This window comes from Citrobacter sp. Cpo126 (assembly GCF_030332445.1).
In the GTDB taxonomy this organism is placed as follows: domain Bacteria; phylum Pseudomonadota; class Gammaproteobacteria; order Enterobacterales; family Enterobacteriaceae; genus Citrobacter; species Citrobacter portucalensis.
On sequence record NZ_JAOWHT010000022.1, the window covers coordinates 1 to 113,705 of the forward strand.

The following is a 113,705-nucleotide window of genomic DNA, read 5'->3' on the forward strand; positions in this document are numbered from 1 at the left end:
TGATTACAGATTAGATTGACATGCAAAAGCGTGTTGATAAACAGAATTTGCCTGGCGGCTGTAGCGCGGTGGTCCCACCTGACCCCATGCCGAACTCAGAAGTGAAACGCCGTAGCGCCGATGGTAGTGTGGGGTCTCCCCATGCGAGAGTAGGGAACTGCCAGGCATCAAATAAAAACAAAAGGCCCAGTCGAAAGACTGGGCCTTTTGTTTTATCTGTTGTCTGTCGGTGAGCGCTCTCCTGAGGAGGACAAATCCGCCGGGAGCGGATTTGAACGTTGCGCAGCAACGGCCCGGAGGGTGGCGGGCAGGACGCCCGCCATAAACTGCCAGGCATTAATTAAAGTGAAGAAGCCCATCCTGACGGATGGGCTTTTTTGCGTCTGTGCGGGGCAAAAACCGCCGGATGCGGCGTGCCGCCTTATCCGGCCTGCAGGGGCCGGGCTGAACGTATTTTGTAGGCCTGATAAGCGCAGCGCATCAGGCACATCATAACAACACGGTTACCATCTTATCCATTGCGTAACAAAATCAGCAAGTTGCTGTATGTCGTTGATATCTAACAATGGAACATCTACCGCCAGCGGAACATCACTGGCAACCGCGATAACATATTCGTCTATCGCCAATTCTTCAGGACTATGCCCGCAACCGTCGCGAAAAAGCACGATCTTAGCGACAGGTTCATGCTTAAACCCTTCAACCAGCACTAGATCCAACGTCGCTGCATCCATCCGGCTTACCAGATATGCTAAATCCAGTTCGGGCTCTTCCGGTGTTTCTACCATTAATGCCCAACGTTGCTGGCTGGCGACCAGCGTTTGTGCTGCACCGGCTTTGCGCAGTTCATAGCTATCTTTACCGGGCTTGTCGACATCCATATTGTGATGAGTATGTTTAATCAATCCGGGACGTATACCTCTGGCACGTAGCTCCGGGATCAACTTTTTGAGCAGCGTGGTTTTTCCCGTGCCGCTCCATGCCGCAATGGCGAGTAATGGGATCATGATTTATCCTGCCATTTTGCAAGCTCTTCGGGGGTGTTCACGTTTACGAACGCATCTTTATGATCGCTGAAATCGACAGCATGGCCGCCAGCCAGACGCATAAATACCATGACACGTCGTTCACCGGACTGAAGATAATCCTGCAGCAAAGGCTGCATCGAGCGGTGCATCAACGCAATGGTTGGGTGATCTCTTTCCCCATCATGCACCCAGACAACCGGTGCAGCTTTGCGCTGTTCTTTTAAACGAGCGACCAGATCGTGAGGAATATAGGGCATATCGCACGGGCAAAACAGAAACCACTCCCCCGTTTGCTGCAGGAATACCGATAGCATCCCGGCCAGTGGGCCAGGGAAATCGGCCAAGGAATCGGGAATAACTTTCAGGCCGCTTTGCTGGTATATATCCCGGTGGCGATTGGCATTAACCACCACGGTTTCGACCTGCAAAGCTAGAATGTCGGCCACATGCCGCCAAAGAGGTTTACCGTCCAGTTCAAGCAGACCTTTATCGGTTCCACCCATCCGTCTGGCCTTACCGCCAGCCAGCACAACCCCTGTTATTGCACTATCCAGAATCACTGATATCGCCTCTTTTAATGTGGGATTGACCCTGCTAACGTATCTGTATTGAGCCTAAGGAGCACAACCATGAAATGTAAACGTCTGAATGAAGTTATTGAACTCCTCCAGCCAGCCTGGCAGAAGGAACCCGATCTTAACCTGATGCAATTTTTGCAGAAACTGGCGCAAGAGTCAGGTTTTGACGGCGAACTGGCGGATTTAACTGATGACATTCTGATCTATCACCTGAAAATGCGAGACTCAGCGAAGGATGCTGTCATCCCAGGTATTCAGAAAGATTATGAAGAAGATTTTAAAACCGCACTACTCCGCGCTCGTGGTGTAATTAAAGAGTAAAAGCTTGTAATCGCCGCCACCGAAAGCGCTGCGAAATGATATCCTGAATCATTCGTAGTATTTTCCGGATGATGGGATGAACGACAACGCTTTTAATTTCCAGACGCTACACCCGGATACCATCATGGATGCACTGTTTGAGCAGGGGATCCGGGTGGATTCCGGGCTTACCCCGCTTAACAGCTATGAAAACCGTGTCTATCAATTCCAGGACGAAGACCGTCGACGCTTTGTTGTTAAGTTTTATCGCCCTGAACGCTGGTCTGTCGATCAGATCCAGGAAGAGCACCAGTTTGCTCTGGAACTGGTAAGCGATGAAGTCCCGGTAGCTGCACCGTTGGTACTGAACGGCCAAACGCTGTTAAGCCATCAGGGTTTCAATTATGCGATCTTCCCCAGCGTCGGTGGACGACAGTTTGAAGCTGACAACATCGATCAGATGGAGGCGGTGGGGCGCTATCTCGGGCGTATGCACCAGACCGGATGCAAGCGTACTTTTACCTTCCGACCGACGATTGGCCTTGAAGAATACCTGACTGAGCCGCGTAAAGTTTTTGAACACGCACAGCTTATCCCATCAGGGCAAAAAGCGGCTTTCCTGAAGGCAACGGATGCGCTTATCGCGGTGGTTACCGAACGCTGGCATACGCGTTTTACTACGTTACGCCTGCACGGTGATTGTCATGCCGGTAATATTCTGTGGCGCGATGGCCCGATGTTTGTCGATTTAGATGATGCCCGCAATGGTCCGGCTATTCAGGATTTATGGATGCTCCTCAATGGTGATAAAGCTGAACAACGCATGCAGCTAGAAACCATTATCGAGGCTTATGAAGAGTTTAGTGAGTTCGACATCTCTGAAATCGGACTGATAGAACCTTTACGCGCTATGCGTTTAGTTTATTATCTTGCCTGGCTGATTCGACGTTGGGCTGACCCTGCGTTCCCAAAAAACTTCCCGTGGTTAACCGGGGAAGATCACTGGCATCGTCAGACCGCGACCTTTATTGAGCAGGCAAAAATTCTGCAAGAGCCCCCCTTACAATTAACGCCAATGTATTAATCGGAGAAACTTGAACATGAAAAAAATATGGCTGGCGCTGGCTGGTATGGTCTTAGCTTTTAGCGCATCTGCAGCACAATTCCAGGATGGTAAACAATACATCACCCTGGAGAAGCCTGTTGCGGGTGAACCGCAAGTGTTGGAGTTCTTCTCCTTCTACTGCCCGCACTGCTACCAGTTTGAAGAAGTGCTTCATGTATCTGATAACGTGAAGAAAAAACTGCCGGAAGGCACCAAGATGACCAAATACCACGTCGAGTTTCTCGGGCCGTTGGGCAAAGATCTGACGCAGGCATGGGCGGTTGCTATGGCGCTGGGTGTTGAAGATCAGGTTACTGTTCCGCTGTTTGAAGGCGTTCAGAAAACGCAGACCGTTCAGTCTGTTGCTGACATCCGTAAAGTGTTTGTCGATGCGGGTATTAAAGGCGAAGACTATGATGCGGCATGGAACAGCTTCGTAGTGAAATCTCTCGTGGCACAGCAGGAAAAAGCAGCGGCTGATTTACAGCTGCAGGGCGTTCCGGCGATGTTCGTGAATGGCAAATATCAGGTCAACCCGCAGGGCATGGATACCAGCAGCATGGATATCTTTGTACAACAGTATGCGGATACCGTGAAATACCTGGTCGGTCAGAAGTAAAAGTAAAAGCCGGTCACTGACCGGCTTTTTTATTTGCGGCTTTAATCGCGTCGAGCTGCGCGTCTTTCTCACTCCACAGCGTATTCAACCACAGCTGAAAGCGGCGCTTGAATGCCTTATCGTTCACGTAATCACCGTGTAACTCTTCATGGATTGGCTCCAGATTCACCCGCACGACAATCCTCGTTAGCTTACCGCTCAGCATGTCGTAGAAAGGCCGACTGCTGTTTTCCGGATAGCATAACGTGACGTTCAACATTTTATCGAACTGTGACCCCAGTACGTTTAATGCCATCGCAATACCTGCCGCCTTGGGTGGGAGCAGGTTTTGATAGGGTGAGCGGGTTTGCTCACGTTTATCTTTGGTAAAGCGCGAACCTTCGACAAAATTCACAATGGTTGTCGGGTGTACGCGAAACTTCTCGCAGGAACGACGGGTTGTTTCGACATCTTTACCACGGCGTTCCGGATGGCGAAGCAGATAGCCACGTGAATAGCGTTTCATAAACGGCATATCCAGCGCCCAGCAAGCCAGGCCAATAAAGGGCACCCAGGCCAGCTGTTGCTTGAGGAAATATTTATTCATCGGGATGTGCTTACGGAACAGAACGCAAAGCACAACGATATCGGCCCAGCTGTAATGATTACAAATGAGCAGATACCAGTTTTTCTTGCTAAGACCTTCCAGCCCTTCAACATCCCACTTCAGCCGTGGATTAAGGTGCAGCAGTAGCGCCAGACCTTCACACCAGCAGTACATCATGAAATTACAGAAGACAGAAACCTTGCGCCAGACGACAGGAATGGGCAAAAGGAGTTTCACAACCCCGGCAAGGATGATTGGCACAGAACAAAAAATCGTGACCAATATGGTCAATACGATACTCAGCAACAGCGTTATCGCAGCGAGTATTCTCGTCATAATTAAATTATTCAAAAGGTTAGCCATAGACAGTGCGCGAAAGAGGCGCAAGGGGCTGATTTTATCAGAAAACGAACCAAATGATGGATCTTCCCTGAATAGAAAAAAAGAGAATATCTATCCACATCAGGATATAAGCTGTAAAAATGGAATAAAATGCCGTGAGTTTATTTAACCAATTGAAAATGTTGTATAAATACAATGGAGCATTAATTGCCTTGCTATATTTAAAGAGCTGAAAATTATTTATTCACAAAGTTATCCACAGCTATCTTTGCGAGCAAAGCAGAAGATCTGCAAAAGTTTTTCGACAAATGCGGCGAAAAACTCATGTTTTCATCCTGTCTGTGGCATCCTTTACCCATAATCTGATAAACAGGCACGGACATTATGGTTCAGATCCCAGAAAACCCACTTATCCTTGTAGATGGCTCATCTTACCTGTATCGCGCATACCACGCGTTCCCACCGCTGACTAACAGCGCAGGAGAACCTACGGGCGCGATGTACGGTGTCCTCAACATGCTGCGTAGCTTGATTCTGCAATATCAACCAACCCATGCAGCGGTGGTATTCGACGCCAAGGGTAAAACCTTCCGTGATGAATTATTCGAACATTATAAGTCTCACCGCCCACCGATGCCGGACGATCTGCGTGCGCAGATTGAACCTCTGCATGCGATGGTAAAGGCGATGGGGTTGCCACTGTTGGCTGTTTCTGGCGTGGAGGCGGACGATGTTATCGGTACGCTGGCGCGGGAAGCAGAGAAGATCGGTCGCCCGGTGCTGATTAGCACCGGTGATAAAGATATGGCTCAGTTGGTGACGCCGAATATCACCCTAATCAACACCATGACCAATACGATCCTCGGCCCGGATGAAGTGGTGAATAAGTACGGCGTCCCGCCGGAACTGATCATCGATTTCCTGGCGCTGATGGGGGATTCCTCAGATAACATTCCTGGCGTTCCAGGCGTAGGCGAAAAAACCGCTCAGGCACTACTGCAGGGGCTGGGTGGGCTGGATACCCTCTATGCCGAATCAGACAAAATAGCGGGGCTGACCTTCCGTGGTGCGAAAACCATGGCAGGCAAACTTGAGCAGAACAAAGAGGTGGCGTACCTCTCTTATCAATTGGCTACCATCAAAACGGATGTTGAGCTGGAATTGACCTGTGAGCAGCTTGAAGTGCGTCAGCCCGCTGCAGAAGAACTGCTTGGCCTGTTTAAACAGTATGAATTTAAACGTTGGGTTACCGACGTTGAAGCGGGTAAATGGCTACAGGCGAAAGGGACGAAGCCGGCGGCAAAACCGCAAGAAACTATTGTCGTCAATGAAACGCCTGAGGAGCCGGCCACGGTTCATTCGTATGAAAACTATGTGACGATTCTGGACGAAGCGACGCTGGAAGCGTGGATCGCTAAGCTGAAAAAAGCACCAGTCTTTGCCTTCGATACTGAAACTGACAGCCTGGACAACATTTCCGCGAATCTGGTTGGCCTGTCTTTTGCCATTGAACCGGGTGTGGCGGCGTATGTTCCTGTTGCCCACGATTACCTGGATGCCCCTGACCAGATCGCGCGCGACCGCGCGCTGGAGCTGCTAAAGCCGCTGCTGGAAGATGAGAACGCGCACAAAGTCGGGCAAAATCTGAAGTACGATCGCGGCATCCTGGCGAACTATGGCATCGAGCTGCGCGGCATCACCTTTGACACCATGCTCGAATCCTACATTCTTAACAGCGTCGCTGGACGACACGATATGGACAGCCTGTCGGACCGCTGGCTGAAACATAAAACCATCACCTTTGAAGAGATCGCCGGAAAAGGCAAAAACCAGCTGACCTTTAACCAGATAGCACTGGAAGAGGCTGGCCGTTACGCTGCGGAAGACGCCGACGTTACGCTACAGCTGCATCTGAAAATGTGGCCAGAATTGCAGCAGCATAAAGGGCCGTTGAACGTCTTTGAAAATATCGATATGCCGCTGGTGCCGGTTTTGTCTCGCGTTGAGCGCAACGGTGTGAAAATCGATCCGGCTGTTCTGCACAAGCATTCAGAAGAGCTGACGCTGCGTTTGAATGAGCTGGAGCAAAAAGCGCACGAGATCGCCGGAGAAGCGTTTAACCTCTCTTCCACTAAGCAACTGCAAACTATCCTGTTTGAAAAGCAGGGTATTAAGCCGTTGAAGAAAACCCCTGGCGGCGCGCCATCAACGTCGGAAGAGGTACTGGAAGAGCTCGCGCTGGATTACCCATTGCCGAAAGTGATCCTGGAATATCGTGGTTTAGCAAAACTGAAGTCGACCTATACGGATAAGCTTCCGTTGATGATTAACAAGAAAACCGGGCGCGTGCACACCTCATACCATCAGGCGGTTACTGCCACCGGGCGCTTGTCTTCAACGGATCCAAACCTGCAAAACATCCCGGTACGTAATGATGAAGGTCGTCGTATTCGTCAGGCGTTCATTGCGCCAGAAGACTACCTGATTGTCTCTGCGGACTACTCACAGATTGAACTGCGTATCATGGCGCACCTTTCACGTGATAAAGGTCTGCTTACCGCGTTTGCCGAAGGGAAAGACATTCACCGCGCAACGGCGGCAGAAGTCTTTGGTTTACCGCTTGATTCTGTGACCAGCGAGCAACGCCGCAGCGCTAAAGCCATTAACTTCGGTTTGATCTACGGGATGAGCGCCTTTGGTTTGGCGCGCCAGTTGAATATTCCGCGCAAAGAAGCACAGAAGTACATGGATCTCTACTTTGAACGCTACCCTGGTGTGTTGGAATACATGGAACGCACCCGAGCGCAGGCGAAAGAGCAAGGCTATGTAGAAACGCTGGAAGGTCGCCGTCTCTATTTACCGGATATTAAATCCAGTAATGGTGCTCGTCGCGCTGGTGCTGAACGTGCGGCCATTAACGCCCCGATGCAGGGAACTGCTGCAGACATTATCAAACGAGCCATGATTGCCGTGGATGGATGGCTGCAAACCGAGCAACCGCGCGTGCGCATGATCATGCAGGTACACGATGAACTGGTGTTTGAAGTGCACAAAGATGATCTGGAAAGCGTCTCTAAAAAGATCCACCAACTGATGGAAAACGAGACCCAGATTGACGTGCCGTTGCTGGTGGAAGTCGGAAGTGGTGAAAACTGGGATCAGGCACACTAAGGGTTACTTAATAACGCTCCTATTTCGTAACTAAGCAACATAAGAGAGAGCTTTTTGTGATGTCCATTAGAATTCCCTATGTAAGGAATGAAAAAAAATTACAAAAAGTGCTTTCTGAGCTGCTCAAAAAAGAGTAAAGTTATTCTCGTAGGGTACAGAGGTAAGATGTTCTATCTTTCAGACCTTTTACTTCACGTAATCGGATTTGGCTGAATATTTTAGCCGCCCCAGTCAGTAATGACTGGGGCGTTTTTTATTGTGCGAAAGAAAAGTTTTGCACATGCTGTAGGCCGGATAAGACGCGCAGCGGCGTCATCCGGCATATCGGTGGGTTATTCCCCTTCCTGCACCTCTTCAACCGGTGCCAGTTCACTAAACCAGCTATCCAGTTTTTGCCGCAGTTTGTCCACACCCAGTTTTTTCAGCGATGAAAATGCTTCTACCTGCACATCACCGTTAAATGCCAGTACGGCTTCACGTACCATATTCAGCTGCGCTTTGCGTGCACCGCTGGCCAGCTTATCTGCTTTAGTCAGCAGTACCAGAACCTGAACGTTGCTCTCAACTGCCCACAGGATCATCTGTTGATCGAGATCTTTTAACGGGTGACGAATATCCATCAGTACCACCAGACCTTGCAGGCTCTGACGTTTTTCCAGATATTCAGCCAGCGCGCGTTGCCATTTACGCTTCATTTCTTCTGGAACTTCGGCATAACCGTATCCTGGCAAATCGACCAGGCGTTTGCCGTCAACGACTTCAAACAGGTTGATGAGCTGAGTACGACCCGGCGTTTTAGATGTACGCGCCAGACCTTTTTGATTCGTCAGGGTATTTAGCGCACTGGATTTGCCTGCGTTGGAACGGCCAGCAAAAGCCACTTCGATACCGGTATCGGAAGGTAAGTGGCGAATATCAGGCGCACTCATTACAAAGTGCGTCTGTTGATAATTCAAGTTAGTCAAAGCAGTCCTCTCCATCAATCAGGGCTTTGCAGCGATTATACCTGAACCCCAGCAAAAGGCTGGTTTTTCGACGAGTGAGCTGTGTAAGTAAAAACCTCGCGCTTTGTGAGACATTGCCGACAGTTTCTATACGAGATGACAGAGTAAAAAATGACAGAACTAAAATAAATCATATGGTTACATTTGGGCGCTATTCTTAAAATCAGAAATTGTTACCCAGGTTACTTGTACGTTTAAACCAAAACGGTAAAGTAGCGTCCATAGCGAGGAAGCTGAAAGGATAGACGACTCAGGATGAGGGTCAGGAGCGCCAGGAGGCGAAGACACAGGATTGTCAGGAAGACAAACGTCCGGAGACGTTAGTAAAAGGAAATGGAAACAACACGGAATGTTAGAGGCTAAGGGAAAAACAGGGTGTGTTGATAGCCAACAGGGATTGTAGAGCCCGTAAGGGTTGAGAGTCAGGAAAAAAGGCGACAGATTACTCTGTCGCCTTTTTTCTTTATTTCTGCTAGATTCCGGCGCAATTATATACTGAATAAAAACAGCCAAAGACGAATCATGATGAAACCAACTTCTACACCACGCGGTAAAGGTCCTGCAAAAGCGCGTCGTAAAACACGCGAAGAAATTAACCAGGAAGCTCGCGACCGTAAGCGCCAGAAAAAACACCGTGGTCATGCGGCAGGTAGCCGTGCGTCCGGTAGCGAAGGCGCATCTGGTGGCGGAAACCAAAATAAGCAAAAAGATCCTCGTATTGGCAGCAAAACCCCCATTCCATTGGGCGTGACCGAAAAAGTCACCAAACAGCACAAACCGAAGAGTGAGAAACCTATGCTTTCACCACAGGCTGAGTTGGATTTACTGGAAACGGATGAGCGCCTGGATGCGCTGCTGGAGCGTCTTGAAGCAGGAGAAACCCTGAGCGCGGAAGATCAGTCCTGGGTTGATGCCAAGCTGGACCGCATAGATGAGCTGATGCAAAAGCTGGGTCTTTCCTACGATGACGAGGAAGAAGAGGAAGAAGAAGAAAAGCAGGAAGACATGATGCGCCTGCTGAAAGGCGGCAACTAACGGTTTTACACCGTGGGTCTTCCCGTCCTGCTTATAACCCTTCCGGTTATATGTTATCTGGTGTGGTTATTCGTTAAACTACAGCGGTTGTCGCGGCGACAGAAGTGGCTGCGCAACCGACTTATCACCCGTACTGGGGTTAAGTCGGTACGCCGTACCCGCCAGAGACGCCATCGGAAGGAGTGAGCATGTCAGAGCAGTTAATAGACTGGGACCTGGCCCTGATCCAGAAATATAACTATTCCGGGCCACGATATACCTCGTACCCGACCGCGCTGGAGTTTTCTGAAGACTACGGCACTGAGGCATTTCTAAAGGCCGTGGCGCGTTATCCTGAGCGTCCTCTCTCGCTGTACGTTCACATCCCATTCTGCCACAAGCTGTGTTATTTCTGCGGCTGTAACAAGGTCGTGACTCGCCAGCAGCATAAAGCCGATCAATACCTCGATGTCTTAGAACAAGAAATTATTCATCGCGCACCGCTGTTCGCCGGACGCCATGTCAGTCAGCTGCACTGGGGCGGCGGCACGCCAACGTACCTGAATAAAGCGCAAATCAGTCGTTTGATGTCGCTGCTGCGTGGCAACTTTAACTTTAACGACGACGCTGAAATCTCGATCGAAGTGGATCCGCGAGAAATTGAGCTGGATGTGCTCGATCATTTACGCGCTGAAGGTTTTAACCGCCTGAGCATGGGGGTGCAGGACTTCAATAAAGAAGTTCAGCGCCTGGTGAACCGTGAGCAGGATGAGGAATTCATCTTTGCGCTGCTGAATCATGCGCGTGAGATTGGCTTTACCTCGACGAATATCGATCTGATTTATGGTTTGCCAAAACAGACGCCGGAAAGTTTCGCCTTCACCCTGAAACGCGTTGCTGAGCTGAATCCAGACCGACTGAGTGTCTTTAACTACGCGCACCTGCCGACGCTGTTTGCCGCTCAGCGCAAAATTAAAGATGCCGACCTGCCCAGCGCGCAGCAGAAGCTGGATATCCTGCAGGAAACCATCTCTTCACTGACCGAAACTGGCTATCAGTTCATTGGCATGGATCACTTTGCCCGCCCAGATGACGAACTGGCCATTGCTCAACGCAAGGGTGTGCTGCATCGTAATTTCCAGGGTTATACCACCCAGGGTGATACCGATCTGCTGGGAATGGGCGTGTCAGCCATCAGTATGATTGGTGACAACTACGCGCAGAACCAGAAAGAGCTGAAGCGCTATTATCAGCAGGTAGACGAGCAGGGGGACGCGCTGTGGCGCGGAATTGCCCTGACCCGTGACGACTGCATTCGTCGGGATGTTATTAAGCTCCTGATCTGCAACTTCCGCCTCGACTATGCCGCTGTGGAACAGCAATGGGATCTGAACTTCGCTGACTATTTTGCCGAAGACCTGAAACTGCTGGCACCGCTGGCGAAGGATGGGCTGGTGGATGTCGATGAGAAGGGGATTCAGGTCACGCCGAAGGGCCGTCTGCTGATCCGTAATATTTGCATGTGCTTCGATGCGTATCTGCGCCAGAAAGCGCGGATGCAGCAATTCTCGCGGGTGATTTAACGCTTTACCGGGTGGCGCTTCGCTTACTGTGCCTACGAAAATCTCAATACGTAGGTCGGGTAAGCGAAGCGCCATCCGGCACATTGTCAGCTGAACAGCCCAACCAGCGCTGCGCACAATACTGCGGCGACCGCAGTTTGTGGCGTATGGCTTTCGACCGCACCGCTCGACAGCAGATTAATGATTGATTCCAGCATGATGACTTCCCCCCGTTAGTCGGGCACGATCATACTTAACTCATCGGAACAGTAAAGCGCAAAATAGCAGCTATTTGCGCTCAATTATTAATCTTTACACAGTGACGATATATCACTCCATTCCGAGTTCTTTTAGCTTACGCGTCAAGGTATTACGACCCCAACCGAGCAAGCGTGCCGCTTCCTGTTTATGCCCCTGGGTATGACGTAGCGCGGTAGTCAACAGCGTGCGCTCCATCTCTGGTTGGGCCTCAGAAAGCAAGTTTTGATGACCGGAGCGTAATGCCCGATCCGCCCACTGTGCCAATAGCGTTGCCCAACTATCCGGCTGCATATGGGGCGGTGCATCTGGCACAGAGGTTTCAAACAGCTCGGTTGGTAAGTCCTGAATCAGTACTTCCTGCCCGGCGGCCATGACGGTTAACCAGCGGCAGGTGTTCTCAAGCTGACGCACGTTACCTGGCCAGGCCAGACGGGTGAGCGCAGCCTCGGTTTCCGGGTGTAATTGTTTGGCTTCCACCCCCAGTTCGCGGGCGGCCTCCTGCAGGAAATGACGCGCCAGGCGGGGGATATCTTCCCGACGTTCGCGCAGTGGCGGCAGATGTACCCGGATGACGTTCAAGCGATGGAATAAGTCCTCACGGAATTTGCCTTCCTGCACGCGTAGTTCAAGATTCTGGTGCGTGGCGGCGATAATGCGTACATCTACCTTTACGGGCGCGTAACCGCCAACGCGGTAAAACTGTCCGTCGGCTAATACGCGCAATAAACGCGTTTGCACGTCCAGCGGCATATCGCCAATTTCATCGAGGAACAACGTACCGCCATCGGCCTGTTCAAAGCGTCCCTGACGAATGGTATTCGCCCCGGTAAACGCGCCTTTCTCGTGGCCAAACAGCTCAGATTCGATCAAATCTTTCGGGATTGCCGCCATGTTCAGCGCGATAAACGGCGCTTTGACGCGCGGGCTATGACGGTGCAACGCATGGGCGACCAGCTCTTTACCGGTTCCTGACTCCCCATTAATCAATACGCTGATTGAAGACCGGGACAGGCGACCAATAATGCGAAAGACGTCCTGCATTGCTGGCGCTTCGCCGATGATATCGGTTGTGGGGCCGTTAATCTGAACATTGCGCGGCTGCTGCTGTTCCTGATAATGACTGATGGCGCGCTCGACCAGCGCCACCGCTTCATCAATATCAAAAGGTTTGGGCAGATAATCAAACGCTCCTTGCTGATAGGCGCTGACGGCGGCATCCAGATCGGAGTGCGCGGTCATTATGATGACCGGAAGCATCGGATGCCGCTGTTTAATCTGTTTTAACAGCGTCAGGCCGTCCATACCCGGCATGCGGATATCCGACAACAGCACGTCCGGCGTTTTGCTGGCCAGCGCATCCAGTACCTCTTTACCACTTTCAAATGTGGTACAGCTTAGCCCTGCCCCTGCGAGCGCACGTTCAAGCACCCAACGGATGGAACTATCGTCATCAACGACCCAGACTATTCCTCGTTGCATAAACGTCACCTTATTTCCTGATAGGCAGGTAAACCGAGAACTCGGTATGACCCGGCCAACTGGTAAATTCAATTTTGCCGGAATGTTGATCAATCAAATTACGGGCGATAGATAATCCAAGGCCGGTACCGCCTTCGCGACCGCTAACCATTGGGTAGAACAGCGTATCCTGCAAATGCGAGGGAATACCTGGACCGTTATCCTCTACATCAATTCGTGCCGCCAGACGGTAACGCATGCCGTGTAGCGTGAGCTGAAACGCAGTACGGGTGCGCAGAATGATCTCGCCGCCTTCCGGTCCCAGCGCCTGCAAAGCATTGCGTACGATGTTCAGCAAAACCTGCTCGATCTGGTCCGGGTCGTGCAGTAATTCGGGCAGACTTGGGTCGTAATCCCGGATTAGCGTGACGTTTTCCGGCAGCTCCATCGAGACCAGCGCCACCACGCGTTCCGCCACTTTGTGAATACTTTCCGTGATGTGCATGCCGGGCTGTTGTGGCCCCAGCAGACGGTCGACCAGATTACGCAGGCGGTCCGCCTGTTCAATAATGACTTTGGTATATTCGGTCAGTGCCGGGTCCGGAAGCGCTTTACTGAGAAGTTGCGCCGCACCGCGTAATCCGCCCAGCGGGTTTTTAATTTCATGTGCCAGACCACGCACCAGATCGCGGGCAGCAATCTGCTGGGCGTGCTGGAGCTGTTCCTGACTCAGACGGCGCTGGTTATCCATAGGGGCCATCTCCAGCAAGATAAGGCCATCAGGCAGCCTCTGAGCGGTCACAGAGAGGATATGTGAGTGGCTGTCTATCACCAGCGTCACTTCGTTATCCGTAAAGCCCTGGCCTGCTTCCAGGCTCTCTCGCATCAGTCCGATGTTTAAGGAGAAATAACTCAACAGATCGGGAAGCGGTGTACCAAACAGTTTGCGGGAGCTTTGGGCGAGCAACTGCTGTGCCGCCGGGTTGGCGTAATGTACAGCCAGCTCATCGTCGACGAGTAAGATGCTGTTGATTAAAGAATTGAGGATCTGCCCAGCATCGGGCAGCGTGCCGGTTGCCATTCAGCAGTCTCCTGAAAAGTGTTGCACCAATTTAGTGCATTATAGCTTTTTACATCAAAAAAGCGCGAAAAAGCAGGTTGTTAGTGGAGAAAAAAGCCCATCCAGAGATGGGCTACAGATGACTGGCAAACATAGATGCCGGATGGCGGATTTGCCTTATCCGGCCTACAAGGTAATGTTACCCTCCAGGCCTGATAAGTTTGCGCCATCAGGCGTCCTATCATTCACCATCGATCTCAAGCCTGCCTGGGCAGGCTAAAAGTTCCACGGCAACTCAAACGATTAAACGCTGTAGTACAGCTCAAACTCTACCGGGTGCGGAGTCATGCGCACGCGGTCATCTTCTTCGCGACGCAGCGCAATGTACGCATCGATCGCTTCATTGGTGAACACGCCGCCTGCGGTCAGGAACTCGCGGTCCAGATCCAGTTCTTTCAGTGCTTCTTCCAGAGAACCAGCAACCTGTGGGATCTCTTTCGCTTCTTCCGGCGGCAGGTCGTACAGGTTTTTGTCCATTGCTTCGCCCGGGTGGATCTTGTTCTTAATACCGTCAAGACCAGCCATCAGCAGCGCTGCGAAGCACAGGTATGGGTTAGCAGCCGGGTCCGGGAAACGCACTTCGATACGACGCGCTTTCGGAGAAGCAACTACCGGGATACGGATAGACGCAGAACGGTTACGGGCAGAGTAAGCCAGCATTACCGGTGCTTCGTAACCCGGGACCAGACGCTTGTAGGAGTTGGTGGTCGGGTTAGCCAGGGCGTTGATCGCTTTAGCGTGCTTGATTACGCCACCGATGTAGTACAGCGCCTGCTCAGACAGACCCGCATATTTGTCACCGGAGAACAGGTTTACGCCGTTCTTGGACAGGGACATGTGGCAGTGCATGCCGGAACCGTTATCGCCAAACATTGGTTTTGGCATAAAGGTCGCGGTTTTACCGAAACGGTGAGCGACGTTGTGAACGACATATTTGTAGATCTGAATTTCGTCCGCTTTTTTGGTCATGGTGTTAAAGCGGGTCGCGATTTCGTTCTGACCAGCAGTCGCCACTTCGTGGTGATGCGCTTCAACAACCAGGCCCATTTCTTCCATGATCAGACACATGGTAGAACGGATATCCTGAGAAGAATCTACCGGAGGAACCGGGAAGTAACCGCCTTTCACGCCTGGACGGTGACCTTTGTTACCACCTTCGTATTTGGTGGAAGAGTTCCATGCGCCTTCGATGTCATCGATAGCCACGTGGGAACCGGAAATAGTTGCGCCGAAACGGATGTCGTCAAACAGGAAGAATTCTGGCTCTGGTCCGAACAGAACGGTGTCTGCGATGCCGGTAGAACGCAGATACTCTTCAGCACGTTTAGCAATGGAGCGCGGGTCACGGTCGTAGCCCTGCAGCGTACCTGGTTCCAGGATATCGCAACGGATGATCAGGGTAGACTCTTCAAAGAACGGGTCGATGAGAGCAGTAGACGCATCTGGCATCAGAACCATGTCTGATTCGTTAATGCCTTTCCAGCCACCGATTGAGGAGCCGTCAAACATTTTGCCTTCTTCAAAGAATTCGGCATTTACCTGATGAGCAGGAATAGTGACGTGCTGTTCTTTACCTTTGGTATCAGTGAAGCGTAAATCAACAAACTTCACTTCGTGTTCGTTCAGCATCGTCAAAACGTGTTCAGCGGACATACTTACTCTCCCGGATTGGTCATTGTCGTCGTGGTAACGAAGTCTTCAATTCTGCAAAAATTGGCCGTGTCGCCATAAAAAATATAAAGCGAAATCTGTGCCAACTTTTAAATTGCCCCTAAAAGGCGTTATCATGCGCACCATCGTGCAAAGGGGCTGCACCATGAAGGTTGTATTGCACCATTATAGTGCTTTAATGTGAACATTAAGCACCATATTGGTGCAAAGCATGTCAGATTACCCCTTTTAACGCTCCGTGAATGTGATCACAAAGAAACTCTGCAATACTTGTTTGCGGAGGATGTTTGTGATCCTGTTTTGTACTGCGATTAATCCGTGTACAATAACGCGCTATTTCTAAAATGCCTGAGGCAAAGTTGTGATCGAAAATTTGCGTAACATCGCCATCATCGCGCACGTAGACCATGGTAAAACGACCCTGGTAGACAAGCTGCTCCAACAATCCGGTACGTTCGATGCACGTGCTGAAACCCAAGAGCGCGTGATGGACTCCAACGATTTGGAGAAAGAGCGTGGGATTACCATCCTCGCTAAAAACACCGCTATCAAATGGAATGACTACCGTATCAACATCGTTGATACCCCGGGGCACGCCGACTTCGGTGGTGAAGTTGAACGTGTAATGTCCATGGTCGACTCTGTGCTGCTGGTGGTGGATGCAATGGACGGTCCGATGCCGCAGACGCGCTTCGTGACCAAAAAAGCCTTTGCCCATGGCCTGAAGCCAATTGTTGTTATCAACAAAGTTGACCGTCCTGGCGCGCGTCCTGACTGGGTTGTTGATCAGGTATTTGACCTGTTCGTTAACCTCGACGCTACCGACGAGCAGCTGGACTTCCCGATCGTTTACGCTTCTGCGCTGAACGGTATCGCGGGTCTGGATCACGAAGACATGGCTGAAGACATGACTCCGCTGTATCAGACTATCGTTGATCGTGTACCGGCTCCGAGCGTAGATCTTGATGGCCCGCTGCAGATGCAAATCTCTCAGCTGGACTACAACAACTACGTTGGCGTAATCGGTATCGGCCGCATCAAACGCGGTAAAGTTAAACCGAACCAGCAGATCACTATCATTGATAGCGAAGGCAAAACCCGTAACGGTAAAGTCGGTAAAGTTCTGACCCATCTGGGTCTGGAACGTATCGAGAGTGATATTGCCGAAGCAGGCGATATCATCGCGATCACCGGTCTGGGCGAACTGAACATCTCCGACACCATCTGCGATCCGCAGAATGTTGAAGCGCTGCCAGCTCTGTCCGTTGATGAACCGACCGTTACCATGTTCTTCTGCGTAAACACCTCTCCGTTCTGCGGTAAAGAAGGTAAATATGTTACCTCTCGTCAGATCCTTGACCGCCTGAACAAAGAGCTGGTGCACAACGTTGCGCTGCGCGTTGAGGAAACCGAAGATGCGGATGCGTTCCGTGTATCCGGTCGTGGTGAGCTGCACCTGTCTGTTCTGATCGAAAACATGCGTCGTGAAGGTTTCGAAATGGCGGTTTCCCGTCCGAAAGTAATCTTCCGCGAAATCGACGGCCGTAAACAAGAGCCGTTCGAAAACGTAACGCTGGACGTTGAAGAGCAGCATCAGGGTTCTGTGATGCAAGCTCTGGGTGAGCGTAAAGGCGACCTGAAAAACATGAATCCAGATGGCAAAGGCCGCGTACGTCTTGACTACGTGATCCCAAGCCGTGGTCTGATCGGCTTCCGTTCAGAATTCATGACCATGACTTCCGGTACCGGTCTGCTGTACTCCACCTTCAGCCACTACGACGATGTTCGTGCGGGTGATGTGGGTCAGCGTCAGAACGGCGTACTGATCTCCAACGGCCAGGGTAAAGCAGTTGCGTTCGCACTGTTCAGCCTGCAGGATCGCGGTAAGCTGTTCCTGGGTCACGGTGCTGAAGTTTACGAAGGCCAGATCATCGGTATTCACAGCCGCTCTAACGACCTGACTGTAAACTGCCTTACCGGTAAGAAACTGACCAACATGCGTGCGTCTGGTACTGACGAAGCAACGGTTCTGGTTCCGCCGGTTAAGATGACTCTGGAGCAGGCTCTGGAATTCATCGATGACGACGAACTGGTAGAAGTAACACCAACCTCTATCCGTATCCGTAAGCGTCACCTGACTGAAAACGATCGTCGCCGTGCAATGCGTGGCGCGAAAGAAGAGTAATTAACGCTCTTTTTCAGGTAAGCACAAAAAAGCCGCTGATTATCAGCGGCTTTTTTTATCGAAAAGATCAGGTCGTTTCCTGCTCTGCAATGACTAGCTCAATATTTTCTAAATCAAGCAATTGCTTGAATGAATTTGGTGGCTGGGAATCGGTAAAAAATGCCCGAATTTTACGCATATTACCGATGGATACAGCGGCTGAGGCGGTAAACTTAGTATGATCAGCAACTAACAGCGTATTACGTGCATGCTTAATCATCGTTTTGGCGACAAGCGCTTCGTTAACGTCAAATTCCAATAGTGTGCCGTCTTCCTCGATGGCACCAATACTGGTAATCAAATAGTCGGCTCTAAATCCTTCAATAAAGTTCACTGCTCCTGGGCCAACAATACCGCCATTATGAGCACGTAACGTTCCACCGGGCACCATAACCTCAAGATCTTGATTCTTATATAAGATCTGCGCAACACGAAGACTGTTAGTAATGATGCGAAGATCCCGACGGTTCAGCAAAGCTCGTGCGACGGCTTCCACCGTTGTACCAATGGTAATAAATACCGTACAGCGTTCAGGAAGATAATCAGCAACCGCTTCCGCTATCGCTTCTTTTTCCTGGGTAAGGGACAACTCTCGCTGTTCAAAGGCGGTATTCATGACGCTGGATACACGTCCGGCTCCACCATGATGTCTGGTGATCAAGCCCTGTTCGCTTAACTTACGAATATCCCGGCGCACGGTTTGCGTGGACACGTCCAGCAATTGTGCGAGCTCTTCGATATTCATATAGCCGCGTTCTGTAATGTAATGAACAAGTTGATCGTGTCGCGGATTACCGGTGACTTCAATGATGCTCATGAATACTCCTGGACTTCTTCCCCGTAATTGTTGGCTATTTTACGCATAAAGTGACAAAAATGATTCGGTTTGCGCACGATTAGGAATTCCGGCTCGTCCGCCCGCCTGAGTGCATTTCATCGCCGCCACCGCACTTGCGAAGCGAATCGCCTGGTCAGTCGGCATTTGCTCTGCAAGAGCTGCTGCCATTGCACCATGGAAAACATCGCCTGCACCGGTTGTATCCACAACATTGACAGAAAATGCAGTCTGTTGACACATATGACCATTTTCGATCCATAGTGACCCTTCGCCGCCAAGTGTAACGTACACTTTACCATTGGTTTGCTCAGCGGCCAGTTTAAGTGCCTGTTGTGCATCATCTTGCCCGGTCATTCTCTTCAGACCTGGAGTTGAAAAAACGGCATGATCGGCAAGCGCCACCAATGGGGTTATATCTTGTGGTGTCATATCGGCATCCAACAGCGTTGGAACTCCGGCGGCACGTGCCAGTTCGAAGGATTTCAACGTCCCTTCATGCCAACGTACATCGGCCAGAACGATGTCATAACGGGAAAAATCAATCGACTCCAGCCACCTTGCATCCGTATCGAGATCCGGGCTTGGATAGTTCACGATAATGCGTTCGCCATGCTGGTCGACCAAAATTGCGGACTGGGATGAACGGGAGTTCGGGTATTGCCGGCAGAACGCCGTATTGACCCCCCAGCTCTGAAGCTCGTTAAGCAAGGTATTCCCACAACTGTCATCGCCTACACGGCCTATAAAATCAACGTCAATACCAAGCCGGGCAATGGCGACAGCTGCTGTTGCCGCCGGGCCGCCACCTGTCTCCAGATATTGATTTGACTGATATTTTCCCCCGCCATCGGGCAGGTTGTTCAGAGAATAAATACGGTCCTGAACGGTGATTCCAACACATGCAATTCTGGTCATATTTGGTTAGTCCTGTGTGATCTTGTCTTCTTTTGTTCATTTTAATGACATAAATGATCAAATTAGTGACGCGTGTCTTGTTTTTAGTCATAAATTACAAATATGCTCAAAAACAGACGAAAACGAGTTTTTAATTGTAATTATTTTGTCAACCTGACACAGGAGAGCATTCATGACAACCGTTGCATTTTTGGGCTTGGGCCAGATGGGCAGCCCAATGGCTAATAATCTGTTGCAAAAGGGACATGCTTTGCGTGTGTTCGACGTAAACCAACAGGCAGTCAATGAATTAGTACAAAAAGGTGCGACTGCTGCTCAAACACCCGCTGAAGCCGCTAAAGGTGCCGAATTCATAATCACTATGCTGCCAAATGGCGACATCGTTCGGCAAGTTCTGCTGGGTAAAGATGGCGTCAGCGAAGGCCTGTCCCCCAATGCCCTGGTTATTGACATGTCCACGATTCATCCATTGCAGACCGATGAGTTGATTCATGAGATGAAAGAGAAAGGCATCAGCATGATGGATGCTCCTGTGGGCAGGACGTCAGTTAACGCGATTGACGGCACGCTGCTGATTCTTGCTGGCGGAACGCCTGAACAGGTTGAACGTGCTCGCCCTGTGCTGATGTGTATGGGGAATGAGCTGGTGGAAGCTGGCGGTCCCGGTATGGGGATCCGCGTAAAGCTCATCAATAACTATATGAGTATTGCGCTGAACGCCTTGTCAGCGGAAGCCGCTGTTCTTTGCGAATCATTGGGTTTGAGCCTTGATGTGGCCATTAAGGTCATGAGCGGTACTGCCGCAGGCAAGGGGCACTTTACGACAACCTGGCCTGGCAAGGTACTTAAAGGAGACCTTTCTCCGGCATTCATGGTGGACCTCGCGTTGAAAGACCTGCGTATTGCCGTCGATGTCGCTAGTCAGACCGGTGCGCCGCTCAATATGGGCATTGCAGCAGAAACCTATTACACCCGTGCCAGCGAGAACGGTCGAGGCCGTCAGGACTGGAGTGCGCTGTTATCTCAGGTTCGTCAGCAGGCTGGCCGACCAGATTCACTCTAAATTTTAAACAGTTACAGGAGTTATTATGTCTTCCCACAATACCCCATACACGCTGAAAGATATTTCTCGCCCTGGCGGTGGATTTGCCATGCTGGCCGTTGATCAGCGTGAAGCAATGCGTCTGATGTTTGCAGCGTCTGGACATCCTAAACCTGTTGCCGACAGCGTATTGACTGATTTTAAAGTTGCAGCAACACAAATTCTGTCTCCCTACGCTTCAGCGGTTCTGGCAGATAAACAATTTTGTCTCGATCAGATTGTCTCTCAAGGTGCAGTCGCTGATTCATGTGGACTGATTGTGGCGGCTGACCATTTTGTTCCGGGTAATGGTATTCCGGTTGATAGTGTCGAAATTGACAGAGCAATTGATCCGCATAAAGCCCGCGAAATGGGTGCGAAAGCCATGAAGTTGTTAGTGCTGTGGCGTGAAGATGAACCCGCAGAAGAACGTTTGGCTATGGTGGCTGAGTTTGTTCAACGCTGTCGTAGCGCAGGGCTGGTCAGCATCATTGAGCCGGTCGTTCGTCCTCCTCGTCGTGGCTGGGAATTTGACCGGGAAAGCGCCATCGTTGCCGCAGCGGCTGAACTCGGCTGCACCGATGCTGACCTCTATAAAGCTGAAATGCCATTAGGCGGCAAAGGTGATGAACAGACCCTACTTGCTGCGTGTCAAAAGTTGCATGAACAAATGAAAATGCCGTGGGTCATTCTTTCTTCTGGTGTTGATGCGGATATTTTTGGCCGCGCGGTCCGTATCGCCATGAAGGGTGGAGCTTCCGGATTCCTGGCAGGGCGTGCCGTTTGGGCATCGGTTGTTGGTGCTCAAGATCCGCAAACAATGTTGCGTGATGTGTCGGTTCCACGCTTACAACGCCTGGCAGAAATCGTCGATGAAGGGATTTCTCAGCGTTAATCACCCATTTTAACGAATCTGGAGAAGAACCATGGATAAGATTACCCAAGTTCTATTTTCTGATATTGGGAAGGTGACCACCCAATATGTTGAGCTGCCGCACCAGGAACTTAAACCGCAAGAAGTCCGCATTGCTCCGGTGTTTTACGGAATATGTGGCTCTGATCTGCATGTACTGAAAGGAGGACACCCATTTGCAAAACCTCCGGTTGTGCCTGGACATGAAATTGCGGCACGCGTAACTGAAGTGGGCAGTGAAGTAACGAATGTTAAGCCGGGCGATCATGTCGTAGTCGACCCAATTATGGCCTGCATGGAGTGTCGTGCTTGTAAAGCGGGTCGCTTTAATCTGTGTGAGCCTCCACAGGTTGCTGGCTTCCGGGCGCCGGGTTTTGCCCGCTCGCAGCACATTGTACCTGCACGAAACTGCCATGTTGCACCTGCTTCGTTACCACTAAAAGCACTAGCTTTCGCTGAGCCCGCAGCCTGCGCGCGTCATTGCGTGAGCCGTATGCCGAAAGCGTCATTGGAAAGTGTATTAGTGATTGGTGCAGGGACAATTGGTTTATCCATCGTTCAAGCATTGCGCATCATGGGCGCGGGAAAGATCACCGTCATCGAGCCTGATGCCGCCAAGCGCGCGTTGTCGTTAAAGCTAGGTGCCACGGAAGTCTGGGCTCCGGGGGAATTGGATGCACAGGTCCGTTTTACGGGGGCAATTGATGTTGTTGCCGCCCAGGCCACGCTGAATGATGCATTTACCCATGTTTATGCTGGCGGAACGGTAGTGTGCATGGGGGTACCGAGTGGCCCACGTGAAATTCCTCTTCCGATGATGCAGCGCTTCGAACGCGATTTGTTGAATTCCGGAATGTACATCCCGGAAGACTTCGATGCCGTGATTGAATGGCTTGCGGATGGGCGGTTTGACACCAGCGAACTGGTGACCGATCTCTTCCCTGTCGAAGATGCGGATAAGGCGTTTGAACGTGCGCAGCAAAATGACTCTATAAAAGTCATGCTGCAATTTGCTGAGGTTTGATGCTGTAACCCTCTGTCTGGCGCTGCTTAAGGGTAGCGCCATCCTACAACAATGAAAAAGGATGCTGCGATGAGTCACATCACCAGTCCTACACCTTACTCGATCGGTCGTCCCCAGGACGTGATTGATATTGTTAATAAACATTCAGCAGTAAACACCAGTGTCGGCGTCATTTTTATCGCTCTTGGTGGCATTCTAATTGATGCCTATCAGGCGGCGATGGTGGGTTTTGGTAATAAATATATCGCATTGCAATTTGGTATTTCACCGGGGCTGGCGGCGACGGTTAACGCCTCTGTTTTAGTCGCCGCCCTGATTGGTGGATTACTGGCGAACCGTGTGATTAACCGCTTTGGTCAAAAGCGTGCATTTATCATCGGAATGGGCCTGTGCACAATAGGTGCCGCAGCTGTCGCGATAGCCCCGAACATCTGGTGGGTGCTGGTGTGTCGCGTAATCATGGGATTTGGCTTGGGTATTGATTTCCCGCTGGCAACAAATGCGGTGGCAGAACTACGCGGCTCAACATCTAAGAAAACCGGTTCGTCAGTTAATCTCTGGCAAATGGCCTGGTATGTATCAACTACGGTTGTCTATCTTGTGCTGCTTCCACTGTTGTTGTCGGGTATCGCGGAAGAGCAATTATGGCGCTATGGTATTTTCATTGGTGCTATTTTTGCCGTCATTATCATGATTCTGCGTTATTTCTTCATCGGTGAGTCTGCAATGTGGGCCGCACGAGTCGGACGTTATGATAAAGCCTGCGATATTCTGGCTAAACGCTATGGTGTTCATGCTCGCGTTGCTGCCAAACCAAAAAACGATGATTTTTCTGCTGAAAAAACAGAAAGTAAGTTTCATGGCGGCTATGGGATTTTATTTAACTCACGTTATCGCAAACGCACTATTCTCGGCTGCGTTGTGGCGACGATGCAAGCCTGGCAATATAACGCCGTGGGTGTTTATTTACCGCTGACTTTGGCGGGAATACTGAGCGGTGGATTAACCGGGGCTCTTAGCGGTTCTGCGGTAGTGAATGCCCTGTGTGGCATTACAGGTGGATTGATTGGTTCTCTTATCCTCCAGCGTTTGGGAACTCGCCTTCAGTCGATGTATGGTTTCGCCGTCGTAACGGTTGCATTACTGGCTTTAGGTGCATTAGCAACCACCAACCCATGGCTTTCTTTAGGTTTGTTGGGCGCAATCATTTTCTTCCATTCAGCGGGCCCGGGCGGCCTGGGAATGACCATTGCCACACTTTCTTATCCGCCATCTATTCGCCCGACAGGCGTAGGATTTGCTCGTGCAATTATGCGTACTGGGGCGATTGCCGGACTTATTTTCTGGCCTATGTTGTGGGGTGCATTAAAGACAGAAGCGTTCTATTGGCTGGCAATTGTTCCTTTTCTCGGCTTCCTGACATGCGTGTTGATTAAGTGGGAACCACTTGGTGCAAACGTTGACGCTGAAGACGCTGAGGTACTGGCTGAGTTGGATAAATAACAAGCAAGCGCGTCGCAACATGTCGACGCGCTTTTTCGTATAAATCCGCCGCTTTTTTAGTGATTTTATTGCGCAGATTTCTCGCCGACCCGGAGAGGAAAATTATGGCTGAAATAGAACATGTACCAGGGAAAGAGCTATCCGGCAAAGCCATGAGACGCGTTGTCATGGGCAGTTTCGCTGGCGCGTTGATGGAATGGTACGATTTTTTTATTTTCGGAACGGCGGCAGGGCTAGTCTTTGCTCCCCTGTTTTTCCCTGATAGCGATCCTTTTATTGGTTTAATCGCCGCATTCGCCACCTTTGGTGTGGGTTTTCTGTCACGTCCGCTTGGAGGCATTGTTTTTGGCCACTTTGGCGATAAAGTCGGTCGCAAAATAACGTTGATTTGGACGTTAGCGATAGTTGGTTCCTCAACGTTTTTAATCGGTTTCATTCCAACATACCAAGATATTGGGATCTGGGCCCCGATTATATTGATGGTTCTGCGCCTGGTTCAGGGGTTCGGTCTTGGTGGGGAATATGGCGGGGCTGCATTGATGACTATTGAATCTGCGCCTGAGGCGAAGCGCGGGTTTTTAGGTTCGCTCCCACAAACGGCAGCCTCAGTTGGGATTATGCTGGCGACAGGGGTGTTTGCATTATGCAATCACTTCCTGACCCAGGAAGAGTTTCTGGCCTGGGGATGGCGTATCCCTTTTTGGCTATCTGCCATCATGTTAATTGTTGGGATGTTCATACGGTTACATACTGAAGAAACACTGGATTTTAAAAAACAAAAAACGGCTGTCTCACAGGAACAATCAGCACCACCGTTGATTGAACTTTTCCGTAAGCATCCACGGAATATTCTGTTAGCGCTAGGGGCCAGGCTGGCGGAGAGCGTTTCGTCGAACATCATTAATGCCTTTGGTATTGTCTATATTTCCAGCCAGTTGGCATTATCAAGGGATATTCCACTCAACGGCATGCTAATCGCCTCAGCAATTGGCATTGTGTGTTGTCCATTAATTGGTTGGATCTCTGACCGCGTTGGGCAACGGAAGATGTATTTATTTGGCGCTGGTTTTTGCATCCTTTTTGCATTCCCATTCTTCCTGCTGCTGGATACGAAAAGCACACTTATCATCTGGTGCTGCATGATCCTTGGCTATAACCTGGGGCCAACGATGATGTTTGCAGTACAACCCACCTTATTTACTCGTATGTTCGGAACACGAGTGCGCTATACGGGCCTTTCCTTTGCCTATCAGTTTTCAGCAATTCTGGGTGGGTTAAGCCCGCTCATTGCCTCCAGCTTGTTGGCGCTGGGAGGCGGGAAACCGTGGTATGTAGCACTGTTTCTGTTTGTTATCTCAATACTTTCATTCAGTTGCGTCTGGCTTATCGAGCCACATTCAGACAATAAAAATGACGCTAATAACATTTAACTTCTTACCGAAATATCAGAGAGCAATAACATGAACAATGAATTGAATACTGAGCATTATCAAGCATTACAACGTGCTTTTGATACCGCCTGGCCGGGACCGATCGGCCAACCTATTTTTCTGGAAAAAGGACATCTACGTCTGCAAATTTTTCCGCGCGATGGTGCCAGAATCACCTCGCTTCAGGCGTTTGGTTTTGAAGTGTTACGTCAATGGGAGCCACAGCGTAAAGCATTTCAGTATGGCTGCTTTCCTATGGTTCCTTGGGCAGGCCGCCTTGGCAATGCAACATTGACCGTGGGGGAGAAACAGTATGTATTACCTGCTAACAAACCGCCTCATGCTCTACATGGTATGGCCTGTTATTCATCATGGGAAATTGTCGAACATAAAGCGGATACCTTGAAACTGCGCATGCTACTGGGCGCTCCTTGGCCCTGGCAAGGAGAGGTCCTGCAGACGTTGACTCTTGAAGACGATGCGTTAATTCTGCGACTTGAAATTCACACCATGTCTGAAACTTTTCCGGCATCTGCTGGATGGCACCCTTGGTTTGCAAAACAACTGGGCCAGCAGAATGAAGAAGATGAATTACTGGTATGTTTTAAGGCCGACTGGCAGGAAGAAGCCGGGAATAATGAGTTACCAACAGGTAATAAAATCCCCCCACAATCAGGCCCGTGGGATGACTGCTTTGGTTTTAATGATGGTCTCAATGTCAGATTACAGTGGCCAGGTAAGCTGAGTATGACGATGACATCGAGTGCGCAAAGCCTGGTCGTTTTTGACAAACAGCCCGACGCAACATGTGTCAATCCGCTTACTCAGGCGCCAAATGCGATAAATAGGACACCGCAGTTTGTCAGTGCAGGTCTTCCGTTGGTGATTGAGTCGCGCTGGCAATTTACACAGGAATTCTGATGGCTTAGCCAATAATCCCGACAGGGACTCATAGTCAAACTTCTCCTTTCCCGCTACAGTTATTCATCCACGGCGAATAAGGAGAAGGGCATGCTCTATATCTTTGATTTGGGTAATGTGATTGTCGATATCGACTTCAATCGCGTGTTAGGTACTTGGAGCGATCTGAGCCGTGTACCGCTGGCTTCGTTAAAGCAAGGTTTCACCATGGGAGAGGCTTTTCACCAGCACGAGCGAGGTGAAATAACGGATGAAGCCTTTGCCGAGGCGCTATGTCATGACATGGCGCTACCGCTAAGCTATGAGCAGTTCTCCCACGGCTGGCAGGCCGTTTTTGTTGCCTTGCGTCCTGAAGTCATCGACATCATGCAAAAGCTGCGTGAGCAGGGGCATCGGGTGGTCGTCTTGTCGAATACTAACCGTCTGCACACGACGTTTTGGCCGGACGAATACCCCGAAATCCGTCAGGCTGCTGACCATATTTATCTTTCTCAGGATCTGGGCATGCGTAAACCGGAAGCGCGGATTTACCAGCATGTCCTGCAGTCTGAAGGTTTTTCTGCGCATGAGGCGGTATTTTTCGACGACAACGCCGATAATATTGAAGGGGCTAATCGGTTAGGGATTACCAGCATCCAGGTTGTCGATAAAACGACCATTCCGGACTATTTCGCGAAGTTGCTATGTTAAAAAATGTTCAGCAACAAGCCAGACACCATACGCGTCCTGTTCGGGCCTGGCTGAAGCTACTATGGCAGCGGATTGATGAGGACAACATGACGACGCTGGCAGGGAATCTTGCCTATGTCTCATTGCTCTCATTAGTGCCGCTTATTGCCGTAGTTTTTGCGCTTTTCGCTGCATTTCCGATGTTTTCTGACGTCAGCGTCCAGCTACGTCATTTCATTTTCGCAAACTTTATCCCGGCGACGGGAGATGTCATTCAGCGTTATATCGAACAGTTCGTTGCCAACTCGAACAAAATGACCGCCGTTGGGGCGTGCGGGCTGATTGTGACAGCGCTATTACTGATGTATTCCATTGATAACGCGCTGAATACTATCTGGCGCAGCAAGCGTACTCGGCCTAAAGTTTACTCTTTCGCCGTCTACTGGATGATTTTAACGCTGGGGCCGCTGCTGGCGGGGGCTAGTCTGGCGATCAGCTCTTATCTGTTGTCATTGCGCTGGGCCAGCGATCTCAATACGGTGATCGATAACGTCCTGCGTATTTTCCCGCTGGTGCTCTCCTGGCTCTCTTTCTGGCTGCTTTACAGCATCGTACCGACTACACGTGTACCTAACCGTGATGCGGTTATTGGCGCCTTTGTGGCCGCTGTGTTGTTCGAAACCGGAAAGAAAGGATTTGCGCTCTATATCACGATGTTCCCGTCTTATCAGCTCATTTACGGTGTCCTGGCGGTGATCCCCATTTTGTTCGTCTGGGTATACTGGACCTGGTGTATCGTCTTGCTAGGCGCGGAAATAACTGTCACTCTCGGGGAATACCGCAAACTTAAACAAGCCGCAGAACAAGAAGAAGCAGAGCAACCATGATTGCATTAATTCAGCGCGTAACCCGTGCCAGCGTCACCGTGGAGGGCGAGGTGACGGGTGAAATTGGCCCAGGACTTTTGGTCCTGTTAGGTGTCGAAAGGGATGATGACGAACAGAAAGCGAACCGCCTGTGCGAGCGCGTACTCGGCTATCGAATCTTTAGCGATGCCGAAGGCAAAATGAACCTTAACGTGCAGCAGTCAGGGGGCAGCGTGCTGGTGGTTTCACAGTTCACGCTGGCGGCAGATACCGAACGCGGCATGCGCCCGGGGTTTTCAAAAGGGGCTGCGCCCGATCGTGCAGAGGCGCTGTATGAGTACTTTGTTGAGCGTTGCCGCCAACAGGAAATGAATACGCAAACCGGTCGATTCGCTGCGGATATGCAGGTTTCACTGGTTAATGATGGCCCCGTGACGTTCTGGTTACAAGTATGAACCAGCTACCGGTGTGGCCGCGGACAACAAGAGAGAATACGACGATGTATCACCTTCGAGTACCGCAAACAGAAGAAGAATTGGAGCGTTACTACCAGTTTCGCTGGGAGATGCTGCGTAAACCGTTGCACCAGCCTAAAGGCTCCGAACGGGATGCCTGGGATGCGATGGCGCATCACCAGATGGTGGTGGACGAAGAGGGGAATCTGGTCGCAGTAGGACGTCTGTATATCAATGCGGATAACGAAGCCTCCATACGCTTTATGGCCGTTGACCCCTCCGTGCAGGAGAAAGGGTTGGGCACGCTGATGGCGATGACCCTGGAGTCTGTGGCGCGTCAGGAAGGGGTAAAGCGCGTAACCTGTAGCGCCCGTGAAGATGCGGTCGAATTTTTCGCCAAACTGGGGTTTGTGAGCCAGGGAGAAATCACCACGCCGCAAACCACGCCGGTGCGTCACTTTTTGATGATTAAACCCATCGCGACGCTGGACGATATTCTCCATCGCGGCGACTGGTGCGGACAGCTACAGCAAGCCTGGTACGAACATATTCCATTGAGTGAGAAAATGGGTGTGCGCATTCAGCAGTATACCGGGCAGAAGTTTATCACCACGATGCCCGAGACGGGCAATCAGAACCCGCACCATACGCTGTTTGCCGGGAGCCTGTTTTCACTGGCGACGCTAACGGGCTGGGGGCTAATCTGGCTAATGCTGCGCGAGCGTCATCTCGGCGGGACGATAATCCTTGCTGACGCGCATATACGGTACAGCAGGCCGATCACCGGGAAACCTACCGCTATCGCCGATCTGGGCTCGCTGAGCGGAGACCTGGACCGTCTGGCAAGAGGTCGTAAGGCGCGCGTTCAGATGCAGGTCGGGGTATTTGGCGACGACACGCCGGGCGTGGTGTTTGAAGGCACTTACATTGTACTACCCGCAAAACCGTTTGGCGCATATGAAGAAGGCGGGAACGAGGAAGAGTAAGTCAGAGGGTATCTTCTCTACTCGATGAATGCGTCTGCCGGAAGATTAAAGCGTTCTGCAAGCGCTTTAATATGGCTTACAGTCAGTGCTCTGCGACCATTTAAGATGTTGCTGACGTTCGATTTTGAACCGAGTTCGTTGGCAAGGTCTGCTGCTTTGAGACTGTATTGGTCCATGAGCGTACGCAATACTGAAACGCCAGAGGGTGTTTTCTCCAGGTGTTGGTTGAGTGCTTTGAATTCCGGCGCATGTTTTTCATATTTACTGATTCGGGCACAGAGCAATTCAAATAGTGGGTTTTCAAGATCGTCGTGGTCGACCAGATACTCCACTAGCGCAAGTGCCCTGCGATACTCAGTGTCATTTCGGTCTTCCCCCAACAGTGGGATGGTTTTTACCGCATCGCTGAAGGTATCAACAATCTTTTTTGCGCTGGCTGCATCCATATGACGATGCGTTCTCATTCTTTATTACCCCGAAAATATGCTGTCAGTTCGTCATATTCGGCATGGGAAACGATATGTTTGACAAATATCTTATGTGACCTGAAATCTATGTAGGAGATGAGTCTTAGGCTGTTACCAGAAACATCAATCACCCACCATTTATCTCTGTACTTAAAATTATCCAGTGAAGGAATATACTGCTTCATCTCTTCAGGCTGAATGAATGTTTTTTTCTCCAAAACATTCAGTAAATCAGCGAGAGCAAGCTGATGATTTGGATACATGAGCATTGCCTCGTTAAAAGGTTTTCGGCTGATAACATGCACGGTGTAGTTCCATTACAAGGTTTTCAACCTGTAAACAAAATAACGCAACGTAATTAAGTTTACAAGATGAAAACACTATATTAATTAAGCATGTCTTACTGCTGTAGAATTTATGGCGCGCCAGGCAACATCCCGCATTGCGCTTCGTGCCGCTTGACTCACCCCTGCTAGCTGGAAAAATCCGTGGATAACACCGAGATAGCGTTGGCAGGTGCAATCCACGCCCTGCTCCTGGAACCGTTGATACAGGGCCTCACCTTCATCTCGCAGTGGGTCGAATTCAGCTGTAATGATGTGCGTGGGCGGTAAACCGTTGAAGTCTTCGCGCCAGAGCGGGCTGACTTCGGGATGCAATGGATCGGTTTGCGGCATATACATCTCGTAGCCCGACAGCAGTGTGTCGCGGGTGATAATGTAATCCTGTCCATTATGGTCATAGCTCGCAAAGCTGGCGGTTGCATCCAGCATCGGGTAGATCAGCATAAGCTGCGCAGGTTGCCATTGCCTGGTAGCTTTCAGGCGTAGTGCGGTGACCAGCGCCAGATGCCCGCCAGCGCTGTCGCCAGCCAGCGTAATGTTGTCCCGGTCTACTCCCAGTTTCTTGGCATACTTCCAGATAATATTGGCCCCCGATTCAGCATCGTTATGTGCTGCCGGGAAGATGTGCTCTGGTGCGAGGCGATACTGCACCGCAATGACCCGACAGCCGCTGTACCAGGCGAGTTGCCTTAGCTGGTTATCATGAGTGGTAAATCCGCCGCTGACAAAGCAGCCGCCGTGATAATAGATAACGCAGGGGAGATTTCCCGTGCAGCCCCGCGGCGAAACTACGCGAAACATCATGGCATCGAGTTCAATATCTTCAACCTGTACGCGGGTTTCAGTGTCTCCGGCCAGTACCGTGCTGGCGATGTAGCCTGCTCTCCGGTCATCAATATTCTGCTCGCGCGAAGAAGGACGTCCCGCCGCGATAAATGCCTCAACCAGCTGTGCAATCCCGCTTTCCAGTGCCATTTTCACATCCCCTTATCTGTATGGATATACAGGTTTATAACCTGGATAACTAAGAATGAAAATGGGAAAAATGGGGGTGGTTATGATTTTGGAAAGCGGCTCGCAAAAGTAAAAATCGTTCGTGTGAAGGCTACTTTCCCGCTTTTCTCAGGTGTATGTTGTGTAGAAATTAATCGCCTATGATATACTGGAGGTATATGTGAGTATGATAGTTGGGATGGATATGGGCAGAATTTTACTCGATTTATCAGATGAGGTGATTAAACGTCTTGATGACCTCAAGGTTCAGCGCAATCTGCCACGAGCAGAACTCTTACGGGAGGCCGTTGAACAGTATCTTGAGAGGCAGGATCAGGCTGAAACAACAATTTCACGCGCTCTTGGGCTGTGGCAAGGCTGTGAGGAAGATGGTGTTGAATACCAGCGTAAACTCCGTGAGGAATGGTAATGGTCAAAGGATCAGCGCTTTTTGATACCAACATCCTCATCGATCTGTTTAGCGGTAGAAATGAAGCAAAACTAGCGATAGAAACATGGCCGCCGCAGAATGCAATCAGCCTCATTACATGGATGGAGGTGATGGTGGGCGCAAAAAAATACCATCAGGAAGCCCGTACTCGCGTTGCGCTAGGCGCTTTTAACGTGATCGGCGTTTCACAGGATATTGCTGAACGAAGCGTGAGTATCAGGCAGGAGCATGGGATGAAATTGCCGGATGCCATTATTTTGGCCACTGCGCAGATTCATCGTCTTACACTGGTTACGCGTAATACCAAGGATTTTGCAGGCATATCAGGCGTGGTCACGCCGTATACGTTATAACCCGGGCGACTTACGCCGCCCGGTGGTGCGGAGTACTTACTCCCCTTCGCCTGGGAACAGGAACGGGTTGATGGAGCTGCGGGCAAAGCCCTCTTGCTCCATGTGCGCGTCCAGCATCAGTGAGGCGAGATCGTCAGCCACGGCCTCAACTTTAGGGTCTTTTTCCTGATAGAGAATCTTCAGGTAAGTCCCACAGTCGCCGCAGCTTTCAGCTTTAATTGCCGCCTGTTCGTTATCCAGCGACCAGTAGTTCAAATCACGGCTTTGCTCGCAGTTGCTGCATTTCACGCGTACCATGTGCCACTCGGTTTCGCACAGGTTGCAGTGCAGATAGCGCAGCCCCTGAGTGGTACCGATTTGCACCATGCTGGAGACCGGCATTGAACCACACACCGGGCAGTACTGACGCTGTTCGCCGTATTCTGCACGGGCTTTGCCGGGGATCAGGCTTGCCATCTGCGCCCAGTAGAGCGACAGGGCAGCCCAAATAAACGGTGCTTTATCGCTGCTGACGGAGGCGAAATCAGAGGCAAACAGCGCGCTGGCCATCAGCTCCAGTTCCTGCTCTGAGGCTTTTTCCAGATTTTCGATCACGGCAAGCGCAGGACCGCTCATTTCTGGTTTCAGCTCAGCAATTAACGACTGCAGCAGTTTTTGCCAGTGCTTGTCGCGTGGCAGAACGTGGATATCCAGCGGCGGTTTGCCCTGGTCGTTCGCTTCTTTGATACGAGCGGTCAGATCCATCTGCAGCGGATGGTCGTACAACACCACTTCCTGCGCGTGGGCAATCAGCGCGGCAAAGCGCAGGTAGTCGCCCAGCGGGTTGTTCTCGGCCAGCTCGCGCAGACGCTCAGCGCGGCGGTTATACAAATTTTTGAGTCTGGGGAATAATAACGGCGGAATCATATCCGCCGTGCGTTTCTCGCTCTTCTCCAGCTCATCTTGCGGGATTATGCGAATACTCATTCAGATGACTTTTCCTGTTTCTGGCGGACTTCACGGTACCAGCGTGGGTGATGTTTCTTCGCCCATGAACTGGTAACCCATCCTTCCACCATCGCGGTAATGGTGCCTTTCACCCAAAGGGCGGCGTAAATGTGCACCATGATAACCACAATTAACGCTACTGCGGCAAATGAATGCAGCATTAACGCGAATCGGATCACCGGGATTGAGAAAGCAGGCGCAAAATACGGACGCCAGATGACCACTCCGCTCACCAGCAACAGGACCAGGAAGATAATCGCCGCCCAGAATACGCATTTCTGGCCGAAGTTATAACGTCCCGTGTCACCTACTTCCTCGTTGACGACAATCTTACGAATATTCTTCGCCCAAAAGATATCATCCCGATTGATTAGATTGTGGTGCCAGTAACGGAAAAACATGATGATAAACGAGGCAAACATGATCACGCCGACAAACGGGTGCACAATTCGCGCCAGTTGTGGAGTGCCCATGATGTGCATCAGCCAGTTAAAAGACGGGAAGAGAAAGCCCATCCCGCTCACCGCCGCCAGAATGAAGCAGAAGGCGGTGATCCAGTGGTTGATGCGTTCCGGCGCCGTGTAGCGCACGATGGTGTCACGTCGTTTCATTTGCGCACCTCGTCGTCTTTTTCATGCAGATTGTCTTCTTCTTCTTCCGCACGGTTCGGGCCTACGCCGACGTAGTGGAAGATGCTGGCCGCAAATGTCGCTGCAAAGCCGACGGCTGCGAGGGGTTTCCAGATGCCTTTCCAGAACTTAACGGTTGCGCTGATCTCCGGGTTCTCCGGCAGGCCGTGATACAGATTCGGTTTGTCCGCATGGTGCAATACGTACATTACGTGCGTACCGCCAACACCCGCCGGATCGTACAGACCCGCGTTTTCGTAACCACGCGTTTTCAGCTCCGCCACGCGCTCGCCTGCCAGCGTTTTCATCGACTCTTTGGTGCCGAAATGAATGGCGCCGGTTGGACAGGTTTTCACGCAGGCCGGTTCTTGCCCGACCACAACACGGTCAACGCACAGCGTACATTTGTATACGCGGTTGTCTTCCGGATTGAGGCGCGGCACGTCGAACGGGCAGCCCGCGATGCAGTAGCCACAGCCGATACACTGCTCAGACTGGAAGTCGACAATACCGTTGGCATACTGAATGATTGCGCCTTCAGCCGGACACGCCTTCAGGCAGCCCGGATCGGCGCAGTGCATACAGCCATCCTTGCGGATAAGCCATTCCAGTTTGTCGTTTTGTTCCACTTCCGAGAAGCGCATCACCGTCCAGGATTTGGCGGTCAAATCGGCCGGGTTGTCGTACACCCCAACGTTGTTGCCCACTTCATCACGGATGTCGTTCCATTCAGAACACGCCACCTGACACGCTTTACAGCCGATACAGGTGGTGACGTCGATAAGCTTCGCCACTTCTTCCTGATGGTCCCGCGCCTGAGGCGCGGGGGTGAAACCGTTAGTGGCGGAACGACGAATGATGTCTTGCGATTGATAAGCCATAGGTCGTCTCCGTTACACCTTTTCCACGTTCACGAGGAAGGACTTAAATTCCGGCGTCTGCGTGTTCGCATCACCGACGAATGGCGTTAACGTGTTAGCGATAAAGCCTTTTTTCGCCACACCTTCGTAGCCCCAGTGAATCGGAATACCGATAGTGTCGATATCCTTACCGTTAGCCTTCAGCGTGCGAATACGTTTGGTCACCACAGCCTTGGCCTTAATGTAGCCGCGGTTAGAGGAGACTTTGACGGTATCGCCATGGGAGATACCGAGCTTATTCGCCAGCTTCTCGCCAATTTCCACAAACTGTTCCGGCTGAGCGATGGCATTCAGCAGCGCATGCTTGGTCCAGTAGTGGAAGTGCTCGGTCAGACGGTAGGTTGTACCGACGTACGGGAACTTATCTGCTTTACCCAGTGCTTCTTCGTCACCTTTAAAGATGCGCGCGGCAGGGTTAGAGATAACGTTCGGGTGCAGCGGGTTAGTCCCCAGCGGTGTTTCAAACGGCTCGTAGTGTTCCGGGAACGGACCTTCCGCCATCTTATCGATAGCAAACAGGCGTCCCATCCCTTCCGGCTGCATGATGAACGGCCCTACGTTGCTGCCAGGTGCGGCGGCACTGTAGTCCGGAATATCCATCCCGCTCCACTTCGCCCCATCCCATTTCAGGATCTGACGTTTTGGATCCCACGGATTCCCCTGCGGATCAGCGGAGGCGCGGTTATACAGAATGCGTCGGTTAAGCGGCCATGCCCAGGCCCAGCCCAGCGTATTACCAAGGCCTGACGGGTCGGCGTTATCGCGACGTGCCATCTGGTTGCCTTCCGGCGTCCAGCTACCGGCAAAAATCCAGCAGCCGCTGGAGGTCGTGCCATCGTCACGCAGTTGGGCGAACGAGCTAAGCTGTTGGCCTTTCTTGACGATAACCGCACCGGTTGCCGGGTCGGTAATGTCGGCCAGCGCTTTACCGTTGCTCTCCATCGCCACTTCTTCCGAAGCTGGTTCGTGCGGGGTGGAGTAGTTCCAGGTCATGCTCAGCACCTGTTCCGGGTTCGCGCCACCTTGCTCGGCATACATCTTGCGCAGACGCAGGAAGATACCGGCGAGGATTTCGCCATCGGTAACGGCAATCCCCGGGGCATCCGCGCCTTTCCAGTGCCACTGCAGCCAGCGACCGGAGTTAACGATAGAACCGTTCTCTTCAGCGAAGCAGGTGGACGGCAGACGGAATACCTCGGTCTGGATTTTCGACGGATCAACATCGTTTGACTCACCGTGGTTCTGCCAGAAGGTGGAGGTCTCGGTGTTGAGCGGGTCGATAGTGACCAGGAACTTCAGTTTGGACAGTGAAGCCACAACTTTGTTTTTGTTCGGGAATGACGCGACCGGGTTAAAGCCCTGGCAGATATAGCCATTCACTTTGCCCTGATTCATCATCTCGAAGTACTGCAGGACGTCGTACCCTTTATCCCACTTCGGCAGCCAGTCGAAGCCCCAGCTGTTTTCCGCTGTTGCTTTATCGCCAAAGAAGGCTTTCATCATCGAAACGAAGAATTTCGGGTAGTTGCCCCAGTAGTTCACCTGACCTTCCAGCAACGGTTTTGGCGTGTTGGCGGCAAGGTAGGTTTGCAGGTCAGTCTGTTTCTCGCTTGGCAGCGTCATATAGCCTGGCAGGCTTTGTGACAGCAGGCCTAAGTCGGTCAGGCCCTGAATGTTGGAGTGACCGCGCAGGGCGTTAACACCGCCGCCTGCCATCCCCATGTTGCCAAGCAGCAACTGGATCATCGCCATGGTACGGATGTTCTGTGCACCCACGGAGTGTTGCGTCCAGCCCAGGGCGTACAGGAACGACGCGGTTTTATCTTTGGCGCTGGTTTCTGCGATGTACTCACAGACCTTCAGGAAGTCGGCCTTTGGCGTACCGCAGATGTTTTCTACGACGTCCGGCGTGTAGCGGGAGACGTGCTGTTTCAGCAGGTTCCACACGCAGCGCGGATGTTGCAGTGTGACGTCGCGTTTGGCGAAGCCTTTTTCATCCAGCTCGTAGTTCCAACTGGTTTTGTCATACTTGCGTTTGTCCGCGTCGTAGCCGGTGAACAGGCCATCTTCGAAACCGTAATCCTCACGCACGATCAGGCTGGCGTTGGTATAGGCCTCAGTGTATTCGCGGTTGAATTTTTCGTTGTTCAGCAGGTACAGCAAAACGCCTGACAGGAAAGCAATGTCAGTACCGGAACGAATTGGCGCATAGAAATCAGCCACCGCAGCGGTTCGCGTAAAGCGTGGATCGATAACAATCAGCTTCGCGCCGTTGTGAATTTTGGCTTCCATCGCCCAGCGGAATCCGACCGGGTGAGCTTCAGCGGCGTTACCGCCCATCACCACGACGAGGTTGGCGTTTTTAATGTCGACCCAGTGGTTGGTCATCGCACCGCGACCAAATGTTGGAGCAAGACTTGCTACCGTTGGTCCGTGTCAGACGCGTGCCTGGTTGTCGACCGCGAGCATACCGAGCGCGCGGGAGAATTTTTGCGTTAAATAGCCGGTTTCGTTACTGGAAGCGGAAGCACACAGCATTCCGGTGGAAAGCCAGCGGTTAACGGTTACGCCTTCAGCGTTTTGTGCAACGTAGTTAGCGTCGCGGTCTTCTTTCATCAGCTTAGCGATGCGGTCAAATGCCTCATCCCAGCTAATCTGTTGCCACTTATCTGAGCCTGGTGCGCGATATTCCGGGAATTTCAGGCGGCTTTCGGAGTGGATGAAGTCCACAAGTCCTGCCCCTTTCGGGCACAGCGCGCCACGGTTCACCGGGTGATCCGGGTCCCCTTCGATATGGAAGATGGATGCTTTGGCGTTTTTTGCGCCGTCACCGAGGCTGTACATTAACAGTCCACAGCCAACGGAACAGTAAGTGCAGGTGTTACGGGTTTCGCGGGTGCGCAGCAGTTTATATTGCCGTGTTTCCGCGAGCGCTACGCCGGGTGCAAAACCCAGTGCCGCTGCCGTGGTGCCTGCCATACCGCCAGCGCAGATCTTAAAGAACTGCCTTCTGCTGACCTGCATGGTTCGCTCCTTGTTTCGACATTGTCACGTTCCCTTCGCTTTTCTGTAACGCGAACGCGAGGGAAGTGGTTGTTATTTTTCTTTGCGGACGGGACCGCAAAGGTCCAGAATTGGGTGAATTTCCCTCCGTCCAGGAGGGATTTGTAAAGAATACCACAATGTTGGTATGCGTGTTCCAATATGGTTAAAAGAAAGTGAATAAGATTATTCAAGAAAACATCAAGAATGTGACATCTCTGACAGGATCGCGCCAGTTGACCCTCTGGAAGCGCGAGGATTTGCAACATCCTCAGCCTGATGAGGTAGCTGAAGAAGTGCCTGTTGCGCTGGTATACAACGGGATTTCGCACGTGGTGATGATGGCATCACCGAAAGATCTTGAGCACTTCGCGGTGGGTTTTTCACTTTCTGAAGGCATTATTGAGTCCCCGCAGGATATCTACGGAATGGACGTAGTGCCTTCCTGCAACGGATTGGAAGTGCAGGTTGAACTGTCCAGCCGTCGCTTTATGGGGCTGAAGGAGCGTCGTCGCGCGCTGGCCGGTCGCACCGGTTGCGGCGTTTGTGGCGTGGAGCAGCTCAATGACATTGGCAAGCCGGTCCAGCCGCTGCAGTTTACCCAGACATTCGATCTGGCGAATCTTGATAACGCTTTACGACATCTCAACGATTTTCAACCCGTGGGGCAACTGACAGGCTGCACGCACGCGGCTGCCTGGGTACAGCCGTCAGGTCATCTGGCGGGCGGGCATGAAGATGTTGGACGTCATGTTGCGTTGGATAAACTGCTGGGACGACGTGCAATCGAAGGGGAAACCTGGCAACAGGGCGCGGTATTAGTCTCCAGCCGCGCCAGTTATGAGATGGTGCAGAAGTCGGCGATGTGCGGTGTGGAGATCCTGTTTGCTGTTTCTGCGGCGACAACGCTCGCCGTGGAAGTTGCCGAACGTTGTAACCTGACGCTGGTGGGTTTTTGCAAACCGGGCAGGGCGACGATCTATACGCATCCGCAACGTCTGGTCGCGCAGTGACGCCACCAGGCGGCCAGAATACTGCCGGAAAATGCCAGTTCCATGATTACGGCAACTGGCGAGCCAACAATCACATTGTTCAGCAGCCAACACAGGCTGCCACACAAGGTGTATCCCCGTAATTTTCCGCTGCGTTTTTGAAATGACGCAAATGTCATCAGCAGGCTTCCCATCAGCGGCAAAATACTCGACAGATTTTGCCAAAGATAAATGCTACACAGCAGCGACCCCAGCATAAATCCCCACATCACCCAGCGGTGAAAAGTGACGATGGCCGTCGCATAGCGGCATGCGGCAATGATCATTAACCCAGCCGCAGCGTGTTGATCCAAAAGATAGAAATGGATAGCTAACAGAGACGTAGAACTGGTGAGCAGCGTTAAAGTGATAGCCCGGCGTTGAAAATGAAAAGCGGAAATATCCAGTAAGAAGCTGATGCCAGCCAGCATCTGAGAAAGAAGAAATGCGTTCATTGTGGTCGCCATCTATTAAAGAGTGACGGGACAATAATCGACGCATCACCGTAAGGCGTTAACCTTTGTTAAGACGCTGGCGAATACGGGACAGGCTAACGGGGGTAATGCCGATATAGCTGGCAAGATCGCGCTGGGTGAGCTGTGACTCCCAGTCCGGGAAGTGTGTTTGTACGTACTGATAGCGTTGCTCTGGGGTATTGAGCAGCAGCATTTGCTCTTTTTTCTCTTTGTAGATCAATTGCTGGACCAGTAGCTGAGTCTTAATATCCTGATTTTCCGGTGCATCCAGCAAAGCCAAGGGGATTTCAGTGGTTTCTCCAGCGGCGATCATTTGCAGACTGTAATCGGCAGGTGTGTTAGTTAGCCAGTTCAGGTACAGAAAGCAGTATTCCCCGGCAAAGTAGAACTCTTTAACCCTTTCAACGCCGTTGTCCGCGTGATAAACCGCACGAGCCACACCATGATGTAAAAGATGAATTTTACTTTGTGGTTCACCCTGACGAAGTAACCAATTACCCGCCAGTTGCGTTTTTCTACGGCTGCCAGCAAGCCATTGTGATTCCTGATTACGTAACATCTTATCTCTCAAATAATTTGAATAAGACTGGCAAATCCTTCCGCTTTCAGTTGTTCGGGTATCAGCCTATTATTTATCACATCAAGGCACGGTGCCTTACTCAAACAACTAAGTTAAAGGGTTTATATCATGAAAAGCATCAAAACTTTTGTCGCAGTTATCGCTCTGGCTACTTCTTTCGGTTCTTTCGCTGCTCAGACAGTGACCGCAACCGGTTCCACGCTGGAAAGCGCTGAAGCAAAAATCGCCGCTCAGGCTGAACGTGCGGGCGCCAGCGATTACAAAATCACTCAGGCATACACCGGTAACCGCGTGCACATGACCGCCGAACTGCTGAAATAAGATACCTTAGTACTGTCGAAAGAGCGCCCTTGAGGCGCTTTTTTAGTTTATACCCGCCATTCGCAGCAATGCGGTCACCACTGCGGCAGCGACGATCACCACGATTAGCGGCATCTTGCGCCAGGCGAGAAATACCGCAAAAGCCACGCCCAGCACGCGGGCCATGCCAGCGAAGTGTTCACTTTCGTAAAAGGTGGTCGCCAGCGCAACGGAGAACAGTAATACCGTTGCGGCGTCGGAAAGCAGCGCCTGCGAGCGTTCCGAGAACGCTAATCGACTCCCAAGCTTCGCTCCTCCTAAACGCATTAAATACGTTCCCAGAGATAACATGGCGATACCGACGATAAACAGCGTCATGTTGCCCATTATTTTTTCCTCGTCAGTAAGCCAAACAGTGAGAGCAAAACAGGTAAACCGACCGGCGCAAAGGGGATGGCGGCAAGCGACAACCCGGCACCGCTACAGGCGCGAATCAGCGTGGTGCGGTTTTTAAAGGCCGGGACCACTAAGGCTAATAAAATTGCAGGGAAGACGGCATCCAGACCGATGGTTTCCGGGGCGGGGAGCAGTTTGCCGACGCCCGCGCCGATCAGTGTGCCAACAGGCCAGAAAATCGCGACGCCCAGACCGCACAGCCAGAAGGCGGCTTTACGTTGTTCGGGCGTTTTTTGCGACAGGCCAAAGACTACGCTTTCGTCGTTCATGATATGACAGCCGAGGAAACTCGCAGCCCGGGAGCCCACCAGATCGCGCACCGTGACGCCAAACGGCACGTGTCTGGCGTTGACCAGTAAACCGGCAGCCGCCGCCGCCAGTGGGTTACCGCCGCTGGCGACGATACCGATAAACATAAACTCGGACGCACCCGCCAGTACCGTAATCGAAAGCACAAACGGTACCCACAGTGGGAAGCCGTAGGCCATCGCCAACGAGCCGTATGACATGCCGACTACGCCGACGGCCAGACAGACTAAAAATATTGCTTTTATCGTGTCGCCTTTGAGACTGGAAAAATAATGTTTCATACCGTTTTAGCCATATCGAACGAATTTCCATTATAATGAACGCGACCAGTTAATATTACAAGTCGAACGAATCGTTCGATATAAAGAACGTGGAGTCGTGAATGACCCAGCCCATCAGTATGATCGCGAAAAGCCTTGTGCGTGAACGTCAGCGCACCGGTTTGTCATTGGCAGAGATTGCCCGTCGCGCAGGGATTGCAAAATCGACACTCTCGCAATTGGAAGCGGGCAATGGCAATCCTAGCCTGGAAACGCTCTGGTCGCTGTGTGTGGCGTTGGATATTCCCTTTGCTCGCCTGCTGGAGCCGCAGGAACAAAAAACGCAGGTGATTCGTCGCGGAGAAGGGACAAAGGTGGTGGCTGAGCAGGCCCACTACCAGGCCATTTTACTGGCCGCCTGCCCGCCGGGGGCGCGGCGGGATATCTATCTGCTGCTGACGCAACCGGGCGCGGATCGTATTTCACAGCCGCATCCACCTGGATCGGTTGAACACATCATCGTGACGCAGGGTAAGGCGATAGTAGGATTGACGGAAGCGCCGGAGGAGTTAGGCGAGGGGGACTATATTTGTTACCCCGCCGATCGGGCGCATATTTTTAAAGCGCTGGAGCCTGACACTCAGGCGATTCTGGTTTCTGAGCAAAATTGAATTGCCGGATGGCGCTATCGCTTATCCGACCTACAAAAAATAAAACCGTAGGCCCGGTAAGCTTGCGCCACCGGGCATATAACTTACTGCAAATAAAACACTTCTTTTAGCTCTGCGCTAACCGGGCTGTTGTCCGGGTTTGCTGGCATTACGTCACGCATATGCTTCCACCAACGTTGGCAAACGTCGGTGCTGGCAACGGCATTCCAGCGTTCTTCGGACTCAATCTCAACGGTGGCGAACAGCAGATTGCGCGCCTGATCGAGATAAATCGCGTAGTGATGGGCGCCGTGCTCTTTCAGCACCGCTTCCAGCTCTGGCCAGATGGGATTGTGCCGACGTTGATATTCAACGTGCGCGTCGGCATTCACCTGCATCACAAAGGCCTTGCGGATCATAACGCCTCCAGATACAGCTCGCGGACCTCGTCGCGGCTGGCGGTGCGCGGGTTGCATGGCGCACACGGATCGGCCAACGCTTTATCCAGCCAGCCTTCAATATCCTCTTTCGTCACGCCAAGGGAACTAAAGCCCGCAGGAATACCAACACGCTTGCTGAGTGCACGAATCGCGTTGATGGCCTCCATACTTGCCGCCTCATCGCTCATGTCACGGGTATCGACGCCCATCGCCTGCGCCACGCGGGCAAAGCGCGCTACGGCGTTCGGACGGTTAAAGTTTTCGATTACCGGCAGCAGGATGGCGTTGCAGACGCCGTGTGGCAGATTATGGGTTGCGCCCGGCTGGTGCGCCAGCGCATGCACCAGACCCAGACCAGCGCTGTTAAATGCCATCCCCGCCAGATACTGACCAAATGCCATTTGTTCACGGGCTTCGAGGTTATGACCGTCGTCGACCGCTTTTGGTAGCCACAGGTTGATCAGGCGAATCGCTTCCAGTGCGTTAGCGTCGGTGAGCGGATGAGCACCAACGGAAACATAGGCTTCCACCGCGTGGGTCAGGGCGTCCATACCGGTTGCGGCGGTGACGGAGGCCGGGATTTCCAGCATGACGCTGGCATCATCCACGGCGATATCCGGGATGATATTCGGGTCGATGATCACCTCTTTAACCTTACGGGCAGAGTCGATAATGACCGCGTTGCTGGTCATCTCTGCTGCCGTACCGGCGGTAGTGTTGATGGCGACCAGCGGGACGCCAGCATTTTTCACTTTACCCACGCCGGAGTAAGCGGTAGAAGGGCCAGGGTTGGCTGTCAGGATTTTTACCGCTTTGGCGGTATCGATCGGGCTGCCGCCACCGAAGGCGATGATGTAGTCACATTCTGCGTTCTGATAGGCCGCAAAACCTTTTTGTACCAGCTCTTCTGTCGGGTTCGGGAATACTTCATCAAACAGGTGGTAAGACATTTGATGTTTATCCAGCGCGGCAAACAGGCTATCCAGCAGGCCCAGTTTTACCAGTTGACCATCGGTGACGATCAGCGCTTTGCCCCATTGTTTATTCGCCACGAGATTCACCATATCGGCAATCGCGCCGGCGCCATGCAGGCTAATTTTTGGCAGTGCCAACATAAAGCTCATCACTATTCTCCTTAATAATAAAATCCTGTAGGCCGGATAAGGCGAAGCCGCATCCGGCGTTGAGTTGGGAGGTATCAGTACAGCTCTATGGCGCTTGCCAGCGGCGTAACACCAAAGCGTTTGCCAAGTGCGACCAGCTCTTCACGTGAGATGGTCTGCTTCATACCGCCCATCGAAAAGATTTTGACCAGAACTTCGGCGGATTTCTCTGCGGTATCTATCAAACCGAACGCTTCGTCGAGGGTAGGTCCGCTTCCGAACACGCCGTGGAACGGCCAAAGTACCAGCGAGTGTTTCTGCATTTCCTCGGCGGTAGCCTGACCAATTTCATCTGTACCCGGCACCATCCACGGGAGAATGCCAACGCCATCCGGGAACACCACCAGGCACTCGGTGCTGCCTTCCCACAGCTTGCGGGTAATCAGCGCTGTATTGTTTTCCAGTACGTAGGTCAGAGCGATCAGGTTGGTGGCATGGCAGTGCATGATCACGCGGTCTTTACCGTTCGTCGCTTTAATGCGTTCGCAGTGAGAGAGGAAGTGAGCCGGCAGTTCAGAGGTCGGCACGGCCTCGTGGGTCAGGCCCCAGAGGATGTGGTAGCCCGCACCGTCGCTGTCTACTTGTACCACGCCCAAGTTTGCCGCGGGATCGAGCTGGACGTTACGGAAAAACTTACCGGAACCGGTGACGATAAACGGTGTGTTTGCCAGCAGCGGCATCGGCTGACTTAGCGCAATATAGCGTGGTTTTTCGTGGAAATCGGCGCTAAACGGCGCGATATCTGCTTCATCAAGACGCAGCGTCAGGTTGCCGCCATTACGCTCGTCCCAGCCTTTCAGCCACGCATCAGAAGTGGCTTTGATCATCCCCTGGACGAACCAGGAAGTCGTAATTTTTTGCATGTTCGGTGTTCCTGTTTATTGCCCGAACGTTATCGGGTCTTACGTAGGCCGGATAAGCGAAGCGCCATCCGGCAATCGTGTTTCATTTATTGCCGGATGGCGACGTGGGGCGTCTTATCCGGCCTACAAGCCTGGCGTCACGGTTAGCTACGTTTGCTCAAAATCTCTTTTTCATAAGCGCGCACGCTGTCCAGCCACTGGCTGCCCGCAGGCGTGTCGTGGCGCTGGCAATACATCTCCCAGACGGCCTGCCACGGCAGCGATTTTTGCTCTTCCAGCAGGGCCAGACGTGCGGTGTAGTCGCCGCTGGCTTCGAGCTGACGCAGTTGCTCGGTGGGTTCTAACAGCGCGCGCAGCAGGGCTTTTTTCATATTGCGGGTGCCGATCACCCACGCGGCGATGCGGTTAATGGAGGCGTCGAAGAAGTCGAGGCCAATGTGTACGCGGTCGAACAGGTTGTGGCGAACGATCTCGCTGGCAATCGCCTGAGTTTCATCATCCAGCAGCACCACGTGATCGCTGTCCCAACGCACCGGACGACTGACGTGCAGCAGCAGGCGCGGTACATACAGCATGGCGGCGGAAATTTTGTCGGAGATCACTTCAGTCGGATGGAAGTGGCCCGCATCCAGACACAGTGCGGTCTGGCGGCTGGTGGCGTAACCCATGTAGAACTCGTTAGAGCCCACGGTGTAGCTTTCCGCACCGATGCCAAACAGCTTGCTTTCGACGGCATCGATATGGTGCGCCGGGTCGAGTTTCTCGCTGATCACTTCGTCCAGTGCGTCCAGCAGACGCTGGCGCGGCGCTAAACGGTCAACGGTGATGTCTTTCATGCCATCCGGGATCCAGATGTTCATCACCGATGGTGTACCCAACTGCTCGCCAAAATACGCCGAGACGCGACGGCTGGCTTTGCAGTGATCGATCCAGAACTGGCGAATGGTGTCGTCGGCGTGCGCCAGCGTGAAACCGTCGGCGCTCAGCGGGTGTGAGAAGCAGGATGGGTTGAAATCCAGCCCTAACTGGTTCGCTTTCGCCCACTCCACCCAGTTTTTAAAGTGCTCAGGTTTGATTTGGTCGCGGGCAACCGGCGTATCAGATTCCAGATAGATCGCGTGCAAATTCAGACGTTTTGGACCAGGAATCAGGCTCAGCGCCTGCTCCAGATCGGCCCGCAGTTCGGTGGCGTTACGCGCTTTACCCGGATAGTTACCGGTAGCCTGAATACCGCCAGTGAGCGAGCCTTCCGGATTTTCGAAACCGGCGACATCATCGCCCTGCCAGCAGTGCATGGAGACCGGCAGACGATCGAGCTGGCGTAAGGCCGCCTCGACATCAATGCCTACCGCGGCGAAACGCAGTTTTGCCAGTTCCCAGGCTTGTTCAAGTTGAGTGGTCATGCGCAAAGCTCCTTTGTCTGTCGTAGTGATTGAAACTGCGCCTGGTAGCGGGCAATTTCACTTTCAGGATTGGGAATGAAGGTGGTCAGTTCGTAGTTGGCGCGCACCACCTGACGGAAATCATCGACGTTGTTCAGCTCGTCCAGCGTCATCAGTTGGATGCCAATATTGCCGAGCGTGGAAGCCTCAATCGGCCCGGACATCACGCGAATACCGCAGGCATCCGCACATAGCTGGTTCAGTAAGGTGTTCTGGCAGCCGCCACCGACAATGTGCAGTTGGCTAAATGCTGCACCACGCAGTTGTGCCAGTTCTTGCAGGATGTCGGCGTACAGCAACGCCAGGCTGTCGAAGATACAGCGCGCCAGTTCGGCGTTTTGCAGGGGAACGGGTTGGCCTGATTCACGGCATGCTGCCTGAATTTCTGCACTCATATCGTCGGGGTTGATAAAGCGATCGTCGTTCGGGTTTATCAGGAACTGGCAGGCCGGCAGCGCTTGCGTTTGGCTGATAAGCGTTGGCAGGTCGGTAATCTGGCGCTCTTTTAATACGCGCTGGAGCAGCCACAGCCCCATAATATTTTTCAGGACACGGTAGCGTCCTTCCGCGCCGCCTTCATTGGTGATATTCGCCGCCAGCGCCGCATCGTTGGTATACGGTGTTCTGCTCTCAAAGCCCATCAGCGACCAGGTCCCGGAAGAGAGATAGGCGCTGTTTTTGTCGGCCAGCGGAGAAGCAATGACCGCGCTGGCCGTGTCGTGACTGGCGACGGCGACAACCGGAATTTGGTTTTTCTGTGGGCAAATCCAGTGGCCGATCACGTTCCCTGGATGCGTCGGGCGACCAAACCAGGCTTTGTCTGCCCCGGTCCACGCCAGCAGTGTGTCATCCCAGTCGTCGGTATTGATATTGACGAGCTGGGTGGTGGTGGCGTTGGTGTATTCCCAGTTCATCTTGCCGGTCAGGCGAAAGCTGAAGTAGTCGGGGATCAGCAGGGCATGGGCCACCTGCGGGAGCAGTTCTGGCTGCTGTTCAACCAGTGCACGCAGTTGATACAGGGTGTTAAAGGGCAGAAACTGAATGCCGCTACGGCGGTAAATTTCACCTTTACCCGGCTGCTCCATCGCCTGCGCCATAATGCCGGTCGTGCGGCTGTCACGGTAAGAGACCGGCAGACCGACACGTTGACCGATGTTATCGATCAGAACGTAATCCACGCCCCAGGTATCAATGCCGATGCTGTCTATCCGAATGCCTTCATCGCAGACTTTTTTCAGGCCAAGACGAATATCGTTTTCCAGGCTGTCGATGTCCCAGGTGTCAAAACCGTCTGTTTTTTGCAGGCAGTTCATGAAGCGGTGGATTTCACGTAGCGTCAGGGAGCGGTGTTCACTGTCGTAACGCGCCAGCATTACGCGCCCACTGGATGCGCCGAGATCGACTGCGACACAATGGCGAAAAGTCATAGCGAGGTCCTTCTGAGTTTTATTGCAATCAGTCTAAGAACCCCAGATAAAGCGTACCTTCTTGACAGTGACAGCCACAATTAGCGGCTGGCAACATGGCAAAGGTGAACGTGACGCTGTTCACAATTTCTATTAATAGGACCTGTTTTAGCGGATGTGACGCCTTCCGCAATTCCCGATCTTTCCCGCCATTTCTTGAAGAATTGACCGTGTTTACGCACTTTGGCGTCAAAAATTTAAGGTGAGGGTGATAACCCTTAATTACTATTCAGCCATGTTCATTTGATCGGGAAGGATGTCATCATGACGGTATTGCATTGCGTGGATTTTTTTCCGACAGGTAAAGCGCCAGTGGCTATTGAACCGCGGCTTCCTCAACCTGCGTTTCCAGAGCATCATCATGATTTTCATGAAATTGTGGTGGTCGAACATGGAACGGGGATCCATGTGTTCAACGGGCAGCCTTACACAATCAGCGGCGGTACGGTGTGTTTCGTTCGCGATCATGACCGGCATTTATATGAACATACTGACAATCTGTGCCTGACCAATGTGTTGTATCGCTCCCCGGATGCGTTTCAATTTCTGGCTGGGCTGAATCAGCTTTTACCTCAGGAACAGAATGGGCAGTATCCCTCCCACTGGCGGGTGAATCAGGGGGTGTTGCAGCAGGTTCGACAACTGGTGGGGCAGATGGAAGCGCTCGGTGAGGGGATGGATACACCAACGGCGGCAAATCGCGAGATCCTGTTTATGCAGTTGCTGGTACTGCTGCGTAAAAGCAGCCTGATGGAAGCAGCGACCGATAACGACGCGCGGCTTAACCTCCTGATGGCGTGGCTGGAAGATAACTTTGCCGACGAAGTGTGTTGGGAGGCGCTGGCCGAGAAGTTTTCCCTCTCTTTGCGCACTCTGCATCGCCAGCTCAAACAGCAAACCGGATTGACGCCGCAGCGCTACCTTAACCGCTTGCGTCTGATCAAGGCCCGGCATCTGCTTCGCCACAGTGATGACAGCGTGACAGACATCGCTTATCTCTGCGGATTCGGCGACAGTAACCACTTTTCGACGCTTTTTCGTCGTGAGTTCAAGTGGTCACCACGCGATATTCGTCAGGGGCGCGATCTCGTTGTGGCAAGCCGCCTCCAGTAACGCGAAAGCTATCAACGTTTTTTACCGCCGAATCTCAGATAATCATGTCCCTTAACGCCGGATGGTGGCTACGCCTTATCCGGCCTACGTGTCACGTAATCTGTAGGTCGGATAAGGCGTAGCCGCCATCCGACAGGGAATATTGTGATGGCGAATCATCTGGTTCTTCTGAAATCAGACTTCTTTGCGCATGAGCAGCAGGCTGTGGCCGTGGCTGACCGTTATCCGCAGGATGTCTTTGCTGAGCATACCCACGAGTTTTGCGAGCTGGTCATGGTCTGGCGCGGTAATGGTCTGCATGTCCTTAACGATCGCCCGTACCGGATAACCCGTGGCGATCTGTTTTACATTCGCGCCGAAGATAAACACTCCTACGCCTCCGTGAACGACCTGGTGTTGCAAAATATCATCTACTGCCCGGAGCGGTTGACGCTGAATGTTGACTGGCAAGGGGCGATCCCCGGATTTAACGGTACGCCGAGGCAGCCGCATTGGCGACTCGGCAGCGTTGGCATGAGCCAGGTCCGACAGGTGATAAGCCAGCTTGAGCATGAAAGCAATCAACGTGATGCACAGGCTTTTACCATGGCTGAACTGCTGTTCGGGCAGTTGGTGACACACCTTAAGCGGCATCGTTATGCCACGGATACGCTACCGGCGACCTCCAGTGAAACGCTGCTGGATAAACTGATCACCGCGTTAGCCGGTAGCCATGAGCATGCGTTTGAACTGGATACGTTTTGCGAGCGCGAACAATGCAGCGAGCGCGTTTTGCGCCAGCAGTTTCGCAGCCAGACCGGGATGACCATCAACCAGTATCTCCGCCAGGTGCGGGTTTGCCATGCGCAGTATCTGCTCAAACATAGTCGGTTGATGATTAGCGAGATTTCCATGCGCTGCGGCTTTGAGGACAGTAACTACTTTTCGGTGGTATTTACGCGGGAAACCGGGATGACGCCGAGCCAGTGGCGTCATCTCAGTACTCAGCATGCTTAGCTGGCCATTCCCAGACCGACAATGTTTGCCGCGACAATGATCACTACGCAGCCGAGGCTTAGCACGCTGACCGGACGACGACCCGCGTTTTTCCACTCTTTCAATACCAGACCGACAATCCCGCCGCACAGAACATAGAAGCTCATGTGCAGCATCCAGCTTACATAGTCATACTGCGCCGGAATACGTGCGTGGCCCCAGGCGTAGAAGAAGAATTGTAGATACCACATCAAGCCACCAAGCGCAGAGAGCAGCACGTTGGTGATAATCAGCGGTTTGGCTAACGAGAAGTCGGCTTTTATCGACAAGTTCTTCACTTTTGCCAGACGAATGAAGCAGAAGCCCAGGTTAACAAGCGCGCCACCGCCCATAATGACCACATAGCTAGGCAGGGCGACATACAGCGGATCGACGCCCAACGCGGCGGCGGCATCGTGCATCGGTTTCGCCGCGTTCATCGCAAAGGACATCCCGGCGGAGAAAATACCGCACATGACGGCCAGAACCAGACCTTTTTTCAGGTTGAAATCTTCCGCTTTGATGCCCATTTTGCGTTCTTTTAACTGACCGGCGCGGGTAACAATGCCTACGCCAATCAGCGCGACCAGTACGCCAAGCAGCGTCATGCGGCCACCAGAGGTATTGATCAGTACATCAAAATTGCCGTTGATAATCGGGGTCATCAGCGTGCCGACAATCAGCGTAATACCTATCGCAATCCCGATACCCATCGACATACCGAGATAGCGCATGGTCAGGCCATAGTTGATATTGCCAATCCCCCACATTGCACCAAACAGAAATACCGGCGCCAGCGTGGAGAGGCTGAAGGAGCTGAAGTAGGCCCAGAAATCGGGAAGTAACATGGCGCTGATGGTCCACGGCAGGATTATCCAGGAGACGATCCCGCCAACCGACCACATCGTTTCCCATGACCAATGTTTGACTTGCTTGAACGGGGCATAGAAACAGGCGGCACTGGCTGCCCCTATCAAATGCCAAAAGATACCCATCGTAATCGCGTTACTCATGACTTAATCCTCGTTATTTTTTATCGTCGGTAATGACCCCTCCGACCTAACGAGTTTAAAAATTACGCAGGTGGTTAACCTTTTGACGATTGCCGCCCTTTTGCGCATGTTGGCAATTATCACGTTAAGTGGGTGATTCGGCTCACATCTTTAACAATGGGTTTGATTCATTAAGACCCTGTAAAAAGTACGGCATTGATAATCATTTTCAATATCATTTAATTAACTATAATGACCCAACTGCTTACGCGGCGTTAACACTGGCCGCCCGACAATACTGGAGATGATTATGAGTTATACACTGCCATCCCTGCCGTACGCTTATGATGCCCTTGAACCGCACTTCGATAAGCAGACGATGGAAATTCACCACACCAAACACCACCAGGCTTACGTAAACAACGCCAACGCTGCGCTGGAAAGCCTGCCTGAATTCGCCAGCCTGTCCGTTGAAGAGCTGATCACCAAACTGGATCAACTGCCAGCAGACAAGAAAACCGTACTGCGTAACAACGCGGGCGGTCACGCTAACCACAGCCTGTTCTGGAAAGGCCTGAAAACCGGTACTACGCTGCAGGGCGACCTGAAAGCGGCTATCGAACGTGACTTCGGCTCCGTTGACAACTTCAAAGCTGAATTTGAAAAAGCAGCGGCAACCCGCTTTGGCTCCGGCTGGGCGTGGCTGGTTCTGAAAGGTGACAAACTGGCTGTTGTTTCCACCGCCAACCAGGATTCCCCGCTGATGGGTGAAGCTATCTCTGGCGCTTCCGGTTTCCCAATCGTGGGCCTGGACGTTTGGGAACACGCTTACTACCTGAAATTCCAGAACCGTCGCCCGGACTACATCAAAGAGTTCTGGAACGTCGTGAACTGGGACGAAGCTGCCGCGCGTTTCGCAGCAAAAAAATAAGTTCTACGCTTTAACAAAGCCCTGCAAGCGATGCTTGTGGGGTTTTTTTGTGATCAAACTCAATATAAAAACAATGATCCACTTAAATTGAAACAAGGTTTTATTATGCGAGTGGGATCACTTTTATAGTCTCTATGAATGTCTATCTTCTTTTCATCAAGACGGGCGCATCTCAAAGCAAGATGCAATCGCCCATAAAAATTGCCCCATTTTTATGTCTACAGGTGATGGAAATGCAGATCAAACGTACGATAGAGAAAATCCCAGGCGGTATGATGCTGGTGCCGCTTTTCCTGGGCGCGTTGTGTCATACCTTTTCCCCCGGCGCCGGGAAATATTTCGGTTCTTTTACCAACGGTATGATCACCGGTACCGTGCCTATCCTGGCAGTCTGGTTCTTTTGCATGGGGGCGTCGATCAAGCTAAGCGCCACCGGCACCGTGCTGCGTAAATCAGGTACGTTAGTCATCACCAAGATTCTGGTGGCGTGGGTGGTTGCAGCGATTGCTTCACGCATTCTGCCGGAACATGGTGTAGAGGTCGGATTCTTCGCTGGGTTGTCTACGCTGGCGCTGGTGGCCGCGATGGATATGACCAACGGCGGGCTGTATGCCTCGATTATGCAGCAGTACGGCACCAAAGAAGAGGCCGGGGCGTTTGTCCTGATGTCGCTGGAGTCTGGCCCGCTGATGACCATGGTGATTCTGGGAACCGCCGGGATCGCGTCGTTTGAACCACACGTATTTGTTGGTGCGGTATTGCCGTTCCTGATTGGCTTTGCGCTGGGGAATCTGGACCCTGAACTGCGGGAGTTCTTCAGCAAAGCGGTGCAGACGCTGATCCCGTTCTTTGCCTTCGCATTAGGTAACACCATTGATTTGAGCGTGATTGCGCAGACCGGCGTGCTGGGTATTCTGCTGGGCGTGGCGGTGATTATCATCACTGGTATTCCATTGATTATCGCCGATAAACTGATTGGTGGTGGCGATGGTACGGCGGGGATTGCCGCTTCCAGTTCTGCGGGGGCGGCGGTTGCTACGCCTGTGCTGATTGCTGAAATGGTTCCGGCATTTAAACCGATGGCACCGGCAGCAACTTCCCTGGTCGCCACGTCGGTGATTGTGACCTCCATTCTGGTGCCGATTATCACGTCTATCTGGTCGAAAAGGGCCAAAGCAAGGGCGGCAGAAATTGATATTCGTGGCACCGTGAAGTAAGTCTCTTCAGCCGGATGGTCTGCACCATCCGGCTTAATTATTTACCCTTTGACGACAAACACCTCATCGATTGTTCGACACTCACTCTCGTTCAACTCTCCACCGGCATTACGTGACACGCCGGTACAATAGCCAAACTTACGCGATACCACGGTTTTGATGGTGGTGACAAAATCTTCGCCGATGGCATAGATGGACATGTAGGTGCCAATCTGGTCCTGAATATCGCGAAGCGCTGCCAGGTCGCCCTGTTTAAACGCTTCCCGCGCGCTGACAAACAGTTCCGGCATGACGTTGTTCAACCCTGAAATTATCCCCGCGCCACCTGCTAACAGGTTGGGAATGTAGTATTCGTCATAGCCGGACAGCACGGCAAAATCCTCCCGCACGGCGCGGGTGGTCTGAATCATACTGCGGGTATGGGACTGGCAGTCGACGGTGTCTTTAATGCCAGCGAAATTCGGGAACTCGGCGGCGAGGGTGGCTACCAGTTCGGGGGTTAAATCGCAGCCGGTGCGTGCCGGGAAGTTATAAGCAAACCATTTGCCGCTGAGTTTCTGCCCCAACTGACGGAAGTAGCTCAGCAGCTGTTTCGCCGTTTGTCCGTAGTAGTAGGGCGGCAGGATCATCACGGCATCGTAACCTGCGCGATACGCTTCCTGCGCCATCAATAAAACATCATTCTGGCAGGTGGATGAGACGTTGGCGACCATCTTTAGCGAGCTCATTGCGCGGGCCTCGCGGATCAGCAGCAGCCTTTCTTCGAGCGTAAAGGAGGCAAATTCCCCGATGCTGCCCATCAGCAAAATCACGTCGATTTTGGCCTCGGTAAGGCGTTTGAGATGCTGGCTTAGACCGTTGAGATCGATCTTGCCATCATTGTCCATTGGCGTAATGGAAGGACACCAGACGCCAGCAAATTGCGATTGACCAGTCACGTTGTCGACTCCTTATTTGAAATGATGTTTCAAAACCAGATTACATTGATAGCATGTGTCCCTAAGTTTCATGTGAACCGTGCTCTCATTTTGAGCTACTGGGGTAAAATAAATGTGGTGTAATGGGGGAAATTTATCGGGAGAGGGAACAGATGCGATATCCGGTCGATGTTTTTACGGGCAAAGTTCGGGACTACACGGGAAGCCGTCCCAGCGCGATTGCTAAAGTCCAGATTGACGGTGAGTTGATGCTGACCGAACTGGGGCTGACGGGGGATGAACAAGCGGAAACGAAAATTCACGGCGGGCCGGATCGCGCGCTGTGTCACTATCCGCGTGAACACTATCAGCACTGGAGACAAGCGTTTCCGGAGCAGGCGGAGCTATTTGTCGCCCCCGCGTTTGGTGAGAACCTCTCTACTGAGGGGCTGACTGAAGATAATGTGTATATTGGCGACATTTTCCAGTGGGGAGAGGCGCTGATTCAGGTCACGCAGCCGCGCTCGCCATGCTTTAAGCTGAATTTCCATTTTGGCATCAGCGATATGGCCAGCCAGATGCAGGATGCGGGCAAGACGGGCTGGCTGTGTAGCGTCATCGCGGCTGGTCAGGTGTCAGCGGACGCGCCGTTGATCCTGGCGTCACGCGTGAGCGACGTCAGCGTGCGGGAGGCTATTGCTATCGCCTGGCATATGCCGTTTGATGATTCACAATATCACCGTTTACTGTCGGCTGCTGGGTTATCAAAAAGCTGGACCAGAACGATGCAAAAGCGCCGTTTAAGCGGCAAGATCGAAGACAATTCCCGCCGTTTGTGGGGAAAATAAACCTACCTTCATCTGGCTATTAAATCAGGTGGCGACACCTGATTTACCTCTCCCCCGTGCTTCATCCCCTGCGTACCAAACCGGGCAAAAACCTGACGGTCACGGTTTGCTTCAAAGCCATTCTTGATACCTGGTCCACAAAAAGAAACTCTGCGTTGAAAAAAAACTTGAGTATTTCCTGCACTCAAATATCTTAGCTTCAAATTGGTTTAAACCAGATGAGCGAAATGAAAAAGAAAAACAATGTTGATGTGCTCAGGGAGCGCTTTGAAAGCTGGTTAAACGAGAAGAATTTACCAGCGGGGTCCAAATTGCCTTCGGAAAGGGAGTTATGTGAGCTGCTGGATGCAAAGCGTATGACCTTACGTCAGGTTCTGATTGAGCTTGAGATCGATGCGCGTATTTTCCGCAAGAACCGCAGTGGTTGGTTTATTTCGTCGAAGCGATTTATTTATAACCCTAAATCACTTTCCAGCTTCAATGCTGAAGCCTGTGCTCAGGGACGTAAGCCTTTTTGGGATTATTTAACCAAAGAAACCATTGATACAGTTCCGCATCATGTTGATGATGTTTTTCTCTCCTCCGGTGACCGCTATTTAGTTACCGGCTGGTGCGGTCTTGATTCACATAAAGTGTTTTACCATGAATCCTATATTGATGCTGATGTTGCGCCAGGATTCATTAATAAATTGGGCAATCAGTCTTTTGCCAGCGTCTGGGAAGATGCGTTTGGCCATGTTTTAAATATCAAAGAAATGATTTTTAAACCGGTCAATATGCCAGAAGTGGCCTGCAAAGAGCTGGGTGTTGCGCCTAATACGTATGGAATTTTAGTAGAAAAACATCGGGCTACCCGAGATAAAAAAGTGGTTCAGGTTGATTTCGAATACTGGCGACTTGAATCAGTGGAACTTGTTATTCGCGATGAATGAGAAAAATAATGGGAAAATGTAACCAAGAACTTCTTGCGGAACGCGCGAGAAATATACCGCTGTACCTACATGCTTATGCTTTTCATCTGAATATGCGCTACGAGAGAGTCCTGCCGGGGGATCTTCTGGATATTGCGCATCAGCAAAAATTGAAGGGTGTAAAAATACATGTTGAGGATGGTGAATCCCAATCACTGCAGAAACTGAACGATCAGCAGCTACACGATTTTAAAGAGAAGGCCAAAAAATATAATCTGGATGTGCATATCGAAACGAGCGCATCGGATAAGGCGACATTGACGGATGCCATCCGTATTGCTGTTGCTACTGGTGCAACTTCAGTGCGTTTCTACCCGCGTTATGAAGGGCATCTCAACGATGTTATGGCGAAGATTGCCAATGATATTGCATGGCTGTCTCAGTATGACGATTGCGGACTAAGCTTTACTATCGAACAGCATGAAGATCTGCAAGGCCATGAGCTGGTGACGCTGGTTAACAATAGCGGGATGAAAAATCTCTCTATTCTGTTTGATTTTGGCAACATGATTAATGCTAATGAACAGCCGCTTTCTGCGTTAGAGGTTATGTCTCCATTAATCACCCAGGTGCATATCAAAGACGCTAAAATTATTAAAGAAGGTAAAGGCTGGGGGCATGAGGCTTGTCGTTCTGGACACGGCGATTTACCCATGGAAGAGATGCTTAAGGCATTATTACTTTTAGGTGAAGATAAACCGCAAGTACATGCTTTTGGCCTGGAAGAAGAAGTTGAATATTATGCCCCTGCATTTCGCTTCGACGATGAGGGTGATAATCCATGGATCCCATGGCGCGATGCAAGTTATACGCCACTGCCTGACAGCAACATGATTGATGCGCGACTGGCGCAGGAAAAAGAACATGCTCTTGCCCAAATAAAATACATTCGTGATATATGTGACAAGTTTATAGGCAATTAATTAGTTTTCTTAAAATATTATTAAATGCGGAAAGGATTATGAAAATAATCCCCTGGCTTTATTAATTATACAATTTAATTTAGATATTTCTCTCAACAAGCAATGAGGGTTTAATCATGTTCATGAATAAATGGGCAAGGCTCTGTTTTTTGATTTTAGGCGGCGGCACGATATTCAAGCTTTCAAGTATGAAAGATGTTTTCTATGTGCCAATGCAGAATGACTGGGGTTTAACTAATACGCAAATTGGGTTGAGCTTTACGGTTTATACGATTGTTCAGACAACCGGACTTTTTCTTTCTCTCTATATCGCAGATCGTTACTCCAAGAAAATATTATTACCGTTCGGTCTGATTGGCGTTGGGTTATGTGGCTTATATCTGGCAACGCTACCGTCATTTACTGGTTATCTCATTTGCTTTGCCGCGATGGCTTTCTTTGCCGATGTGGTTTATTGGCCGGTATTGCTGAAAGCCGTTCGTTTGCTGGGAACGAAAGAAGAACAAGGACGCATGTTCGGCTTTTTAGAAGCCGGACGTGGCGTGGTGGATGTTATCGTTGCATCTGGCGCTCTGTTTGTCTTCGTCCAGTTTGGTGAAGGTAAAGCGGGGATGCAGGCGGGCCTGTTGTTCTATACGGTAATTACGCTTGTGGCAGGTATTGTGACGTACTTTATTGTCGATGATGACAAAGTGAAAGGTGGCGAGAAAACCAGTGCCAACATGGAAGTGTTAAAGGGTATCAAACATGTTTTGTCCTGCCCTAATGTTTGGCTGGCTTCTTTAGGTATTTTCTTCGTTTATGCCGCGTACTGTGGACTGACTTACTTTATTCCGTTCTTAAAAGATATCTATATGCTGCCGGTAGCTCTCGTCGGTGCGTACGGCATCATCAACCAGTATGCGTTAAAAATGGTAGGTGGGCCGATTGGTGGAATGTTGGCAGATAAAGTTGCTAAATCACCGACAGTGTATCTGAAGTGGACGTTCCTGATCTCTGCTGTGGCGATGCTTGTGTTCATGCAGTTACCGCATCAAACAATGAACGTGTATATCGGTATGGCGGCGACATTAGGGTTCGGAGCGATTATCTTCTCACAGCGCGCCATTTTCTTCGCGCCGATGGATGAGATCGGTACCCCACGTGAGTATGCGGGCTCGGCAATGGCATTTGGTTGCATCATCGGTTATATGCCAGCGATGTTTGCGTACACGTTGTACGGCTATTTGCTGGATACCAATAGCGGCATCACTGGCTACAACTATGTCTTTAGCGTGATGATTGCGTTCAGCTTAATGGGCTTTATCTGCTCGACCATTCTGGTGAAGCGAATTAAAAAGCAAAAGCTAGCGGCGGCGGCTGCGGCGGCATAACGTGAATGCTTCCCCGGTAATCATGTCGTACCGGGGAAGCCTGTTAAGCGCGTTTATACAGCGGTAACCAAATCACCAGCCGTAAACCACCCAGTGGGCTGTCTTCGGCCTTCACCCAGCCACGATGCTGCTGAATTGCGGTTTCAACAATCGCCAGACCCAGACCCGTTCCGCCAGACTCGCGATCGCGCGCCTCATCGGTACGATAGAACGGACGGAAAATCTGTTCTCTGTCTTCAGGGCTAACGCCTGGGCCATCGTCGTCCACGGTGATGGTAATCCCGTCGATATCCACCGCGAAGCCAACTTCAATCTTCGTATGTGAATAGCGCAGGGCATTGCGCACAATGTTTTCCAGCGCACTTTCCAACGCATTTGGGTTACCGTACAGCGGCCACGGACCCGGCGGGAAATTCACCGTGAGTGATTTACCCATCTGCTCAGCTTCAAAGGCGGCGTTATCCAGCACTTCGCCCCAAAGCTGATTAGCTTTCACTGTTTCACTGACCAGCGCGTTTTTCTGCTGATTACGTGACATCACCAGCAGGTCGTTGATCATGCTGTCCAGTCGGTGTGCTTCTGTTTCAATGCGCTCCAGCTCTTTGCTCTCACCGCTACGACGGCGCAGCAGAGCGGTGCCCAGTTGCAGACGCGTTAGCGGTGTTCTCAGCTCGTGAGAGATGTCCGACAGCAGGCGTTGCTGTGTGGTCATCATCCGTTCCAACGCCGTCACCATCTGGTTAAAGCTCGCGCCTGCCGCCAGGAACTCCTGCGGACCGGCTTCCAGCTCAGGATGTTGACGCAGGTTACCCTGAGCTACTTCATCCGCCGCGTTTTTCAACTTACGCGCCGGTTTCGCCAGACTCCAGGCAAGCCAAAGCAATAGCGGTGAGCTGACTAACATGGTGACGATCAGCAACAACAGCGGTCGGTCGAACAGCAGGTTGATAAAGTCAGATTGTGAGCTGCTGGCAGGTCGTATGAGATACAGCTGGTAGTTATCTTCACCGTCTCTGACGGAGAAAGGCCCGACCATCTCAACGCGACCGTATTTTTTCTTTTGCGGATGGTCGGCGTTATCGGCCTGACCAATAAAGTTACGAATGATCTGCATTTCGTTACGTTCTGCGCCGATCACGCGTCCTTCCGTCGTAACAAGTAATAACCGCTGTCCTGGCGGCGCCCACTTGTCTATCGCCCGAAACAAGCGACGCCACCACATCAAATCATTGGGTGGATCGTTCGCCAGTTCAGCTTCAACGTGTTGCTCAATCATTAAACCCTGGCGCTGCTCGCTGTCCAGTAGCTCGGTCATCTGGCGTGAGTCGAGCTTGGGTAACATCAGTACCAACATCAACACCAGTGCCAGCGTCAACCAGAAGATGGCAAAGATGCGTGCGGTTAAGCTCCCTATCATGAAGCGGAGACCATCAGGTAGCCGCGACCACGCAGGGTTTTAAACCACGGGTGCCCGTCTTTACGCTCTGGCAGCTTACGACGCAGGTTCGAGATATGCATGTCGATCGCGCGATCGAAAGGCGTCAGGCGTTTGCCCAGCACTTCCTGGCTCAGGTGCTCACGCGAAACCACCTGACCGAGATGCTGAGCCAGCAAATAGAGCAGGGTGAATTCGGTGCCGGTTAACTCCAGAATTTGCCCGTCAAAGCTGGCTTCCTGGCGACCCGGATTAAGGCTTAACGCATCAACTTCCAGCGTCGGCGAACCGTTATCGCTGTTCTGCTGCTGTTCGCTCCAGTGTGAGCGACGCAGAATAGCGCGGATGCGCGCGACCAGTTCACGGTCGTTAAACGGTTTAGGTAAATAGTCGTCCGCGCCCAGCTCAAGGCCAAGTACGCGATCCAATTCGCTGCCGCGAGCGGTCAGCATGATTACGGGTGTCTGGTGTGTCTGACGAAGTGCTTTCAGCGTATCAATGCCGTTTTTCTTCGGCATCATGACGTCGAGCAAAAGTAAATCGATGCTGTCATCCAGAAGCTCAAGCGCCTGTTCCCCATCATAGGCAACCAGCACATCGAAACCTTCCATTTCGAGCAACTCCTTTAACAGGGAAGTCAGCTCTCGGTCATCATCAACTAACAGGATTTTATTCATTGTTTACGTACCTCCGAGGCAGAAATTACGTCATCAGGCGTCGCTAATCTATGACTTTACGTTGTTTTACACCCCCTGACGCATGTTTGCAGCCCGAATCGTAAACTGTCTCTCGTTGAATCGCGACAGAAAAGATTTTGGGAGCAAGTGATGGGCAAAGTTACCGCTGCCGTCATGGCCTCAACGCTGGCACTCAGTACATTTAGCCATGCAGCTGAAGTCGTCACAGGCGATCACTGGCACCTGGGTGAAGGCTCATCGCAACGCAGCGTTCAGAGCCACATGTTTGACGGTATCAGTTTAACCGAACATCAACGTCAACAGATGCGAGATTTAATGCAGCAGGCAAGACACGAACAGCCTCCTGTTAATGTTAGCGAAATGGAGACAATGCATCGCCTTGTCACCGCAGAGAAATTTGATGAAAGCGCAGTGCGCGCTCAGGCAGAAAGAATGGCGCAAGAACAGGTTGCCCGCCAGGTTGAAATAGCCAGGATCCGCAATCAGATGTATCGCCTGTTAACGCCAGAGCAGCAAGCGGTTTTAAATGAGAAACATGAACAACGAATGGAGCAACTGCGCGATGTAGCGCACTGGAAAAAAAGTTCATCGTTGAATTTATTGAGTAGTAGCAACTCACGTTCCCAGTAGTAACCCTGTTTTCCTTGCCATAGACACCATCCCTGTCTTCCCCCACATGATGTGGGGGTTTTTTTTTGCCCAAAATTTGTCCCTCGGTTATTGCCTGACTGTTTTACTTCATCCGTTATACTAGCGGCATATCCTGGCAGGAGTGTTTATGAATCAAACCTATGGGCGGCTAGTGAGCCGGGCGGCAATCGCGGCAACCGTGATGGCATCGCTGTTACTTTTGATCAAAATTTTTGCGTGGTGGTACACCGGATCGGTCAGTATTCTGGCTGCACTGGTGGATTCTCTGGTGGACATCGCGGCGTCGTTAACCAACCTGTTGGTGGTGCGCTATTCGCTGCAGCCCGCCGATGATGAGCATACGTTCGGACACGGAAAAGCGGAATCGCTGGCGGCGCTGGCGCAAAGCATGTTTATTTCTGGTTCGGCGCTGTTTTTATTCCTGACCGGGATTCAGCATCTCATCCAACCCACGCCGATGAAAGATCCGGGCGTTGGGGTGGTGGTCACCATCATTGCGTTAGTGTGTACAATCATTCTGGTCTCGTTTCAGCGCTGGGTAGTGAAGCGTACGCAAAGTCAGGCCGTTCGGGCAGATATGCTTCATTATCAGTCTGATGTTATGATGAACGGTGCGATTCTCATTGCGCTCGGGCTGGCATGGTATGGCTGGCATCGTGCAGATGCCTTGTTTGCGCTGGGGATTGGCATCTATATTTTATATAGCGCATTACGCATGGGGTATGAGGCAGTGCAATCTTTGCTGGATCGCGCTTTACCCGATGAGGAACGTCAGGAAATTATTGATATAGTGACGTCATGGCCTGGAGTCAGCGGCGCTCACGATCTTCGCACGCGGCAGTCAGGGCCGACTCGCTTTATTCAGATTCATTTGGAAATGGAAGATAATCTGCCGCTCGTTCAGGCGCATTTAGTGGCTGAACAGGTTGAGCAGGCAATTTTACGGCGTTTCCCGGGATCGGATGTCATCATTCATCAGGATCCCTGTTCAGTCGTACCCAAGGAAGGCAAGATGTTTGAGCTTTCATAATTCGTTGTAAAAAAAGTGAACCGGGCCAGCATTTTGTGTATAAATTACCACCATTTGGCCTGACCTGAATCAATTCAGCAGGAAGTGATTGTTATACTATCTGCATATTCGTTGGATCGTTTCGATATGCGGAATCGACTTCCGGCAGCAGATTTCATTTTGCATTCCAAAGTTCAGAGGTAGTCATGATTAAGAAAATCGGTGTGTTGACAAGCGGCGGTGATGCGCCGGGCATGAACGCAGCAATCCGTGGTGTTGTACGTGCAGCGTTGACGGAAGGGCTGGAAGTCATGGGGATCCATGATGGCTACCTGGGTTTGTATGAAGACCGTATGGTCCAGCTTGACCGCTACAGCGTGTCCGACATGATCAACCGTGGCGGTACTTTCCTCGGTTCTGCTCGCTTCCCGGAATTCCGTGATGAAAACGTACGTGCGGTGGCGATCGAAAACCTGAAGAAGCGTGGCATCGACGCCCTGGTTGTTATCGGGGGTGACGGTTCTTACATGGGTGCAAAACGCCTGACTGAAATGGGCTTCCCATGCATCGGTCTGCCGGGCACTATCGACAACGATATCAAGGGCACCGACTACACCATCGGCTACTTCACTGCTCTGGGCACTGTCGTTGAAGCGATTGACCGCCTGCGTGATACCTCTTCTTCTCACCAGCGCATTTCCATCGTCGAAGTGATGGGCCGCTACTGTGGTGACCTGACCCTGGCAGCAGCGATTGCCGGTGGCTGTGAGTTCGTGGTGGTTCCGGAAGTGGAATTCAGCCGTGACGATTTGGTTACTGAAATCAAAGCAGGTATCGCGAAAGGTAAAAAACACGCAATCGTAGCGATCACTGAACACATGTGTGACGTTGACGAACTGGCGCATTACATTGAGAAAGAAACGGGTCGTGAAACGCGTGCAACCGTACTGGGTCACATTCAGCGTGGTGGTTCCCCGGTTCCTTACGACCGTATCCTGGCATCCCGTATGGGCGCCTATGCCATTGAACTTCTGCTGGAAGGTCACGGCGGTCGCTGCGTAGGTATTCAGAACGAGCAGCTGGTTCACCACGACATCATCGACGCTATCGAAAACATGAAGCGTCCGTTCAAAGGTGACTGGCTGGACTGCGCGAAAAAACTGTACTAATTGCAATTGCCGGATGGCGGCTTGCGCCTTATCCGGCCTACATGATGCAAATCGTAGGCCTGATAAGCGTAGCGCCATCAGGCAAAAACTCGACTCCATATATTCCCCCAAGTTATAGCAAATCTTTTTTTATTCTTTAATGTTTGGATTCCTTTCTGGCACGCTTTGCTCATCACAACACTACCTAAGAGAGCTGGGCGATGAACAAATGGGGCGTAGGGTTAACATTATTGCTGGCATCGACCAGCGTTCTGGCAAAGGATATTCAGTTACTTAACGTATCGTACGATCCAACGCGTGAACTGTACGAGCAGTACAATAAGGCCTTCAGCGCGCACTGGAAGCAGGAAACGGGCGACAACGTTGTGATCCGCCAGTCGCACGGCGGTTCGGGTAAACAGGCGACTTCCGTCATCAACGGCATTGAAGCCGATGTTGTGACGCTGGCACTGGCTTACGACGTGGATGCCATTGCTGAACGTGGCCGTATCGATAAAAACTGGATTAAACGCCTGCCGGATAACTCCGCGCCTTACACCTCCACCATCGTGTTCCTGGTCCGCAAAGGCAATCCCAAACAAATTCATGACTGGAACGATCTGATCAAACCGGGCGTGTCGGTCATTACGCCAAACCCGAAAAGCTCCGGCGGAGCTCGCTGGAACTATCTGGCGGCATGGGGCTATGCCCTGCACCACAACAACAACGATCAGGCCAAGGCACAAGACTTTGTGAAGGCCCTGTATAAAAACGTTGAGGTACTCGATTCTGGCGCACGTGGCTCAACCAATACCTTCGTTGAACGTGGTATCGGTGATGTGCTGATTGCCTGGGAAAACGAAGCGCTGTTGGCAACGAACGAGCTGGGCAAAGATAAATTCGAGATAGTGACCCCGAGTGAATCTATCCTCGCGGAGCCGACCGTGTCCGTGGTTGATAAAGTGGTGGAAAAGAAAGGCACCAAAGCGGTGGCGGAAGCTTACCTGAAGTATCTCTACTCTCCGGAAGGCCAGGAAATTGCGGCGAAAAACTACTATCGTCCACGTGATGCAGAAGTCGCGAAGAAATACGAAAACGCATTTCCGAAGCTGAAGCTGTTCACTATCGACGAAGAGTTTGGCGGCTGGACGAAAGCGCAGAAAGAGCACTTCTCTAACGGCGGTACGTTCGACCAAATCAGTAAACGATAAATAAGTCTGTGATTTACCGACCCGGTGGCCTAGCGCGACCGGGTTTTTTATTTGTCATGGTTTTGCGTTACTCTTGCCCTTCAATGGGATACAGGAAACGCGTAATGAAAAAAGCAGGCTATCTTTTACTGGCGGTGATTGTGGTCGCCGCCGCTGCAGGTATCGGGTACTGGATATTCACCGGCAACCCGGACGCATTACGCCAGATCGTTCTTCAGCAATGCCTGCCGCACCAGTTGCAGCAGCAGGACCCCGCACCATGCGCTGAAGTAAAGCCGGATGCCGGATATGTGGTGTTCAAAGACCGTAACGGCCCACTGCAATATCTGTTGATGCCTACCTGGCGGATCAACGGTACGGAAAGTCCGCTGTTGTTGAAATCAGGCACACCGAACTTTTTCTGGCTGGCCTGGCAGGCGCGTAGCTTTATGAGCCAAAAATACGGCCAGGAAATCCCTGACAAAGCAGTCTCTCTGACCATTAACTCTCGTAGCGGGCGTACGCAAAATCACCTGCATATTCATATCTCCTGCCTGCGAACCGATGTCAGAAAGCAGCTGGATGACAACCTGGCGAAAATCAGCACCCGCTGGCTACCATTACCGGGTGGGCTGCGCGGTCATGAATATCTGGCACGTCGCGTCACGGAAAATGAACTGGCACAACGCAGCCCGTTTATGATGCTGGCGGAAGAGGTGCCGGATGCGCGTGAGCATATGGGCAGCTATGCGTTGGCGATGGTGCGCCAGAGCGACGAATCCTTTGTCCTGCTGGCTACTCAGCGCAATCTGCTGGCACTGAATCTCGCCTCCGCTGAGGAAATTCAGGATCATCAATGTGATATTCTGCGTTAACCCCACCTAATCTGGCGTTTACTCCGCATGCCTGTCCCCGTATTCTTGTTGAAAAAAACAACAGGAGACAGGCATGTCGCTCTGGCTTACACACCCTCTGTTTATCCCCTCTCTGGTGGTTGGTATCACCATTCTGCTCTGGGCTACGTCGCTGCTGCCGGAGTTTATAACGGCGCTGCTGTTCTTTGCCGTGGCGATGGTAGCCAAAATCGCGCCACCGGATGTGATTTTTGGCGGCTTTGCGTCCTCCGCGTTCTGGCTGGTGTTTAGCGGCTTTGTACTGGGTATCGCGATTCGTAAAACGGGGCTGGCGGACAGGGCGGCGAGGGCGCTGTCATCGAGGTTGACTGATTCCTGGCCGTTAATGGTGGCGAGCGTAGTGCTGCTGAGTTACGCGCTGGCATTTGTAATGCCATCCAACATGGGCCGCATTGCGCTGCTGATGCCGATCGTCGCGGCGATGGCGAAACGGGCTGGAATTAACGACGGCACGCGCGCCTGGTATGGTCTGGCACTGGCCGTCGGGTTTGGGACGTTCCAGCTTTCCGCGACGATTTTACCCGCTAACGTACCGAATCTGGTGATGAGCGGCGCGGCGGAAGGCTCTTACGGCATCCACCTCAATTATCTTCCCTATTTGCTGCTGCATACGCCGGTTCTGGGTTGGCTTAAAGGCGCGGTGCTCATTGTGCTTATCTGCTGGTTATTCCCTGGCAAGCCGCATGCGCCGCGCGATCTCACGCCGCCGGAGCCGATGAGCCGGGATGAAAAACGTCTGGCCTGGATGTTAGCGGTGGTGCTGTTCTTGTGGGTAAGCGAAAGCTGGCACGGCATTGGCCCTGCGTGGACCGGGCTGGCTGCGGCAGTTATCACATTGCTACCACGGGTTGGCTTTATCAATGGCGACGAGTTTTCCACTGGGGTCAACATTCGTACCTGTATTTATGTGGCGGGTATTCTGGGGCTGGCGATCACCGTCACCCAGACCGGTATTGGTAGCGCTGTTGGCGAAGCGCTGTTACAGGTGATGCCGCTGGATGCGGAAAAGCCGTTTACCAGTTTCCTCGCGCTGACCGGTATTACCACAGCGCTTAATTTTATTATGACGGCGAACGGTGTTCCGGCGCTGTATACCACGTTGGCGCAAAGTTTTGCCGATGCGACGGGATTCCCGCTGCTGTCGGTGATTATGATCCAGGTGCTGGGTTATTCCACGCCACTGTTGCCGTATCAGGCTTCACCGATTGTAGTGGCGATGGCGCTCGGGAAAGTACCTGCAAGGGCGGGGATGCTGCTGTGTATCGCACTGGCGGCGGCAACGTATTTGATTCTTCTGCCGCTGGATTTCGCCTGGTTTACGGTGTTAGGAAAACTGTAGATGTATCAAAATGTTAATTTTATGTTTTGTGAGTGAGTGAATTGTATTATGTGCGGCAATATCGGTTAATGCCCGAGCGCAGATTTGCGCACTGGAAACTCAAGGATTGATTCATGGACAGTTTGACCCCCATCCGCTGTTGGCCTGCCATCATCTCGCTCGTGATTACGCTGACCATCTGGTTTGTTATCCCGTGTCCTCCTGACGTAACCCCGCAAGCGTGGCACCTGCTGGCACTGTTTATTGGTACGATCGCTGCGATTATCGGTAAAGCTATGCCCATTGGCGCAATTGCGATTGTGGCGATTATGCTGGTGGCGATGACTGGCGTTACTAACCCCGGCAAACCCTCCGCGGCGTTGAACGATGCGTTGAGTGGCTTTTCTAACCAGTTAATCTGGCTGATTGGTTTATCCATTATGCTGTCGCAAAGTCTGTTAAAGACTGGCCTGGGAGCGCGTATTGGCTACGGGTTTATTGCGCTATTTGGTAAAAGAACGCTGGGTATTGCGTGGGCATTAACCCTTGCGGAAACACTAATTGCACCCGTAACGCCAAGCAATACCGCGCGTGGAGGCGGCATTATTCACCCGGTAATGCGGGCGATTGCGGAGAGCCTCGGCTCGCAGCCAGGCCATGCCGAGAATGGCTCAACGGGCCGTTATCTCGCGCTGGTGAACTACAACATTAACCCGATCAGCTCGGCAATGTTCATCACCGCGACCGCACCTAACCCGTTAATCGTCAGCTTTTTGACGAAGGGGACGGATGGAGTGCTGAACATGACCTGGGGAATGTGGGCTATTGCGGCGCTTCTTCCTGCTCTGGTATCACTGGTTGTCATGCCGATTGTAATCTGGTGGCTCTATCCGCCAGCTATCACGCGCACGCCAAATGCGCCGCAGTTCGCGCGGCAAAAACTGGATGCGCTGGGTCCACTATCACTGGCAGAAAAAATCACCCTGGCAGTGTTCATTTTGCTGCTCTGCCTGTGGGCGGGTGTTCCAGCGATGCTGATGGGTAGTGCCTGGAGCGTAAACCCCACTAGCGCCGCGTTAATTGGTTTGTCGATTCTATTGATGGCGGGCGTATTGAGCTGGGATGACATTCTTAAATGCCGCGGGGCATGGGATACGATAGTCTGGTTTGCCGCGCTGGTGATGATGGCGGATTTTCTCAGCAAACTGGGGTTGGTGGGATGGCTGGCAACCAGCGTTGGTAGCGCAATCGACCATCTTGGCGTGCACTGGAGTGTTGCAACGCTGCTGTTGATTCTGCTTTATGTCTACTCGCACTACTTTTTCGCCAGCACTACTGCGCATATTACGGCTATGTTCGCTGCGTTTTTCGCCGCAGGATTAGGCCTCGGCGCGCCGCCAGCATTGCTTGGTTTAATGCTCGGTTTCTCCTCCTCCCTGATGATGTCGCTCACGCACTATGGCACGGGTACTGCGCCGATCATCTTTGGTTCGGGCTATGTCACGCTAGCAGAGTGGTGGAAAACGGGGCTGGTGATGAGTGTGGTCAACCTGACCATTTGGGGGGTGACCGGCGCCTTCTGGTGGCACTGGTTGGGATACTGGTAGTTAATACAGCGGGAGGAGTGCTCCTCCCGCCTTAACAACTTAAGCCTGTTTAGCGGCTTCTGCTGCTTTAACGATGACGGCGAAGGCGTCTGCTTTCAGAGAAGCACCACCAACCAGCGCACCGTCGATGTCCGGCTGAGCAAACAGTTCTGCCGCGTTAGCTGCGTTTACAGAACCGCCGTACTGGATGATTACTTGCTCAGCGATTTTCGCGTCAGCTTTAGCAATGTGGTCACGAATAAATTTGTGAACAGCCTGAGCCTGAGCAGGAGTTGCAGATTTACCGGTACCGATAGCCCATACTGGTTCGTAAGCGATAACGACGCCTTCGAATGCTGCCGCGCCCTGAGTTTTCAGAACCGCGTCGATCTGACGTGCACAAACTTCTTCAGTTTTGCCCGCTTCGTTTTCTGCTTCGGTTTCACCGATGCACAGAACTGGAGTCAGACCCTGCTCTTTCAGCACGGCGAATTTTTTAGCGATCAGCTCGTCAGATTCTTTGTGGTAAGTACGACGCTCAGAGTGACCGATAATGATGTACTGTGCGCCGATGTCTTTCAGCATTTCAGCACTTGTTTCACCAGTGAATGCGCCAGACAGGTTCAGGTCAACGTTCTGCGCGCCCAGAATGATGTGGCTACCGGCAGCGGCGTGTTTCGCCAGGTCGATATACATTTCCGGCGGAGCAATCGCTACTGCACAGCCAGCAACGCCAGCCAGTTCTTTACGCAGATTAGCAACCAGTTCGTTTACCATGTGGCGGCTGCCGTTCAGTTTCCAGTTACCCATCACTAAAGGATGTCGCATTTCATTTCTCCACGCTTGTCAGCGAATTAAGGAATATGGCCGCCCCTCAGGGCAGCATGGTCTGTGAAACAGTATAGAGATTCATCCCCCGAAAGGCTTTGCTTTTTGTCATTTCCCCGTCATTCTCCACGTTGCAGGTGCGTTGGCTGTACTCTCTCACCCCAGTCACTTACTGATGTAAGCTCCTGGGGATTCGTTGCGTCGCCGCCTTCCTGAAACGTGAATAATTTAGGGGGAATTCGACCCTTCGAGGTTTTCAGATAGAGCCAGCTTAATCGGTTCAACAGCGAAGGTCAGCCCCTTTTCACCGTTATCTGCCACGACATAGCGAATTGCGCCTTCTGTTTCGGCGTAATAGTGCTTACCTTTGCCTGCGGCGAGCAGTTTTTGTAGCTTTTTCTGGCTCTGTTCCTTCGTCAGTAGCGGTGCGACGGTGCGGATGACGGCGGTCATGTATTCCAGCGCTTTCGCTTTAGCTGCCTTTTGCTCTGGTCCCTGAATTGGTAACCAGGTTATCTGCATGCTTTTGATTTTCAGGGTACCGCGCTCAAGGGCGGAAGACGCATACAGGTTTTCATTGATTTTGCTGGCCGCGCGGGTGAGATTTGCCCGATCGCGACTGCTGTCGATGGCGCGGAACTCATTCAGGATCAGCTTCGGATTCTGTGTATTAAAGTTTTCGCGAAACTGGCTAATCGACAGGTCAAAGGTCGGCGCGCCCGCCAGTAAATAGGGGGCTGTGGTTGCCGTCGATGGCGCTTCCGCCAATGCCGCAGGGCTGGCGGTTAAGGCTGAAAACAATAATAAAAACAGTGTAAATCCGTGCTTCATCAATCGTACCTTTCATTCTCACTGCTCACGATTAAAACGGTAACCGTCGAGCTTGTCAAAAGGGTAAACTGTTCTGGAAGGTAATAATAAAGGAACTTACATGACCATACAGCAGTGGTTATTCTCATTTAAAGGGCGCATCGGGCGCCGTGATTTCTGGATTTGGATTGGCCTATGGATCGTCGGCATGCTGGTTCTGTTTTCGCTGGCGAGCAAACAATTACTCGATATTCAGACCGCGGCTTTTTGTCTGGTGTGTCTGCTATGGCCAACGGCGGCAGTGACGGTAAAACGTCTGCATGACCGGGGGCGTTCCGGAGCGTGGGCGCTGTTGATGATTCTGGCGTGGATGCTGCTGGCCGGAAATTGGGCGATGTTACCCGGCGTCTGGCAATGGGCGGTAGGCCGCTTTGTTCCAACGTTGATTCTGGTCGGCATGCTTATCGATCTGGGTGCGTTCATTGGCACCCAGGACGCAAATAAATATGGTAAGGATACGCAGGACGTAAAGTACAGGGCTGACTCGTAGGCCGGATAAGTGTATGCGCCATCCGGCAAAATGCCCGGGTGTTTACCGGGCATTGAAACGTTCTTACCAGTAGTGCTCTGCGGTCATATGGCCCGGTCGGCGGCGCAGGTGTTTGGTCATCTGCCGGGTGTCCTTCAGCAACTGCTGGGTATCGCGCACCATCTGCGGGTTTCCGCACAGCATCACATGACAGGTTTCTTTATCCATTGGCAGCCCGACCGCTTTTTCCAGTTCACCGCTTTCAATTAGTGCCGGTACACGCCCGGTCAGCGAATCTGCCACGGTTTCACGACTGACCACCGTCTGGATGCGTAATTTACCTTCGTAGCGCTTTTCCAGGGCCTGCATCAACGGTAGATAGCTCAAATCGGCGGCATAGCGCGCGGCGTGGACCAGCACCAGATTTTTGAAGCGATCCAGGTCTTTGCCTAATTGCAGAATCGACAAATATGGGCCGATAGCCGTGCCGGTTGCCAGCATCCACAGCGTGTCGCAATCGGGGACTTCATCCAGCACGAAGAAACCAGCAGCTTCACTCACCACCTGGACTTCATCGCCAGGCTTCAGTGCTGCCAGACGAGGGCTGAGTTTGCCGTCGGGAACCGTCACCAGATAAAACTCTAAATCGGGGTTATCAGGGGCATTGACGTAAGAATAGGCACGCTGGACGCGCTCGCCGTCGATCTCAAGGCCAAGCTTGGTGAATTGACCTGCAGTGAAAGGAAGAACCGGAGCTCGCACGGTCAAACTAAACAGGGCATCGGTCCAGTTCTGTACCTTCGTGACTTTGCCTGTTACCCAATCTGCCATGGTTTTCTCCTGTCTGCTTTGATTGCCTTATCTTCGTTCGTTGGACGAAAGATTTCCAGCCCATATGGGCTGGAAGGCTCTATTGATCAAATCAATTACAGGATGTGCGCCTGCACATCGGGATCTTTACGATCGAGGTAGTGAATCGACTGAATGCGACGGATCGTACGTGATTTGCCGCGGATCAGCAGCGTTTCGGTGGTCGCGATATTACCTTTGCGGCTAATCCCTTCCAGCAAATCGCCTTTGGTGATGCCGGTGGCGGAGAAAATGACGTTGTCGCTACGCGCCATTTCATCGAGACGCAGCGCTTTGCCCGCTTCAATACCCATGGCGGCGCAACGAGCGAGTTCCTGTTCGCCAATGCGACGGTTCTCTTCGCTGCCGCCTTTGACGTCATGACGCGCCAGCAAACGACCCTGCATGTCGCCGTCCAGCGCGCGGATAACGGCGGCAGAAACGACACCTTCCGGTGCGCCGCCAATGCCGTACAGCACGTCAACTTCACTGTCTGGCATGCATGTCAGAATGGAAGCAGCAACGTCACCGTCTGGAATAGCAAAGACGCGCACGCCCAGTTTTTGCATTTCGGCGATCGTTTCATCATGGCGTGGCTTGGCCAGAATGGTGACGGTCAGTTCACTCAGCGGCTTATTGAGTGCAGCGGCAACGTTATGCAGGTTGGCTTCCAGCGACAGGTTCAGGTCGATAGACCCTTTTGCGCCTGGGCCGACAATCAGCTTTTCCATGTACATGTCTGGCGCGTTCAGGAAGCAGCCTTTATCGCCAACAGCCAGTACGGCCAGCGCGTTTGCCTGACCCATTGCCGTCATGCGTGTGCCTTCGATAGGATCGACGGCGATGTCGACCGCATCACCAAGACCGGTCCCGACTTTCTCACTGATAAACAGCATCGGTGCTTCATCGATCTCACCCTCGCCAATCACGATGGTGCCGTCGATATTGACCTGGTTGAGCATAATACGCATGGCGTTTACCGCCGCGCCGTCAGCGGTATTTTTGTCGCCGCGGCCCAGCCATTTATAGCCAGCCAGCGCGGCCGCTTCGGTCACGCGTGAAAATTCAATGGCAAGTTCTCGTCTCATTGCAAACTCGTAGCTAAAAGGAATGGCGCGAAGTGTAGCACAGGGGAGGGGGCGAGATTATTGATGTGTGTGCGGGGTTGCCCCCGCACGAAGATATTGCCGGATAAGGCACAGTTGCCATCCGGCTATGACGTATTACTCGTCGTGATCTTCCCACGCCATGGCGCGTTTGACCGCTTTTTTCCAGCCGCTGTAACGGAAGTTACGTTCGGTGGTTTCGATGCCTGGGCGGAATTCACGCTCGATGACCGCTTTTTCCTGCAGCTCATCCAGATTCTGCCAGAAGCCTACTGCCAGACCAGCCAGGTATGCCGCACCCAATGCGGTGACTTCGCGGACTTCCGGGCGCTCAACGCGCGTGCCGAGAATGTCGGACTGGAACTGCATCAGGAAGTTGTTGGCGACCGCACCGCCATCGACGCGCAGGGCGTGCAAGCGAATACCGGAGTCAGCCTGCATTGCTTCCAGAACATCACGGGTCTGGTATGCAATAGATTCAAGCGTGGCGCGGATGATGTGGTTGGAGTTTACCCCACGGGTCAGACCAAAGATGGCGCCGCGAGCATACGGGTCCCAGTACGGTGCGCCCAGGCCAGTAAATGCCGGAACGACGTACACGCCGTTGGTGTCTTTCACTTTGGTGGCGAAATATTCGGAGTCGAACGCATCGCTGATGAGTTTCATTTCATCACGTAGCCACTGGATAGATGCGCCAGCCATAAATACCGCACCTTCCAGCGCGTAGTTCACTTCCCCGGTCGGTCCGCAAGCGATGGTGGTCAGCAGTCCGTTTTCGGACTTAACGGCTTTCTCGCCGGTGTTCATCAGCATGAAGCAGCCGGTACCGTAAGTGTTTTTCGCCATCCCTTCCTTCACGCACAGCTGGCCAAACAGCGCTGCCTGCTGGTCACCGGCGATACCGGAGATAGGAATACGAATACCGCCTTTACCACCGATGTTGGTCTGGCCGTACACTTCAGAAGAGCGACGAACTTCAGGCAGCATTGCACGCGGAATATCCAGCGCATCCAGCATCGTGTCATCCCAGTCCAGGGAGTGGATGTTGAACAGCATGGTACGTGAGGCGTTGGTGTAATCCGTGACGTGTACACGTCCCTGCGTCATTTTCCAGATAAGCCAGGTATCTACGGTACCGAACAGCAGTTCGCCGCGACGAGCGCGCTCACGCGAGCCTTCTACGTGGTCGAGGATCCACTTCACTTTGGTGCCGGAGAAGTACGGGTCAATGACCAGACCTGTATTATTACGGATGTACTCTTCCATACCGTCGCGTTTGAGCTTTTCGCAGATATCCGCGGTACGACGACACTGCCACACAATCGCGTTATAGATAGGTTTACCGGTTTCGCGTTCCCAGACGATGGTGGTTTCACGCTGGTTGGTAATACCGATCGCTGCAATTTCATCGGAACTGATATCGGCTTTCGCCAGAACTTCTACCAGCGTGGAGCTTTGGGTCGCCCAAATTTCCATCGGGTCATGTTCTACCCAACCTGCTTTCGGGTAGATTTGTTCGAATTCGCGCTGTGAAACGGCAACGATATTCGCATCGTGGTCCATTACGACCGCGCGGGAGCTGGTGGTGCCCTGGTCGAGCGCAACGATATATTTTTTTTCAGTCATAATTTTTTGTCCCGTAGTCACATTACTGCGAAGCTTTTTGTTGAGTGTTGGCCGCAACGTCTTTTTCTTCAATCGCGCAGACATCGCACGGTAAATGACGACCAATCAGTTTGCGATATGCCCATGCGCCCAAAATCGCGCCGGTAATCGGGCCAAACACTGGAACCAGGAAGTAAGGGATATCGCGACCACCCGTGAAGGCAATCTCACCCCATCCGGCCATCCAGGCGAAGAGTTTCGGTCCGAAGTCACGTGCCGGGTTCATCGCAAAACCTGTCAGCGGACCCATGGAAGCACCAATAACGGCAATCAACAAGCCGATCAGCAGTGGTGCCAGCGGACCACGAGGTACACCGTTACCATCGTCGGTCAGAGCCAGAATCAGCCCCATTAGAATAGCGGTAATGACCATTTCAACCGCGAAGGCCTGCACAAAATTGATATGCGGGTTCGGATAGGTGGAGAAAGTACCTGCCAGACCCAGGCTCTCGGTACTGCCGCGTACGATATGGTTAGTTTGTTCGAAATCGAGGAAAAGATTGTAATAAAGCCCGTAAACCAGTGCCGCTGCGCAAAAGGCGCCGGCAATTTGCGAAATAATAAAAGGAACAACTTTGCGTTTATCAAAACAGGCGAACAGCCAGAGTGCGATGGTTACCGCGGGATTCAGGTGTGCACCAGAAACGCCTGCGGTCAGATAGATAGCCATCGCTACCCCCAGACCCCAGATGATACTGATTTCCCACTGACCAAAAGTAGCCCCAGCCACTTTAAGTGCAGCGACACAGCCCACACCGAAGAAAATCAACAACCCGGTACCGAGGAATTCAGCAATGCACTGGCCTTTTAAGGTTGATGTTTGACTCATAATCGGATCCTGAAGAGAGTTTAATGTTTATTGTGTGCGAGAAGGTCACTGACATCCCCGGAGCCGGTAGGCACACTGTTAATTTATCGTTAACGCGCAAAAACGAGAAATATCGAAATTAAAATGTGTGTACTGCATCAACAAAATGAGCGTTTTCGCGCCATTGTGAGGTATTTGTTATACAAAAATAGTGTGAGCTGAATCATTTCACTGATCAATCTGTTAACACTTAAGAGTTATGACAGTAATGTCACCAGGAGAAAGACTAAAAGTGTTGCAAACCGCAATCTGCGCGGGATGCCGCTGGACAGGGATGACGCGGCTTCATACAATCGGTGTTAAGTAGAGTGCGCTCGTTTTTATTAAGGCGTCGCCGGTTATCGGGACGAGGATTTTTATCCATCAACGCCTTGCAATTCAGGAGAGGTATGACGATGTCATTAGAAGTGTTTGAGAAACTGGAAGCAAAAGTACAGCAGGCGATTGATACCATCACGCTGTTGCAGATGGAAATCGAAGAGCTGAAAGAAAAGAACAACTCACTGTCGCAGGAAGTTCAGACTGCACAGCAGCAGCGTGAAGAACTGGAGCGTGAGAACAACAGCCTGAAAGAACAGCAGAGCGGCTGGCAGGATCGTCTGCATGCCCTCCTCGGTCGTATGGAAGAAGTCTAATCCTCGTCATATTTCACGTTATGGCGACGTTGGCTGCGTGCATTCACCCCAGTCACATAGTGACCTATGCTCCTGGGGATTCACTTACTTGCCGCCTTGCCCTGACGTGAAATCTTTAGAGGATTTAGAATGCGGTTACCTGTAGGCCGGATAAGGCGTGAGCCGACATCCGGCAATCAGCGACACGCATAAAAAAGGCACCTTGCGGTGCCTTTTTCGCTTACTCGATATCGAGCGGGTCTTCGGAGAGGATTATCCCGGTGTTATCGGCGTACAGGTGGTCGCCGGAGAAGAACGTCACGCCGCCAAAGTTGACGCGCACATCGCTTTCCCCAATGCCTTCACCGGAAGCGCCTACCGGAATTGCGGCAATCGCCTGAATGCCGATATCCAGTTCTTCCAGATCATCTACCTGGCGTACTGAGCCGTAGATGACCAGACCTTCCCATTCATTCTGTACGGCCAGCCGCGCCAGTTCGGCATCGACCAGCGCACGACGGACAGAACCGCCGCCATCGACCAGCAGAATGCGACCACGGCCGTTTTGTTCGAGCAGATCGTACAGCAACCCGTTGTCCTCGAAACATTTTACCGTGATGATTTGTCCGCCAAACGACGACCGTCCTCCAAAGTTAGAGAACAGCGGTTCCACGACGTTGACATCTTCCTGATAGATGTCACAAAGCTCGGATGTATCGTATTTCATAGGCTTAACGTTCAGTTGCTGCGAGAATTTTTAGTATATCGCGCTATGTGTACTGTTGGCAAAATCATCAATTGTTAATTGATATTTGTCAGTTAAAGAGACCACTGACTTAAGAAAATTCCAACGACAAACAGCAGGTTAGTTAACAATGCCGCTTTTACGGTGCGTTCCAGCATCGGACGCATTGCAGCCGGGTCCATCTCGCGCATTACATAGCGAGCCTGTTTGATCAGCAGCGGAGCGGCGAGGATAAACAGCCATCCCCACAGGCTTTGCAGTGAGAACAGGTTGAACAGTGCCAGACAGACCAGCGTGCCCATCAGCAGACAGGCGTGGTAGCGGCGGGCATTGACAGCGCCTAAACGCACGACCAGCGTGTTCTTGCCGTTCTCTCTGTCGCTGTTGATATCGCGCAGGTTGTTGACGTTGAGCACGGCGGTTGCCAGCAGGCCGCAGGCGGTGGCAGGCAGAATCAGCGCTGGAATCAACGTATGCGCCTGCAGGTACCAACTTCCCATTACGCTGAGCCAGCCGAAGAATACCAGCACAGAAATATCGCCCAGGCCGATATATCCGTAAGGGCGATTACCCACGGTGTAGGTGATCGCGGCGATAATCGACAGACCGCCGAGCACCAGGAAACCGACAAAATCCGCCAGCGTGTGACAGGCTACAGCTACCAGGGCCAGCCCGGACAGACAGATCAGCACTACGGTGACGATCAGCGCGCGCTTCATCTGCTGTTGGGTGATGACCCCTTTTTGCATACCGCGCAGCGGTCCAATACGGTCGGGCTTGTCGCTGCCTTTGACGGCATCGCCATAGTCGTTAGCGAGATTGGACAGAATTTGCAGCAGTCCTGCCGTAATCAATGCCAGCAGAGCAACCAGCGGATCGAAGTATCCTTGCCACCATGCTAATGCCGTACCGACGATGATCGCCGCGAAGGCGAGTGGTAAGGTCTTAGGTCGTAAACTTTCCAGCCAGGCTTGTGAGCGGCTAATTTGTTGTTGTTCAGTCATATTTAGCGCCAATAAAAATGGGGCTTTATCAGCCCCATCAACAGTGATGAAAATGCATTGAACGCGATTATAGGATAAAACGGCTCAGATCTTCATCTGCGACCAGCGCATCCAGATGTTTGCTCACATATTCGGCATCAATTGTGATGCTTTGGCCGTTCAAATCGCTCGCATCATAGGAAATATCTTCCATCAGACGTTCCAGAACGGTATGCAGACGACGTGCACCGATGTTTTCGGTGGTTTCGTTAACCTGCCAGGCCGCTTCGGCAATGCGTTTAATACCGGATTCAGTGAAGTTGATGTCCACACCTTCAGTCGCCATCAGCGCTTTGTACTGGACGGTGATGGAGGCATTCGGTTCGGTAAGGATACGCTCAAAATCGCTGGTGGTCAGCGCCTGCAGCTCGACACGAATCGGCAGACGACCCTGCAGTTCTGGGATCAGGTCGGACGGTTTGGCTACCTGGAATGCGCCAGAAGCGATAAACAGAATGTGATCTGTTTTCACCATGCCGTGCTTGGTGGAGACCGTGCAGCCTTCAACCAGCGGCAGCAGGTCGCGCTGTACGCCTTCACGGGACACGTCCGGGCCGGAGGATTCGCCGCGCTTACAGATTTTGTCGATTTCGTCGATAAACACGATCCCGTGCTGCTCAACGGCGTCGATAGCTTCTTGTTTCAGCTCTTCCGGGTTCACCAGTTTGGCCGCTTCCTCTTCAATCAGCAGCTTCATCGCGTCTTTGATTTTCAGCTTACGCGGTTTTTGCTTCTGACCGCCCAGGTTCTGGAACATGGACTGCAGCTGGCTGGTCATCTCTTCCATTCCTGGAGGCGCCATAATTTCAACGCCCATCGGTGCGGCCGCGAGATCGATTTCGATCTCTTTATCATCCAGCTGGCCTTCACGCAGTTTTTTACGGAATGCCTGACGCGCTGCAGAAGGTTCCTGCGGCTGCTCTGACTGCCCCCAGTTATTTTTAGCAGGTGGGATCAGCACGTCGAGAATGCGCTCTTCCGCCATCTCTTCGGCACGGAAGCGGTTTTTCTCGATTGCCTGCACGCGGACCATTTTGATGGCAGCATCGGTCAGATCGCGGATGATGGAATCTACTTCTTTACCAACATAGCCGACTTCGGTGAATTTTGTTGCTTCGACTTTGATGAACGGCGCGTTGGCCAGTTTTGCCAGACGACGGGCGATTTCGGTTTTACCGACGCCGGTCGGGCCAATCATCAGAATGTTTTTCGGCGTGACTTCATGACGCAACTCTTCGTTGAGCTGCATACGACGCCAGCGGTTACGCAGGGCGATCGCCACGGAACGCTTAGCGTTATCCTGGCCGATGATGTGTTTGTTCAGTTCGCTGACAATTTCGCGTGGGGTCATTTCAGACATGGGGGATCCTTACGCTTTGGAGTTCAATTCTTCGATGGTATGGAAGTGGTTGGTATAAATGCAGATATCCCCTGCAATATCCAACGCTTTCTCAGCAATCTCGCGTGCGCCAAGCTCGGTATTTTCAAGCAGAGCGCGTGCAGCAGCCTGGGCGTAGGGACCGCCGGAGCCGATAGCAATCAGATCGTTTTCTGGCTGGATGACGTCGCCGTTACCGGTGATGATGAGCGATGCAGTTTCATCTGCGACGGCCAGCAGCGCTTCGAGTTTGCGCAGCATACGGTCGGTACGCCAGTCTTTTGCCAGTTCAACGGCAGCTTTCACCAGGTGACCCTGGTGCATTTCCAGCTTGCGTTCAAACAGTTCAAACAGCGTGAATGCATCCGCAGTACCGCCCGCAAAGCCCGCGATGACTTTATCGTTGTACAGACGGCGGACTTTCTTCACGTTGCCTTTCATTACGGTGTTACCCAGTGTGGCCTGACCATCACCGGCGATTACCACATGGCCGTTACGGCGTACGCTTACTATTGTTGTCACGAGCAGACCCCTTGGTTACAAATGCAATGTACAGGCCCCGCACAGTGTACGGGGCGTAATGCAAGTATAGATGGGGGGGATTTTAGGGGTTTCAACCCCCAGTAGAGAGTCGAATGCAGTTTGTGTGACCAGCAACCTTCAGGCGGCTGATGGTGTTGTCGGCATTCTCTTTGCCTTTGACCGGACCAATGACCACACGATTCCAGCCGTTATTGGTGGTAATACGGGAGTTAAAGCCTTCAAAGGCCAGCTGCGCACGCACAGTTTCTGCCTGCTCAGCGCCTTTAAATGATCCGCACTGAACCATCCAGCGGCGTTCATCTTTTTTCTCAGCAGTCTGTTTTGGCGGCTGTGTTTCATTCGTTATTGGCGCGGCCGGTTGCGTTTTCGGCTGAGCGGCGGTGGTATGCGCAGGCGTTTGCAGCAGATCCTGATACGGCTGTTGCGCCGCCGGTTTTGGCTGCGTTTTCGGCTGCTGTACCGGCGCGGCTTGTGCTGTACGCGTTTGCTGCTGCTGATACGGCTGTTCTGTTGCCCGTGGACGCGGCTGCTGAGCCTGCTGCTGTGCGTTATTCCACTGCTGCTGTTGCACCTGACGCTGACGCTGCAGCGTTTGCTGGCGCTGTTCAGGCGTTTGCTCGTTCCACGGTACTTCGTTGAGCTGTGTCGGCTGTTGACGCATATCAGCCTGCATTTGCGCCAATAGCTGGCGCTGCTCATTGGTTAGCTGGTCGGCATTCAGCACCTCGCCGCCCGCAGACGGTTCGGTAGGCGTACGTACGCCAGGCTGACGACTTTCCAGCTCTTTGATGTATCGCCAGCGCTCTTCCGGTTTTGGCGGAATGCCATTACCGGTGACTTTCTGGTTTTGCAGCGTTTCGGACTCTTCTTTCTTGTGATGCGTAATGAAGTACAGACCACCGATAAAGGTCACGAGTACGGCTGCAGCAATAGCAACCATTGCGGGCGATACCGCAGGCGTATTGCGTTGTTTTTTCCGTGATGTGCTCTTCTTGCGCCGCGAAGGTGCCGGTTGGCCGCGACGTACATAATCTCGTTGTGCCACTATCGTTTCGCTGTATTTATTCGTTCGTCAGCCCGCCATGTTACTTAAGCGGCGGGCCTTTGACCAGACAGGGGAGTCCGAAAGCACTTTACTTTACGTCAGTGCCCGGGTAGTACCCCGAATAATAAGCTCGCAGTCCAGTAAACGTGAGCCACTGCTGACGCTCTGCCCTTGTAATTGATCGAGCAGTAACAGCATAGCTTCACGTCCGATATCGAAACGCGGCTGTGCGACGGTTGTCAGGGGTGGATCACAAAATTCCGTGAGCGAAATGTTATCAAAGCCAATAATGGATAAATCATCAGGGACTTTCAGACCCTGGCGTTTGGCGTAAGAGAGTGCGCCCAGCGCCATGACGTCGCTGTGACAAAAGACAGCGGTAGGCGGCTGCGGTAGTTCAAGGAGCTGCTTCAACGCATTGGCTCCCGCTTCATAGGTAAAGTCACCGCGCGCGATGAAATGCGGATCGACCGTAATTCCGCTGCGGCGTAATGCCTGAACGTAGCCTTGCAGACGGTAATGGCACAGCGGCATATCTTCGGGGCCGGCGATACAACCAATGCGTTTATGCCCCAGTTCCAGCAGATAATTCATCGCGTTAAAGGCGGCGGTGAGGTTATCAATGTGCACGGTAGGGAGTTCCAGCTCTGGCGCGAACTCGTTCGACATGACCATCGGCGGTAAATTGCGCTGTTCTTCCACGCTGGCATCAAACGGCAGGCGCGAGCTGAGCAGTACCATGCCATCGATCTGCTTGGTGATAATGAGGTTAAGAAACGTCTTTTCCTGCTGATTCTGGTGCGCGCAGTCGCCAATAAGCACCAGGTATCCCTGTTCTGCGGCAGTCACTTCGATGCCACGAATCACTTCGCTAAAAAACGGATCGCAGATATCCGGCACAATCACCAGAATGGTACGTGACTCATTACGCTTAACGTTACGTCCCATTGATTGGGGTAGATATCCCACTTCCAGCGCTGCCTGCTCAACCTTGTTACGGGTTGACTGTGAGACTTTGTCCGGGTTCATTAATGCGCGGGATACGGTTGCCGTTGAGACTTTCGCCTTCAGAGCAACATCTTTCATCGTAGCGGCGGCAACCTGCTTATTCGGTTTCACTCTTTCTCCTCGCCAGAGAGCTGCTGGCACAGACTCGTCCCTGGATAACCTTCATCTGAAACATTTTTATCAGATAGTGAATGGAAGCGGTTACAGAATTTTCATAAAAAGTGTGATGGATCTTTAATTTTACGATCCGCCTCGCATCGTGAGGGGTTATCCCTCGATGGGATCGACATCCAGCACCCATTTAACCTTGCGTGCATCGGGTAGCGTATTGATCAGTGCCAGCGTGCCGCTGACGATATGTTGCAGACGAATTCGTGATGGATGTTGCAACAATATTTGCCAACGATAACGACCACCGCGTTTGGGCGCCAGTGCGGGAACCGGGCCGAGCACCCAGAGTTTGTCATCAGCCAACGGGCTGGCTTGAATGAGATTCCGTAGTTGCTGCAAGAACATTGGTGCATGCTGGTTGTTATGATCTTCTGCCCGCACGATCACATGGCTGGTCCACGGTGGAAGCTGGAGCGTTTGTCGCTCGGCCAGCGCCTGTTCGGCAAACGCGTCATAGCCTTTATACAGCAAGGTTTGCAGCAGCGGATGTTCAGGATGGTGCGTTTGCAGCACCACTTCGCCTTGCTTCCCGGCGCGTCCGGCACGGCCAGAGACCTGCGTATAGAGCTGGGCGAAGCGTTCTGCTGACCGGAAATCTGCGGAGAATAGCGCGCCATCAACGTCCAGCAGCGCCACCAGAGTGACGTCCGGGAAGTGGTGGCCTTTGGCCAGCATTTGCGTGCCTATAAGAATTCGTGCGCCGCCGCGATGCACTTCCGCCAGATGCTGCTCCAGCGACCCTTTACGGCTGGTGGTGTCGCGATCGATACGTGAAATTGGCACACCGGGGAAAAAAGGTGCCAGAGCCTGCTCAAGCTGTTCGGTGCCGAGTCCTACCGGAACCATATGCGTCGAACCGCAGGAGGGGCACTGACGCGGTATTGGGCGCTGGCTGTCGCAGTGGTGGCAACGCAGGTGGTGCTGCGCCTGATGTAGCGTGTAGTAATGATCGCAACGCGGACATTCGGCAATCCAACCACAGTCGTGGCACAGCAGCGCAGGCGCAAAACCACGACGGTTCAAAAACAGGATCACCTGGTTATCCGCCTGCAGGTGCTGACGCATACGGGCGATCAGCGCAGGGGCGAGTCCGGCCTGCACCTGCTGACCTTTGAGATCCAGCACGTGCTGAGTGGCTGGGCGCGCATTTCCGGCGCGGCGCGTCAGGCGCAGCATGCGGTATTTGTTCTGCCGCACGTTACACAGCGTTTCCAGTGCCGGAGTGGCTGAGCCGAGAATAATCGGGATCTGCTCACTATGGGCGCGGTAAACCGCGAGGTCGCGCGCATGATAGCGCCAGCCTTCCTGCTGTTTATAAGAGCTGTCGTGTTCTTCGTCGATGACAATCACGCCGAGATTTTTAAACGGCGTAAACAGCGAAGAACGCGTGCCGATAACAATCGCCGCCTCGCCATTTTTTGCTTTCAGCCAGGCTGAAAGACGTTCACTGTCGTTTAAACCGGAGTGCAGGACTTCGACCGGCGCATTAAAACGTTCGCGAAAACGGGCAATAGTTTGCGGCGTCAGGCCAATCTCCGGCACCATCACCAGAGCCTGCTTGCCCTGGGCAAGGACGTTTTCCAGAACGCTAAGATAGACCTCTGTTTTGCCAGATCCCGTTACGCCCGCTAATAGCCAGGCGCTAAAACTGTCTGAGGCGCTGTGAATCGCCCCGACGGCGGTGGCCTGCTCGGTGTTCAGCCGCAGACGCTCACCAGAAACCGCGTAGTGCGTACGCCAGTCGCTAAAGCCTGGTGTTTCGCTCGCCAGATCGCACAGCCCTTTTTTCCGCAGTGCCTGTAATGCGGCATCATTAAATTCCAGTTCAGCCACCTGGTCGCGCCAGATTTTCCCCTGGCGTAGCGCAGCCAGTGCCTGTTGCTGCTTGGGAGAACGCTTCAGGCTGTTGAGGTCAATAACCTGGCCTTCTTCAGTAGCAAACCAGTACCACATGGGCGCGTTTGTCGCCGGGCGTCCCTGGCGCAGTAAAATTGGCAGAGCGTGAAACAGTACGTCACCGATGGGATGATGATAATAATCAGCCGCCCACAACAGCAGACGCCAGACGGAGGTCGAGTAGACCGGTTCGCTGTCCAGCACTTCGAGAACGGCTTTCAATTCGCTCCGCGGCAGTTCACTGTGCTCGCTGACGGAAAGGACGATACCCACGCGCTCCTGCTGCTTGCCAAAGGGCACGCGTACACGACACCCGGCTTTGGCACTCAAGCCTTCCGGCAGGAGGTAGTCAAAGGTGCGAGGTAGCGGAACAGGTAAGGCAACGTGCGCAACGGGCATTGAATCATCCTGACTTGAAATCTGGCGGGTTAGTATACACATTAGTGGAGGGTAGAATGCGGATCAGTTTGCATGAGCAGGTTAATTTCTGTATGATTCGCCGCCTTTGATGCAAATTGATTGCGTCAAACAATGACCATTACCCGAGAGTTTCAGGCTGTTGATGCAGCGTGAAAGGTGACGGGGAATAATTAACATCGCGTGGTGTCTGGCGTTAGGGCTGGAAGAGCGACGCGGCCTTAAACCGAGGTTTTCCCATGAAAAAAGATATTCACCCGAAATACGAAGAAATTACTGCAAACTGCTCTTGCGGTAACGTCATGAAAATCCGCTCTACCGTCGGTCACGATCTGAACCTGGACGTGTGCGGTCAGTGCCACCCGTTCTATACTGGCAAGCAGCGTGATGTTGCTACCGGTGGCCGTGTTGATCGCTTCAACAAGCGTTTCAGCATCCCAGGCAGCAAGTAAGTTTCAGCTGTCAGAAAAAAGCGCCTTATGGCGCTTTTTTTGTTTCTGCGCTTCAGAACTGAAATATATATTGATGTATTGAATAATCTATTTTATTCAATAAATAAAACGGTGTTTTATTTTTTCGATAAAATATTGCAACTGGTGATCTGCGTCCTTTTTATCTTCTGTCTTTTGCCACTTTTACCAGCTCCTGGCAAAATACCAAAGGTTTCTGCTTTCTTTCTAAAATACACTTTCGTGGAAATATAAAATTAATCTAAAAGCCTTTTTGTTTTCCCATTTTATGGACAAACGAGATGGATTATTTCCGTTGTTGAGTGTGAAGAGGGATTGTCATGAAATTTAAATCTGCGTTATTACTGATTCCATTATTCTCTGCGGCCGCACAGGCGGGTTATGTTGATTACCGACATGAATATTATGACGATGGACGTAATTACGATCGTGTGTATATGTCTCACCGTTTTGCCACGGGTTTTGGTGTGGCAGTAGAAGCCATTTCTCGTTCCGAAAACACGCAGTCAAATGATGCGTGGAATAATATGGAAAGTAACGGCAACGAGTATACCGCAAGCTATCAGTTCACCTGGCAGGGTCTTGTCTGGCAGCCCGGCATTGCAATCGAAACGGGCGATAATATCGCGATTTATAAGCCTTATATCCGCGTACAGTACAACATCAACGACAACTGGTGGACCGCGTTCCGCTATCGTCAGGAATACATGCGCAGAAACACTGACGGCAAAGATGACCGCATGGTCTATCGTCCGGAAGCCTGGCTTGGTTATAACGTCAATGACTGGATGTTTGAGCTAAATGGTATTTATAAAATTGCCGATAGCGAAGATTTATATAACAACCGGAAAGATGATTATGAATATAACTTCCGCGTGGCGTACAAATTAGGCTCCTGGGTTCCATTTGTTGAGGTTGGCAACGTTTCCTCGGGTTATAACACAACAACGACAGACGATCGTCAGACCCGTTATCGTGTCGGTCTTGGTTATAACTTTTAATCGGTAATAGTTTTCGTATCGGCTGATTACGTCGATAAGCATAGTTTGTGTGAATAATATGTCTAAGGAGTTGACATCATGTCTAATGATGGAACTATTATCGGAAATAATGAAACCACTGCCGTCAGGCCTTTCGGAATTAGAGATAAAATTGGTTATTTATGTGGTGACCTCGGAACCTGTTTTATTCTTGGCTTAGTTAATAGTTTTTTAATGATTTATTATACTAACGTCCTCGGTATTTCCGGCGTTATTGTTGGCTCACTCTATTTTGTGACCAAACTCTTTGATGCGTTCGTTGATGTTGGTGTAGGGCGCTTATGCGATACCTCTAAACTGACGGTACATGGACGTTTCAACCCGTGGGTGCGTCGCATGAAGTATCCATTTTGCATCATTGCGGTTGTCCTGTTCCTGCCGTTTGTGAATGATTTTTCTTATACGGCGAAAATCATCTACATCTGCTGCTCCTATTTCATTTACGGTTCGCTGTTATCTACCGTGAGTATTCCGTACGGTGCTATGTCTGCGGCGATTAGCTCGAATCCTGAAGATCGTGTATCGCTTTCAACCTGGCGTAGCGTTGGGTCAGCAATTGGCGGTGGGGCAACTGGCTTTTTCATTCCAATCCTGATGTACACCACCCTGGTGGATGGAAGCCAGGTGATTTCCGGGCAACACTTCTTCTGGATTTCCATTGGTTGCGCAGTGCTGGGCTTGATCTTTTTATCCTTGACCTGTCATTTAACGACGGAGCGCGTGCGCGTGGAGAGAAAAGAGAGCATGCCCGTTTCGGTGTTGCTGAAGGGACTGGCACGCAATAAGGCGCTGATTGTTTTAGTGGTTGTGGATTTGCTGATTGTAATTAATCAGGGGTTGTCCGGTACCAACATGACTTACCTGTTTAATGACTATTTCCACAATAAAGAGGCGATGTCAGTCGCGTTGCTGTTTACCTTTGGTTCCCTGGTTTTGCTGGCGCCATCGGCATCCTGGCTCACGAAGCGGTTTGGTAAAAAAGAAGCCAGCGTAGGCGCGTTGCTTTTTGCCGTGGTCATGTATGTGATTATGTACTTTGTCCACATTACGGATGCAAAGGTCTATCTGGTTTTCTTGTTCCTGGCGACGCTGGGTGCAGGGTTATTCAACCTGATGATTTGGGCGTTTATGACTGATGTTTGTGACTACCATCAGTATGTCACTGGCGATCGCGAGGATGGCACGGTTTATGGTGTGAACTTCTTTGCGCGCAAGGTTGGTCAGGCATGCGCAGGGGCGATTGGTGGCTTTATGTTGGCTATCATTGGCTATCAATCATCGTCAACAGGTGGTGCAGTGCAAACCAGCATTGTGCAGGAAAATATTTATACGATGGCGAATCTCTTGCCGGCGCTATGCCTGTTTTTGGCGGCGGTCATTCTGATTTATTTCTATCCATTGAACCGTACGGAAACGCTCAAAATGGAAGAAACATTGAATAAACTCAATGGTATTAGTAAGTAACACTGTGAGAAAAGGCGGGAGCATTCCCGCCTCTACACGCCCATTGCTGTTCTAACTATCAGTATTCCCACGTTTCCGGGTTGATACCCAGTTCACGCATGATTACCTTTGCTTCTTCCGGGATTTCATCACTGCGTTCTTTACGCAGGTCGTCATCGTTGGGTAAGGGTTGCCCAGTAAAAGCATGCAGAAACGCTTCACACAGCAGTTCGCTGTTGGTGGCGTGGCGCAGGTTGTTCACCTGACGACGCGTGCGTTCATCGGTAAGGATTTTTAACACCTTCAGAGGAATGGAAACCGTAATTTTTTTGACTTGCTCACTCTTCTTACCGTGCTCAGCGTATGGGCTGATATATTCGCCGCTCCATTCAGCCATGAGATACCTAATCCTCTTCGTCATTAATATTGAGGCCAGAACCTGAGCCCGGACCATAATTGCGCGTAGTTTATCGTAGTGGCGTGGCCCTGACACGAAGTAAGCCGACGCAGATGTACGCTAATGCATATAATTTTAACGGCTATTTCCAGTTTGCTCAATCTATACGCAAAGAAGTTTAGATGTCCAGATGTATTGACGGCTATCGTAACTATGATTACTCTGGTGTCTGACTTTTCACCGACTCAGCCAGGATCTCCTCAATATGACGCGTAAACAGGCCACCATCGCAGTGCGTAGCGGGTTAAATGACGACGAACAGTACGGTTGCGTTGTCCCGCCGATTCACCTCTCCAGCACCTATAACTTTACCGGATTTAATGAACCTCGCGCCCATGACTATTCGCGTCGCGGCAACCCAACGCGCGATGTTGTTCAGCGTGCGCTGGCGGAACTGGAAGGCGGTGCAGGTGCTGTGCTGACCAATACTGGCATGTCGGCGATTCATTTGGTGACCACGGTCTTCCTCAAGCCTGGCGATCTGCTGGTCGCACCGCATGACTGCTACGGCGGGAGCTACCGACTGTTTGACAGTCTGGCAAAGCGTGGCTGTTACCGGGTCCTGTTTGTCGATCAAGGAGATGAGCAGGCATTACAGGCCGCATTGGCAGAAAAACCGAAACTGGTGCTGGTAGAAAGCCCAAGCAACCCGCTGCTGCGCGTGGTGGATATTGCGAAAATCTGTCAGCTGGCGCGTGAAGCTGGCGCGGTCAGCGTGGTCGACAACACTTTTTTAAGCCCGGCACTGCAAAATCCACTGGCATTGGGCGCCGATCTGGTGTTGCATTCATGCACGAAATATTTAAACGGTCACTCAGACGTGGTGGCTGGTGTTGTGATAGCGAAAGATCCGGAAACGGTCACTGAACTGGCATGGTGGGCGAATAATATTGGTGTGACCGGCGGCGCGTTTGATAGTTATCTGCTGTTGCGCGGCCTGCGTACTCTGTCTCCTCGAATGGAGGTGGCGCAACGTAATGCTCAGGCGATAGTCGATTATCTGCAAACTCAGCCGCTGGTGAAAAAATTGTATCACCCGTCATTGCCGGATAATCAGGGCCATGAGATTGCCGCGCGTCAGCAAAAAGGCTTTGGCGCGATGTTAAGTTTTGAACTGGATGGTGATGAGCAAACGCTGCGCCGCTTCCTTGGCGGGTTGTCATTGTTTACGCTGGCGGAATCGTTAGGGGGTGTTGAAAGTCTGATCTCCCACGCCGCAACCATGACACACGCGGGCATGGCGCCAGAAGCGCGTGCTGCTGCCGGAATTTCCGAAACGCTGCTGCGTATCTCCACCGGTATTGAAGATGGCGAAGATTTAATTGCCGACCTGGAAAATGGCTTCCGGGCTGCAAACAAGGGGTAAACATGAGTGTGATTGCGCAGGCAGGGGCGAAGGGTCGTCAACTGCACAAATTTGGTGGTAGTAGTCTGGCTGATGTGAAATGTTATCTGCGTGTCGCAGGCATTATGGCGGAGTACTCGCAGCCTGATGACATGATGGTTGTTTCAGCCGCAGGCAGTACCACTAACCAGTTGATTAGCTGGCTGAAATTAAGCCAGACCGATCGCCTTTCTGCGCATCAGGTTCAACAGGCGTTACGTCGCTATCAGAGCGAGCTTATCAGCGGTTTGTTACCGCCTGATATAGCGGATGGACTAATTGGTGCGTTTATTCACGATCTGGAGCGTCTGGCTGGATTACTCGACAGTGGCGTGAACGATGCCGTCTATGCTGAGGTTGTTGGGCATGGTGAGGTATGGTCCGCGCGTTTGATGTCTGCGGTCCTTAACCAACAGGGGCTGGAGTCAGCCTGGCTGGATGCGCGCGATTTTTTACGTGCTGAACGCGGTGCCCAGCCGCAGGTAGATGAAGGTCTTTCTTACCCGCTGCTACAGCAACTGCTGGCGCAGCATCCGGGTAAACGGCTGGTGGTTACCGGCTTTATTAGCCGCAGCAATTGCGGTGAAACGGTCCTGCTGGGGCGTAACGGCTCCGACTACTCGGCGACGCAGGTTGGCGCGCTGGCGGGCGTTTCTCGCGTAACTATCTGGAGCGATGTCGCCGGGGTTTACAGCGCGGATCCGCGTAAAGTAAAAGACGCCTGTTTGCTGCCGCTGCTGCGTCTGGATGAAGCCAGCGAGCTGGCGCGTCTGGCGGCACCGGTTCTCCATGCCCGTACCTTACAGCCGGTTTCCGGTAGCGATATCGATCTCCAACTGCGTTGTAGCTATACGCCGGAGCAGGGTTCAACGCGCATTGAACGCGTACTGGCCTCCGGTACCGGGGCGCGTATTGTGACCAGTCATGATGACGTCTGCCTGATTGAGTTTTTGGTTCCGACTGGCCAGGACTTTAAGCTGGCTTATAAAGAGATTGATCAGGTTTTAAAACGTACCCAGGTGCGTCCGCTGGCAGTGGGTGTGCATCCTGACCGCCAACTGCTGCAATTTTGCTATACCTCCGAAGTCGCTGATGGCGCACTGAAAATTCTGGATGAAGCTGGTCTGCCAGGCGAGCTGCGTTTGCGCCAGGGGCTGGCGCTGGTGGCGATGGTCGGGGCGGGCGTCACCCGTAATCCGCTGCACTGCCACCGTTTTTGGCAACAGTTGAAAGGTCAGCCGGTTGAATTCACCTGGCAATCGGAAGAGGGTATCAGCCTGGTCGCGGTACTGCGTACTGGGCCAACAGAGAGCCTGATTCAGGGTCTGCATCAGTCAATTTTCCGCGCGGAAAAACGCATTGGTCTGGTGCTTTTCGGCAAAGGCAACATCGGCTCACGATGGCTGGAGCTGTTCGCTCGCGAGCAGAGCACGCTCTCGGCGCGCACCGGATTAGAGTTTGTGCTGGCGGGTGTGGTTGATAGCCGTCGTAGTCTGCTGAATTACGAAGGGCTGGATGCCAGCCGCGCGTTAGCTTTCTTTGATGACGAGGCAGTAGAGCAGGATGAAGAGTCTCTATTCCTGTGGATGCGTGCTCACCCGTATGATGATTTAGTGGTGCTGGACGTTACTGCCAGCGAGCAACTTGCGGATCAGTATCTGGATTTTGCCAGCCATGGTTTCCACGTTATCAGCGCCAACAAACTGGCGGGGGCGAGCAGCAGTCATAATTATCGCCAAATTCATGACGCTTTTGAAAAAACCGGTCGCCACTGGCTGTATAACGCCACCGTGGGAGCAGGTTTGCCGATCAATCATACCGTGCGCGATCTGATTGATAGCGGAGATACCATTCTGTCGATCAGCGGGATCTTCTCCGGTACGTTGTCGTGGTTGTTCCTGCAATTTGATGGCACGGTCCCGTTCACCGATCTGGTGGATCAGGCGTGGCAACAGGGGCTGACTGAACCCGATCCGCGCGTAGATCTTTCCGGCAAAGATGTGATGCGTAAGCTGGTGATTCTGGCGCGTGAAGCAGGTTACGACATCGAACCGGACCAGGTTCGCGTGGAATCGCTGGTGCCTGCGCATTGTGAAGAAGGCTCTATTGACCATTTCTTTGAGAATGGTGATGAGCTGAACGAGCAGATGGTGCAGCGTCTGGAAGCGGCGCGTGAAATGGGGCTGGTGCTACGCTATGTGGCGCGTTTTGATGCTAACGGTAAAGCGCGCGTTGGTGTTGAAGCGGTTCGTCCTGAACACCCGCTGGCGGCGCTGCTGCCGTGCGATAACGTATTCGCCATTGAAAGCCGCTGGTATCGCGATAACCCGCTGGTGATCCGTGGACCGGGCGCAGGTCGTGACGTCACCGCCGGCGCTATTCAGTCAGACATCAACCGTTTGGCGCAGCTGCTGTAGTTTGCGTTGCCTGATGACGCTTACGCTTATCCGGCCTACATATTTCATGAATCGTAGGCCCGGTAAGCGGCAGCGCCACCGGGCAAATCGTGCTGGGTGATCAGGGCGTTGTATTGATCTACCAGCGTCCTTATCGTCTGAAATACCGAATGGGCGGAGTAGCGGGGGCTTTGCTGAAATTCCGTCTGTTGCCGCAACCAGGCGAGAAAATGATGGCTTGCCGCCAGAGTTTTTGACGCGCCTTCTTCAACACGCCCCTGCGTTAACAAACACACCATTTTACGCGTATCGCCTCGTTGCCAGATTTGCCACTCATTTTGCCACCATCCCTGATAGGTTTTACCCAGCAATTGCCAGGGCTGCGTGCGCTTATCGTTATTCATTTCTTCATCAATAAACCACAGCGAGGCGCGATGATGGCGAAACTGTTCCGACCATGCGGTAATCGCTGCGCCGCGCAGGAAGCATTCGTGGGCAATAATATGGTTTTTTACCTCTGGCCACAGATGGCTCAGCAGGCGGAAATGCCCATGGGCAGTAATGACCGGGCGTAAAATCGCGCCGCTGGCGTTCCGTTTGAGTATGGCGCTGCCGTACTGAATTTCGTCAAACTGGCTGCGGCGTAAAAACTGTGTTTCCCGCTGGCTGACTCGCTCAACGATATCGTCATGAATGACTGTTGGCTCAGCGCTGCTGCGCCAGCGGTAAAGCAATGATGCGCCGGCAGTGTGCGGCGTGTAGTTGCTGGAAATATGCAGGACATTGCCGCGAATAGCGTCAAAAGAGAGTAATACATAGAGTTGCTGGCCTGCACTCACGCCCTGAAAAGGGACGGTCAGGGGGACTGTCGCTATTTGTTCTGGCGGAAGGGGGGAAGTGGGCTGCGGGTGCTTTGGTGTCCAGACCTTTTTGCAGCTCCGGCACTGAACGCGTTGGCTGCCCTGGGGATTATGTCCATAGCGGATGGTTTCCTGCTGATAACAACGTGGGCAAAAATGACCGCTTTGGGCTGCAAAATCCGTTAAATATGCCGACAACCAGCTACGGAACTGTTCCTCATTAAACAGCGGGGGATAGCTGCCGCATGCCCGACAATGCAGTGCGGCATAACCCAGCCGATATTCTGGCCAGCTGTAATCTGCTGAGCTCGCCAGCCCCAGATTTTGGCAGCCATAGGACTTGCAGCAATTGATGGTGAACAGTGAGGTCATCGTATTACCAACGATTTTTAATAGTCGTTGATTTTGGCCCGCAACTATCACCGATGGATGTGAGTCTTCTCACATAAAAAAACCTTTCAGAACGTAACGTAGCGATTCTTTATATAACTGAAAGGGATTGATTATGAAGTTAAAAATGCTTGCTGTCGGTGTTCTGGTATCTTTGCCGCTCTGGGCGAGTGCCAAAGACGTTACGATTATCTATACCAACGATCTCCATGCCCATGTCGAACCTTATAAAGTCCCATGGATTGCTAATGGCTCACGTGACATTGGCGGTTGGGCTAATATCACGACGATGGTGAAGCAGGAGAAAGCGAAAAATAGCGCCACCTGGTTTTTTGATGCCGGTGATTATTTTACCGGGCCGTATATCAGCAGCCTGACCAAGGGTAAGGCGATTATCGATATCATGAACACCATGAATTTTGATGCTGTCACCATGGGTAATCATGAGTTCGACCACGGCTGGGATAACACGCTGCTCCAGTTAAGCCAGGCGAATTTCCCCATTGTGCAGGGCAACATCTTTTATCAGAACAGCAGCAAAATGTTCTGGGATAAGCCTTACACCATTATTGAAAAAGACGGTGTGAAGATTGGCGTGATTGGTCTGCACGGTGTGTTTGCTTTTGATGATACGGTTTCCGCTGCGACGCGCATTGGCATTGAGGCGCGGGATGAAGTGAAGTGGTTGCAACGCTATATCGATGAGCTTAAAGGCAAAGTTGATCTCACCGTGGCACTCATCCACGAAGGCACGCCAGCACGTCAGTCCAGTCTGGGGGGCACCGATGTGCGCCGTGCGCTGGATAAAGATATCCAGACTGCAGGTCAGGTGCATGGCCTGGATATCCTGATCACCGGTCATGCGCATGTGGGCACGCCGGAGCCGATTAAAGTCGGTAACACCCTGATTCTGTCTACCGACAGCGGCGGTATTGATGTGGGTAAACTGGTGCTGGATTACCAGCAAAAACCGCATCAATTTACCGTTAAGAACTTCGAACTGAAGACCATTTTTGCTGATGAGTGGCAGCCAGACCCGCAAACGAAACAGGTCATTGATGGCTGGAATAAAAAGCTCGATAAAGTGGTACAACAAACGGTAGCCAACTCTCCGGTTGAGCTGACGCGTGCTTACGGTGAATCTTCTTCCCTGGGAAATCTGGCGGCAGATGCATTGCTGGCTGCGGCGGGCAAAGATACCCAGTTAGCACTCACTAACTCGGGCGGCATCCGGAATGAAATCCCGGCAGGTGCTATCACGATGGGTGCCGTCATTAGCACCTTCCCGTTCCCGAACGAGCTGGCAACCATGGATCTCACCGGGAAGCAGTTACGTAGCCTGATGGAGCACGGCGCGGGTTTAAGCAACGGCGTATTGCAGGTGTCCAAAGGACTGGAGATGAAGTATGACAGCAGCAAACCGGTTGGCCAGCGGGTCACCGTATTGACGCTTAACGGTAAGCCAATTGAGGACGCTGTGGTTTATCACATTGCCACCAATAGCTTCCTGGCAGATGGCGGTGATGGTTTTACGGCATTCACCGAAGGTAAAGCGCGTAACACATCCGGTGGTTACTATGTCTCTAATGCTGTCGTTGAATATTTCAAAGCGGGAAATACGCTGACGGATGAGCAACTCAAAGGCATGCGTGTGGAAGATGTGAAACCGTAGTGAGGTCAGGCCAGCAGATATTCCGCTGGCCTGTTGTTTTAGCCTTTGTGGGAGGCAAACACCTCTTTTGCGGCGAACAAGCCGTTGAGTGCCGCGGGGAAGCCAGCATATACGGCCATCTGCATAATCACTTCAATGATCTCATCCTGCGTTAAACCCACGTGTAATGCCGCGCCAATATGCACTTTCAACTGCGGTGCGGCGTTACCCAGCGCAGTTAATGCCGCGACGGTAGCGATTTCTCTACTGCGTAAATCCAGCCCCGGCCTTGAATAGATGTCGCCAAAAGGAAATTCAATCAGGTATTGGGCGAAGTCTGGCGCAATATCCTGCAGACTTTCGACGACCGCATCGCCCCCTTTACCATCCACTTTTTGCAACATCTCCTGACCGGTAATAAAGCGTTCTGAAGGCATCATTCCTTCCTCTTTCGTGTGGTTTGTAGTGTGAGGATAGGGCGTGCGGAATGATTGGGATAATACCGTTTCCGTGATACCTTTTCGGTATGACAACATCGTCTTTGCACTCTCTGGACATTCGCCTGCTGCGTTACTTTTCCGTAGTAGCGGAAGAGAACAATATGAGCCGGGCGGCGCAGCGCTTGTTTATGTCGCAGCCGCCGCTGAGTCGCCACATTCGCCAGCTTGAAGAACGCCTGGGAGTGACGCTTTTTGTCCGCCATACCCGTGGTTTGACGCTGACGGAAGATGGTCTGCGTGTACTTGAAATCGTACGCCCGCTATTGGCGCTACAGGATAAAACCTGGGCGGCGCTGGGTCAGTTAGCGAAAACGGGGGAGCAATCTCTGCGCTTAGGGCTAAGTACGGCGTTTGAGCAGGGTGTCTTTACGGCGCTTGAGTCCCGGCTTAATATGCGCGTACAGAAGCTACATATTGTCCGGCATGGTTCGCCTGAGCTGGTGCGGCAGGTTCGTCGGGGAAAACTGGATGCCGCTCTGGTGGCACTACCGCTTGAAACTTCGGGGCTTAGCGTCACGCCGCTTGGCTGGCAAGAATCGATGATTGCCGCCTTACCCGCGCAGTGGGCAGAAGCGACGCTGTCGTCACTCTCATTAACCGCGCTGAGCCACCGACCGCTGTTCTGGTTCAAACGCGAACGTAACCCTGCCTTCTTTGATTACACCCGACACATTTTTCGTCGTGCGGGTTACTCGCCTGCCTGTATTGAAGAGCCGCTGGAACATGACGTGCTGCTGGCGCGGATCGCGCAGGGTGACGGCCTGAGCCTGATTCCGGCCTCCTTTTCCGCGATCCAACGTCAGGGCGTGATATTCCTTCCTCTTACCGATACCGAATTGCGTATTAGCATGGGGTTGCTGATGCTGCCTGAGAACGTAACAAAATTAGCGTGGCTGCAGACGGTCGTGACGCAATCCCTCATCATTTCAGGCTGATGTGAATTTTTTTCACGTTGGCTGAGTATTCCTCACCTTTAACGATGATTTTTGTGTTGACGCCAGCATGCTTTTCCGTCATTTTTACATCTAGACGTCTAAACGTATAGCAGTTCACAACACAACATATAACGACAAAAGATTGATGAGGTAAGGTATGAGCTTTTTTCACGCCAACCAGCGGGAAGCGCTGAATCAGAGTCTGGCCGAAGTACAGGGGCAGATTAACGTTTCTTTCGAATTTTTCCCGCCGCGCACCAGTGAAATGGAGCAAACCCTGTGGAACTCTATCGATCGCCTGAGCAGCCTGAAGCCGAAGTTTGTTTCAGTCACCTACGGTGCAAACTCTGGTGAGCGCGACCGCACGCACAGCATTATTAAAGGCATTAAGGATCGCACTGGCCTTGAAGCGGCTCCGCACCTGACCTGTATTGATGCAACCCGCGATGAGCTGCGCACCATTGCTCAGGACTACTGGAATAACGGTATTCGTCATATTGTTGCTCTGCGCGGTGACTTGCCGCCGGGAAGCGGTAAACCGGATATGTATGCCTCTGACCTGGTGACTCTGCTGAAAGACGTTGCGGACTTTGATATCTCCGTTGCGGCTTACCCGGAAGTACACCCAGAAGCGAAGAGCGCTCAGGCCGATTTGCTGAACCTGAAGCGTAAGGTTGATGCCGGTGCAAACCGCGCCATTACTCAGTTCTTCTTCGATGTAGAAAGCTATCTGCGCTTTCGCGATCGCTGTGTGTCTGCGGGAATCGATGTGGAAATTATTCCGGGTATCCTGCCAGTCTCTAACTTTAAGCAGGCGAAAAAATTTGCCGATATGACCAATGTTCGTATCCCTTCCTGGATGTCGACCATGTTTGATGGTCTTGATGATGATGCGGAAACCCGCAAGCTGGTAGGTGCAAACATCGCTATGGACATGGTGAAAATCCTCAGTCGCGAAGGGGTGAAAGATTTTCACTTCTATACCCTTAACCGTGCCGAGATGAGCTACGCAATTTGTCACACGCTGGGAGTAAGACCAGCATAATTAGTGCCTCAGCCCTCTTCGGAGGGTTTTTTATTGATCATTTTGATCTACATCTCTGTAACTTTAAATATAAAAGGAATGAGCTATCGAATCTGTGGGTTTTTTCGACTATATCTTATCTCTGGTGGTGTATATCGTAGTCAGAACACTGTAAAGGGAGCATATAGATGAGCATGTCCGACGATAGCCAGAACGCATCAACTGCCGGTAAGTGTCCTTTTCATCAGGGCGGGCCGGATCACAGCGCGGGAGCAGGAACGAACAACCGCGACTGGTGGCCCAATCAACTCCGTGTAGATCTTTTAAACCAACATTCCAACCGTTCTAACCCGCTGGGTGAGGACTTCGACTACCGCAAAGAATTTAGCAAACTTGACTACTCTGCCCTGAAAGGGGATCTCAGAGCCCTTCTGTCCGAATCTCAACCGTGGTGGCCCGCTGACTGGGGAACCTATGCCGGATTATTTATCCGCATGGCATGGCACGGTGCAGGGACCTATCGCTCCATCGATGGACGCGGTGGCGCGGGTCGCGGACAGCAGCGTTTTGCACCACTGAACTCCTGGCCGGACAACGTCAGCCTGGATAAAGCGCGTCGTCTGCTGTGGCCAATCAAGCAGAAATATGGCCAGAAAATTTCCTGGGCCGACCTGTTTATCCTTGCGGGTAACGTGGCGCTGGAAAACTCAGGCTTCCGTACCTTCGGCTTTGGTGCCGGTCGTGAAGACGTCTGGGAACCGGATCTCGACGTAAACTGGGGTGATGAAAAAGCCTGGCTGACCCACCGTCATCCGGAAGAACTGGCAAAAGCGCCGCTGGGCGCAACCGAAATGGGCCTTATCTATGTGAACCCGGAAGGGCCGGACCATAGCGGCGAACCGCTCTCTGCGGCCGCGGCTATTCGCGCGACCTTCGGTAACATGGGTATGAACGACGAAGAAACCGTAGCGCTGATTGGCGGCGGTCATACGTTGGGTAAAACCCATGGTGCAGCACCGGCTTCGCACGTAGGCGCCGATCCAGAATCCGCACCAATTGAAGCGCAGGGCCTGGGCTGGGCCAGCAGCTACGGCAGCGGCGCGGGTGCAGACGCAATTACTTCCGGTCTGGAAGTGGTCTGGACGCAGACGCCGACCCAATGGAGCAACTATTTCTTCGAGAACCTGTTCAAATATGAATGGGTACAAACCCGCAGTCCGGCAGGCGCGATTCAATTTGAAGCGGTTGATGCGCCAGAAATTATCCCCGATCCGTTCGATCCGTCGAAAAAACGTAAGCCAACAATGTTGGTTACCGACCTGACGCTGCGTTTCGATCCGGAGTTCGAGAAGATTTCCCGCCGTTTCCTGAACGATCCGCAGGCCTTCAACGAAGCGTTTGCCCGCGCATGGTTTAAGCTGACGCACCGTGATATGGGGCCAAAAGCGCGTTACATCGGACCGGAAGTGCCAAAAGAAGATCTGATTTGGCAAGACCCGCTGCCGCATGCGTTCTTTAACCCAAGCGAAGAAGATATCCTGAAACTGAAGGCGACCATTGCTGCTTCCGGGTTGTCCGTGGGCGAGCTGGTGTCAGTGGCGTGGGCTTCTGCATCAACGTTCCGCGGTGGGGATAAACGTGGCGGCGCTAACGGTGCGCGTCTGGCGCTGGACCCACAGCGTGGCTGGGATGTGAATGCTACCGCGGCACGCGTACTGCCTGTGCTGGAAGGCATTTATAAGTCAGCCCATACCGCTTCGTTAGCCGATATTATCGTGCTGGCCGGTGTTGTTGGTATAGAGCAGGCGGCTAGCGCTGCGGGTGTCAGCATTAAAGTACCTTTTGCGCCGGGCCGCGTGGATGCGCGTCAGGACCAAACGGATATTGAGATGTTTGAACTGCTTGAGCCGATCGCCGATGGCTTCCGTAACTACCGCTCCCGTCCTGACGTATCGACCACCGAGTCGCTGCTGATTGATAAAGCTCAGCAGCTGACGCTGACCGCACCGGAAATGACCGTGCTGGTGGGCGGTATGCGCGTACTGGGCACCAACTTCGACGGCAGCCAGCATGGCGTCTTTACCGATCGTCCTGGCGTGCTCAGCACTGACTTCTTCGTCAATCTGCTGGATATGCGCCATGAGTGGAAGGCGGTTGATGAGTCAAAAGAGCTGTTCGAAGGTCGTGACCGTCTGAGCGGTGAAGTAAAATACACGGCAACCCGCGCCGATCTGGTGTTCGGTTCTAACTCCGTACTGCGCGCAGTGGCTGAAGTTTATGCCTGCAGCGATGCTCACGAGAAGTTCGTGAGAGATTTCGTTGCCGCATGGGTGAAAGTGATGAACCTGGATCGTTTCGATCTGCTGTAACAGATAATGCCGTATGTCGCTTGTGCGTATCCGGCATAGTATGAATAAAAAAATCCCCGCGATTGCGGGGATTTTTTATTGGCAGGTTATTCCCACTCTTGCAGGTAACGTTGACCATACTGGTCAGCCACCAGCAGGGCGGCATACACCTGGTCCGGAGTTGCGCCGCCAGGCATGTTGTGGATGGTTTCGCCTTCTGCACAGGCTGCTTCAGCCACAATGCGCATTTTCGCCGGGATATCCTGTTTGATGTCCAGTTGCGCCAGGGTAATCGGCAGGCCAACGGAATGACACAGCGCGGCAACGGTTTCAATTTCATCAACTGGCGCGTTTTCCAGCACCAACTGCGTCAGCGTACCGAAAGCCACTTTCTCGCCGTGGTAGTAGTGATGCGCATCCGGGATTGCGGTCAGACCGTTATGAATGGCGTGAGCCGCTGCCAGGCCACCGCTTTCAAAACCGACGCCACTCAGATAGGTGTTGGCTTCAATAACGCGCTCCAGTGCTGGTGTAACCACGTGCTGCTCGGCTGCCAGCATCGCTTTTTCACCTTCTTCGATTAGCGTATTAAAGCACAGCTCTGCCAGCGCCAGCGCCGCCTGAGTACACTGACCGCCCGCCATGGTGGTTGCGCCGCTGCGTGAACAAGCACGTGCTTCGAACCAGGTTGCCAGCGCATCGCCAATACCCGCAGCTAACAGACGCGCCGGTGCGCCCGCGACAATTTTGGTATCCACAATGACCCTGTCCGGGTTGTTGGGCAGCAGCAGATAGCGATCGAATTCACCGGCATCGGTGTAAATGACGGACAGCGCGCTGCACGGCGCATCGGTAGAGGCGATGGTTGGGGCAATGGCGACAGGCACGCCCATAAAGTGCGCCAGCGCTTTGGCGGTATCCAGCGTTTTACCGCCGCCAATACCAAGTACTGCGCCACACTGCGCTTTTTCCGCTACGCCGCGCAGACGGTCGATTTCGTTTTGTGAACATTCGCCGCCAAACGGTGCAATTTCCAGCGCCAGTCCGGCATCCTGAAAGCTTTTTTCCAGTGCGTCCTGGGCAAAGCCTAAGACAAACTTGTCCCCAACGACCAGCCAGCGTTCTGCCAGTGGTTTGAGGTAGCTGCCAAGACGGGTAATAACATCGGCACCCTGGATGTACTTACCAGGTGATTGAATAATGCGATCCATACTTTATTTCCCTCACAGGTTGATGTGACCAAATGCGTTGTTCCAGTCCTGCTCAAACTTCTCTATTGCTGACTCTACCGCAGGGGTATTGAGCATTTGTTGCGCTACGTCTAATGGCAGGGTGATAGCTTCACATCCTGCCAGTAAGCAATCCAGCGCCTGACGCGGGGTTTTAAAGCTGGCTGCCAGTACCATGCTGTTTGGCGCATGCAGCTCCAGTAACGTTTGCAGTTCCTGTACTGTGCGAATCCCGTCGCCGCCCTGTGCGTCGATACGGTTAACGTAAGGCGCGATATATTTAGCTCCTGCCAGCGCAGCCAGTAGCCCCTGAGATGCACTGTATACGGCGGTTCCCAGCGTGGTGATACCCTCTTTTTTCAGCATCTTAATCGCGGCCAGACCTTCGGATGTCACCGGGATTTTCACTACCAGACCAGGCACCGCGTTGCTCAGGCGTTTGGCTTCTTCCACCATGCCCTGTGCGTCTCGGCTCATGGTTTGGGCAAACAAAATACCCTCTTCGCCGATGGCGTTTTGCAGGCGTGGCAGTACATCCCAGATAGATTCTTTGCTTGCCGCCACAATGCTTGGGTTGGTGGTAACACCCGCGATAGGGAAGATGCGTGCCAGACGTTCAACTTCCGCGACGTTGGCGGTATCAAGGTAAAGTTCCATACAAAAACATCCTCTTTAAAGTTCAAGTTCATGTTGCAACAGGCTGGCGATAGCGTCGGCTGAGGCGGCACTAACCAGCGCGTTACGGAATTCTTCATGCATAATGCGGCGCGCCAGACGCGAGAAAATACGCATATGCTGATCGCCTGCGGCATGTTTGTTGAGCGTCAGCATAATAATGAACTGTGCATCATCATCACCCCAACGTACCGGCGCTTGCAGGCGCGCTACGCTGATGGTGGACTGCTCAATATGTTCGGATTTGCTGTGTGGAATGGCGAAGCTAAAACCTAATCCGGTAGAGAAGACGGCTTCGCGTGCCCACAGGTCTGCTTCCAGTTTACGTGGATAGCGACAACGGCCTGCCAGCAGGAGGTTGTCGGTCATCCCTTTGATGACCTCTTCTTTACTGCGCCAGTCGCTGTCCAGTGTGATGCATTCGGCGGTAACCAGAGGCGTATCCTGTTGGGTCATGCGGAACTGGGCCAGCAGATGTTCGACCTCCAGCGAGGTTCGACAAGCCATCGCTTGATTCAGCAATTGACGGCAGGCACGGCTGTCGAGTTGCGCCATCCGCGCTTTGGCGGCGGGAATGGAGGGAGCGCTCATACTGATCTCGTCCAGACCCAGTCCCACCAGCAATGGCAGCACCGAACCTTTGGCACCCAGTTCGCCGCACAGGCCAATCCATTTCCCCTGCCGATATACTGCCTGCACGGCGTAATCCAGCGCGCGCAGGAAAGCCGGATTCAGGCTGTTGTAGTGGCGGGTAACTTTGGCGTTGTCGCGGTCGACCGCCAGCAGGTATTGCGTCAGGTCATTGCTACCAATACTAAAGAAATCAATCTCTTCACAGCATTGGTCAATGATGAACATCACAGACGGAACCTCCAGCATAATACCGAGCTGGATCTTCTCATCAAACGGAATGTGTTCACTTCGCAGTTGCTGCTTGGCTTCTGCCAGTTTCTCTTTGACCCACAGGATCTCTTCCATCGAGGAGATCATTGGGATCATGATTTTCAGGCTACCGTGCGCTGAGGCGCGCAGGATCGATCGCAGTTGCGTAGTAAACAACGTGGCATATTCTTCATAAATACGCACCGCGCGATAACCGAGAAATGGGTTGGTCTCAGCAGGAATATTCAGATAATCAACGGGTTTATCACCGCCGATATCCATGGTGCGTACAATAATGCTGCGTCCCTTTGCGGGTTCCAGCGCCTGGCAGAAAATGTTGTATAGTTCGTTCTCATCCGGGGCGCAGGTACGGTCCATATACAGCATTTCTGTACGGAACAGGCCAACCGCTTCCGCACCGTTACTAAAAGCTGCTTGTGCTTCCACGGAGTGGGCGATGTTGGCGGCGACTTCCATACGGATGCCATCAGCCGTGCGTGCCTCCTGGGTCAGCCAGATACGTTGCTGTTCCCGAATGGCATCCTGGATACGGGCTTCTTGCTGATAATAACGTACGATGGATTCATCAGGGGCAACGACGACTGCTCCTGCGTTACCATCGATATAAACCGTTTGCTGTAGCCATGGCATCAAAGATTCAATATCTACGCCAACCAGCGTAGGGATGTTGAATGACCGGGCGAGAATCACCGTGTGTGACGTAGTACCACCGCTTTTTAACAGCAAGCCTTTCAGCAATGTTTTGTCCAGTTCGAGGAACTGGCTCGGTGTTAGCTCATCCGCCATGCAAACCGTAGGCTGGGTCAGTTTTCCCGGTGCAGGGAAGCGCTGTTCCCCATAAATTTGCTGCAGAAGCTGGAAGCAAACATCGCGTACATCCAGTGCACGCTCCTGTAAATAACTGCTGCTTGAACGGGCGAATTCATCACAAAAATGTCCGGCACTTTCGACAACCGCCTGGGCGCAGCTTAACCCGCGTGATACGCCGGCGAGCAGGTGCTGGCGCAGTGAGAGGTCGCTTGCCAGCGAGCGGTGTGCTTCCAGAATCGCACTGGTAGCGCCGTCGCTGTCGAGTAATCGAAACTCAATATTTTTCATCAACAGCGTTAAACCGTTATCCAGTGCCGCTTGCTCGGTTTCAATATCTTGAGCGGATGGAAGGTTACTGAGCGCGTTAAGATCCAGCGAAGAAAGCAGACTCAGAACGCCCCCTGCGCTGCCGCTGCAGACGGTGCGAGCGCGGAAAAGCTGTGGATTTAAATGGGTGAGCGATGCCGGAAGTGGCTCCAGCTCGTTGTTTTTGGCTTCCGCTAGCGGTGCATCGCAGTGCGGAAATTCATTTCGTAACCATTGGCTCAGATGCTGGTGGGCTGCCTGTTCATCTGTACCGGAAATCAGCAACTGGCAGCTATCACCCGCCAGAGTATCGGTGCCAATCAACGATAGTGCGCTCTTAGCGTTGCCCTTACGTTCGGTACGCAGGTTGTGCCACTCAATGTGTGAGGTAAAGGTGTTGCACTGCGTTTCTATGTGGCTTGCCGGGCGTGCATGTACGCCATTGGGTAGCTCACAGGTAAATTCCACAATCAGGGCCATAGCCTCATCTCCCATAACGATTTCTCGCTACAGGATAAAAGGGCAACGCCTGAGCCTGCCATGTGACAAATCTGCCAAAAACTGGATAAATGTAATGTAACTATCAAAGTGAGACATCCCTCACAAGTCAGCGTATCCACTATAAATTCCGAGAAACTGCAAGTTATGAGGCGGATCGCATTTTTGTACTGATATTACAAAAGTCCAGCAAATGGCCTTTTTATCCACTGTTTGCGTCGCGTCAGATTGCCTATTGTTTTCCGCAACAAGTTTATGGATATGGGCTTTAGGCAGCCCGGGAGCGACTTATGAAAGAGTTGGTACAAATCCTGAAAAATACTCGTCAGCACCTGATGACCGGTGTTTCGCATATGATCCCCTTCGTAGTAGCGGGCGGTATTTTGCTGGCTGTCTCCGTCATGCTGTATGGCAAAGGCGCGGTACCGGATGCTGCGACCGATCCTAATCTTAAAAAGCTGTTTGATATTGGCGTCGCCGGGTTGACTTTGATGGTGCCATTTCTTGCTGCTTATATCGGCTATTCCATCGCTGAACGTTCTGCTCTGGCCCCTTGTGCGATTGGCGCATGGGTGGGAAACAGCTTCGGTGCAGGTTTCTTTGGCGCATTAATTGCTGGGATTATTGGCGGTATCGTTGTCCATTATCTGAAGAAGATCCCCGTACATAAGGTGTTGCGTTCGGTAATGCCTATCTTCGTTATTCCCATCGTCGGCACTTTTATCACCGCAGGCATCATGATGTGGGGGCTGGGGGAGCCTGTTGGCGCGTTAACCACTAGCCTGACCGAGTGGCTGCAGGGTATGCAGCAGGGCAGCATTGTACTGCTTGCGGTAATTATGGGACTGATGTTGGCCTTCGATATGGGAGGGCCAATTAACAAAGTTGCCTACGCCTTCATGCTGATTTGCGTGGCGCAGGGGGTTTATACCGTCGTGGCAATCGCCGCAGTAGGGATCTGCGTGCCGCCGCTGGGTTTAGGTTTAGCGACGCTGATTGGTCGTAAGAATTTCTCTTCTGAAGAACGCGAAGCCGGTAAAGCTGCGCTGGTAATGGGCTGCGTTGGCGTAACGGAAGGCGCGATTCCGTTTGCTGCAGCCGATCCGCTGCGTGTCATTCCATCGATTATGGTGGGTTCCGCCTGTGGCACGGTAACTGCCGCCCTGTTTGGTGCGCAGTGTTATGCCGGCTGGGGCGGGCTGATTGTTCTGCCTGTAGTGGAAGGAAAACTGGGTTATATCGCGGCGGTTGCCGTTGGTGCTGTAGTGACCGCCGTGTGCGTTAACGTACTGAAAAGTCTGGCGCGGAAAAAAGTGTCTCAGGTCGATCAGAAAGAAGATGACCTGGATTTAGATTTTGAAATGAATTAAGTGAGGAATGAGTCATGACCAAGATTATCGCAGTAACCGCATGTCCTTCTGGCGTTGCCCACACCTATATGGCAGCCGAAGCGCTGGAAAGCGCCGCTAAAGCTAAAGGTTGGCAAGTAAAGGTTGAGACTCAGGGTTCGATCGGTCTGGAAAACGAACTGACCGCGGCGGATGTGGCGGAAGCCGACATGGTCATTCTGACCAAGGATATTGGTATCAAGTTTGAAGAGCGCTTTGCGGGCAAAACTATCGTTCGCGTCAACATCAGCGATGCAGTGAAACGTGCCGACGCCATCATGAACAAGATTGGCGCGCATCTGGCGCAAACCGCTTAACCGTTTGTTTGCCGGATGGCGGCTTCGCCTTATCCGGCCTACAGATGCGTAGGCCTGATAAGCGTAGCGCCATCAGGCAACTATTCCCGCAGGAGTTCCTCATGACGAACCGTATCCAACGTTTAAAAACCGCTCTGTTTCAGAACAACCGTGAAATTTCGCTTGAGCGTGCGCTGTTATATACCGCCAGCCACCAGCAGACGGAGGGAGAGCCGGTTATTCTGCGTCGGGCGAAAGCCACCGCATATATTCTTGAGCACGTTGAGATTTCGATTCGTGATGAGGAACTGATTGCCGGAAACCGTACTGTTAAACCGCGTGCGGGCATTATGTCACCGGAAATGGATCCTTACTGGCTGCTTAAAGAGCTGGAGCAGTTTCCAACCCGTCCGCAGGACCGTTTTGACATCAGCGAAGAGGATAAACATCTCTATCGCGATGTGCTGTATCCGTACTGGGAAAAGCGGTCGATGAAAGATTTCATCAACGGTCAGATGACCGATGAGGTTAAAGCCGCCGTCAGTACCCAGATTTTTAGCATTAACCAGACTGACAAAGGTCAGGGACATATCATTATTGATTATCCACGCCTGTTGAATCATGGGCTTGGCGAACTGGTAGCGCAGATGCGAGCGCATTGTCTGCAGCAGCCAGAGAATCACTTTTATCAGGCTGCGCTGCTACTGCTTGAGGCTTCGCAAAAACATATTCTGCGTTACGCTATGTTGGCAGAGAAGATGGCGGAAAGCTGCCCGGATGCGCAGCGACGCCAGGAATTACTGACGATTGCTGAAAACTCTCGGCATAACGCCCAAAGCAAGCCGCAAACCTTCTGGCAGGCATGTCAGCTGTTCTGGTACATGAACATTATTTTGCAATATGAATCCAACGCCAGTTCTCTTTCACTTGGACGCTTCGACCAGTATATGCTGCCGTTTTATCAGGCTTCGCTGACGCAGGGGGAAGACCCAGCATTCTTACAAGAGATCCTCGAATCCCTATGGGTGAAATGTAATGACATCGTACTGCTGCGATCCACCAGCAGCGCGCGCTATTTCGCTGGCTTCCCAACAGGCTACACCGCGCTACTGGGGGGATTGACGGAGAATGGTCGTAGTGCGGTAAATGTATTGTCTTTCCTCTGTCTTGATGCGTATCAGAACGTACAGCTACCACAACCAAACCTCGGTGTGCGCACGAATGCGTTGATCGATACACCGTTCCTGATGAAAACAGCACAGACCATTCGTCTTGGTACCGGCATCCCGCAAATCTTTAACGATGAAGTGGTGGTGCCCGCGTTTCTGAATCGCGGTGTTTCGCTGGAAGATGCGCGGGATTACGCGGTAGTAGGCTGTGTCGAGCTGTCTATTCCAGGCAGAACATACGGTTTGCACGATATCGCTATGTTTAATCTGCTGAAAGTGATGGAAATTTGTCTGCATGAGAACGAAGGCAACCGCACTCTGACGTACGACGATCTCCTGGCGCATATTCGTGCCAAAATCAGCCACTACATCACGTTGATGGTGGAGGGCAGTAATATCTGCGATATCGGTCACCGCGACTGGGCGCCGGTGCCGCTGCTCTCCTCGTTTATTAGCGACTGTCTGGATAAAGGGTGCGATATTACCGACGGCGGTGCGCGTTATAACTTCTCCGGCGTACAGGGGATCGGTATTGCAAACCTGAGCGATTCGCTGCATGCGCTCAATGGGCTGGTATTCGAACAACAGCGCTTATCTTTTGATGAACTTTTGTCGGTGCTAAAAGATAACTTTGCTACCCCGGAAGGCGAGAAAGTTCGCGCCAGGCTGATCAATCGCTTCGAAAAATACGGCAACGATATCGATGATGTAGATAACATCAGCGCCGAACTGCTACGTCATTACTGCAAAGAGGTAGAGAAATACCAGAATCCGCGCGGCGGGCAATTTACGCCGGGTTCGTATACCGTCTCTGCGCACGTGCCGCTGGGTTCGGTCGTTGGGGCAACTCCGGATGGCCGCTTCGCCGGGGAGCAACTGGCAGATGGGGGGCTGTCGCCGATGCTGGGACAGGATATGCAAGGACCGACGGCGGTATTGAAGTCGGTCAGCAAGCTGGATAACACACTGCTTTCCAATGGGACGTTGCTGAACGTGAAGTTTACGCCAGCCACACTGGAAGGTGAGGCCGGTTTACGCAAGCTGGCGGATTTTCTGCGGGCATTTACCCAGCTCAAACTCCAGCATATCCAGTTTAACGTGGTGAATGCCGACACATTGCGCGAAGCGCAGCAGCGCCCGCAGGATTTCACCGGGCTGGTGGTGCGTGTGGCGGGTTACAGCGCTTTCTTTGTCGAGTTGTCGAAGGAGATCCAGGATGACATCATTCGCCGCACCGCGCATCAACTGTGAGGTAATTGACCCACGAGGCGAGGAAGTCGCGCGTATATTCAACATTCAGCGTTACTCACTGAATGATGGGCAGGGTATTCGTACGGTCGTCTTTTTTAAAGGCTGTCCGCATACCTGCCCTTGGTGTGCTAACCCGGAATCACTCTCACCACGTATTGAAACGGTACGGCGGGAGAGTAAATGTCTGCACTGTACACCCTGTCTGCGTGATGCCGACGAGTGTCCCTCTGGGGCGTTTGAACGTATTGGTCGTGATATCACGCTGGACGATCTGGAACGTGAAGTGATGAAAGATGATATTTTCTTTCGCTCTTCTGGTGGGGGGGTAACGCTTTCCGGCGGTGAAGTGCTGATGCAAGCGCCCTTTGCCACACGGTTCCTGCAACGTCTGCGGCGCTGGGATGTGCGCTGTGCAATTGAAACGGCTGGCGATGCGCCGGCCGGTCGCTTGTTATCGCTGGCAAAAGAGTGTGATGAGGTGTTGTTCGATCTCAAAATAATGGATGGAGATCTGGCTCGTGAGGTCATCAACATGAACCTACCGCGTGTACTGGCGAATTTACGGCTATTGGTGGAGGAAGGGGTTAATGTCATACCTCGCCTGCCGCTGATTCCGGGCTTTACGATGAATTCAGATAACACGCAGCATGTGTTGACGATGTTGTCATCACTAGGCATAAAACAGGTACACCTGCTACCGTTTCATCAATATGGCGAGCCCAAATACAGCCTGCTCGATTTGCCCTGGTTGATGAAAGAAGTGCCCGTACCGACTGCGCAAGAGGTGGATATTATACGTAAGATGGCAGAATGCGCCGGATTTCAGGTAACAGTAGGAGGATAGTATGACCATCGCACCTGTACGATATCTGGTTGCTGTCACCGCGTGCGTAAGCGGCGTAGCCCATACCTATATGGCTGCTGAGCGGCTGGAGAAACTCTGCCAGCAGGAAAAATGGAGCATCAAGATCGAAACTCAAGGGGCATTGGGTACCGAAAATCGCCTGACGGAAGAGGATATTAACCGCGCTGATGTGGTGTTGCTCATTACTGATATTGAACTGGCAGGAGCAGAGCGTTTTACGCAGAGCCGATACGTTCAGTCGGGCATTAGCGCATTTCTGCGTGAGCCGCAGCGGGTGATGAGCGCCGTGCGAAAGCTGCTTTCAGCGCCACAGCACACACATCTTACTCTGGATTAGCTTCTTTCTCCGTCAATTGGCTGTGGTATTGCCGACGGTATTCTGATGGTGAACGTTCTGTATTTTTGCGAAACAGGCGGCAGAAGTAGTTGCTGTCAACAAACCCACAAATGTGCGCCACCTCTTTAATCTTCAATTCGTAACCCTTCAACAGCGTTTTTGCGTGTTCCAGTCGCGTGTGGTTCAGGTATTCGTTAAAACCGATAGCGCCCGTTTTTTGAAAAAGGTGGGAAAGATAATTGGGTGAGATGTAGAACGCCTGCGCGACGGATTCTCGGGTGAGCGGTGAAGCGTAGCGTTCGTCAATATAGTTGCGAATGGCTTCGAAAAGCGCCTGGCTGCGTGATGCGGTTTGGATCTGGCTGCCGAGCAGATCGCGGCAGTGGCTCAGTAAGCTTGCAACGATTAGCCTGGCGGTTTGCTGCTCCTGCGGCTGCATCTGCATTTCATTGAGCGTTTGCAGCAGGAATGAGCCAATACGCGGTCCACGGCGCGCGACGTGCTGGCGGGTAAGGTTTTGATATTGCTTACCGTCCCACTGAACGATGCTAAAACCCAGTTGCTGTTTGCCAAATAAGATACTGAGCGTGGTCACCGGTGTGAGCCACTGTGGAAAGTTCCAGCCACCAGCCGGAACGAACAAGGCATCGCAAGGCTGTAACGTCGCGGATGCGCCAGCAACACCGTTATCGGTGAATTCACCTTCCAGCACAATCTCCAGTCGGGGAAAATCGACCTGATACGCCAGTTCCGGCGTTGAGCTACTGGTGCTGGCAAAGTAAATCTGCCGCAGCGGTGTGGGGCCGTTGATCAGGCGAGAGAGCAGGTGGCTGATGTCGTGATACATGTTAATCCCTTGCAGGCAGCAGACAGGGAAACAGTAACGTTGAAAACAATCGCCCTCAAGTGATTATTGCCGGATGGCGGCTAATGCCTTATCCGGCCTACAAGTCTTTGCGAGCTGTAGGCCGGATAAGCGTAGCGCATCCGGCAGACTGTTACTGATTACCGATTTGATCGCCGTAAGGCAGGGTATCGTAATCAATCAGGGCATTCTTTTTGTACGGGTTGCCAATCCAGCGGGTCGTCTCTTTGAACTGCGGGCTGGTAATGGCACGAGTTGGATCGAAACCATCATAGGTGAAGCCCGCTAAATCAGACCAGGTGTGGATAAGCTCTGAGCTGCTGTATTTACGATTCACATCCTGTGAGAAGTCACGCGGGTGTGCGGCCTGCCATTTTTCCGAGGTCCACAGCAGGAACGGCACCGTATACATATGGCGCGTTGGGTTGTCTTCATTACGACCCTGCGTTTTATGCGGTGGCGTATCGTATACCTCTTCTCCATGATCGGAGAAGTACAGCAGGAAGCCGTTCGGATCGGTCGCTTTATAGTCTTTGATCAGACTGGCAATGATATGGTCATTGTAGACATTCGCGCTGTCGTAATCGTTGTAGGCTTCCAGCTCATCGTCACTCAGGCCTGCGGGCACATTGTCGACATTATTGTCGAACTTACCCTGACCATCCGGATAGCGGAATTTGTACTTAATATGCGTTCCCAGCAGGTGCACGATGATGAACTTTTTCGGTGCAGGGTCGGCCAGTACTTCTTTAAACGGTGCCAGCACGTTGCTGTCATATTCGCGCGCACTTTGTGTACGCTGCTGGTTCATATAGAACTGTTTATCCGTCTGCTTAGAGAACACCGTCAGCATGGTGTTGCGGGCGGTCATCGTCTGCTGATTGGTGATCCAGAAGGTTTTATAACCTGCCTGTTTCATCATGTTCATCAGGGACGGCTGAGTCAGATACAGATCCGGGTTCTTCTCGTTGGCAAAGGTCAGCGCCTGCTGCAGGATTTCAATGGTGTACGGACGGGAGGTCACGACATTATTGAACACGGTGAAGTTAGGATCGGATTTATGCAGTGCATCCAGTTCCGGCGTTGTTTCGCGTGGGTAACCGTACAGGCTCATGCGGCCACGTTGCGTTGATTCGCCAATCACCAGTACCAGCGTACGCGGTGCATCACCTGAGCTGTCTTTAAAGTTGGCCAACGGCGGCAGGGCATTGTTCTCATTCAGCAGGCTGTTCAGCGCGGTCAACTGCTGACGATACTGATAATAACCAGAGATGAATTGCCATGGCGCAGCTGGTTCCATGCGTGAGGCGAGACCATTCAACGTTTTTTCAAATGGTTTATGTTTGATAAACGTGTTCACCGTCATCGGATGCAGAATCAAACCGTATAACAGTGCAAACGACACCAGATAGCGCCAGGGCGATGGAATATGCACAGGACGCAGACGTGTCCATAGCAGAATTGCCACAGCTGTATAGGCCAGCGCAATCAAGACAATCTTCAGACTGAAATACTGGCTCAGATATTCGCTGGCTTCGTTCGCATTGGTTTCAAACATTACGTACAGAACGCTTTGCGAGAACTCTTGTCCGTAAATGACGTAATAGCTTAGAGCAGCCAGCGAGGCTGCCCATAGCATTACGCCAATGACGGCAGCAATAACGCGGATACGGTTTGGAAATAAGAATACCGGAATCAACCACAGCGAACTGAACAGCAAGGAGTCGCGTAAACCATTAGTTCCGCTATAGCCGGATAAGAGAATAACGACCTGGAGTAAACTGGAAAAAAAACAAAAATAGAGGAGCGCCCAGCCCAGGGCTTTCCAGCTAAATTTAGGTTTAGACTGGGGGTGTAAGGATTGCATAATGTAAGCCTGTCTTTAATTGTAGCGCCAAGAGTAGCACTTAAACATTAAGAGGAACTGAAGCATCACGATCTTAGGATCGTGTTTTGCCATCTTTATATTCATTTGGTGAATATATTCGAGGGGGAATATATTGAAAATGAAGTGGTTGTAACAGCGGTTTTTGCCGTCGCCTCCGAATAATAGCACGAAGGCGACGGGGGAGGGACGTTAGCCTGTATTGCGCATACCAGCGGCGACACCAGCGATTGTGACCATCAATGCTTGTTCTACGCGTGGGTCCGGTGCATTGCCTTGCTCTTCCGCCAGGCGTGAGCGGTGTAACAGCTCTGCCTGTAATACGTTTAGCGGGTCAGTATAAATATTTCTTAACTGAATGGACTCGGCAATCCACGGCAGGTCGGCCATCAAATGTGAGTCGTTGGCAATCGCCAGTACGACATCGATATCTGCTGCCAGGCGTTGGCGTAGCTCTGCACCCAACGGCCACAGATCTTTTTTGACCAGGCGCTGATCGTAATACTCTGCCAGCCACAGGTCTGCTTTCGCGAAAACCATTTCCAGCATGCCAAGGCGTGTGGAGAAGAATGGCCAGTCGCGGCACATGGCTTCAAGTTCGCTTTGCTTGCCGTCTTCAACCACTTTTTGCAGCGCGGTACCTGCACCCAGCCAGGCCGGGAGCATCAGGCGGTTCTGCGTCCAGGCAAAGATCCACGGAATGGCGCGCAGAGACTCTACCCCGCCGGTCGGACGGCGTTTTGCCGGACGTGAACCGAGCGGGAGTTTACCCAGTTCCTGCTCCGGTGTCGCTGAGCGGAAATAAGGGACGAAGTCTTTGTTTTCACGCACATATCCACGATAGAGCTCGCAGGAAATATCGGAAAGCTCATCCATGATATGACGCCAGCTATCTTTCGGTTCTGGCGGTGGTAACAGGTTGGCCTCCAGAATTGCTCCGGTGTACAGCGACAGGCTGCTGATGGTCACTTCCGGCAGGCCGTACTTAAAGCGGATCATCTCCCCTTGTTCTGTCACGCGCAGACCGCCTTTCAGGCTGCCCGGCGGTTGAGAGAGTAGCGCCGCATGGGCAGGCGCGCCGCCGCGACCAATGGAACCACCGCGACCGTGGAACAGTGTCAGTTCGATACCGGCTTTTTCGCAGGTTTTGATTAGCGCGTCCTGAGCCTGGTATTGCGCCCAGGAGGCCGCCATCACGCCCGCGTCTTTTGCGGAATCAGAATAGCCAATCATGACCATCTGTTTGCCCTGAATAAAGCCGCGGTACCAGTCGATATTTAAAAGTTGAGACATGACGTCATCGGCATTGTTGAGGTCGTCCAGCGTTTCAAATAGCGGAGCGACCGGCATAGCAAAACCAATGCCGGCTTCTTTCAGCAGCAGATGCACGGCCAGCACATCCGACGGAGTTTTCGCCATCGAGATAACATAGGCGGCAATGGAGCCATATGGGGCTTCGGCAATGACCCGACAGGTGTCGAGCACTTCACGGGTGTCGTTGCTCGGTTCCCAGTTACGCGGCAGGAGCGGACGCTTGGAATTCAGCTCGCGGATCAGGAAAGCCTGTTTATCCGCTTCCGACCAGTTTTCGTAGTCGCCAATACCCAGATAACGGGTCAGTTCGCCCAGGGCTTCAGTATGACGGGTGCTTTCCTGGCGAATATCAATACGCACCAGCGGCACACCGAAACACTTCACGCGCCTAAGGGTGTCGAGCAATTCGCCATTGGCGATAATGCCCATGCCACAGGCCTGCAGAGACTGGTAGCACGCGTATAGCGGGTCCCAGAGCTGTTCGTTTTGGGTGAGAAGTCCCGCAGGTTTCGGCAATTTCTCGCCTTTCAGACGGGCTTCAAGCCAGGCCTGGGTTGCCATCAGACGAGAACGCAGGGTTTTCATCAGATAGCGATAAGGTTCAGCTGCACCTTCTTCGCCTACCAGCGCCATCAGCTCCGGCGTGGCATCCACCATCGACAGCTCAGAAATCAGAAACTGGATGTCTTTCAGGAACAGGTCTGTCGCTTTCCAGCGGCTGAGTAATAGCACGTGACGGGTGATATCTGCCGTTACGTTCGGGTTACCATCACGGTCGCCGCCCATCCAGGAAGTAAATCGAACCGGGACAAAATCAACCGGCAGCTTATAACCCAGATGCTCTTCCAGTTGTTCATTCAGCTCACGCAGGTAGTTCGGTACACCTTCCCACAGGCTGTTTTCAACTACCGCGAAACCCCATTTGGCTTCATCAACCGGGCTTGGGCGCAGCTTGCGGATCTCATCCGTATGCCAGGACTGGGCAATGAGCTGACGCAGACGGCGCATCAGTTGGTTGCGTTCATAATCGACGAGGTCTTTGTTATCAAGCTGCTTGAGGCAGGCGTTCACTTCACCCATTTTATGGATCAGCGTACGACGAGTGATCTCGGTCGGGTGGGCGGTGAGTACCAGCTCCAGAGAGAGTGATTCTACGGCTTTCTTGATGGTGGCGTCATTGAGGTTGGGCTGCTCTTTCAGTTTACGCAGAGTGCGAGCAATCACTTCCGGGTTGCTGGCTGCTTCGCCTTTTGGCGAAATGCTGTGGTATTGCTCGGCGGTGTTGGCCAGGTTCAGGAACTGGCTAAATGCGCGGGCAACCGGCAGCAGCTCGTCGTTAGACAGATTTTGCAGTGTGGTGAGCAATTCCTGGCGATTAACTTCATTGCCAGCGCGAGATGATTTGGACAGCTTACGAATTGTTTCTACGCGATCAAGAATGTTCTCTCCCAGCGCATCCTTGATGGTCTCTCCCAGCACTTTGCCGAGCATACTGACATTACTACGCAACGCGGAATATTGTTCGTTCATATTAACCCAGACACCCCATCTATTTTGAATATGTCCTGTATCTTTCACGCCTGACTATCACGCGAAATCTTGCGGACTTAACTTTTTAGCCGTCTTTTATAAAGCCACGTAAAACACGTGACGTCAATTGCTGCGAAATCGGTTCAGCAAACGAATAAATGCCGTGAATTTACGTTATTTAATTCACATCCAATCAAATAAGCGTTGCTTATGGAAATGTTAAAAAATCACCCCGCTTACCACTAAAGGATTAGCGGGGTGACAAGCAGTTAATGCCAGCAGAAATGATGCACAACCTGGGTGATTAATTCGCGAGTTGGCTTAATAAAGCGTGTTTCCAGATATTCATCCGGCTGATGCGCCTGATTAATAGAACCTGGACCCAATACCAGCGTCGGGCAAAGCGTCTGGATAAATGGCGCTTCGGTGCAGTAGTTCACCACTTCAGTCTGTGCGC

At 52.2% G+C, this 113,705-nt stretch carries 108 protein-coding genes, 1 rRNA gene and 1 pseudogene (1 of these 110 running past the window's edge); 57 read left to right on the forward strand and 53 right to left on the reverse strand.

Annotated features, from left to right (window positions below):
- The first annotated feature begins 50 nt into the window (after positions 1–50).
- A 5S ribosomal RNA gene (gene rrf / locus OGY17_RS02390) occupies positions 51–166 on the forward strand.
- 337 nt (positions 167–503) lie between these two features.
- Here rrf and mobB read toward each other — a convergent pair.
- Both mobB and mobA read right to left on the reverse strand, forming a co-directional pair.
- Complete coding sequence (gene mobB / locus OGY17_RS02395) at positions 504–1,007, reverse strand: molybdopterin-guanine dinucleotide biosynthesis protein MobB (protein WP_003825338.1); 504 nt, start codon at positions 1,005–1,007, stop codon at positions 504–506.
- A complete protein-coding gene (mobA, locus tag OGY17_RS02400; RefSeq protein ID WP_008786977.1) occupies positions 1,004–1,588 on the reverse strand; it encodes a molybdenum cofactor guanylyltransferase MobA in 585 nt (194 codons plus the stop codon). Before mobA ends, mobB begins: the two co-directional genes overlap by 4 nt.
- 69 nt (positions 1,589–1,657) lie before the next feature.
- On the opposite strand from mobA, the gene OGY17_RS02405 reads away from it, so the two are divergent.
- The 3 genes from OGY17_RS02405 (at position 1,658) to dsbA (ending at position 3,630) form a co-directional block, all read left to right on the forward strand.
- Positions 1,658–1,927 carry a YihD family protein gene (locus OGY17_RS02405; RefSeq protein WP_003028616.1) on the forward strand — a complete coding sequence of 90 codons (270 nt, stop codon included), beginning with the start codon at positions 1,658–1,660 and terminating at the stop codon, positions 1,925–1,927.
- Positions 1,928–2,003: 76 nt separating this feature from the next.
- Positions 2,004–2,990, forward strand: a complete 987-nt coding sequence (locus OGY17_RS02410) for a serine/threonine protein kinase (protein ID WP_286606334.1) — start codon at positions 2,004–2,006, stop codon at positions 2,988–2,990.
- A 16-nt stretch (positions 2,991–3,006) separates the two neighbouring features.
- Positions 3,007–3,630 carry a thiol:disulfide interchange protein DsbA gene (gene dsbA / locus OGY17_RS02415; RefSeq protein ID WP_003028621.1) on the forward strand — a complete coding sequence of 208 codons (624 nt, stop codon included), beginning with the start codon at positions 3,007–3,009 and terminating at the stop codon, positions 3,628–3,630.
- 13 nt (positions 3,631–3,643) lie between these two features.
- Here dsbA and yihG read toward each other — a convergent pair whose 3' ends face one another.
- Positions 3,644–4,507: a 1-acylglycerol-3-phosphate O-acyltransferase, YihG family gene (yihG, locus tag OGY17_RS02420; protein WP_248281685.1), complete on the reverse strand. Its 864-nt coding sequence runs from the start codon at positions 4,505–4,507 to the stop codon at positions 3,644–3,646.
- Here yihG and OGY17_RS02425 point away from each other — a divergent pair.
- The 3 genes from OGY17_RS02425 to spfP all read left to right on the forward strand — a co-directional run bounded on the left by OGY17_RS02425 (position 4,392) and on the right by spfP (position 7,942).
- Entirely contained in the window at positions 4,392–4,727 is a 336-nt protein-coding gene (locus tag OGY17_RS02425) for a hypothetical protein (protein ID WP_230320052.1), read from the forward strand. The genes yihG and OGY17_RS02425 overlap by 116 nt on opposite strands.
- Before the next feature lie 215 nt (positions 4,728–4,942).
- The gene (gene polA, locus OGY17_RS02430; protein ID WP_286606336.1) at positions 4,943–7,729 is read left to right on the forward strand and encodes a DNA polymerase I; all 2,787 of its coding nucleotides are present in this window, start codon (positions 4,943–4,945) and stop codon (positions 7,727–7,729) included.
- Positions 7,730–7,894: 165 nt separating this feature from the next.
- Positions 7,895–7,942 carry a small protein SpfP gene (spfP, locus tag OGY17_RS23310; RefSeq protein WP_071892919.1) on the forward strand — a complete coding sequence of 16 codons (48 nt, stop codon included), beginning with the start codon at positions 7,895–7,897 and terminating at the stop codon, positions 7,940–7,942.
- A gap of 119 nt (positions 7,943–8,061) precedes the next feature.
- On the opposite strand, the gene yihA is transcribed toward spfP, so the two are convergent.
- Positions 8,062–8,694 carry a ribosome biogenesis GTP-binding protein YihA/YsxC gene (gene yihA / locus OGY17_RS02435; protein ID WP_008786982.1) on the reverse strand — a complete coding sequence of 211 codons (633 nt, stop codon included), beginning with the start codon at positions 8,692–8,694 and terminating at the stop codon, positions 8,062–8,064.
- Between the two features lie 209 nt (positions 8,695–8,903).
- Here yihA and OGY17_RS02440 point away from each other — a divergent pair.
- The 3 genes and pseudogenes from OGY17_RS02440 to hemN all read left to right on the forward strand — a co-directional run bounded on the left by OGY17_RS02440 (position 8,904) and on the right by hemN (position 11,330).
- Positions 8,904–9,089: pseudogene (locus OGY17_RS02440) on the forward strand (hypothetical protein).
- Between the two features lie 169 nt (positions 9,090–9,258).
- Complete coding sequence (gene yihI, locus OGY17_RS02445; protein WP_003028627.1) at positions 9,259–9,768, forward strand: Der GTPase-activating protein YihI; 510 nt, start codon at positions 9,259–9,261, stop codon at positions 9,766–9,768.
- 188 nt (positions 9,769–9,956) lie between these two features.
- Entirely contained in the window at positions 9,957–11,330 is a 1,374-nt protein-coding gene (hemN, locus tag OGY17_RS02450) for an oxygen-independent coproporphyrinogen III oxidase (protein WP_032950661.1), read from the forward strand.
- 86 nt (positions 11,331–11,416) lie between these two features.
- On the opposite strand, the gene OGY17_RS02455 is transcribed toward hemN, so the two are convergent.
- From OGY17_RS02455 to glnA, 4 genes are all read right to left on the reverse strand, one after another.
- Positions 11,417–11,527, reverse strand: coding sequence for a YshB family small membrane protein (locus OGY17_RS02455; RefSeq protein WP_020996121.1), 111 nt, complete (start codon positions 11,525–11,527; stop codon positions 11,417–11,419).
- Positions 11,528–11,639: 112 nt separating this feature from the next.
- Positions 11,640–13,049, reverse strand: coding sequence for a nitrogen regulation protein NR(I) (gene glnG, locus OGY17_RS02460; protein WP_284881528.1), 1,410 nt, complete (start codon positions 13,047–13,049; stop codon positions 11,640–11,642).
- A 10-nt stretch (positions 13,050–13,059) separates the two neighbouring features.
- On the reverse strand, positions 13,060–14,109 hold the full coding sequence (gene glnL / locus OGY17_RS02465; protein ID WP_008786986.1) for a nitrogen regulation protein NR(II): 1,050 nt from the start codon (positions 14,107–14,109) through the stop codon (positions 13,060–13,062).
- 282 nt (positions 14,110–14,391) lie between these two features.
- Positions 14,392–15,801: a glutamate--ammonia ligase gene (glnA, locus tag OGY17_RS02470; RefSeq protein ID WP_008786987.1), complete on the reverse strand. Its 1,410-nt coding sequence runs from the start codon at positions 15,799–15,801 to the stop codon at positions 14,392–14,394.
- Positions 15,802–16,180: 379 nt separating this feature from the next.
- Between glnA and typA the strand changes: the two genes are divergently transcribed.
- Entirely contained in the window at positions 16,181–18,004 is a 1,824-nt protein-coding gene (gene typA / locus OGY17_RS02475; protein WP_008786988.1) for a ribosome-dependent GTPase TypA, read from the forward strand.
- Between the two features lie 67 nt (positions 18,005–18,071).
- Here typA and OGY17_RS02480 read toward each other — a convergent pair whose 3' ends face one another.
- Together OGY17_RS02480 and OGY17_RS02485 are read right to left on the reverse strand one after the other, a co-directional pair.
- A complete protein-coding gene (locus OGY17_RS02480; RefSeq protein WP_008786989.1) occupies positions 18,072–18,860 on the reverse strand; it encodes a DeoR/GlpR family DNA-binding transcription regulator in 789 nt (262 codons plus the stop codon).
- A gap of 39 nt (positions 18,861–18,899) precedes the next feature.
- The gene (locus OGY17_RS02485) at positions 18,900–19,796 is read right to left on the reverse strand and encodes a sugar kinase (protein ID WP_008786990.1); all 897 of its coding nucleotides are present in this window, start codon (positions 19,794–19,796) and stop codon (positions 18,900–18,902) included.
- 172 nt (positions 19,797–19,968) lie between these two features.
- On the opposite strand from OGY17_RS02485, the gene yihU reads away from it, so the two are divergent.
- The 10 genes from yihU to fabY all read left to right on the forward strand — a co-directional run bounded on the left by yihU (position 19,969) and on the right by fabY (position 29,644).
- The gene (gene yihU, locus OGY17_RS02490) at positions 19,969–20,859 is read left to right on the forward strand and encodes a sulfolactaldehyde 3-reductase (protein WP_008786991.1); all 891 of its coding nucleotides are present in this window, start codon (positions 19,969–19,971) and stop codon (positions 20,857–20,859) included.
- A gap of 25 nt (positions 20,860–20,884) precedes the next feature.
- The gene (locus tag OGY17_RS02495; RefSeq protein WP_008786992.1) at positions 20,885–21,772 is read left to right on the forward strand and encodes an aldolase; all 888 of its coding nucleotides are present in this window, start codon (positions 20,885–20,887) and stop codon (positions 21,770–21,772) included.
- 31 nt (positions 21,773–21,803) lie between these two features.
- The gene (locus tag OGY17_RS02500) at positions 21,804–22,814 is read left to right on the forward strand and encodes a zinc-dependent alcohol dehydrogenase (RefSeq protein ID WP_008786993.1); all 1,011 of its coding nucleotides are present in this window, start codon (positions 21,804–21,806) and stop codon (positions 22,812–22,814) included.
- Positions 22,815–22,883: 69 nt separating this feature from the next.
- Positions 22,884–24,317 (forward strand): MFS transporter, encoded by a 1,434-nt coding sequence (locus OGY17_RS02505; protein WP_008786994.1) that lies wholly within the window; start codon positions 22,884–22,886, stop codon positions 24,315–24,317.
- 104 nt (positions 24,318–24,421) lie between these two features.
- Positions 24,422–25,747: an MFS transporter gene (locus tag OGY17_RS02510; RefSeq protein WP_020996120.1), complete on the forward strand. Its 1,326-nt coding sequence runs from the start codon at positions 24,422–24,424 to the stop codon at positions 25,745–25,747.
- Between the two features lie 30 nt (positions 25,748–25,777).
- Positions 25,778–26,668, forward strand: coding sequence for an aldose epimerase family protein (locus tag OGY17_RS02515; protein ID WP_286606344.1), 891 nt, complete (start codon positions 25,778–25,780; stop codon positions 26,666–26,668).
- A gap of 90 nt (positions 26,669–26,758) precedes the next feature.
- Positions 26,759–27,358 carry a glucose-1-phosphatase gene (gene yihX / locus OGY17_RS02520; RefSeq protein ID WP_286606346.1) on the forward strand — a complete coding sequence of 200 codons (600 nt, stop codon included), beginning with the start codon at positions 26,759–26,761 and terminating at the stop codon, positions 27,356–27,358.
- Complete coding sequence (locus tag OGY17_RS02525) at positions 27,352–28,224, forward strand: virulence factor BrkB family protein (protein ID WP_008786998.1); 873 nt, start codon at positions 27,352–27,354, stop codon at positions 28,222–28,224. Before yihX ends, OGY17_RS02525 begins: the two co-directional genes overlap by 7 nt.
- Entirely contained in the window at positions 28,221–28,658 is a 438-nt protein-coding gene (gene dtd, locus OGY17_RS02530; RefSeq protein WP_003825289.1) for a D-aminoacyl-tRNA deacylase, read from the forward strand. Before OGY17_RS02525 ends, dtd begins: the two co-directional genes overlap by 4 nt.
- 44 nt (positions 28,659–28,702) lie before the next feature.
- Positions 28,703–29,644: a fatty acid biosynthesis protein FabY gene (gene fabY / locus OGY17_RS02535; RefSeq protein ID WP_003825286.1), complete on the forward strand. Its 942-nt coding sequence runs from the start codon at positions 28,703–28,705 to the stop codon at positions 29,642–29,644.
- Positions 29,645–29,661: 17 nt separating this feature from the next.
- On the opposite strand, the gene OGY17_RS02540 is transcribed toward fabY, so the two are convergent.
- The 3 genes from OGY17_RS02540 to OGY17_RS02550 all read right to left on the reverse strand — a co-directional run bounded on the left by OGY17_RS02540 (position 29,662) and on the right by OGY17_RS02550 (position 31,430).
- A complete protein-coding gene (locus OGY17_RS02540) occupies positions 29,662–30,108 on the reverse strand; it encodes a helix-turn-helix domain-containing protein (protein ID WP_048215203.1) in 447 nt (148 codons plus the stop codon).
- A complete protein-coding gene (locus tag OGY17_RS02545; protein ID WP_234096756.1) occupies positions 30,105–30,416 on the reverse strand; it encodes a type II toxin-antitoxin system HigB family toxin in 312 nt (103 codons plus the stop codon). The genes OGY17_RS02540 and OGY17_RS02545 overlap by 4 nt, the downstream gene beginning before the upstream one ends.
- A gap of 84 nt (positions 30,417–30,500) precedes the next feature.
- Positions 30,501–31,430 carry an alpha/beta hydrolase gene (locus OGY17_RS02550; protein ID WP_111466282.1) on the reverse strand — a complete coding sequence of 310 codons (930 nt, stop codon included), beginning with the start codon at positions 31,428–31,430 and terminating at the stop codon, positions 30,501–30,503.
- Positions 31,431–31,635: 205 nt separating this feature from the next.
- Between OGY17_RS02550 and OGY17_RS02555 the strand changes: the two genes are divergently transcribed.
- Both OGY17_RS02555 and OGY17_RS02560 read left to right on the forward strand, forming a co-directional pair.
- Positions 31,636–31,878, forward strand: coding sequence for a ribbon-helix-helix domain-containing protein (locus OGY17_RS02555; protein WP_234096760.1), 243 nt, complete (start codon positions 31,636–31,638; stop codon positions 31,876–31,878).
- Complete coding sequence (locus OGY17_RS02560; protein ID WP_020996118.1) at positions 31,878–32,252, forward strand: type II toxin-antitoxin system VapC family toxin; 375 nt, start codon at positions 31,878–31,880, stop codon at positions 32,250–32,252. The genes OGY17_RS02555 and OGY17_RS02560 overlap by 1 nt, the downstream gene beginning before the upstream one ends.
- A 36-nt stretch (positions 32,253–32,288) precedes the next feature.
- Here the strand turns inward: OGY17_RS02560 and fdhE are convergent, their stop codons facing one another.
- Genes fdhE through fdnG form a run of 4 tightly spaced genes read right to left on the reverse strand, consistent with a single transcriptional unit; the run spans position 32,289 to position 37,812 of the window.
- On the reverse strand, positions 32,289–33,218 hold the full coding sequence (fdhE, locus tag OGY17_RS02565) for a formate dehydrogenase accessory protein FdhE (RefSeq protein ID WP_286606349.1): 930 nt from the start codon (positions 33,216–33,218) through the stop codon (positions 32,289–32,291).
- On the reverse strand, positions 33,215–33,850 hold the full coding sequence (gene fdoI, locus OGY17_RS02570) for a formate dehydrogenase cytochrome b556 subunit (RefSeq protein ID WP_003028686.1): 636 nt from the start codon (positions 33,848–33,850) through the stop codon (positions 33,215–33,217). The genes fdhE and fdoI overlap by 4 nt, the downstream gene beginning before the upstream one ends.
- Positions 33,847–34,749: a formate dehydrogenase O subunit beta gene (gene fdoH, locus OGY17_RS02575; RefSeq protein WP_003825273.1), complete on the reverse strand. Its 903-nt coding sequence runs from the start codon at positions 34,747–34,749 to the stop codon at positions 33,847–33,849. Before fdoH ends, fdoI begins: the two co-directional genes overlap by 4 nt.
- Positions 34,750–34,761: 12 nt before the next feature.
- The gene (gene fdnG, locus OGY17_RS02580; RefSeq protein ID WP_100247862.1) at positions 34,762–37,812 is read right to left on the reverse strand and encodes a formate dehydrogenase-N subunit alpha; all 3,051 of its coding nucleotides are present in this window, start codon (positions 37,810–37,812) and stop codon (positions 34,762–34,764) included.
- 194 nt (positions 37,813–38,006) lie between these two features.
- Here fdnG and fdhD point away from each other — a divergent pair, with 194 nt between their 5' ends.
- Positions 38,007–38,843 carry a formate dehydrogenase accessory sulfurtransferase FdhD gene (gene fdhD / locus OGY17_RS02585; RefSeq protein ID WP_286606351.1) on the forward strand — a complete coding sequence of 279 codons (837 nt, stop codon included), beginning with the start codon at positions 38,007–38,009 and terminating at the stop codon, positions 38,841–38,843.
- Here fdhD and OGY17_RS02590 read toward each other — a convergent pair.
- Together OGY17_RS02590 and OGY17_RS02595 are read right to left on the reverse strand one after the other, a co-directional pair.
- The gene (locus OGY17_RS02590; RefSeq protein ID WP_048237092.1) at positions 38,810–39,316 is read right to left on the reverse strand and encodes a YgjV family protein; all 507 of its coding nucleotides are present in this window, start codon (positions 39,314–39,316) and stop codon (positions 38,810–38,812) included. The two genes, fdhD and OGY17_RS02590, sit on opposite strands and share 34 nt — an antisense overlap.
- 58 nt (positions 39,317–39,374) lie before the next feature.
- Positions 39,375–39,896, reverse strand: coding sequence for a Crp/Fnr family transcriptional regulator (locus OGY17_RS02595; protein WP_032945571.1), 522 nt, complete (start codon positions 39,894–39,896; stop codon positions 39,375–39,377).
- Between the two features lie 129 nt (positions 39,897–40,025).
- Between OGY17_RS02595 and OGY17_RS02600 the strand changes: the two genes are divergently transcribed.
- The gene (locus OGY17_RS02600; protein WP_003825262.1) at positions 40,026–40,238 is read left to right on the forward strand and encodes a YdgH/BhsA/McbA family protein; all 213 of its coding nucleotides are present in this window, start codon (positions 40,026–40,028) and stop codon (positions 40,236–40,238) included.
- 42 nt (positions 40,239–40,280) lie between these two features.
- Here the strand turns inward: OGY17_RS02600 and OGY17_RS02605 are convergent, their stop codons facing one another.
- Entirely contained in the window at positions 40,281–40,604 is a 324-nt protein-coding gene (locus OGY17_RS02605; protein WP_286606354.1) for an AzlD domain-containing protein, read from the reverse strand.
- Positions 40,604–41,263 (reverse strand): AzlC family ABC transporter permease, encoded by a 660-nt coding sequence (locus OGY17_RS02610; RefSeq protein WP_003825259.1) that lies wholly within the window; start codon positions 41,261–41,263, stop codon positions 40,604–40,606. The genes OGY17_RS02605 and OGY17_RS02610 overlap by 1 nt, the downstream gene beginning before the upstream one ends.
- A gap of 101 nt (positions 41,264–41,364) precedes the next feature.
- On the opposite strand from OGY17_RS02610, the gene OGY17_RS02615 reads away from it, so the two are divergent.
- Positions 41,365–41,913 carry a helix-turn-helix domain-containing protein gene (locus OGY17_RS02615; RefSeq protein WP_103015338.1) on the forward strand — a complete coding sequence of 183 codons (549 nt, stop codon included), beginning with the start codon at positions 41,365–41,367 and terminating at the stop codon, positions 41,911–41,913.
- A gap of 83 nt (positions 41,914–41,996) precedes the next feature.
- On the opposite strand, the gene rhaM is transcribed toward OGY17_RS02615, so the two are convergent.
- The 5 genes from rhaM to rhaB all read right to left on the reverse strand — a co-directional run bounded on the left by rhaM (position 41,997) and on the right by rhaB (position 47,227).
- The gene (gene rhaM, locus OGY17_RS02620) at positions 41,997–42,311 is read right to left on the reverse strand and encodes an L-rhamnose mutarotase (protein WP_003825253.1); all 315 of its coding nucleotides are present in this window, start codon (positions 42,309–42,311) and stop codon (positions 41,997–41,999) included.
- Positions 42,308–43,456 carry a lactaldehyde reductase gene (fucO, locus tag OGY17_RS02625; RefSeq protein ID WP_020996115.1) on the reverse strand — a complete coding sequence of 383 codons (1,149 nt, stop codon included), beginning with the start codon at positions 43,454–43,456 and terminating at the stop codon, positions 42,308–42,310. The genes rhaM and fucO overlap by 4 nt, the downstream gene beginning before the upstream one ends.
- A 74-nt stretch (positions 43,457–43,530) precedes the next feature.
- On the reverse strand, positions 43,531–44,358 hold the full coding sequence (gene rhaD, locus OGY17_RS02630) for a rhamnulose-1-phosphate aldolase (RefSeq protein WP_057066661.1): 828 nt from the start codon (positions 44,356–44,358) through the stop codon (positions 43,531–43,533).
- A gap of 143 nt (positions 44,359–44,501) precedes the next feature.
- Positions 44,502–45,761 (reverse strand): L-rhamnose isomerase, encoded by a 1,260-nt coding sequence (gene rhaA, locus OGY17_RS02635; RefSeq protein WP_008787011.1) that lies wholly within the window; start codon positions 45,759–45,761, stop codon positions 44,502–44,504.
- Positions 45,758–47,227, reverse strand: coding sequence for a rhamnulokinase (rhaB, locus tag OGY17_RS02640; protein ID WP_048237087.1), 1,470 nt, complete (start codon positions 47,225–47,227; stop codon positions 45,758–45,760). Before rhaB ends, rhaA begins: the two co-directional genes overlap by 4 nt.
- A 303-nt stretch (positions 47,228–47,530) precedes the next feature.
- Between rhaB and rhaS the strand changes: the two genes are divergently transcribed.
- Entirely contained in the window at positions 47,531–48,379 is an 849-nt protein-coding gene (gene rhaS / locus OGY17_RS02645; RefSeq protein WP_008787013.1) for an HTH-type transcriptional activator RhaS, read from the forward strand.
- A 147-nt stretch (positions 48,380–48,526) separates the two neighbouring features.
- Positions 48,527–49,375 carry an HTH-type transcriptional activator RhaR gene (gene rhaR / locus OGY17_RS02650; RefSeq protein ID WP_191226586.1) on the forward strand — a complete coding sequence of 283 codons (849 nt, stop codon included), beginning with the start codon at positions 48,527–48,529 and terminating at the stop codon, positions 49,373–49,375.
- On the opposite strand, the gene rhaT is transcribed toward rhaR, so the two are convergent.
- A complete protein-coding gene (rhaT, locus tag OGY17_RS02655) occupies positions 49,372–50,406 on the reverse strand; it encodes an L-rhamnose/proton symporter RhaT (protein ID WP_003825242.1) in 1,035 nt (344 codons plus the stop codon). The two genes, rhaR and rhaT, sit on opposite strands and share 4 nt — an antisense overlap.
- 289 nt (positions 50,407–50,695) lie before the next feature.
- Between rhaT and sodA the strand changes: the two genes are divergently transcribed.
- Positions 50,696–51,316 carry a superoxide dismutase [Mn] gene (sodA, locus tag OGY17_RS02660; protein WP_003825239.1) on the forward strand — a complete coding sequence of 207 codons (621 nt, stop codon included), beginning with the start codon at positions 50,696–50,698 and terminating at the stop codon, positions 51,314–51,316.
- Positions 51,317–51,549: 233 nt separating this feature from the next.
- Positions 51,550–52,533 (forward strand): 2-keto-3-deoxygluconate transporter, encoded by a 984-nt coding sequence (gene kdgT, locus OGY17_RS02665; protein ID WP_020996114.1) that lies wholly within the window; start codon positions 51,550–51,552, stop codon positions 52,531–52,533.
- 41 nt (positions 52,534–52,574) lie between these two features.
- Here the strand turns inward: kdgT and OGY17_RS02670 are convergent, their stop codons facing one another.
- The gene (locus tag OGY17_RS02670) at positions 52,575–53,471 is read right to left on the reverse strand and encodes a dihydrodipicolinate synthase family protein (protein ID WP_191215269.1); all 897 of its coding nucleotides are present in this window, start codon (positions 53,469–53,471) and stop codon (positions 52,575–52,577) included.
- 152 nt (positions 53,472–53,623) lie between these two features.
- Between OGY17_RS02670 and yiiM the strand changes: the two genes are divergently transcribed.
- The 4 genes from yiiM to OGY17_RS02690 all read left to right on the forward strand — a co-directional run bounded on the left by yiiM (position 53,624) and on the right by OGY17_RS02690 (position 57,565).
- Positions 53,624–54,298, forward strand: coding sequence for a 6-hydroxyaminopurine reductase (yiiM, locus tag OGY17_RS02675; protein ID WP_208744822.1), 675 nt, complete (start codon positions 53,624–53,626; stop codon positions 54,296–54,298).
- A gap of 227 nt (positions 54,299–54,525) precedes the next feature.
- A complete protein-coding gene (locus OGY17_RS02680) occupies positions 54,526–55,230 on the forward strand; it encodes a GntR family transcriptional regulator (RefSeq protein WP_020996112.1) in 705 nt (234 codons plus the stop codon).
- 8 nt (positions 55,231–55,238) lie between these two features.
- Positions 55,239–56,192 carry a sugar phosphate isomerase/epimerase family protein gene (locus OGY17_RS02685; RefSeq protein ID WP_020996111.1) on the forward strand — a complete coding sequence of 318 codons (954 nt, stop codon included), beginning with the start codon at positions 55,239–55,241 and terminating at the stop codon, positions 56,190–56,192.
- Between the two features lie 122 nt (positions 56,193–56,314).
- The gene (locus tag OGY17_RS02690) at positions 56,315–57,565 is read left to right on the forward strand and encodes an MFS transporter (RefSeq protein ID WP_095533158.1); all 1,251 of its coding nucleotides are present in this window, start codon (positions 56,315–56,317) and stop codon (positions 57,563–57,565) included.
- A 43-nt stretch (positions 57,566–57,608) separates the two neighbouring features.
- Here the strand turns inward: OGY17_RS02690 and cpxA are convergent, their stop codons facing one another.
- Both cpxA and cpxR read right to left on the reverse strand, forming a co-directional pair.
- Positions 57,609–58,982 carry an envelope stress sensor histidine kinase CpxA gene (cpxA, locus tag OGY17_RS02695; protein ID WP_003028758.1) on the reverse strand — a complete coding sequence of 458 codons (1,374 nt, stop codon included), beginning with the start codon at positions 58,980–58,982 and terminating at the stop codon, positions 57,609–57,611.
- The gene (cpxR, locus tag OGY17_RS02700; protein WP_003028763.1) at positions 58,979–59,677 is read right to left on the reverse strand and encodes an envelope stress response regulator transcription factor CpxR; all 699 of its coding nucleotides are present in this window, start codon (positions 59,675–59,677) and stop codon (positions 58,979–58,981) included. Before cpxR ends, cpxA begins: the two co-directional genes overlap by 4 nt.
- Positions 59,678–59,827: 150 nt before the next feature.
- Here cpxR and cpxP point away from each other — a divergent pair, with 150 nt between their 5' ends.
- The 7 genes from cpxP to OGY17_RS02735 all read left to right on the forward strand — a co-directional run bounded on the left by cpxP (position 59,828) and on the right by OGY17_RS02735 (position 67,535).
- Complete coding sequence (gene cpxP, locus OGY17_RS02705; RefSeq protein WP_008787022.1) at positions 59,828–60,328, forward strand: cell-envelope stress modulator CpxP; 501 nt, start codon at positions 59,828–59,830, stop codon at positions 60,326–60,328.
- Positions 60,329–60,476: 148 nt separating this feature from the next.
- Positions 60,477–61,379, forward strand: coding sequence for a CDF family cation-efflux transporter FieF (gene fieF, locus OGY17_RS02710; protein ID WP_003825216.1), 903 nt, complete (start codon positions 60,477–60,479; stop codon positions 61,377–61,379).
- Positions 61,380–61,564: 185 nt separating this feature from the next.
- Positions 61,565–62,527 (forward strand): 6-phosphofructokinase, encoded by a 963-nt coding sequence (gene pfkA, locus OGY17_RS02715; RefSeq protein WP_003825214.1) that lies wholly within the window; start codon positions 61,565–61,567, stop codon positions 62,525–62,527.
- A 200-nt stretch (positions 62,528–62,727) separates the two neighbouring features.
- On the forward strand, positions 62,728–63,717 hold the full coding sequence (gene sbp / locus OGY17_RS02720; protein ID WP_137377409.1) for a sulfate/thiosulfate ABC transporter substrate-binding protein Sbp: 990 nt from the start codon (positions 62,728–62,730) through the stop codon (positions 63,715–63,717).
- A gap of 104 nt (positions 63,718–63,821) precedes the next feature.
- Positions 63,822–64,571 carry a CDP-diacylglycerol diphosphatase gene (locus OGY17_RS02725; protein WP_286606359.1) on the forward strand — a complete coding sequence of 250 codons (750 nt, stop codon included), beginning with the start codon at positions 63,822–63,824 and terminating at the stop codon, positions 64,569–64,571.
- A 73-nt stretch (positions 64,572–64,644) separates the two neighbouring features.
- Entirely contained in the window at positions 64,645–65,949 is a 1,305-nt protein-coding gene (locus OGY17_RS02730) for an SLC13 family permease (RefSeq protein WP_286606361.1), read from the forward strand.
- Between the two features lie 113 nt (positions 65,950–66,062).
- Complete coding sequence (locus tag OGY17_RS02735; protein WP_003825206.1) at positions 66,063–67,535, forward strand: DASS family sodium-coupled anion symporter; 1,473 nt, start codon at positions 66,063–66,065, stop codon at positions 67,533–67,535.
- A 39-nt stretch (positions 67,536–67,574) separates the two neighbouring features.
- Here the strand turns inward: OGY17_RS02735 and tpiA are convergent, their stop codons facing one another.
- Together tpiA and OGY17_RS02745 are read right to left on the reverse strand one after the other, a co-directional pair.
- A complete protein-coding gene (gene tpiA, locus OGY17_RS02740; RefSeq protein ID WP_003028783.1) occupies positions 67,575–68,342 on the reverse strand; it encodes a triose-phosphate isomerase in 768 nt (255 codons plus the stop codon).
- 228 nt (positions 68,343–68,570) lie between these two features.
- Positions 68,571–69,173, reverse strand: coding sequence for a YiiQ family protein (locus tag OGY17_RS02745; protein ID WP_071444510.1), 603 nt, complete (start codon positions 69,171–69,173; stop codon positions 68,571–68,573).
- 100 nt (positions 69,174–69,273) lie between these two features.
- Here OGY17_RS02745 and OGY17_RS02750 point away from each other — a divergent pair, with 100 nt between their 5' ends.
- Positions 69,274–69,702: a DUF805 domain-containing protein gene (locus OGY17_RS02750; protein WP_008787028.1), complete on the forward strand. Its 429-nt coding sequence runs from the start codon at positions 69,274–69,276 to the stop codon at positions 69,700–69,702.
- Between the two features lie 63 nt (positions 69,703–69,765).
- Here OGY17_RS02750 and fpr read toward each other — a convergent pair whose 3' ends face one another.
- From fpr to OGY17_RS02770, 4 genes are all read right to left on the reverse strand, one after another.
- Positions 69,766–70,512 carry a ferredoxin--NADP(+) reductase gene (gene fpr / locus OGY17_RS02755; protein ID WP_008787029.1) on the reverse strand — a complete coding sequence of 249 codons (747 nt, stop codon included), beginning with the start codon at positions 70,510–70,512 and terminating at the stop codon, positions 69,766–69,768.
- 95 nt (positions 70,513–70,607) lie between these two features.
- Complete coding sequence (glpX, locus tag OGY17_RS02760; protein ID WP_286606363.1) at positions 70,608–71,618, reverse strand: class II fructose-bisphosphatase; 1,011 nt, start codon at positions 71,616–71,618, stop codon at positions 70,608–70,610.
- A gap of 135 nt (positions 71,619–71,753) precedes the next feature.
- Positions 71,754–73,262 (reverse strand): glycerol kinase GlpK, encoded by a 1,509-nt coding sequence (glpK, locus tag OGY17_RS02765; RefSeq protein ID WP_003028792.1) that lies wholly within the window; start codon positions 73,260–73,262, stop codon positions 71,754–71,756.
- A 22-nt stretch (positions 73,263–73,284) separates the two neighbouring features.
- Positions 73,285–74,130, reverse strand: coding sequence for an MIP/aquaporin family protein (locus OGY17_RS02770; RefSeq protein ID WP_003825195.1), 846 nt, complete (start codon positions 74,128–74,130; stop codon positions 73,285–73,287).
- Positions 74,131–74,558: 428 nt separating this feature from the next.
- On the opposite strand from OGY17_RS02770, the gene zapB reads away from it, so the two are divergent.
- Complete coding sequence (gene zapB / locus OGY17_RS02775) at positions 74,559–74,804, forward strand: septal ring assembly protein ZapB (protein ID WP_095533156.1); 246 nt, start codon at positions 74,559–74,561, stop codon at positions 74,802–74,804.
- A 220-nt stretch (positions 74,805–75,024) separates the two neighbouring features.
- On the opposite strand, the gene rraA is transcribed toward zapB, so the two are convergent.
- The 7 genes from rraA to priA all read right to left on the reverse strand — a co-directional run bounded on the left by rraA (position 75,025) and on the right by priA (position 83,011).
- Complete coding sequence (gene rraA / locus OGY17_RS02780) at positions 75,025–75,510, reverse strand: ribonuclease E activity regulator RraA (RefSeq protein ID WP_008787034.1); 486 nt, start codon at positions 75,508–75,510, stop codon at positions 75,025–75,027.
- Between the two features lie 92 nt (positions 75,511–75,602).
- On the reverse strand, positions 75,603–76,532 hold the full coding sequence (gene menA / locus OGY17_RS02785) for a 1,4-dihydroxy-2-naphthoate polyprenyltransferase (protein WP_003825185.1): 930 nt from the start codon (positions 76,530–76,532) through the stop codon (positions 75,603–75,605).
- 67 nt (positions 76,533–76,599) lie between these two features.
- Positions 76,600–77,931, reverse strand: coding sequence for an ATP-dependent protease ATPase subunit HslU (gene hslU, locus OGY17_RS02790; RefSeq protein WP_003028803.1), 1,332 nt, complete (start codon positions 77,929–77,931; stop codon positions 76,600–76,602).
- Positions 77,932–77,940: 9 nt separating this feature from the next.
- Positions 77,941–78,471 (reverse strand): ATP-dependent protease subunit HslV, encoded by a 531-nt coding sequence (gene hslV / locus OGY17_RS02795; protein WP_003028805.1) that lies wholly within the window; start codon positions 78,469–78,471, stop codon positions 77,941–77,943.
- 91 nt (positions 78,472–78,562) lie between these two features.
- On the reverse strand, positions 78,563–79,537 hold the full coding sequence (gene ftsN / locus OGY17_RS02800; RefSeq protein WP_286606365.1) for a cell division protein FtsN: 975 nt from the start codon (positions 79,535–79,537) through the stop codon (positions 78,563–78,565).
- A gap of 93 nt (positions 79,538–79,630) precedes the next feature.
- Positions 79,631–80,656, reverse strand: coding sequence for a DNA-binding transcriptional regulator CytR (cytR, locus tag OGY17_RS02805; RefSeq protein ID WP_003825179.1), 1,026 nt, complete (start codon positions 80,654–80,656; stop codon positions 79,631–79,633).
- Between the two features lie 156 nt (positions 80,657–80,812).
- Positions 80,813–83,011, reverse strand: coding sequence for a primosomal protein N' (gene priA / locus OGY17_RS02810; protein ID WP_048215183.1), 2,199 nt, complete (start codon positions 83,009–83,011; stop codon positions 80,813–80,815).
- A 257-nt stretch (positions 83,012–83,268) separates the two neighbouring features.
- On the opposite strand from priA, the gene rpmE reads away from it, so the two are divergent.
- From rpmE to OGY17_RS02825, 3 genes are all read left to right on the forward strand, one after another.
- Positions 83,269–83,481: a 50S ribosomal protein L31 gene (gene rpmE / locus OGY17_RS02815; protein WP_008787040.1), complete on the forward strand. Its 213-nt coding sequence runs from the start codon at positions 83,269–83,271 to the stop codon at positions 83,479–83,481.
- A gap of 338 nt (positions 83,482–83,819) precedes the next feature.
- Complete coding sequence (locus OGY17_RS02820; protein WP_003825173.1) at positions 83,820–84,500, forward strand: oligogalacturonate-specific porin KdgM family protein; 681 nt, start codon at positions 83,820–83,822, stop codon at positions 84,498–84,500.
- Between the two features lie 78 nt (positions 84,501–84,578).
- Positions 84,579–86,003: an MFS transporter gene (locus OGY17_RS02825; protein WP_032945626.1), complete on the forward strand. Its 1,425-nt coding sequence runs from the start codon at positions 84,579–84,581 to the stop codon at positions 86,001–86,003.
- A 58-nt stretch (positions 86,004–86,061) separates the two neighbouring features.
- Here the strand turns inward: OGY17_RS02825 and metJ are convergent, their stop codons facing one another.
- The gene (gene metJ / locus OGY17_RS02830; protein ID WP_003825168.1) at positions 86,062–86,379 is read right to left on the reverse strand and encodes a met regulon transcriptional regulator MetJ; all 318 of its coding nucleotides are present in this window, start codon (positions 86,377–86,379) and stop codon (positions 86,062–86,064) included.
- A 265-nt stretch (positions 86,380–86,644) separates the two neighbouring features.
- Between metJ and metB the strand changes: the two genes are divergently transcribed.
- Together metB and OGY17_RS02840 are read left to right on the forward strand one after the other, a co-directional pair.
- The gene (metB, locus tag OGY17_RS02835) at positions 86,645–87,805 is read left to right on the forward strand and encodes a cystathionine gamma-synthase (RefSeq protein ID WP_003028818.1); all 1,161 of its coding nucleotides are present in this window, start codon (positions 86,645–86,647) and stop codon (positions 87,803–87,805) included.
- Between the two features lie 2 nt (positions 87,806–87,807).
- Complete coding sequence (locus OGY17_RS02840; RefSeq protein WP_032945630.1) at positions 87,808–90,240, forward strand: bifunctional aspartate kinase/homoserine dehydrogenase II; 2,433 nt, start codon at positions 87,808–87,810, stop codon at positions 90,238–90,240.
- A 44-nt stretch (positions 90,241–90,284) separates the two neighbouring features.
- On the opposite strand, the gene OGY17_RS02845 is transcribed toward OGY17_RS02840, so the two are convergent.
- Entirely contained in the window at positions 90,285–91,451 is a 1,167-nt protein-coding gene (locus OGY17_RS02845; RefSeq protein ID WP_234103654.1) for a cytoplasmic protein, read from the reverse strand.
- A 133-nt stretch (positions 91,452–91,584) separates the two neighbouring features.
- Between OGY17_RS02845 and OGY17_RS02850 the strand changes: the two genes are divergently transcribed.
- Positions 91,585–93,141, forward strand: a complete 1,557-nt coding sequence (locus tag OGY17_RS02850) for a bifunctional metallophosphatase/5'-nucleotidase (protein WP_204558731.1) — start codon at positions 91,585–91,587, stop codon at positions 93,139–93,141.
- Between the two features lie 38 nt (positions 93,142–93,179).
- Here the strand turns inward: OGY17_RS02850 and OGY17_RS02855 are convergent, their stop codons facing one another.
- Positions 93,180–93,557: a carboxymuconolactone decarboxylase family protein gene (locus OGY17_RS02855; RefSeq protein WP_048227742.1), complete on the reverse strand. Its 378-nt coding sequence runs from the start codon at positions 93,555–93,557 to the stop codon at positions 93,180–93,182.
- 89 nt (positions 93,558–93,646) lie between these two features.
- Between OGY17_RS02855 and OGY17_RS02860 the strand changes: the two genes are divergently transcribed.
- The 3 genes from OGY17_RS02860 to katG all read left to right on the forward strand — a co-directional run bounded on the left by OGY17_RS02860 (position 93,647) and on the right by katG (position 97,948).
- Positions 93,647–94,555 carry a LysR family transcriptional regulator gene (locus OGY17_RS02860; RefSeq protein ID WP_079935059.1) on the forward strand — a complete coding sequence of 303 codons (909 nt, stop codon included), beginning with the start codon at positions 93,647–93,649 and terminating at the stop codon, positions 94,553–94,555.
- Between the two features lie 157 nt (positions 94,556–94,712).
- Positions 94,713–95,600 (forward strand): methylenetetrahydrofolate reductase, encoded by an 888-nt coding sequence (gene metF, locus OGY17_RS02865; protein WP_008787045.1) that lies wholly within the window; start codon positions 94,713–94,715, stop codon positions 95,598–95,600.
- Positions 95,601–95,767: 167 nt separating this feature from the next.
- Entirely contained in the window at positions 95,768–97,948 is a 2,181-nt protein-coding gene (katG, locus tag OGY17_RS02870) for a catalase/peroxidase HPI (RefSeq protein WP_032945632.1), read from the forward strand.
- A gap of 86 nt (positions 97,949–98,034) precedes the next feature.
- Here katG and gldA read toward each other — a convergent pair whose 3' ends face one another.
- Genes gldA through ptsP form a run of 3 tightly spaced genes read right to left on the reverse strand, consistent with a single transcriptional unit; the run spans position 98,035 to position 102,330 of the window.
- On the reverse strand, positions 98,035–99,138 hold the full coding sequence (gene gldA, locus OGY17_RS02875; RefSeq protein WP_153753916.1) for a bifunctional L-1,2-propanediol dehydrogenase/glycerol dehydrogenase: 1,104 nt from the start codon (positions 99,136–99,138) through the stop codon (positions 98,035–98,037).
- Between the two features lie 12 nt (positions 99,139–99,150).
- On the reverse strand, positions 99,151–99,813 hold the full coding sequence (gene fsa, locus OGY17_RS02880) for a fructose-6-phosphate aldolase (RefSeq protein ID WP_003825157.1): 663 nt from the start codon (positions 99,811–99,813) through the stop codon (positions 99,151–99,153).
- A gap of 15 nt (positions 99,814–99,828) precedes the next feature.
- A complete protein-coding gene (ptsP, locus tag OGY17_RS02885; RefSeq protein ID WP_286606381.1) occupies positions 99,829–102,330 on the reverse strand; it encodes a phosphoenolpyruvate--protein phosphotransferase in 2,502 nt (833 codons plus the stop codon).
- 308 nt (positions 102,331–102,638) lie between these two features.
- Between ptsP and OGY17_RS02890 the strand changes: the two genes are divergently transcribed.
- From OGY17_RS02890 to OGY17_RS02910, 5 genes are all read left to right on the forward strand, one after another.
- The gene (locus tag OGY17_RS02890) at positions 102,639–103,718 is read left to right on the forward strand and encodes a PTS fructose transporter subunit EIIC (RefSeq protein ID WP_003825153.1); all 1,080 of its coding nucleotides are present in this window, start codon (positions 102,639–102,641) and stop codon (positions 103,716–103,718) included.
- 14 nt (positions 103,719–103,732) lie between these two features.
- Entirely contained in the window at positions 103,733–104,053 is a 321-nt protein-coding gene (locus OGY17_RS02895; protein ID WP_003825151.1) for a PTS fructose-like transporter subunit IIB, read from the forward strand.
- Positions 104,054–104,154: 101 nt separating this feature from the next.
- Positions 104,155–106,452, forward strand: a complete 2,298-nt coding sequence (locus OGY17_RS02900) for a formate C-acetyltransferase (RefSeq protein WP_048237074.1) — start codon at positions 104,155–104,157, stop codon at positions 106,450–106,452.
- Positions 106,418–107,296 (forward strand): [formate-C-acetyltransferase]-activating enzyme, encoded by an 879-nt coding sequence (locus tag OGY17_RS02905; RefSeq protein WP_032945640.1) that lies wholly within the window; start codon positions 106,418–106,420, stop codon positions 107,294–107,296. Before OGY17_RS02900 ends, OGY17_RS02905 begins: the two co-directional genes overlap by 35 nt.
- A 1-nt stretch (position 107,297) precedes the next feature.
- A complete protein-coding gene (locus OGY17_RS02910; RefSeq protein ID WP_008787052.1) occupies positions 107,298–107,654 on the forward strand; it encodes a PTS fructose-like transporter subunit IIB in 357 nt (118 codons plus the stop codon).
- Here OGY17_RS02910 and OGY17_RS02915 read toward each other — a convergent pair.
- The 4 genes from OGY17_RS02915 to argE form a co-directional block, all read right to left on the reverse strand.
- Positions 107,641–108,501, reverse strand: coding sequence for a helix-turn-helix transcriptional regulator (locus OGY17_RS02915; RefSeq protein WP_008787053.1), 861 nt, complete (start codon positions 108,499–108,501; stop codon positions 107,641–107,643). The genes OGY17_RS02910 and OGY17_RS02915 overlap by 14 nt on opposite strands.
- Positions 108,502–108,652: 151 nt before the next feature.
- A complete protein-coding gene (locus OGY17_RS02920) occupies positions 108,653–110,386 on the reverse strand; it encodes a phosphoethanolamine transferase CptA (RefSeq protein ID WP_008787054.1) in 1,734 nt (577 codons plus the stop codon).
- Between the two features lie 210 nt (positions 110,387–110,596).
- Positions 110,597–113,248 carry a phosphoenolpyruvate carboxylase gene (gene ppc / locus OGY17_RS02925; protein ID WP_003825139.1) on the reverse strand — a complete coding sequence of 884 codons (2,652 nt, stop codon included), beginning with the start codon at positions 113,246–113,248 and terminating at the stop codon, positions 110,597–110,599.
- A 269-nt stretch (positions 113,249–113,517) separates the two neighbouring features.
- Positions 113,518–113,705: the 3' end of an acetylornithine deacetylase gene (gene argE / locus OGY17_RS02930; RefSeq protein WP_286606370.1), read on the reverse strand. It continues 964 nt past the right edge of the window; only the last 188 of its 1,152 coding nucleotides appear in the window; the start codon falls outside the window, past its right edge — the gene reads right to left on this strand; its stop codon occupies positions 113,518–113,520.

What these genes read in the sequence shown, in the direction of transcription:
- mobB (WP_003825338.1), bottom strand. Translation starts at nt 1,007, where the DNA reads ATGATCCCATTACTCGCCATTGCGGCATGGAGCGGCACGGGAAAAACC.
- OGY17_RS02405 (WP_003028616.1), top strand. Translation starts at nt 1,658, where the DNA reads ATGAAATGTAAACGTCTGAATGAAGTTATTGAACTCCTCCAGCCAGCC.
- OGY17_RS02410 (WP_286606334.1), top strand. Translation starts at nt 2,004, where the DNA reads ATGAACGACAACGCTTTTAATTTCCAGACGCTACACCCGGATACCATC.
- dsbA (WP_003028621.1), top strand. Translation starts at nt 3,007, where the DNA reads ATGAAAAAAATATGGCTGGCGCTGGCTGGTATGGTCTTAGCTTTTAGC.
- OGY17_RS02425 (WP_230320052.1), top strand. Translation starts at nt 4,392, where the DNA reads ATGAAATTACAGAAGACAGAAACCTTGCGCCAGACGACAGGAATGGGC.
- polA (WP_286606336.1), top strand. Translation starts at nt 4,943, where the DNA reads ATGGTTCAGATCCCAGAAAACCCACTTATCCTTGTAGATGGCTCATCT.
- yihI (WP_003028627.1), top strand. Translation starts at nt 9,259, where the DNA reads ATGAAACCAACTTCTACACCACGCGGTAAAGGTCCTGCAAAAGCGCGT.
- hemN (WP_032950661.1), top strand. Translation starts at nt 9,957, where the DNA reads ATGTCAGAGCAGTTAATAGACTGGGACCTGGCCCTGATCCAGAAATAT.
- OGY17_RS02455 (WP_020996121.1), bottom strand. Translation starts at nt 11,527, where the DNA reads ATGCTGGAATCAATCATTAATCTGCTGTCGAGCGGTGCGGTCGAAAGC.
- glnG (WP_284881528.1), bottom strand. Translation starts at nt 13,049, where the DNA reads ATGCAACGAGGAATAGTCTGGGTCGTTGATGACGATAGTTCCATCCGT.
- glnL (WP_008786986.1), bottom strand. Translation starts at nt 14,109, where the DNA reads ATGGCAACCGGCACGCTGCCCGATGCTGGGCAGATCCTCAATTCTTTA.
- glnA (WP_008786987.1), bottom strand. Translation starts at nt 15,801, where the DNA reads ATGTCCGCTGAACACGTTTTGACGATGCTGAACGAACACGAAGTGAAG.
- OGY17_RS02480 (WP_008786989.1), bottom strand. Translation starts at nt 18,860, where the DNA reads ATGAGCATCATTGAAGTCACCGGTAATCCGCGACACGATCAACTTGTT.
- OGY17_RS02485 (WP_008786990.1), bottom strand. Translation starts at nt 19,796, where the DNA reads ATGACCAGAATTGCATGTGTTGGAATCACCGTTCAGGACCGTATTTAT.
- yihU (WP_008786991.1), top strand. Translation starts at nt 19,969, where the DNA reads ATGACAACCGTTGCATTTTTGGGCTTGGGCCAGATGGGCAGCCCAATG.
- OGY17_RS02495 (WP_008786992.1), top strand. Translation starts at nt 20,885, where the DNA reads ATGTCTTCCCACAATACCCCATACACGCTGAAAGATATTTCTCGCCCT.
- OGY17_RS02500 (WP_008786993.1), top strand. Translation starts at nt 21,804, where the DNA reads ATGGATAAGATTACCCAAGTTCTATTTTCTGATATTGGGAAGGTGACC.
- OGY17_RS02505 (WP_008786994.1), top strand. Translation starts at nt 22,884, where the DNA reads ATGAGTCACATCACCAGTCCTACACCTTACTCGATCGGTCGTCCCCAG.
- OGY17_RS02510 (WP_020996120.1), top strand. Translation starts at nt 24,422, where the DNA reads ATGGCTGAAATAGAACATGTACCAGGGAAAGAGCTATCCGGCAAAGCC.
- OGY17_RS02515 (WP_286606344.1), top strand. Translation starts at nt 25,778, where the DNA reads ATGAACAATGAATTGAATACTGAGCATTATCAAGCATTACAACGTGCT.
- yihX (WP_286606346.1), top strand. Translation starts at nt 26,759, where the DNA reads ATGCTCTATATCTTTGATTTGGGTAATGTGATTGTCGATATCGACTTC.
- OGY17_RS02525 (WP_008786998.1), top strand. Translation starts at nt 27,352, where the DNA reads ATGTTAAAAAATGTTCAGCAACAAGCCAGACACCATACGCGTCCTGTT.
- dtd (WP_003825289.1), top strand. Translation starts at nt 28,221, where the DNA reads ATGATTGCATTAATTCAGCGCGTAACCCGTGCCAGCGTCACCGTGGAG.
- fabY (WP_003825286.1), top strand. Translation starts at nt 28,703, where the DNA reads ATGTATCACCTTCGAGTACCGCAAACAGAAGAAGAATTGGAGCGTTAC.
- OGY17_RS02540 (WP_048215203.1), bottom strand. Translation starts at nt 30,108, where the DNA reads ATGAGAACGCATCGTCATATGGATGCAGCCAGCGCAAAAAAGATTGTT.
- OGY17_RS02550 (WP_111466282.1), bottom strand. Translation starts at nt 31,430, where the DNA reads ATGGCACTGGAAAGCGGGATTGCACAGCTGGTTGAGGCATTTATCGCG.
- OGY17_RS02555 (WP_234096760.1), top strand. Translation starts at nt 31,636, where the DNA reads ATGATAGTTGGGATGGATATGGGCAGAATTTTACTCGATTTATCAGAT.
- OGY17_RS02560 (WP_020996118.1), top strand. Translation starts at nt 31,878, where the DNA reads ATGGTCAAAGGATCAGCGCTTTTTGATACCAACATCCTCATCGATCTG.
- fdhE (WP_286606349.1), bottom strand. Translation starts at nt 33,218, where the DNA reads ATGAGTATTCGCATAATCCCGCAAGATGAGCTGGAGAAGAGCGAGAAA.
- fdoI (WP_003028686.1), bottom strand. Translation starts at nt 33,850, where the DNA reads ATGAAACGACGTGACACCATCGTGCGCTACACGGCGCCGGAACGCATC.
- fdoH (WP_003825273.1), bottom strand. Translation starts at nt 34,749, where the DNA reads ATGGCTTATCAATCGCAAGACATCATTCGTCGTTCCGCCACTAACGGT.
- OGY17_RS02590 (WP_048237092.1), bottom strand. Translation starts at nt 39,316, where the DNA reads ATGAACGCATTTCTTCTTTCTCAGATGCTGGCTGGCATCAGCTTCTTA.
- OGY17_RS02595 (WP_032945571.1), bottom strand. Translation starts at nt 39,896, where the DNA reads ATGTTACGTAATCAGGAATCACAATGGCTTGCTGGCAGCCGTAGAAAA.
- OGY17_RS02600 (WP_003825262.1), top strand. Translation starts at nt 40,026, where the DNA reads ATGAAAAGCATCAAAACTTTTGTCGCAGTTATCGCTCTGGCTACTTCT.
- OGY17_RS02605 (WP_286606354.1), bottom strand. Translation starts at nt 40,604, where the DNA reads ATGGGCAACATGACGCTGTTTATCGTCGGTATCGCCATGTTATCTCTG.
- OGY17_RS02610 (WP_003825259.1), bottom strand. Translation starts at nt 41,263, where the DNA reads ATGAAACATTATTTTTCCAGTCTCAAAGGCGACACGATAAAAGCAATA.
- OGY17_RS02615 (WP_103015338.1), top strand. Translation starts at nt 41,365, where the DNA reads ATGACCCAGCCCATCAGTATGATCGCGAAAAGCCTTGTGCGTGAACGT.
- rhaM (WP_003825253.1), bottom strand. Translation starts at nt 42,311, where the DNA reads ATGATCCGCAAGGCCTTTGTGATGCAGGTGAATGCCGACGCGCACGTT.
- fucO (WP_020996115.1), bottom strand. Translation starts at nt 43,456, where the DNA reads ATGAGCTTTATGTTGGCACTGCCAAAAATTAGCCTGCATGGCGCCGGC.
- rhaD (WP_057066661.1), bottom strand. Translation starts at nt 44,358, where the DNA reads ATGCAAAAAATTACGACTTCCTGGTTCGTCCAGGGGATGATCAAAGCC.
- rhaA (WP_008787011.1), bottom strand. Translation starts at nt 45,761, where the DNA reads ATGACCACTCAACTTGAACAAGCCTGGGAACTGGCAAAACTGCGTTTC.
- rhaB (WP_048237087.1), bottom strand. Translation starts at nt 47,227, where the DNA reads ATGACTTTTCGCCATTGTGTCGCAGTCGATCTCGGCGCATCCAGTGGG.
- rhaS (WP_008787013.1), top strand. Translation starts at nt 47,531, where the DNA reads ATGACGGTATTGCATTGCGTGGATTTTTTTCCGACAGGTAAAGCGCCA.
- rhaR (WP_191226586.1), top strand. Translation starts at nt 48,527, where the DNA reads ATGGCGAATCATCTGGTTCTTCTGAAATCAGACTTCTTTGCGCATGAG.
- rhaT (WP_003825242.1), bottom strand. Translation starts at nt 50,406, where the DNA reads ATGAGTAACGCGATTACGATGGGTATCTTTTGGCATTTGATAGGGGCA.
- sodA (WP_003825239.1), top strand. Translation starts at nt 50,696, where the DNA reads ATGAGTTATACACTGCCATCCCTGCCGTACGCTTATGATGCCCTTGAA.
- kdgT (WP_020996114.1), top strand. Translation starts at nt 51,550, where the DNA reads ATGCAGATCAAACGTACGATAGAGAAAATCCCAGGCGGTATGATGCTG.
- yiiM (WP_208744822.1), top strand. Translation starts at nt 53,624, where the DNA reads ATGCGATATCCGGTCGATGTTTTTACGGGCAAAGTTCGGGACTACACG.
- OGY17_RS02680 (WP_020996112.1), top strand. Translation starts at nt 54,526, where the DNA reads ATGAAAAAGAAAAACAATGTTGATGTGCTCAGGGAGCGCTTTGAAAGC.
- OGY17_RS02685 (WP_020996111.1), top strand. Translation starts at nt 55,239, where the DNA reads ATGGGAAAATGTAACCAAGAACTTCTTGCGGAACGCGCGAGAAATATA.
- OGY17_RS02690 (WP_095533158.1), top strand. Translation starts at nt 56,315, where the DNA reads ATGAATAAATGGGCAAGGCTCTGTTTTTTGATTTTAGGCGGCGGCACG.
- cpxA (WP_003028758.1), bottom strand. Translation starts at nt 58,982, where the DNA reads ATGATAGGGAGCTTAACCGCACGCATCTTTGCCATCTTCTGGTTGACG.
- cpxR (WP_003028763.1), bottom strand. Translation starts at nt 59,677, where the DNA reads ATGAATAAAATCCTGTTAGTTGATGATGACCGAGAGCTGACTTCCCTG.
- cpxP (WP_008787022.1), top strand. Translation starts at nt 59,828, where the DNA reads ATGGGCAAAGTTACCGCTGCCGTCATGGCCTCAACGCTGGCACTCAGT.
- fieF (WP_003825216.1), top strand. Translation starts at nt 60,477, where the DNA reads ATGAATCAAACCTATGGGCGGCTAGTGAGCCGGGCGGCAATCGCGGCA.
- pfkA (WP_003825214.1), top strand. Translation starts at nt 61,565, where the DNA reads ATGATTAAGAAAATCGGTGTGTTGACAAGCGGCGGTGATGCGCCGGGC.
- sbp (WP_137377409.1), top strand. Translation starts at nt 62,728, where the DNA reads ATGAACAAATGGGGCGTAGGGTTAACATTATTGCTGGCATCGACCAGC.
- OGY17_RS02725 (WP_286606359.1), top strand. Translation starts at nt 63,822, where the DNA reads ATGAAAAAAGCAGGCTATCTTTTACTGGCGGTGATTGTGGTCGCCGCC.
- OGY17_RS02730 (WP_286606361.1), top strand. Translation starts at nt 64,645, where the DNA reads ATGTCGCTCTGGCTTACACACCCTCTGTTTATCCCCTCTCTGGTGGTT.
- OGY17_RS02735 (WP_003825206.1), top strand. Translation starts at nt 66,063, where the DNA reads ATGGACAGTTTGACCCCCATCCGCTGTTGGCCTGCCATCATCTCGCTC.
- tpiA (WP_003028783.1), bottom strand. Translation starts at nt 68,342, where the DNA reads ATGCGACATCCTTTAGTGATGGGTAACTGGAAACTGAACGGCAGCCGC.
- OGY17_RS02745 (WP_071444510.1), bottom strand. Translation starts at nt 69,173, where the DNA reads ATGAAGCACGGATTTACACTGTTTTTATTATTGTTTTCAGCCTTAACC.
- OGY17_RS02750 (WP_008787028.1), top strand. Translation starts at nt 69,274, where the DNA reads ATGACCATACAGCAGTGGTTATTCTCATTTAAAGGGCGCATCGGGCGC.
- fpr (WP_008787029.1), bottom strand. Translation starts at nt 70,512, where the DNA reads ATGGCAGATTGGGTAACAGGCAAAGTCACGAAGGTACAGAACTGGACC.
- glpX (WP_286606363.1), bottom strand. Translation starts at nt 71,618, where the DNA reads ATGAGACGAGAACTTGCCATTGAATTTTCACGCGTGACCGAAGCGGCC.
- glpK (WP_003028792.1), bottom strand. Translation starts at nt 73,262, where the DNA reads ATGACTGAAAAAAAATATATCGTTGCGCTCGACCAGGGCACCACCAGC.
- OGY17_RS02770 (WP_003825195.1), bottom strand. Translation starts at nt 74,130, where the DNA reads ATGAGTCAAACATCAACCTTAAAAGGCCAGTGCATTGCTGAATTCCTC.
- zapB (WP_095533156.1), top strand. Translation starts at nt 74,559, where the DNA reads ATGACGATGTCATTAGAAGTGTTTGAGAAACTGGAAGCAAAAGTACAG.
- rraA (WP_008787034.1), bottom strand. Translation starts at nt 75,510, where the DNA reads ATGAAATACGATACATCCGAGCTTTGTGACATCTATCAGGAAGATGTC.
- menA (WP_003825185.1), bottom strand. Translation starts at nt 76,532, where the DNA reads ATGACTGAACAACAACAAATTAGCCGCTCACAAGCCTGGCTGGAAAGT.
- hslU (WP_003028803.1), bottom strand. Translation starts at nt 77,931, where the DNA reads ATGTCTGAAATGACCCCACGCGAAATTGTCAGCGAACTGAACAAACAC.
- priA (WP_048215183.1), bottom strand. Translation starts at nt 83,011, where the DNA reads ATGCCCGTTGCGCACGTTGCCTTACCTGTTCCGCTACCTCGCACCTTT.
- rpmE (WP_008787040.1), top strand. Translation starts at nt 83,269, where the DNA reads ATGAAAAAAGATATTCACCCGAAATACGAAGAAATTACTGCAAACTGC.
- OGY17_RS02820 (WP_003825173.1), top strand. Translation starts at nt 83,820, where the DNA reads ATGAAATTTAAATCTGCGTTATTACTGATTCCATTATTCTCTGCGGCC.
- OGY17_RS02825 (WP_032945626.1), top strand. Translation starts at nt 84,579, where the DNA reads ATGTCTAATGATGGAACTATTATCGGAAATAATGAAACCACTGCCGTC.
- metJ (WP_003825168.1), bottom strand. Translation starts at nt 86,379, where the DNA reads ATGGCTGAATGGAGCGGCGAATATATCAGCCCATACGCTGAGCACGGT.
- metB (WP_003028818.1), top strand. Translation starts at nt 86,645, where the DNA reads ATGACGCGTAAACAGGCCACCATCGCAGTGCGTAGCGGGTTAAATGAC.
- OGY17_RS02840 (WP_032945630.1), top strand. Translation starts at nt 87,808, where the DNA reads ATGAGTGTGATTGCGCAGGCAGGGGCGAAGGGTCGTCAACTGCACAAA.
- OGY17_RS02845 (WP_234103654.1), bottom strand. Translation starts at nt 91,451, where the DNA reads ATGACCTCACTGTTCACCATCAATTGCTGCAAGTCCTATGGCTGCCAA.
- OGY17_RS02850 (WP_204558731.1), top strand. Translation starts at nt 91,585, where the DNA reads ATGAAGTTAAAAATGCTTGCTGTCGGTGTTCTGGTATCTTTGCCGCTC.
- OGY17_RS02855 (WP_048227742.1), bottom strand. Translation starts at nt 93,557, where the DNA reads ATGCCTTCAGAACGCTTTATTACCGGTCAGGAGATGTTGCAAAAAGTG.
- OGY17_RS02860 (WP_079935059.1), top strand. Translation starts at nt 93,647, where the DNA reads ATGACAACATCGTCTTTGCACTCTCTGGACATTCGCCTGCTGCGTTAC.
- metF (WP_008787045.1), top strand. Translation starts at nt 94,713, where the DNA reads ATGAGCTTTTTTCACGCCAACCAGCGGGAAGCGCTGAATCAGAGTCTG.
- katG (WP_032945632.1), top strand. Translation starts at nt 95,768, where the DNA reads ATGAGCATGTCCGACGATAGCCAGAACGCATCAACTGCCGGTAAGTGT.
- gldA (WP_153753916.1), bottom strand. Translation starts at nt 99,138, where the DNA reads ATGGATCGCATTATTCAATCACCTGGTAAGTACATCCAGGGTGCCGAT.
- fsa (WP_003825157.1), bottom strand. Translation starts at nt 99,813, where the DNA reads ATGGAACTTTACCTTGATACCGCCAACGTCGCGGAAGTTGAACGTCTG.
- ptsP (WP_286606381.1), bottom strand. Translation starts at nt 102,330, where the DNA reads ATGGCCCTGATTGTGGAATTTACCTGTGAGCTACCCAATGGCGTACAT.
- OGY17_RS02890 (WP_003825153.1), top strand. Translation starts at nt 102,639, where the DNA reads ATGAAAGAGTTGGTACAAATCCTGAAAAATACTCGTCAGCACCTGATG.
- OGY17_RS02895 (WP_003825151.1), top strand. Translation starts at nt 103,733, where the DNA reads ATGACCAAGATTATCGCAGTAACCGCATGTCCTTCTGGCGTTGCCCAC.
- OGY17_RS02900 (WP_048237074.1), top strand. Translation starts at nt 104,155, where the DNA reads ATGACGAACCGTATCCAACGTTTAAAAACCGCTCTGTTTCAGAACAAC.
- OGY17_RS02905 (WP_032945640.1), top strand. Translation starts at nt 106,418, where the DNA reads ATGACATCATTCGCCGCACCGCGCATCAACTGTGAGGTAATTGACCCA.
- OGY17_RS02910 (WP_008787052.1), top strand. Translation starts at nt 107,298, where the DNA reads ATGACCATCGCACCTGTACGATATCTGGTTGCTGTCACCGCGTGCGTA.
- OGY17_RS02915 (WP_008787053.1), bottom strand. Translation starts at nt 108,501, where the DNA reads ATGTATCACGACATCAGCCACCTGCTCTCTCGCCTGATCAACGGCCCC.
- OGY17_RS02920 (WP_008787054.1), bottom strand. Translation starts at nt 110,386, where the DNA reads ATGCAATCCTTACACCCCCAGTCTAAACCTAAATTTAGCTGGAAAGCC.
- ppc (WP_003825139.1), bottom strand. Translation starts at nt 113,248, where the DNA reads ATGAACGAACAATATTCCGCGTTGCGTAGTAATGTCAGTATGCTCGGC.